Origin of the sequence: Enterobacter sp. RIT637 (assembly GCF_019718755.1) — a bacterium.
Classification (GTDB): Bacteria; Pseudomonadota; Gammaproteobacteria; order Enterobacterales; family Enterobacteriaceae; genus Enterobacter.
Map to the genome: position 1 here is coordinate 1 of NZ_JAIHAZ010000016.1, position 115,343 is coordinate 115,343.

Sequence of the window (115,343 nt, forward strand, 5' to 3'; positions counted from 1 at the left end):
CATGTGTTAGGCCTGCCGCCAGCGTTCAATCTGAGCCATGATCAAACTCTTCAATTTAAGTTTGATGCTCGTGAATTAAACTTCGTAATGAATTACGTATGTTCACTCAGAGACTTGGTATTCATTTTTCGTCTTGCGACGTTAAGAATCCATGTCACTTTGAGTGCCCACACAGATTGTCTGATAAATTGTTAAAGAGCAGTGCAACGCGGCTTTCGCTCACCGTTGCGAGGTCCCGTATATTACGTTTTCCTCATTCAGAGTCAAGCAATTATTTTCACTTTTCTCTGTTGGTGTTCATCTCTGAACCCCGCTAACCCGGCGGCCTGTAAGCCGTTGTTCCGTGTCAGTGGAGGCGCATTATAGGGAGTTCTCAGACGTTGACAACCCCTCTTTTAAAAAAAACGTTTAACCGTCTCTTTTTTGCGCAAAACTGTGTCAGAGCGCCAGTTTTTCGAGCGTTTCAAACCCATAACGACGTAAAACGGGTAAAAGTTGCTCAGTTTCTTTTGTTATCGCCATACAAAAAGCGATATTCGCGTCAGACGATTTTGCATCCGGCGCTTCATGTTCCAGCAGCCAGGCCGTGCGTCGAGCAATAGCAGCACCAGAATCCACTAGCCGAGTTCCTTCCGGGAGAACCTCTAAAAGTTCTTCCTGTAATAGAGGGAAGTGAGTGCAGCCCAGCACGACCGTATCCGGAGGCTCTGGCATCCGCAGCCACGGGCGAAGAATGCGACGCAGCTCGTCGAGCGATACCGCCTTTCCATGCAGCTTCGCTTCAGCCATCTCCACCAGTTCAGCCGAACCCAGCATCGCAATCTGGCATTCGTTAGCAAAACGGTCGATCAGCTCGCGCGTATAAGGACGTTTTACCGTGCCACGCGTGGCCAGCAAACCGACGATACCATTCGCCGTCAGACGTGCAGCGGGTTTAATTGCAGGCACGACACCCACAACCGGGAACGGGAATTTATCTCGCAGGGCAGGAAGGGAGACCGTGCTCGCCGTATTGCAGGCAATAACCGCCAGCGCCAGGGGATAGCGCTGTTGAACCGCAGTGACGATTTCAACCACACGCTCCACAATAAAGTCTTCACTCTTTTCCCCATAAGGGAACGCGACGTTATCGAAGGCGTAGATGTAATGGAGATCCGGCAGCAAATGCCGAATCTCATCATAGACCGAAAGCCCACCGACGCCGGAATCAAACACCAGCACGGTGGGACGCGGATTAGAAGGTGTAGCTGCCAGACAAGGTGTATTCCCGTCCTGCAGTTTGATAGCCATAAACTGTCTCGTAATCTTTATCGAACAGGTTGGCTATTTTACCACGAACTGTGAGGTGAGAGGTGACAGGATATGAAACTGCGACATCCCACAGGCTGACACCGCCCATTTTAACCTTTTGATACGGATAGGTTCCGAAGTTTGTATCGTAACGCGTCCCCAGGTAATGGTAAGTCAGGCTCCAGTCGAGATCATAGATCTGGGTATCGAGCTGGTACTTCACCTGCTGCTTAGCACGACGATCGAGAAGTTCGTTGGTCGCCGCATTACGCGCATCAACATAGTCATATCCGACGGTATGCATCAGCGGGCCAGTGTCAAATGACGCCGTGGCTTCCACACCTTTGATGCGTGCTTTACCGACGTTGTAATATTCCTGAAGGTTGTTATCGAAGTCGATAAGATTATCGACATCGTTACGGTAAGCCGAAACACGCCAGCTCACACCTGCCGTAAGCCCCTCGAATGCACCTTCCCACTGCTTGCTCTCTTCTGGATCAAGATGGTCGTTGCCATAGTAGCCGTAAAGCTGCCCTAAATTAGGCGCTTTATATGCCGTGCCGTAAGAGGCGATAAACCGATAACCCTCAATGAATTCCCAGGCGGCACTGCTCTGCCAGGTACCATGGCGACCAAACTGAGAGTTATCGTCGCTACGGACTGCTCCTTCAAGGGTAAAGTCGCCTAATTTTTGCAACCCGGTCAGATAGACGCCTGTGTTACGCAAGTCGTAGCCATTCGTGACATAGTTTGTGTTGGGCTCAGTGCTCTGTTTCTGCCAATCGACACCCGCGCCAATGTTGCCGTGTCCGACATCAACGGAGTTGGTCCACTGAACGTTGTACTGTTTGATTTCATCCAGCGTCGCCGTGGAGTCATAACGCCCCAGATGCGGATCGTAGTTAAAGTCTTTGCTGTGGCTGTAGCTGGAGAGCAACTGTGAATGGAAAATATCCTCGTTAAAGCGCAGCCCGGCATCCCAGGTCTGACTATATAACTGGCGGGTATCAACCAACACATCAGGTGTAAATGCGCTGTAATAGCCGTCATAAGCGGTACGGTTGCTGTAACCATAACCGCGCACAAAGCCACTCCACTGCTCAGAGAATGTATGTTCCAGCGCGCCGTATAGCGTTTTATTCATATAGCCGTCGCGATCGGTCTGAGCAAGACCGCCGTTGTTGCCGTCCGCGACCACATCAAAACCTTTGGTATAGGTGTAATCACCCGCCAGCGTCACGCGCGTGCTGTCGCCTAATGTTTGCTGCGTGCTGCCACCATAATTTTGGTAACCGTGCGAACCGACCCCGGCGTTCAGCGTTGTGCCGTCTTTTGCTCGCGTGGTGATAATGTTTACCACGCCGCCAATCGCGTCTGAACCATACACAGCAGAACGTGGCCCGCGAATGTATTCGATTCGCTGTACAAGGGCTATCGGAAACTGACTGAGATCTGACGATCCCGTGACACCCGCCTGGTTAAGGCGAATACCATCGACGAGAATCAGGACGTGGCTGGAGTTGGTGCCGCGTATAAAGAGAGAAGAGAGTTGCCCCATTCCGCCGTTTTGCGCCGTATCCACGCCGGGCAGGCGGCGCATGACATCAATGACGGTCGTGGATTGCCAGCGATCAATATCTTCACGCGTCACAACCGAGGTTGCAGCCAGAACAGATTTTTCAGGTTGTTCAAAACGATTTGCCGTCACCATCAACGAGTCGGCGCTATCCTGCGCCCAGCCCGAAAATGCCGTGACGGACAACGCCGTCAACAGCGATACTTTTTTAATCATTGTTAAAGCATCCACAATATAAGAAGGATGCCGCAGGCCTCATCTATAGCACGCGATGATGAAACCAAATGCGACGTGATCCCGGCAGGTCTTCGGGCTAGGTGGCGTTATACGGATGAAGACTTCCCATTTTCACAGTGTCTACAAATCTCATCCCGCCAGTCTTTACCGCTGCGCGTCAGCTCCAGATTTACACTGGATTCCCTTTTCACTCTCAGGAGACCGGAAACAGAATGCTACAATTAGACACGTATAGATGTCCAGACAGCTATTGGCCATTAAATCTGGACATCCCCTGAACAATGCCTACAATCCCCGCGTAATTCTTTATCACTCAGGACGCATCATGACCCCAGAACACCTCCCGACAGAACAGTACGACGCGCAGCTGGCAGAGAAAGTCGTCCGCCTGCAAAGTATGATGACGCCTTTCAACGCGCCCGTTCCCGAGGTGTTCCGCTCTCCTGTCAGCCACTACCGCATGCGCGCCGAGTTCCGCATCTGGCACGACGGTGACGACCTGTACCACATCATTTTCGATCAGCAGACGAAATCCCGTATTCGCGTGGACAGCTTTCCGGCGGCGAGCGAACTCATTAACCAGCTCATGACGCTGATAATGGACGGCGTGCGCAACAATCCGGTACTGCGTAACAAGCTGTTCCAGATTGACTACCTGACCACGCAAAGCAATCAGGCGATTGTCTCTCTGCTGTATCACAAAGCGCTTAACGACGAGTGGCGTGAGCAGGCGGAAGCGCTGCGCGATGCGCTGCGTGCGCAGAACATCAACGTTCACCTGATTGGCCGCGCGACCAAAACCAAAATCATGCTGGATCAGGATTACATCGACGAGCGCCTGCCGGTGGCAGGTAAAGAGATGGTGTATCGTCAGGTCGAGAACAGCTTCACCCAGCCGAACGCCGCGATGAACGTGCAGATGCTGGAGTGGGCGCTGAAGGCGACGGAGGGGTCTAAGGGCGATCTGCTTGAACTCTACTGCGGTAACGGCAACTTCTCGCTGGCGCTGGCGCGTAACTTTGATCGCGTCCTGGCAACAGAAATCGCCAAGCCGTCGGTGGCCGCCGCGCAGTACAACATTGCCGCTAACCATATCGACAACGTGCAGATCATTCGTATGGCGGCAGAAGAGTTCACGCAGGCCATGAACGGCGTACGCCAGTTTAACCGCCTGGAAGGGATCGATCTGAAGGGCTACCAGTGTGAGACGATTTTTGTCGATCCGCCGCGCAGCGGCCTGGATAGCGAAACCGAGAAGATGGTGCAGGCGTACCCGCGCATTTTGTACATCTCCTGCAACCCGGAGACGCTGTGCAAGAACCTCGAAACATTAAGCCAGACGCACAAGGTAGAACGTCTGGCGCTGTTCGATCAGTTCCCGTATACGCACCATATGGAGTGCGGCGTTTTACTTACCGCACGGTGATCTGTAGGCCGGATAAGCGTAGCGCCATCCGGCGTTTTTGGCAGGTGGCGCTTCGCTTACCTGCCCTACAAATAATTCATTACTCCGGCAACTGGCTTTTACGGCTACGCATGCGCGAGCCAATCCAGAACACCAGCGCCACAGACAGTACCGCAGGGAAGAAGTTAGAGCCGATATCCGGATACTCCGCGCGCACCACGGTGCTATACAGCAAGACGCCCAGAATAAAGCAGGCAGCGGCCAGCCCCGGTAACCCCACCGGCATGGTGCGGTTCAGGTAACGTTGATGCAGGCAGTAAACCGTCAGCACCAGCGCAATAAGCGGGAAAATCGAAAACGGCACGATTGAGCTAAAAATAGCGGCAAACGTACCATTAATGGATAAGCCAGCGATCAATGCCAGCAACAGCGTCCCTTTATCCTGACCTGACTGTTTCATTACTCACCTTCACTCTTCGGTTTGATGTGCCAACTTCTCTTGTTCACGGCGATACCAGTAGTACGCGCCTTTAGAAATCATGCGCAGCTGCAATACCAGTCGCTCTTCGAGCTGCTTGCGTTGTTCAATGCTGACATCCAGCGCTTCGGCACCTGCGCTGAAAACAATCGTCACCATCGCCTCGGCCTGTGCTTCAGTAAACGCACGCGGCATATGGTTTTCGAGTTCAAGATAGTCGGCAAGTTCCGCGATGAAGTGCTGAATTTCACGCGCGACGGCGGCACGAAACGCCGCCGATGTGCCCGAACGCTCGCGCAGAAGCAGACGAAACGCGTTGGGGTTATTGCCGATAAATTCCATAAAGGTCGATACGGAGGTGCGGATCACGCTGCCCCCTTTGGCGATACGCTGACGCGCCTGGCGCATCAGCTGGCGCAGCATCAGACCGCTCTCATCGACCATGGTCAGGCCCAGTTCATCCACATCACGGAAGTGACGATAGAAGGACGTTGGCGCAATCCCGGCCTCGCGTGCGACTTCGCGCAGGCTCAAACTGGCAAAACTCCGCTCAGCACTCAGTTGACTGAATGCGGCTTCCACCAGCGAACGCCGGGTTTTCTCTTTTTGTTGTGCTCTTACGCCCATCACGATAGTTGAATCCTTCCAAAGGCCTGATGGCACTATACCAGAGAATAAAATTAATCTGTTTACCTGGCTTTGTGAATGATTGTTTACGTGCGGTTTGTGCTCCACTGCCGGAAAAAAGCACAACGATAATTGGGTTACTCTGGCAATGATGTTATGATTCTGTTGCTTTTATGTATAAGAACAGGTAAGCCTTGCCATGCCACATTCCTACGATTACGACGCAATAGTTATTGGTTCCGGCCCCGGCGGCGAAGGTGCTGCTATGGGTCTGGTGAAACAGGGAGCCAGAGTAGCGGTCATCGAGCGCTACCATAATGTCGGCGGCGGTTGCACCCACTGGGGCACCATCCCTTCAAAAGCCCTCCGCCACGCCGTTAGCCGCATTATTGAATTTAACCAGAACCCTCTCTACAGCGACCACTCCCGACTTCTTCGTTCCTCCTTTGCCGACATCCTGAATCACGCGGATACCGTCATTAACCAGCAGACGCGCATGCGTCAGGGGTTTTATGAGCGTAACCACTGTGAGATTTTGCAGGGCAACGCGCATTTTGTGGATGAACATACCCTGGCACTCGAATGCCACGACGGTTCGGTTGAAACCCTTACCGCCGAAAAATTTGTCATCGCCTGCGGTTCACGCCCATACCATCCGGCAGACGTCGACTTCTCGCACCCGCGTGTTTACGACAGCGACTCCATCCTCAGCCTCCACCACGAGCCACGACACGTGATTATCTACGGCGCAGGCGTGATTGGCTGTGAATATGCGTCGATCTTCCGCGGAATGGAGGTCAAAGTTGATCTCATCAACACCCGCGACCGCCTGCTGGCGTTCCTCGATCAGGAGATGTCAGATTCGCTCTCCTATCACTTCTGGAACAGCGGCGTGGTCATTCGCCACAACGAAGAGTACGAGAAGATCGAAGGCTGCGATGACGGGGTGATCATGCACCTGAAGTCCGGCAAAAAGCTGAAAGCCGACTGCCTGCTGTACGCCAACGGTCGTACCGGCAACACGGATTCACTGCAGCTGGAAAATATCGGGCTTGAAACCGACAGCCGCGGTCAGCTGAAGGTCAACAGCATGTACCAGACTGCCCTGCCGCACGTTTACGCGGTGGGCGACGTAATTGGTTACCCAAGCCTGGCCTCTGCCGCTTACGACCAGGGTCGCATTGCGGCTCAGGCGCTGGTAAAAGGCGAAGCGACGGCGCACCTGATCGAAGATATCCCAACGGGTATCTACACCATTCCGGAAATCAGTTCGGTCGGTAAAACCGAGCAGCAGCTAACGGCAATGAAGGTGCCTTACGAGGTGGGACGTGCCCAGTTTAAACATCTGGCGCGGGCGCAAATCGTGGGGATGAGCGTAGGTACGCTGAAGATTTTGTTCCATCGCGAGACGAAAGAGATCCTCGGTATTCACTGCTTCGGTGAACGCGCGGCGGAAATCATTCATATCGGCCAGGCGATAATGGAGCAGAAAGGCGGTGGTAACACCATTGAGTACTTCGTTAACACCACCTTTAACTACCCGACGATGGCGGAAGCCTATCGGGTAGCTGCGCTGAACGGCTTAAACCGCCTGTTTTAATGCATTGTCAAAATGGCCATCCATCGAACCACGGATGGCCTCTGCCAGCTGCTCATAGCGGCTGCGCAGCGGTGAACCCGGACGATAAACGAGGCCAATGGTGCGACGCGGCTCCGGCTTAATGCACGGCAGATAAACCACGCCATCACGCTTACGCTCGCGCGGCACGGCCAGCGCAGGCAGCAGCGTAATTCCGCTTCCCGCCGCGACCATATTACGCAGCGTTTCCAGGCTGGTTGCGCGGAAATGGGTATCCTCATCCGCACCCGCTTCGAAGCAGAAGCCCATCGCCTGATCGCGCAGGCAGTGGCCATCTTCCAGCATCAGCAGCTTTTCGCCGGCCAGATCGGCCATCGGCACGCGATCGCGGTTCGCCCACGGGTGATCTTCATAGATCGCCAGCATCATCGGCTCATCGAACAGCGGCACTTCAATAAAGGCTTCACTCTCTTTTACCAGCGCCAGAATCGCACAGTCGAGCTTGCCGCTATCTAATTGCGCCAGCAGCTGATGGGTTTGCGCTTCATGCAGGTACATTTCGAGTTTCGGGAACGTCTGGTGCAGCATCGGAATGATGTGCGGCAACAGGTACGGGCCAACGGTTGGGATCAGGCCAATATGCAGCGGGCCGGACATCGCCTCCCCCTGCTGGCTTGCCATTTCCTTGAGCACTTTGACCTCGCGCAGCACGGTGCGCGCCTGATCCACCAGCAGAAGACCTGCCTGTGTGAACAGAACCTTACGACTGGTGCGCTCCAGCAGCATCACGCCCAGCTCGTCTTCCAGCTTGCGGATCTGACCGCTCAGCGTGGGCTGGCTGACGTGGCAGGAATCTGCCGCGCGGCGAAAGTGACGATGCTCGGCTAACGCTACCAGGTATTCAAGATCACGAATATTCATTATTCATCCTCCGTCGCCACGATAGTTCATGGCGATAGATAGCATAGCAACGAACGATTATCCCTATCAAGCATTCTGTTGAATAATACACCACATAGACGAGGCGGCACGTGTTTGACCCTTGACGTCCCCGCACCGTCAGCGAGTTTCTCTCAAAACTCGAACAACTAAAGCCAACGTGAACTTTTGCGGACCCCGTGGTCCGCATTTTTTTTGCGTAAAAAAGCCCGAGGTAAAAGCAAAATGGCAACCGAAGTTGCCATTTTTAGTGTTTGCTCCCTCTCCCTGTGGGAGAGGGTCGGGGTGAGGGCACCAGCCCGCACGGTTCAAACCAACCGGTTTTTCGCATCCGCAATCGCCTGCGCCACCTGCTTCGGCGACACGCCGCCTTTCGCCGCACGCTTATCCAGGCAAGACTGCAGCGCCAGAATCGGATATACATCATCCCCGATAACCGCGCTGAACTTCTGCAGATCGGCCAGCGCCAGATCTTCCAGCGGTTTACCCTGACGAATGGCTTCCACTACCGCTTCACCCACAATATGGTGCGCTTCACGGAACGGTACGCCCTTCGCCACCAGATAATCTGCCAGTTCGGTAGAGTTCGCATAGCCCTGCTGCGCCGCTTCCTGACAGCGCGGACGTTTCACCTGAATGCCGTCCAGCACCAGCGCGCCCATATGCAGACAGTCCAGCCAGGTGTCGAGCGCGTCGAACAGCCCTTCCTTGTCTTCCTGCATATCTTTGTTGTACGCCAGCGGCAGCCCTTTCAGGGTCATCATCATGCCGGTCAGCGCGCCCTGCACGCGGCCACATTTGCCGCGGATCAGCTCCAGCGCGTCCGGGTTTTTCTTCTGCGGCATCAGGGATGAGCCTGAGGTCACGCGGTCGGACAGCTCGACGAAGCCCGCTTCGCCAGAGTTAAAGAAGATCAGGTCTTCGGCAAAGCGCGACAGGTGCACCATCCCGATAGAGGCATTGGAGAGCAGCTCCAGCACGTGGTCGCGGTCGGACACGCTGTCCAGGCTGTTACGGGTAGCGGAAGCAAAGCCCAGCCAGCCTGCCAGCTGCTCGCGGTCGATTTCATACGCCGTACCGGCCAGCGCGCCGCTGCCCAGCGGGCTGACGTCCAGACGCTTCAGGGTATCCTGCAGACGGCTTTCATCACGCGCCAGCATCTCAACGTAGGCCAGACACCAGTGCGCAAAGGTCACCGGCTGCGCACGCTGCAGGTGGGTATAACCCGGCATCACCGCGTCCTGGTTGTTCTGCGCGGTCTCCACCAGCGCATTCTGCAGCTGACGGTTGGCTGCCAGCAGTTCGCCAACGGTATCTTTACACCACAGCTTCAGATCGGTGGCGACCTGGTCGTTACGGCTACGGCCAGTGTGCAGCTTTTTACCCAGCTGGCCAACTTTGTCGATCAGTTTGCCTTCCACCCAGCTGTGAATATCTTCGGCATCGCTTTCGAGGATCTGCTGCGGGTTAAGACGCACCTCTTCCAGCAGATTGTTCAGCGCTTCTTCCAGCTGTAATTGTTCGTCTGCGGTCAGTACGCCCACCGTCACCAGCGCTTTGGACCAGGCCACAGAGCCGACAATATCCTGTTCGGCCAGGCGGTAGTCGAAGCGCAAAGAGTCGTTGAACTGTTTGAACCGCTGATCCGCTGCCTGTGTAAAACGCCCACCCCAAAGTGCCATAACATCGTTCCTTTATTCGTTAGTTCCGCCGGGTGGCGCTACGCTTACCCGGCCTACGGTCATTCAATAAAAACTTAGGCTAAAATACGCGTGCCAATCGGCGTGCCGTTAAACAGCGCCGGAAGCTGCTCCGCGTGACGCCAGGAGGCGATATCCACCGGGCGGCCCAGCGTGCGTGCGGCATCCAGCGCGGCGTTCACTTTGACAATCATACCGTCGGTAATAATGCCCTGAGCAATCAGCTGCTCGGCTTTCTCTGCCGTCATTTCCGCAATGCGCTGGCCTTTACCGTCCAGAATGCCGCTCACGTCGGAGAGCAGGATCAGGTCTGCACCCAGCGTTGCCGCCAGCGCGGTCGCCGCCTGGTCAGCGTTGACGTTCATCAGCTCGCCCTCTTCGGTCACGCCGATGGAGCTCACTACCGGCAGGAAACCGCCTTCCAGCAGCGTGTTAATCAGCTTAGGCGAACCCGGCTGCGCCAGTCCAACGTGACCGAGCTCTTCGTCGAGCTGGGTCACTTTTACGCTGTCGCCATCGCCCAGATAGAGGCCCACGGACGCGATGTGGTGTTTCTTCGCCCACGCCAGCAGCGTTTTGTTCGCCGTACCCGCCAGCGCACCGGTAATGATGTCAATCTGGTCAGCAGGCGTCACGCGCAGGCCGTTTTTCTTTTTCACCGGCAGGTTGAGCCCTTTCATCAGCTCATCCACCACGCAGCCGCCGCCGTGCACAATTACCAGCGGACGCTGGTGTGATTCGCGATAGTTCACCAGCGCGGTAAAGAGACGCTCCAGCGCTTCTTCGCTGTCCAGCAGTACACCACCGAGTTTGATAATTAATGGGTTCATCATCACACCTTAAATAAGAGCCTGCGTTTCAGGGAAACCGAAACGAATATTTGCACACTGCATTGCCTGTGCGGCAGCGCCTTTGAGTAAGTTATCTTCTGCGGCGACAACGATGAGATGCTCGCCCTGCACGGCAAAGCCGATATCGCAGAACGGCAGGCCGACCACGTTTTTCAGCGCCGGTACACCTTTGTCATACAGGCGCACCAGCGGTTTATCCGCGTACGCCTGCGTGAAGACCTCGTTCACCTGCTCTTTGGTCACGCCGGGCTTCAGGCGGCAGGTAATGGTTTCGAGGATCCCGCGCGGGAAGCTGCCCAGGTGCGGAGTGAAAATCACCTCCGCGCCCAGATGCGTCGTGATTTCAGGGTGATGACGGTGATTAAACACGCCATACGGCTGAAGGCTCACTTCACAGAAGCTGTTGGAGATAGCGGCCTTACGCCCTGCTCCGCTCACGCCGCTGGTGGCGTTGATCACCGGCCACTGGCTCAGATCCAGCAGACCCGCGTCGATCAGCGGCTTCAGGGAAAGCTGCGCCGCCGTCGGGTAGCAGCCCGGCACGGCAATCAGGTCCGCTTCTTTTAGCTTGTCTGCGCTCCACTCCGCCAGGCCGTACACCGCTTTTTCAAGCAGATCCAGGTGCTGGTGAGTGAAGCCGTAATATTTTTCGTAAAACGCGCCGTCGTTAACGCGGAACGCGCCGGAGAGGTCAAAGACCACGCAGCCGGCGGCCAGGAACTGTGGCGCCAGGTCGTGGCTGACCTCGTGCGCGGTGGCTAAAAACACCACGTCGACGCCGTCGGTAAACTCGCTGATGTCAGACATGGGCTGCAGCGGCAGATCGACAATGCCCTTAAGCCACGGATGCAAATCGGAAATTAACTTTCCTGCATCATTGCTTTGCGCTGACACGGTCAAAGCGGTTATGGTCATATGTGGATGGCGATTCACGTAGCTTACAAGCTCTGCGCCCGCATAACCGCTAGCGCCTACAATCAGCGTATTCAACATCGGGTTCCTTTATGCTCAACGTTAATGTATTTTTATTCACATTTATTGCATGAATATTGATACTATCACGACCTAAGGTGTGTCAACAATGAAAATGAACTTACCGCCATTTATCGAGATCTACCGCGCCCTGATTGCCACACCGTCTATCAGCGCAACGGAAGAAGCGCTGGATCAGAGCAATGAGTCTTTAATCAATCTGCTGGCGGGTTGGTTTAGCGATCTTGGGTTTAACGTTGAGGTTCAGCCCGTCCCCGGAACACGCCATAAATTCAACCTGCTTGCCAGCACCGGAACCGGTGCGGGCGGCCTGCTGCTGGCCGGCCATACCGACACCGTGCCCTTTGACGATGGCCGCTGGACGCGCGATCCGTTCACCCTGACCGAGCACGACAACAAGCTCTACGGTCTGGGCACCGCCGACATGAAAGGCTTCTTCGCCTTTATCCTCGACGCGCTGCGTGACGTGGACGTGACGAAGCTGAAAAAACCGCTCTACATTCTGGCGACCGCCGATGAAGAGACCAGCATGGCGGGCGCGCGCTACTTCTCTGAAAACACCTCGATTCGCCCGGACTGCGCGATTATCGGTGAGCCAACGTCTCTGCAGCCGATCCGCGCGCACAAAGGCCATATTTCTACCGCCGTGCGCGTGCTGGGCCAGTCCGGCCACTCCAGCGATCCGGCGCGCGGCGTGAACGCCATCGAGCTAATGCATGACGCCATCGGCCGCATCATGACCCTGCGTGACGACCTGAAAGAGCGCTATCACTACGAGGCGTTCACCGTGCCGTATCCGACGCTGAACCTCGGCAGCCTGCACGGCGGCGATGCCTCGAACCGTATCTGCGCCTGCTGCGAACTGCACATGGACATCCGCCCGCTGCCGGGCATGACCCTGAGCGATCTCGACGGCCTGCTGAATGAGGCGCTGGCCCCGGTGAGCGAGCGCTGGCCGGGCCGCCTGACGGTCTCCGAACTGCATCCGCCGATCCCGGGTTACGAATGCCCGCCGGATCACCAGCTGGTCCAGGTAGTGGAAAAGCTGCTCGGCGAAAAAACCGACGTGGTGAACTACTGCACCGAAGCGCCGTTTATTCAGACGCTTTGCCCGACGCTGGTCCTTGGCCCTGGCTCCATCAACCAGGCCCATCAGCCGGATGAATATCTGGAAACCCGCTTCATCAAGCCCACCCGCGAACTGATTACCCAGGTTGTGCATCACTTCTGCTGGCATTAAAACCGCACCGAAGAGTCCCCTCTCCCACTGGGAGAGGGTTAGGGTGAGGGCAACAAACCGCAAGATCTCCGTCACATTCCCATAAGCATCTCTTATCTGACGCAATGCGAATTAAATTTCGTAAATTGCCCGCATTTATTCGTTTGCTGAACCGTTTTCGCAGCAATTGACGACGGGGGTTTTACGTGGCTTTATAAAGGGAGATGACAAAATAATGTCCAGAAGATTTTCGCCTGGACATAAACAAAAATGATGGGGTGACTGGGTTTTTATGAACGAACAATATTCCGCGTTGCGTAGTAATGTCAGTATGCTCGGCAAAGTGCTTGGAGATACCATCAAAGATGCGTTGGGGGAGAACATCCTCGACCGCGTTGAAACCATCCGCAAGCTGTCTAAATCTTCCCGTGCCGGTAACGAAGCCAATCGTCAGGAGCTGCTCACCACCTTGCAGAACCTCTCTAACGATGAGCTGCTGCCCGTTGCACGCGCATTCAGCCAGTTCCTGAACCTGGCCAACACTGCTGAGCAATATCACAGCATTTCGCCAAATGGCGAAGCTGCCAGCAACCCGGAAGTCATTGCCCGTACGCTTCGTAAACTCAAAGACCAGCCAAATCTCAACGAAGCCACCATCAAAAAAGCGGTGGAATCCCTTTCGCTTGAACTGGTACTGACCGCTCACCCAACCGAGATCACCCGTCGTACGCTGATCCACAAAATGGTGGAAGTGAACAACTGTCTGAAGCAGTTGGATAACAAAGACATTGCCGACTACGAACGCAACCAGCTGATGCGCCGTCTGCGCCAGCTGATTGCCCAGTCCTGGCACACCGATGAAATTCGTAAGCATCGCCCAAGCCCGGTCGACGAGGCCAAATGGGGTTTTGCGGTGGTGGAAAACAGCCTGTGGGAAGGGATACCAAACTACCTGCGCGAGCTGAACGAACAGCTGGAAGAGAACCTGGGCTACCGCCTGCCGGTTGATTTTGTTCCGGTGCGCTTCACCTCCTGGATGGGCGGCGACCGCGACGGTAACCCGAACGTGACCGCGGAAATCACCCGCCACGTCCTGCTGCTGAGCCGCTGGAAAGCAACCGATCTGTTCCTGAAAGATATTCAGGTGCTGATCTCCGAGCTGTCGATGGTTGAAGCTACGCCGGAACTTCGCGCGCTGGCCGGAGAAGAAGGTGCCAGCGAGCCGTACCGTTTCCTGATGAAAAAACTGCGTGGTCAGCTGATGGCGACTCAGGCCTGGCTGGAAGCACGCCTCAAAGGCCAGCGCCTGCCGAAGCCGGAAGGTCTGCTCAGCCAGAACGAGCAGCTCTGGGAGCCGCTGTATGCCTGTTACCAGTCGCTTCAGGCCTGTGGCATGGGCATCATCGCCAACGGCGAACTGCTCGACACCCTGCGCCGCGTGAAGTGTTTCGGCGTGCCGCTGGTGCGTATCGATGTGCGTCAGGAAAGTACCCGTCATACTGAAGCGCTGGGTGAACTGACCCGCTACCTCGGCATCGGCGATTATGAAAGCTGGTCCGAAGCCGACAAGCAGGCCTTCCTGATCCGCGAGCTGAATTCCAAGCGCCCTCTCCTGCCGCGCAACTGGGAACCGAGCAACGACACGCGTGAAGTGCTCAATACCTGTAAGGCGATCGTGGACGCGCCGAAAGGATCGGTGGCCGCCTATGTGATCTCCATGGCGAAGACCCCATCCGACGTGCTGGGCGTTCACCTCCTGCTGAAAGAAGCCGGTATCGACTACGCTCTGCCGGTCGCGCCGCTGTTTGAAACCCTCGACGACCTGAACAACGCCAACGACGTGATGACGCAGCTGCTGAACATCGACTGGTATCGCGGTTTTATTCAGGGCAAGCAGATGGTGATGATTGGCTATTCCGACTCCGCAAAAGACGCGGGCGTGATGGCGGCATCCTGGGCTCAGTATCAGGCGCAGGACGCGCTGATCAAAACCTGCGAGAAAGCCGGTATTGAACTGACCCTGTTCCACGGACGCGGTGGCTCCATTGGCCGTGGCGGCGCGCCTGCTCACGCAGCGCTGCTCTCGCAGCCGCCGGGAAGCCTGAAAGGCGGCCTGCGCGTCACCGAACAGGGCGAGATGATCCGCTTCAAATACGGTCTGCCGGAAGTGACTATCAGCAGCCTGTCGCTCTACACCAGCGCCATTCTGGAAGCGAACCTGCTGCCACCGCCGGAGCCGAAAGAATCCTGGTGTCGCATCATGGACGAGCTGTCAGATATCTCCTGCGACCTTTATCGCGGCTACGTGCGTGAAAACAAAGATTTCGTGCCGTACTTCCGCTCGGCTACGCCTGAGCAGGAGCTGGGTAAACTGCCGCTGGGCTCGCGTCCTGCGAAGCGTCGCCCAACCGGTGGCGTCGAGTCTCTTCGCGCGATTCCGTGGATCTTCGCCTGGACGCAAAACCGTCTGATGCTGCCCGCCTGGCTGGGTGCCGGTGCCGCGCTGCAAAAAGTAGTGGAAGACGGCAAGCAAAACGAGCTGGAAACCATGTGCCGCGACTGGCCGTTCTTCTCTACTCGGCTTGGCATGCTGGAGATGGTCTTCTCGAAAGCTGACCTGTGGCTGGCGGAATACTACGATCAGCGTCTGGTGAAACCAGAGCTGTGGGCGCTGGGTAAAGAGCTGCGCGAACTGTTGGAAGGCGACATCAAGGTGGTGCTGGATATTGCCAACGACTCACACCTGATGGAAGACCTGCCATGGATTGCCGAATCTATCCAGCTGCGTAATATCTACACCGACCCGCTTAACGTCCTGCAGGCAGAACTGCTGCACCGTTCGCGTCTGGCGGAAGAGGAAGGTAAAGAGCCAGATCCACGCGTCGAGCAGGCGTTAATGGTGACGATTGCAGGCGTTGCGGCGGGTATGCGTAACACCGGCTAATGCTTTACGCCCGGCGGCGCTGCGCTTGCACGGGCCTACGATAAGTAGGCCGGGTAAGCGTTAGCGCCGCCGGGCAATACCCTGGTATCCACACCATGCTCCACGATATTCCCCACATTCTGACTGACCTGATCAACGGCACAACACCGCTGCGTCAGGTGCATTTTGCAAACCCAGCGACCTCCGCCCCCGAACTTGCCTTGCAGGTCGATTTTCCGCGTCTGGAGATGGTGATCGAAGGTTCGATGAAAGACCTGGCTGACTACGTTTTACAGCAGGGTGATGTTTTATACGTCCCGGCTGGCGGCTGGAATAATCCGCAATGGCAAACGCCCGCAACCACGCTGAGCATTCTGTTTGGCAAACAGCAGCTTGGGTTTAGCCTCCTGCGCTGGGACGGTGTCGAGGTCCGAAACCTGGCGAAGCAGCACGTTGCCCGCCGCGGTCCGCGCATTGGGTCTCTTCTGTTACAGACGCTCCATGAAATACAGATGCAACCGCACGAGCAGCAAACTGCACGGCTGATTGTCGCCAGCCTGCTTAGCCACTGCGTCGACCTGCTGGGTAGTCAGATCCAAACCGCCTCCCGCAGTCAGGCTCTGTTTGAAGCGATTCGGGTCTATATTGACGAACACTACGCCACACCGCTCACCCGAGAGTCCGTTGCCCAGGCGTTTTACATCTCCCCAAACTATCTGTCGCATCTGTTCCAGAAAACGGGCGCAGTGGGTTTCAATGAATACCTGACCCACACCCGGCTGGAGCACGCGCGTCAGCTGCTGAAAGGGTATGATTTAAAAGTGAAGGAAGTGGCTCACGCCTGCGGGTTTGTCGACAGTAACTACTTCTGCCGGTTATTCCGGAAAAATACGGAGCGCTCGCCCTCGGAGTATCGCCGCCAGTATCACAGTCAGCTCACCGAAAAAGCGCCTGGTCCAGAATGACCTGAGTATGCTGCGGCGCGGACAGCAATTTTCGTACTGCGCCCATCACCTTCTGCGGATCGCGTAAAAAAGCATTAATTCCACACTTCACGTAGCGTGCGTTTTCAAAGCGTTCGCTTTCCGCCAGTTCGATATCCGTGATCAGCAAGACCACATCGGCGCGGCGAATATCGTCATCCGTTAGCGTATTCTCAATGCCCAGTGCGCCCTGCGTTTCAATGAGAACGCTGCATTTCTCCTGCTGGCAAATTTTCTCCAGCCGTTCGGCGGCCATATAGGTATGCGCGACGCCACTGACGCACGCGGTCACGGCCACCAGATGACGCCCCGTTAGCACTGTCATTCTCAACCTCCTACGGTGACCTGAAATCCTTCACGTTCCGCCATCAGGCGCATGGCTGACACCTCTTCTTCCGTCGGCGGAACCACCTGCCGCATACCCCACTCCTGCCCCAGCAAACGGTATTTCGGCTCTCCATACTGATGGAACGGCAGTAAATGCAGCTGGCGTATTCCCGAAGGTAGCAGAAACGCCAGCACCTTCGCCATGTTCGTTTCGTTGAGCGTATAGCCCGGAATAAGCGGCACGCGAGGGATCACGTTTATCCCCTCTGTCACCAGCTGCATAAAATTATCCAGCACTCTGGGCAGATTCATTGCCACCCGCGCGTGCGCCTGCTCCGCGTCCATGATCTTCAAATCAAACAGCACTTCATCACACTGGCGAGCCAGAGGCAGTAAGCGGGACAAAGGCGCATCGCCTGCCGTTTCGATGGCCGTATGCACGCTGTAACGACGCAGCCTCTGTAAAAGCCGTGTCGCGAAAGGCGCCTGCATCAACACTTCTCCACCGGAAAGGGTGACGCCGCCGCCCGAGGAACGAAAGAAGACATCGTCTTTCATTACCTCGTTTTCCAGCGCATCCAGAGTCATATCCCGCCCGATACGCTCGAACGCGCCGGAGGGACACTCTTCAGCGTCCCGCAGGCAGGGAGCACAGTGCAGGCATTTACTCTCCCGACGCACCGTTTCGATTTTCGGCGAGATCGACTCCGGATTCGCGCACCACGGACAGCGGTGAGGGCAGCCTTTAAAAAAAACCACCGTACGGATGCCGCGTCCGTCATTTAATGAGTAGCGCTGGATGTTGAAAATACGCGCCACGTCGACGTGCGTTTCAACCACGTCACAGCTGATGCGCTGTGCGGCGGATAATGTCATCCTGGATCTCCTTCGATAACTCAACAAAGAAGGCGCTGTATCCGGCAACGCGTACCACCAGCCCAGCAAAATCCTGCGGACGCTGTTGTGCTTCACGCAGTGTTTCTGCGTTCACCACGTTGAACTGGATATGCTGCAACTTAAGCTGCGTGAACGCGCGAAGGAAATCCGCCAGCTTTTGCAGCCCGGCATCGCCTTCCAGCGTCGCAGGAGTGAATTTAACGTTCAGCAACGTACCGTTGGATAACAGATAGTTATCCAGCTTACTGACTGATTTAAGTACCGCCGTCGGGCCCTGCATATCTTGCCCAAGCATCGGCGAGAGCCCACCGTCTGCCAGTTGCTCCCCGGCAAAACGGCCATCCGGTGTCGCACCTACCACAGCCCCCAGCGGTACGTGTGCCGATACGGTATAAGAGCCAGGCGTGAACTGCCCGCCGCGTGGGTTCCGGTATTTTTCGACCTCTTTACAGTAGTGGCGCAGCAGCTCCGCGCTGATATTGTCCACATCATCGATATCATTACCGTATTTTTCGAAGCGATTGATCAGTCGGGCACGGATTTTTTCGCCCTCAGGGGTGGCAAAGTTCGCTTTTAACACGGCTAACAGCTCATCAAAACTTAAGCGCTGCTGTTCAAAGACCAGCCCTTTCAGGGCATGCAGCGAGTCGCTCAGGTTTGCTATCCCGATCCCCTGCACGCCGGAAAAGTTATAGCGTGCGCCACCGTCGGTAATGTCTTTTCCTGATTCCAGACAATCGCTTATGAATGAAGAGAGTAACGGCACCGGAGCCCAGTCACGATGGCCGATATCGCAGATATTGCTCCCCTCGACCATCAGCGCGATGTAGTGATTAATTTTGGCGCGAATATGTTCCAGCAAGCCTTCATAGCTGAGCGCTGCGTTGCCTTCGTTCTCCTGCATCGCGATTTCCATCACTTTCAGCAGGTTAAACATGGCGATATCGTGCAGACCGTAGGTTTTCCCCGGGATCGACAGTTCAACGCAGCCGACGACCGCGTAATCACGCGCGTCTTCCAGCGACACACCGCGATTGAGGAAAGCAGGCACCACCACTTCATCATTGAAAATCTGCGGAATACCGGTGCCCAGACGGATCGTCTCCGCCGTTTTAAGCTGGAAAGGCCGGTCGATAAGTTCGTTAACCCGCACGCCGAGGTTCGGCTGAGGAAGCTGAACGCTCTGGTAAGCATCCAGACACAGGAAGGAAAGCACATTCACCGCGCTACGCCCGCTCTCCGTCAGGCCGCCCAATAGTGCGGTATACCCGGTCGGGAAACCGGCAAAATAGCGGGCGCTGCTGGTGGAGCGTAAAAGCACCACGTCATTGCACTTCACCCACAGCGATTCCAGAATCTCTTTCAGGAACGCGGGCGCTTCGCCCTGTGAGAGCGAGGCCTGATAAAAGGGCAGCATATACTGGTCAAAACGCCCGATGGAGAGCGAGCTGGCGTTAGATTCATACTGCAAAATGACGTTCATGTACCAGAACAGCTGACACGCCTGCCAGAACGTTTGCGGCTTATGCTGCGCGTTGTGGCGCGAGATTTCGGCAATCTTCCGTAATTCTTCACGCCGTGACGCAGTGCTGTGTTCGGCCAGCTCGTCGGCTAATGCCGCATAGCGCAGAATATGACGCTGGGACGCTTCAAGCAGAATCAGCGCGGCGGCATAGAACGTGTTTTGCGCATCGCGGGCGCAGTGTTCGCGCAATTCCTCCACCAGCGCACCCAGGCCGTTATTGAGCAGGCGCGGGTAGTCAATAATGATATGCCCCTGGCCCTTATCCGTCTGGTTGATGCTGAAAATTTGCGTCCCCACCGCGGCTTTCACCTCATCCGTCATCTGGCTGTTGATGAAATCCTTCATCGACCGGTTTTCCCAGTAGGGATACAGCACCTCACGGTAGGTCTGCTTATCCTCATCGCTGATTTCAAAGCGGTCCTGCGGACGCGTGGCAAACTGGTCCAGCTCCTTAAGCAGCCAGTAGGGATCCATCTCAGGCGACATAATGCCCGCGCGCGGTTTAACGGTTCGGTTTCCGGCAATCAGTTCCTCATCACGAATCGCGATGTTCACATGGTCAAGAATGTACGCCGTGGCTTTTGCACGCCTGAGGATAACCGGCTCTCCCTCCGTCTGCTGATGGCTGGCGGTATAGAGCAAAGCACGCTCAAGTGAGATCTCGCGCGGGTTGGCAAAGAGTGCGTCTTTCAAACGCTGGGTACGATTCGTCATGAGGGAACTCCTGTAACGGAAAACGAGCCCGCCCCGAGGGGCGGGAGAGCGTCAGGCGGTTTGCGCCAGGTGGGCATCAATCTTGTTCATGATGGCGTCGGCGCGTTTAACCGCGTCGCTGATGTTGACGCGCACGATGGTTTTCCCGGCAAAACGCTCCTCAAATTTAATGCCGATATCTTTGGTCAGGATCACCATATCTGCGGCGGCAACGTCTTCTGCCGTCAGTTCGTTCTCAAGACCAATCGACCCCTGCGTTTCAACCTTCACTTCCCAGCCTTTGGCTTTAGCGGCGCTTTCCAGCGCTTCGGCCGCCATGTAGGTATGGGCAACGCCAGACGGGCATGCTGTTACTGCGATAATTCGGGCCATGTTCTCTTCCTCACTCAGTTAATTTCGAAATCCAGATCCAGGTCGTCCTCTTTTTCCTCGACCTGTTTTGCGTTCTTGCGAGCCACACTTTTCAGTACGTTGACGCTAATGGCCGTTACCACCGCCCCGACCGCAACCGCAGCGATGTAGCCCAGCTTGCCGTCGACTACCGGCAGAACGATGAGCCCGCCCCAGCCGGCATAGCACTGTGCGCCCATCACGGCGGCTGTCACCGCTCCGCACGCGGAGCCGAGCATAATGGAGGGAATGACACGCAGAGGATCGGCCGCGGCAAACGGAATGGCCCCTTCGGTGACGCCCACGCAGCCCATCACTAATGCAGCCTTACCCACTTCACGCTCTTCACCGGTAAAATTCTTGCGATTAATCAGCGTTGCCAGGCCTAATCCCAGCGGTGGCACGCAGATACCGACTGCCGCAATCGCCACCACCGTGTAAACACCCTGAGCAACGCAGATAAGCATGAAGGCATAGGCGACTTTATTAATCGGGCCACCCATGTCGAAGGCCAGCATCAGCCCCATGATGATAGCCAGCACCACAATGCTGCCTTGCTGCATCCCTTGCAGCCACTGGGTTAACCCCGTCGTCAGTGCACCAACAGGTTCGCCCAGACCCCACATCATGATGCCCGCGGTAACAAAGGTGCCGATGATAGGGATGATGAAGATAGGCATGACGGAGCGAAGAACTTTCGGAACCGGCAGTTTTTTCAGATACCAGACCACAATCCCGCCGAGGATCCCGGCAATAATGGCGCCGAAGAAGCCCGCTCCGAAGCTGTTACCCACCCAGGCGGCAATGGCACAGGGTGCCAGCGCGGCGCGCTCGGCAATGGAATAGCCAATATAGGCAGCCAGGAAGGGCACCATCAGCGTTAACCCCGCCGCGCCGATATCGAACAGTTTTTTGAGGTTAGGATCGGTTGCGGCATCCGGTACCGCGCCCTTGCCATACAACATGACCGAAACCGCCAGCAAAATACCACCCGCGACCACGAACGGGATCATGTGCGACACCCCGGTCATCAGATGCTGCCGCGTGTTCTTGAGAATATGCACCAACTCTTTCATATGTCGCTCCTGCCTATACCCATAAAGATGTTGTGGCAACAATAGGAAATCAGAAAGACGTCGGACAGGAGACAAAAAGGGCATTTACTGGATTTTTGTAATATCGAAATAAAAATGCGATCCGCCTCGACATTTCGAAGCCATCTGGCGTTACGCAAACCTTCATAACCTGTGAGTCAAATCTCACTTTTCGCGTGATATTACATTTGTCCAGTGTTTGGCAGATTTGTCACATGGCGCGCTTCATCACCACGCTCGTATGCTGTTTGCCAATGAATGATGATTGGTTTCAGGAGTGTGTATGGCTCTGGTAGTGGAATTTACCTGTGAATTGCCCAACGGTGTTCACGCGCGTCCCGCAAGTCATGTAGAGACGCTGTGCAATACCTTTATCTCGCAAATCGAATGGCACAACCTGCGCACTGACCGCAAAGGGGATGCCAAGAGCGCACTGGCGCTGATTGGCACCGACACCCTGGCAGGCGATGCCTGTCGTCTGGTGATCGACGGTGAAGATGAGCAAAGCGCATATCAACAACTGGAACAATGGCTCCGGGAAGAGTTCCCCCACTGTGACGCGCCGCTTGCGGAAGCTCTCAATACCGAGCTTGATCCGCTGCCAGAATCCCTCACGCGCCTCCATCCTACCCTGTTTCGCGCCCTGCCCGTTTGCAGCGGTAGCGCCAGGGGGATTCTGACCTTACTGACCTCGCTGGATCTTAATGCCCTTACGGATTTACCCGACGCCAAAAGCCCAGAAGAGGAGCAGTCCGCGCTGGACAGCGGCCTTACCCTGCTGGTGAAAAACATTGAGCTGCGCGCGCTGGACAGCGACAGCACCGCCAGCGCCATTCTTGACGCGCACCGCTCGCTGGCGACGGATGCCTCATTGCGACAGCATCTTCTTGAGGGCGTAAGCCAGGGGCTAAGCTGCGCGCAGGCTATAATCGCCACTGCTAACCATTTCTGCGATACGTTTTCTCGTTCCAGCAGCAGCTATCTGCAGGAACGCGTGCTGGATGTGCGCGATGTTTGCTATCAGCTTTTGCAGCAAATATACGGTGAAGAGCGCTTCCCCGCGCCGGGCCAGCTGACGCAACCGACCGTCTGTCTTGCTGACGACCTCACTCCCGGCCAGTTCCTGGAGCTCGATAAAACGCTGCTCAAAGGGCTGCTGTTAAAAAGCGGCGGAACAACCTCGCACACCGTCATTCTTGCTCGTTCATTTAATATTCCGACACTGGTGGGCGTCGACAGTGAAAGCCTGCTGCAGTGGCGCAATAAACCCGTCTTTGTCGATGGAAATGCCGGTGCGGTCGTGGTCAACGCCAGCGATGCGGTAGCGCGCTACTATCAACAGGAAGCACGGGTAAAACAGGCAATACGCGAGCAGCAGCGCATCTGGCTTGACCGGGAAGCCAGAACCTCCGACGGCCTGCGCATTGAGATTGCTGCGAACATCGCCCACGCGGTGGAAGCGCAGGCGGCATTCGGTAACGGCGCCGAGGGCGTTGGCCTGTTCCGCACCGAAATGCTCTATATGGACCGCAGCAGCGCGCCCGGTGAAAACGAGCTGTACAACATTTTCTGTCAGGCACTGGAAAGCGCAAACGGGTGCAGCATTATCGTGCGCACCATGGATATCGGCGGCGATAAGCCGGTGGAGTACCTGAATATCCCGGCGGAAAACAACCCCTTCCTCGGCTACCGCGCCGTACGTATTTACGAAGAGTATGGCGCGCTTTTCACTACCCAGCTTCGGGCGATCCTTCGTGCTTCTGCCCACGGCAATCTGAAGATCATGATCCCGATGATCTCCTCCATGGAAGAGATCCTGTGGGTGAAAGAGAAGCTCGCCGAAGCGAAGCAGCAGCTTCGCGCTGAACACGTTCCGTTTGATGAAAAAATTCCGTTCGGCATCATGCTCGAAGTGCCATCGGTGATGTTCATTATCGATCAGTGCTGCGAAGAGATTGATTTCTTTAGCATCGGCAGTAACGACCTGACGCAGTATCTGCTGGCCGTCGACCGCGACAACGCCAAAGTCACGCGCCACTACAACAGCCTGAACCCGGCCTTCCTGCACGCGCTGGATTACGCGGTACAGGCCGTCCATCGCCAGGGGAAATGGATTGGCCTGTGCGGCGAGCTGGGCGCAAAAGGTTCAGTGCTGCCGTTGCTGGTGGGTCTGGGACTGGACGAGCTGAGCATGGGGTCGCCCGCCATTCCGGCGACGAAAGCGCGCCTGGCACAGCTTGATAGCCGCGCCTGCCGCCAGTTGCTGAACCAGGCCATGGCATGTCGCACCTCGCTTGAAGTGGAACACCTGCTGGCGCAGTTCCGCATGAACCAGCAGGACACGCCGCTGGTCACACCTCGCTGTATTTCACTTGATAACGACTGGAACAGTAAAGAAGAGGTCATGAAAGGGATGACCGATAACCTTTTGCTCGCCGGACGTTGCCGCTATCCCCGCAAGCTGGAGGCCGATCTGTGGGCGCGTGAAGCCGTATTCTCTACCGGGCTTGGCTTCAGCTTCGCCATTCCGCACAGCAAGTCTGAGCATATTGAGCAATCCACCATCAGCGTCGCGCGCCTGAAATCACCGGTCATGTGGGGTGACGAAGAAGCACAGTTCATCATCATGCTGACGCTGAATAAACACGCCGCGGGCGACCAGCATATGCGTATTTTCTCCCGCCTGGCCCGCCGCATCATGCATGACGATTTCCGCAGCGCGCTGGTCAACGCCAGCTCAGAAGAGGCCATCGCCTCCCTGCTGCAACACGAATTAGAACTCTGAAATGAGGAAGTGTAATGGAACTGTATCTGGATACCGCCAACGTAGCGGAAGTTGAACGTCTGGCCCGCATCTTTCCTGTTGCGGGTGTTACCACCAACCCAAGCATTGTTGCTGCCAGCCGCGAATCCATCTGGGACGTGCTCCCGCGCCTGCAAAAAGCCATTAGACCAGAAGGCACGCTGTTTGCCCAAACCATGAGCCGCGACGCAGAAGGCATGGTGGCGGAAGCTAAACGCCTGAGTAATGCCATACCGGACATCGTGGTGAAAATCCCGGTGACGGCTCAGGGGCTTATCGCTATTAAGGCGCTGAAAAAAGAGGGGATAACTACGCTGGGCACTGCCGTTTATAGCGCGGCACAGGGTTTGCTTGCCGCGCTCGCAGGCGCGAAATATGTCGCGCCGTACGTCAACCGCGTCGACGCTCAGGGCGGTGATGGCATTCGCATGGTCCAGGAGTTGCAATCCCTGCTGGAACTGCACGCGCCGGAAAGCAAAGTTCTGGCCGCCAGCTTCAAAACGCCGCGTCAGGCGCTGGACTGCCTGCTCGCCGGATGTGAAGCAATCACACTTCCTTTAGATGTAGCGCAACAAATGCTCGGTACGCCAGCGGTAGAGTCAGCCATAGAGAAGTTCGAGCAAGACTGGAAAAACGCGTTTGGTAACCTCAACCTCTAAGGGAGAACTGTTATGGACCGTATCATTCAATCGCCTGGGAAATACATCCAGGGCGCTGATGTGCTTACCCGTCTCGGCGACTATCTGAAACCGCTGGCACAGCGCTGGTTGGTCGTCGGTGATAAATTTGTGCTGGGTTTTGCCGAAGAAACCCTGCGTAAGACGTTCAAAAATGCCGAACTCCACGCCGAAATTGCGCCATTTGGCGGCGAATGTTCACAAAATGAAATCGATCGACTGAAAAAACTAGCAGATAGCGCCGACTGCATGGCGGTGCTGGGCATTGGCGGCGGTAAAACGCTGGATACCGCCAAAGCGCTGGCCCACTTTATGGACGTGCCGGTCGCCATTGCCCCAACTATCGCCTCCACCGATGCGCCGTGCAGCGCCCTTTCCGTCATTTACACCGACAGCGGTGAGTTCGATCGCTACCTGATGCTGCCCCACAACCCGAACATGGTTATCGTCGATACCAAAGTGGTCGCGGGGGCGCCTGCGCGCCTGCTGGCCGCCGGGATTGGCGATGCGCTGGCGACCTGGTTTGAAGCGCGCGCCTGCTCGCGCAGCGGGGCAACCACCATGGCGGGCGGTAAGTGCACGCAGGCAGCGTTAGCGCTTGCCGAGCTGTGCTACAACACGCTGGTTGAAGAGGGTGAGAAGGCGATGCTCGCGGCGGAACAGCACGTGGTAACGCCTGCTCTGGAGCGCATTATCGAAGCGAATACCTATCTCAGCGGCGTAGGTTTTGAAAGCGGTGGGCTGGCGGCGGCACACGCTATTCATAACGGTATGACGGCGGTGCCGGATGCGCACCACTTCTACCACGGAGAAAAAGTGGCGTTTGGCACACTGACTCAGCTGGTGCTGGAAAACGCGCCGGTAGAAGAGATCGAAACCGTCGCGGCACTTTGTCACAGCGTCGGGCTGCCGATCACGCTGGCGCAGTTGAACATCAAAGAAGATATTCCGGCCAAAATGCGTCTGATTGCGGAAGCATCTTGTGCAGAAGGTGAAACCATCCACAACATGCCGGGAGGCGTATCGCCGGATCAGGTCTATGCGGCGCTGCTGGTAGCTGACCAGTATGGGCAGCGGTTCCTGCAGGAGTGGGAGTAACGAAATAGCCGGGTGGCGGCTGCGCCTTACCCGGCCTACATTACTGGTCAAAAAAATCCCCGCCGTGGCGGGGATTTTGCTATTTCAGGTCAAACCGATCCAGATCCATCACCTTCGCCCATGCCGCAACGAAGTCGCGAACAAACTTCTCGCTGGCATCGCTGCTGGCGTAAACCTCTGCCAGCGCGCGCAGGACAGCGTTGGAACCGAAGACCAGGTCGGCGCGGGTCGCGGTGTATTTCACTTCACCGCTGGTGCGGTCGCTACCGGCAAACAGTTCGTTTGATTCGTCGGTCGCTTTCCACTGGGTGTTCATATCCAGCAGGTTCACGAAGAAATCGTTGCTCAGCACGCCCTCACGGTTGGTGAACACGCCATTCTTGCTGCCATCGAAGTTGGCACCCAGAACGCGCAGGCCACCGATCAGCACCGTCAGTTCTGGCGCGGTCAGCGTCAGCTGCTGGGCTTTATCGATCAGCAGTGACTCGGTGGTGGACACATCCACCTGCGCACGGTAGTTGCGGAAGCCGTCGGCAATCGGTTCGAGCAGAGTAAACATCTCGATATCCGTTTGGTCCTGACGCGCATCGACGCGGCCCGGGGTGAACGGTACGTTGACGTAAACGCCTGCGGCTTTCGCAGCCTGCTCAACGCCCACCACACCCGCCAGCACGATGATATCGGCCAGTGAGGCTTTGTTGGTGGTGCGCTGGATAGCTTCCAGAGCCGGCAACGCGCGAACCGCTGCGGCGTTAACATCCCAGTCGCGCTGAGGAGCCAACGCCAGACGCGCGCCGTTGGCGCCGCCACGCTTATCGCCACCGCGGAAGGTCGACGCAGACGCCCAGGCAACAGAAACCAGTTCGCTCACGGACAGACCGGATGCCACAATCTCCGCCTTCAGGCTTTCAATGTCTTCTTTCGAAGGATTGAACACCGCCTGCGGCAGCGGATCCTGCCAAATCAGATCTTCTTTCGGCACTTCCGGGCCGATGTAGCGCGCTTTTGGCCCCATATCGCGGTGGGTCAGCTTGAACCAGGCGCGCGCGAAGGCTTCGTTGAAAGCCTGCGGATCGTTCAGGAAGCGGCGGGAAATTTTCTCGAATTCCGGGTCAAAACGCAGCGTCAGGTCGGTGACCAGCATGGTTGGTTTGCGTTTCTTCGACGGGTCGAACGGGTCAGGCATGATTTCCGGCGCATCTACGGCTTCAAACTGAATCGCCCCTGCTGGGCTGCGGGTCTGTACCCATTCATATTTGAACAGGTTCTCGAAGAAGTAGTTGCTCCACTGGGTCGGGGTTTGTGACCAGATGACTTCCAGACCGGAGGTAATGGCATCTGCGCCAATCCCCGTGCCGTGCGTGCTTGCCCAGCCCAGGCCCTGCGCTTCAATCGGCGAGGCTTCCGGATCGGTGCCCACGTGCGTGGCTTCACCCGCGCCGTGGGTTTTGCCGAGAGTGTGGCCGCCCGCGATCAGCGCAACGGTCTCTTCGTCGTTCATCCCCATGTTGCCGAAGGTGGCGCGAATGGCCGCCGCAGCAGACAGGGGTTCACCGCTGGCGTTTGGCCCTTCCGGGTTAACGTAGATCAGGCCCATTTCGGTGGCGGCCAGAGGACGCTTCGCCAGCGCTTCCGGGTCACGGTGGGTCAGCCAGGCTTTTTCATCGCCCCAGTTCACGTCCAGATCCGGCTCCCAGACGTCTTCACGCCCGGCGCCAAAACCAAAGGTGCGGAAGCCGGAGTTCTCCAGCGCCACGTTACCCGCGAGGATAAACAGGTCAGCCCAGGAAATTTTTTGTCCGTATTTTTGCTTGATGGGCCACAGCAGGCGACGCGCCTTATCCAGGCTCACGTTATCCGGCCAGGAGTTCAGCGGCGCAAAGCGCTGTTGACCGCGTCCGGCACCGCCGCGTCCGTCAACGGAGCGATAGGTACCTGCCCCGTGCCAGGCCATACGGATAAACAGGCCCGCATAGCTGCCCCAGTCGGCAGGCCACCACGGTTGGGAGTCGGTTAAAAGGGTTTTGAGGTCGCCTTTAAGGGCGGAGTAATCAAGCTTGCTGAATTCTTTGCGGTAGTCGAAGTCTTCACCCAGTGGGTTCGAACGATTGGAATGTTGGTTAAGAAGATCGATGCGGAGTTGTTTTGGCCACCAGTCGCGGCTGCCTGTACCTGCGCCCGCGCTGTGATCGACGCCGCCCTGATGGAACGGGCATTTGCCGACTGATGCCGCTTTATTGGTCTCGTCTGACGTGCTCATCGCTTTGCTCCCTTTTACAGTGTTACCGTTACGATATACGCCCTTATTGATAAGGTATAGTTGAGATAACCCACAGATTCGATAGTTAAATCCGTTTAATTCCCCATGGAAAATACATGGGTTTTGTACGTCAAAGGCAGCATTGCTGATATGGCAGGAAAATAAAACCCTTATAAATCAAAAAACCCTCCGAAGAGGGCTCTTTTTTGTTACACGCCTGGTCTAACGCCGAGCGTGTGGCATATGGCGTAACTCATCTCTGCACGGTTCAGCGTGTAGAAGTGGAAATCCTTCACCCCTTCACGACTTAAGATCTTCACCATGTCCATCGCGATATTTGCGCCCACCAGCTTGCGTGTTTCCGGGTCATCGTCCAGCCCCTCGTACATTTTAGACATCCACAGCGGAATACGCACATTGGTCATATCGGCAAATTTCTTCGCCTGTTTGAAGTTAGAGACCGGCAGAATGCCCGGGATAATTTCGACGTCGATACCCGCAGAAACGCAGCGGTCACGGAAGCGCAGGTAGCTTTCAACATCGAAGAAAAATTGCGTTATCGCGCGGTTCGCGCCAGCGTCGACTTTGCGTTTCAGGTTGAGCAGGTCCGCCTGGGCGCTTTTCGCTTCCGGATGCACTTCAGGATAAGCAGCAACGGAGATATCAAAGTCAGCCACGTCTTTCAGCAGCGCAACCAGATCGGCGGCATACATGTCCGGCTTACCGCTACCCGGCGGCAGGTCACCGCGCAGGGCGACGATATGACGAATGCCGTTATTCCAGTAATCCTGGGCGATAGCCCGCAGCTCATCGCGGGTGGCGTCGATACAGGTGAGGTGCGGCGCTGCTTCCAGACCGGTACGATCTTTGATGCCTTTAATGATGCTGTGCGTACGGTCACGCTCGCCGGAGTTCGCGCCGTAAGTCACGGAGACAAACTTCGGCTTCAGGCTGCTCAGGCGATCGATAGAGCTCCACAGGGTTTGCTCCATTTCACTGGTGCGCGGCGGGAAAAATTCAAAAGAGACGTTAATCTGGCCGTTTACTTCGGCCAGGCTCTGATTCAGTGCTTCCCGCTGGTTGGCGTGAAAAAAGCTCATACCTTACCTCTATCTATCGCGTGTCATTGTTTGTTGTGTTGTGAACTTCTATACGTTTAGACGTCCAGATGTAAAAATGACGGAAAAGCGGAGGGACGTCAACATAAATAATCAACAATAACGGTGAGGTTTGTTCAGGGAAGATGAGGGAAATTCATGATGGGGGTGAGTGCGGTCTGGTGCCCTCACCCTAACCCTCTCCCACAGGGAGAGGGAAATTCATTTTTTACAGCAGCTTAGCCAGACGGTTAATGTCGGACTGGATCGCCCCGGCGGTGACATCGCGCCCCGCGCCCGGACCGCGGATCACCAGCGGGTTATCGCGGTACCAGCGGCTTTCGATAGCGAAGACGTTGTCGCACGGCAGCAGCGCCGCCAGAGGGTGTTCAGGACGTACCGCTTCCACACCCACGCGCGCTTTACCGTTCGCCTCGAAGCGCGCCACGTAGCGCAGCACCAGACCCATCTCGTTGGCAGCTTCCAGGCGCTGCACCATCTGCTCGTTCAGCTCATCACCGTTTTCGAAGAAGTGATCCACAGACCCTTCCTCACAGCCCGCAGGCACCAGGGATTCAACACGCACCTGACCCGGTTCGATGTCGTAGCCCGCTTCACGCGCCAGGATCACCAGCTTGCGCATCACGTCTTTCCCGGCCAGGTCCACGCGCGGATCGGGCTCGGTTAAGCCCTGCTGCCATGCCTGATCCACCAGGTCGGTGAACGGCACGGTGCCGTCGAACTGCAGGAACAGCCATGAGAGCGTGCCGGAGAAGATACCGCTCAGCGCCAGAATGCTGTCGCCACTTTCAATCAGGTCGCGCACGGTATGGTTAACCGGCAGCCCCGCGCCAACGGTGGCGTTGTAGAGCCAGTGACGACCGGTTTTTTCAAACGCGTCGTGGATCTGACGGTATTTATCGGTGCTGCTCGCCCCCGCCAGCTTGTTGGCGCTGATGACGTGGAAGCCGTGGCTGGCGAAATCCAGATACTGATCCGCAAGCTGCTCGCTGGCGGTCACGTCCAGCACCACCAGGTCATCGTAAGGGTGCGCGCGCATCCACAGGAACAGCGACTCTTCATCCTGCTCAACCGCTTCATCATTAAAGAAGGCCAGCGCGCGGCTGGCGTCCAGCCCTTCGTAATTCAGCAGGCTGCGGCGGCTATCCACCACGCCCGCAAGAATAAATTCAAATCCGGTACGCGCGGAGAGCGTTTCCTGCTCGCGGGCGAACAGTTCAAGCCAGCGGGAACCGATGTTCCCTTTCCCGAACAGCACCAGGCCGATGCGTTTTTCCGCGCGGAACAGGGAGGTATGCAGACCCTGAATCAGGCTCTCGGTTGGCCCTTTACGCAGCACGGCGACCAGGCTGATCCCCTCTTCCGACTGCCAGGTGAACTCCACCGGCTGGCCTTTCAGCTGCTGCCAGAAGCGGTGGCAGTGCAGCGGGTTACGGGTGACGCCCGCGCCCACCATCGCCACCAGCGCCAGACCCTGACGCAGGCGAAGCTCGCCCGGCAGGCCCGCTTCATCGAGGATTTTCAGCGCGCTGTCCGCCACTTCCGCGGTATAGCAGAACTGCAGCAGCTGGCGATCGTTATGCACGCCGACGGCCAGCGGGCGCACCTGAGCACGTTTCAGGATCAGGTCGATATCTTTATGCGCCAGCTTGAAGTCCTGGCCCGCAGGCACCTGGAACTCAATCAGGCAGATGTCGTCGTGGCTGGTGACAATGCGCGCACCCGTGCCGGATGCCAGTACGCGCTCAATGCGCGTGGAACCCTGATCCGGCGTATAGCTACAGCGCAGCTGGAGGTCGATATCGCTGCCGGAAACCGGCTGCAGCGTGCGCGCGTGCAGTACCGGTGCGGCCAGACGGGCCAGCTCGCTGGCTTCGTCGAGACGCAGCAGCGGCAGCAGGCAGGCATCTTTCACTTTGCGCGGGTCCGCGCTGTAAACACCGGCCACGTCGCTCCAGATGGTGACGCGGGACACGCCCGCCAGGGCACCAATCTGCGTTGCCGAGTAGTCTGAACCGTTACGGCCCAGCAGCACGGTTTCGCCCGCGTTGCTGCGGCTGATAAAGCCGGTGACGACAATACGTTTGCCTGGATGCTGCACCAGCAGCTGTTGCAGCAGCGGGTAGGACAACCCTTCATCCACCTGAGGCTGAGCGGCGCGTTCAGCGCGCAGGAAATCACGCGCGTCGAGCCAGGCCGCCTCCACGCCCAGATGCTGCAGAACGGCAGCCATCAGCCGTGCGGACCACACTTCTCCGTGGCCCACCACTTCGGCATAGACCGCGTCGGTAATACCGCTGTCCAGCAGGGCAGCCAGACGCTCAAGGTCATGAGTAAAGGCGCTGATCAGCCCGTCCGCCACGTCCGCAGGCAGCAGGCCGGCAATCAGCTCGCTCTGGTAACGGCGTAAAGACTGTTGTACCTGATGCGCAGAAAGGCGATCGGTCTGGCTCAGTTTCAGCCAGCTAATCAACTGGTTGGTGGTGCTGCCCGCCGCCGAGACAACCATCATGTCACCCGGCTGTGAATACTCGGTCATGATCCCTGCAACGCGCAGGTAACACTTCACATCAGCAAGACTACTACCACCAAACTTATGCAGCTGACGACCCTTCGCCCCTGCCTGCGCTATCACACTCATGATTACCCCTTGGCTGCGACCTGGAAGCCATTTTCCAGATCGGCAATTAAATCTTCAGAATCTTCAATACCGGTTGAGATACGCAGCAGCGTCTCAGAGATCCCGGCGGCGGCACGTGCTTCCGGTGCCATACCTGCGTGCGTCATGGTCGCGGCGTGGGAGATTAAGCTTTCAACCCCACCTAACGATTCCGCCAGCGTAAACAATGACAGCCCGCTCAGGAAGCGACGCAGCGTTTGCTCGTCACCGTCCAGTTCAAAACTTAACATCGCGCCAAATCCCTTCTGCTGGCGCGCGGCAATCTCGTGCCCCTGATTTTCCGGCAGCGACGGGTGATAGAGCTTCTTCACCAGCGGCTGGGTTTTCAGGAAATCAACGATCGCCTGGGCATTGCGCTGCGCCACTTCCATGCGTGGCGACAGGGTGCGGATACCGCGTAACAGCAGGTAGCTGTCGAAGGCGCTCGCGGTGACGCCAATGTTATTGGCCCACCATGCCAGTTCGGTGACAACGTCGGGATCTTTTGCAATCACCACGCCTGCCACCACATCAGAATGACCGTTCAGATATTTAGTGCATGAATGCAACACCAGATCGGCACCCAGTGCTAACGGGTTCTGAAGGGCCGGACTGAGGAATGTATTATCCACTACACTTATCGCTCCCGCATCCCTTGCGAGCTGACAAATTTTCGCAATATCGACAACGCGCAACAATGGGTTGCTTGGACTTTCCACCAGAACCAGCTTCGGCTGCTCTGCCAGCACCTGTTTCAGCGCCTGTTCGTCATTTTGATCGACAAACAGCACGCGATAGCAACCGCGTTTTGCCAGGCTATCAAACAGGCGATAGCTGCCGCCGTAGCAATCGTGCGGCGCGACCAGCAGGTCGCCAGGCTTCAGGAACACCGTGGTCACCAGGTGAATGGCGGACATACCCGTATTGGTTAATACCGCACCCGCCCCCCCTTCCAGCTCCGCCAGCGCGCGCTGGGTAACGTCACGCGTAGGGTTGCCACGACGCGAATAGTCATGCGCGCGAGGTTCATTAAATCCGGTGAAATTATAGGTACTGGAAAGATGAATTGGCGGGACAACGCAGCCGTACTGCTCGTCATCATTTAATCCGCTACGCACTGCGATGGTGGCCTGTTTACGCGTCATGGTGAGGGCTTCCTGGCTTAATAGGTGAAAAGTCAGGCACCAGAGTAAACATTGAAAGTATGGACGTCAATACATCTGGACATCTAAACTTCTTTGCGTATAGATTGAGCAATGCGCAAATAGCCGTTAAAATTATATGCTTTAGTGCACGCTGCAGCGGCAATATCCGTGCCACGGTATCGTCTCTACGGTAAACTAGGCAAGATTACGGTTCAAAACCGGCGGTTATCGGTTCTGCACCTTTAGATTAATGACTGAGAGGATTAAAGGTATCTCATGGCTGAATGGAGCGGCGAATATATCAGCCCATACGCTGAGCACGGTAAGAAGAGTGAGCAAGTAAAGAAAATTACGGTTTCCATTCCTCTGAAGGTGTTGAAGATCCTCACCGATGAACGCACGCGTCGTCAGGTGAACAACCTGCGTCACGCGACCAACAGCGAACTGCTGTGCGAAGCGTTCCTGCATGCGTTTACCGGCCAACCGTTGCCGAACGATGACGATTTGCGCAAAGAGCGCAGTGATGAGATCCCGGAAGAGGCGAAAATCATCATGCGTGAACTGGGCATTGACCCGGATACGTGGGAATACTAACTGCGGTGCGATCCCGCTGAGGTGACTCAGCGGGATGGTATTTAGAAGTTGTAGCCTAATCCCACGCGCAGACGCGTCTGGCGGTCGTCGCTGGTGGCGGTGTTATAGCCGGAAGAGACGTTGCCCACTTCCACAAACGGGATCCACGAGTCGATGTTATACGCCACGCGGAAGTTATATTCGTAATCTTCTTTTTTGTTGTTATACAGATCTTCGTTATCGGCGAATTTATAAATTCCGTTAAGTTCGAACATCCAGTTATCGATATTATAACCCAGCCACATTTCTGGGCGATAAACCATACGGTCATCTTTTCCGTCCGCATTGCGGCGAGTGTATTCGGTACGATAGCGGAACGCTGTCCACCAGCTGTCATCAATATTATATTGCACCCGCAGATACGGCTTATAAATAGCCATATCATCGCCCATTTCAACGGCGACGCCCGGCTGCCAGATAAAACCCTGCCAGGTAAATTGATAGCTTGCCGTATATTCGTTGCTGTTACTTTCCATATTATTAAGCGCGTCGTTAGACTGCTTATTATCGGAGCGCGATACCGCCTCCACGGCCACGCCAAAGCCGGTGCCAAAGCGGTGCGACATGTACACACGGTCGTAATTACGCCCATCGTCGTAATACTCGTGTCGATAATCAACATATCCCGCCTGTGCCGCACAGGACAATAATGGCAGCACGAATAACAGATGTTTAATTTTCATAACCTTTCCCTCGAAGTAAACACGCCCTGAAAGCCATTGCAGATAAAATGGCAAATAAGAATGTATGACGAGCGAAGTGTAATTTTACGAAATGAGGGAAACCTTTTATTTTTTGACACACAAAGAAAAACAGTGGCAAAGAATTCAAGAAAACAAAGATGCAGTTCACTAACTGTTAAAGAATACACCAGACAAATATATTAAAAACGGCAGCGCGTTATTAATTATTTAAGCGTTAAATATAATACAAGGATTTATTCAGGAGGGAAATTAAAGGCACAAAAAAACCGCCCGGAGGCGGTTTCTTCTGGATGCTTATTTAGCGCCCGGGATGCTGAAACGCTTGTTGAAGCGGTCAACACGGCCACCGGTTGCAACATCACGCTGCTTACCAGTGTAGAACGGGTGGCATTTGCCGCACACGTCCAGGTTCAGATCGTGACCCACGGTGGAGCGGATCTGGATAGAGTTACCGCAAGAGCAGTTTGCAGTAATCATTTCGTATTTCGGGTGAATATCTTTTTTCATGGGAGAACCTCAGTTAAGGCCGCGTCGCTCTTCCAGCCCTAACGCCAGACACCACGCGATGTTGAATGTAATTTCTCTGGCGTAATATACACCAAAGGCGGCGAATCATACAGAATTTGACCAGCGTATGCAAACTGATCCGCACGCCGCTTTCACTAATGTGTATACTAACGCGCCACTTTTCAAGTCAGGAAGATTCGATGCCCGTCGCTCACGTTGCCCTGCCCGTTCCGCTTCCCCGCACCTTTGACTACTTGCTGCCCAACAGCATGAGCGCCAAAGCGGGCTGTCGCGTGACCGTGCCGTTTGGCAAACAGCAGCGCGTGGGGATCGTGGTTTCCGTGAGTGAAAAAAGCGAGCTGCCGCTTAATGAACTGAAATCGGTGGTTGAGGTGCTGGACAGTGAGCCGGTTTACTCCACCAGCACCTGGCGACTGCTGCTGTGGGCGGCGGATTATTATCATCACCCCATTGGCGATGTCCTGTTCCACGCCCTGCCGATTATGCTGCGCCAGGGCAAGAGCGCCAGCCATGCGCCGATGTGGTACTGGTTTGCTACCGAGCAGGGTCAGGCTGTGGATATCAACAGCCTGAAGCGCTCGCAGAAACAGCAGCAGGCGCTGGCAGCGCTGCGTCAGGGAAAAATCTGGCGGCATCAGGTCGACGAGCTTGAGGTCAGCGAAACCGCGCTCCAGGCATTAAGAAAGAAAGGGCTGAGCGAGCTGGCAAGCGAAGCGCCCGCCCTTCACGACTGGCGCGACGGCTTCTCCGTCTCTGGAGAGCGCCTGCGTCTGAACACCGAGCAGGCCACCGCCGTGGGGGCGATTCACAGCGCCTCGGACCACTTTTCTGCCTGGCTGCTGGCGGGCGTGACGGGGTCCGGCAAGACCGAAGTTTATCTGAGCGTGCTGGAAAACGTGCTCGCACAGGGCAAACAGGCGCTGGTGATGGTGCCGGAAATCGGCCTGACGCCGCAGACCATCGCTCGCTTTCGCGAACGCTTTAACGCGCCGGTTGAGGTGCTGCACTCCGGGCTTAACGACAGCGAGCGCCTCAGCGCCTGGCTGAAAGCGAAAAACGGCGAAGCGGCGATTGTGATCGGCACCCGCTCGTCGCTGTTTACGCCGTTTAAAAATCTCGGCGTTATCGTAATAGATGAAGAGCACGACAGCTCCTATAAACAGCAGGAAGGCTGGCGCTATCACGCCCGTGACTTAGCGGTATACCGTGCGCACAGCGAGCAAATCCCCATCATTCTCGGCTCCGCCACGCCCGCGCTCGAAACGCTGCACAACGTGCGCCAGCGTAAATACCATATGCTGCGCCTGACGCGTCGCGCGGGGAATGCGCGCCCGGCGATTCAGCACGTGCTGGATCTGAAAGGTCAGCAGGTTCAGGCCGGGCTCGCACCTGCATTGATTACCCGAATGCGGCAGCATTTGCAGGCGGGCAACCAGGTGATCCTGTTCCTTAACCGACGCGGTTTCGCGCCCGCCCTGCTGTGCCACGACTGCGGCTGGATTGCGGAATGCCCGCGCTGCGACCACTACTACACCTTCCATCAGGCCCAGCGGCATTTGCGCTGCCACCACTGCGACAGCCAGCGCCCGGTGCCGCGCCAGTGCCCATCGTGTGGCTCAACGCATATCGTGCCGGTCGGTCTGGGCACCGAACAGCTTGAACAGGCGCTTGGCCCCTTCTTCCCGGACGTGCCTATTTCGCGTATCGACCGGGATACCACCAGCCGCAAAGGCGCGCTGGAACAACAACTGGCGGAAGTGCATCGCGGTGGCGCACGCATCCTGATTGGTACGCAGATGCTGGCAAAAGGGCATCACTTCCCGGACGTCACGCTGGTCGCCCTGCTGGACGTTGACGGCGCACTGTTCTCGGCAGATTTCCGCTCCGCCGAGCGCTTCGCCCAGCTATATACCCAAGTGGCGGGGCGTGCCGGACGCGCAGGCAAACAAGGGGAAGTGGTGCTGCAAACGCACCACCCTGAGCACCCGCTGCTGCAAACGTTGCTGCATAAAGGCTATGACGCCTTTGCCGAACAGGCGCTGGCCGAACGTCAGACAATGCAGCTGCCGCCGTGGACCAGCCACGTCATCATCCGCGCGGAAGACCATAACAACCAGCAGGCGCCGCTTTTCCTGCAACAGCTGAGAAACCTCCTGCAGGCCAGCCCGCTGGTGGATAGTCAGCTGTGGATTTTGGGTCCGGTTCCAGCGCTGGCCCCGAAACGCGGCGGACGTTTCCGCTGGCAAATCTTACTTCAGCACCCGTCACGTATCCGCCTTCAGCATATCGTCAGCGGCACGCTGGCGCTGATCAACACCCTGCCGGAAGCGCGAAAAGTGAAGTGGGTTCTGGACGTCGATCCCATCGAAGGCTGAAGACGGATCGAAAAATTTAACGCGCCTCACACTTTTTATGAAAATTCTGTAACCGATTCCATTAACTATCTGTAAAAATGGTGATGTCCGCAGTTCGGTGTTCAGGCGAGGAGAAGACGTTGAAGTCCAGGAAAGAGGTCACTACGGCGACCATGAAAGACGTTGCCGAGAAAGCACAAGTCTCAACGGCAACCGTGTCCCGCGCATTAATGAACCCGGATAAAGTCTCCCAGGCGACCCGTAACAAGGTTGAACAGGCGGCGCTGGAAGTGGGCTATTTCCCGCAGGCGATGGGGCGCAACGTAAAGCGCAACGAATCGCGGACTATTCTGGTGATTGTGCCGGACATCTGCGACCCCTTCTTTAGCGAGATCATTCGCGGTATCGAAGTGACGGCGGCTGAACAAGGCTATCTGGTGCTGATTGGCGATTGCGCCCACCAGAATCAGCAGGAAAAAACCTTTATCGATCTCATTATCACCAAGCAGATTGACGGTATGCTGCTGCTTGGCTCCCGCCTGCCGTTTGATGCCAGCATTGAAGAACAACGCAATTTACCGCCGATGGTGATGGCCAACGAGTTCGCGCCAGAGCTGGAACTGCCGACGGTGCATATTGATAACCTGACGGCCGCGTTCAATGCGGTGAACTATCTTCAGGAACTGGGGCATAAGCGCATTGGCTGTATTGCCGGGCCGGAAGAGATGCCGCTTTGCCACTACCGCCTGCAAGGCTATGTTCAGGCGCTGCGCCGTACCGGAGCCATCGTTGATCCGCACTATATTGCGCGCGGTGATTTTACCTTTGAAGCGGGCGGACAAGCGCTGGAGAAACTGCTGGCACTGCCGCAGCCGCCAACGGCGGTGTTCTGCCACAGCGACGTGATGGCGCTGGGCGCGCTGTCCCACGCCAAACGTCGTGGGTTACGCGTGCCGAAAGACCTGTCGATTATCGGCTTCGATAATATTTCGCTTTCAGAGTTTTGCGATCCACCGCTCTCTACCGTTTCACAACCGCGCTATCAGATTGGCCGCGAAGCGATGCTGCTTTTGTTGGATCAGCTGCAGGGCCAAACGGTTAGCAGCGGCTCTCGGCTACTGGACTGCGAGCTGATTGTTCGCGGCTCTACCCAGGCATTGACTTAAAGTAAATGCCTTTCGGACACCCTTATCTGGTCAAAGCCCCGCCGCTTAAGTAACATGGCGGGCTGACGAACGAATAAATACAGCGAAACGATAGTGGCACAACGAGATTATGTACGTCGCGGCCAGCCGGCACCTTCGCGACGCAAAAAGAGTAGTTCAAAAAGCAAGCAGCGGAACCTGCCTGCCGTCTCGCCAGCAATGGTCGCTATTGCTGCGGCTGTACTGGTGGCCTTTATTGGCGGCCTGTACTTCATTACGCACCATAAAAAAGAAGAATCTGAAGCGCTTCAGGGCAACAAAGTGGCCGGTAATGGCCTGCCGCCGAAGCCTGAGGAGCGCTGGCGCTATATTAAAGAGCTGGAAAGCCGCCAGCCTGGCGTGCGTGCGCCTACCGAGCCGTCTGCCGGTGGCGAAGTGAAAAATGCCGATCAGCTGACGAACGAACAGCGCCAGCTGCTGGCACAGATGCAGGCCGATATGCGCCAGCAGCCTACGCAGCTGAATGAAGTACCGTGGAATGAACAAACGCCTGCGCAGCGTCAGCAAACGTTGCAGATGCAGCGTCAGCGCCAGGCACAAATTCAGCAGCAACAACAGCAGCAGTGGACGCAAACCCAGCCGGTACAACAGCCGAAGGCTCAGCCATACCAGCAGCCACAGCAGCAGACGCGCACGGTACAATCGCAGCCTGTTCAGCAACAGCCAAAAGCCCAGCCGCAAAAGCAGGCGGCGCAGCCGTATCAGGATCTGCTCCAGACGCCAGCGCATACCACGGCGCAGCAGCCGAAAACGCAGCAGGCCGCGCCGGTGTCCAAAGAAACCGAAGCGCCGAAGCAAACGGCTGAGAAAAAAGACGAACGCCGCTGGATGGTGCAGTGCGGCTCGTTTAAAGGCGCCGAGCAGGCCGAAACCGTGCGTGCCCAGCTCGCGTTTGAAGGATTTGACTCACGCATTACCACCAACAACGGCTGGAATCGCGTGGTGATTGGCCCGGTCAAAGGCAAAGAAAATGCCGATGGCACTATCTCTCGTTTGAAAGTAGCCGGTCACACAAACTGCATTCGACTCGCCTCCGGGGGTTGAAACCCCCAAAATCCCCCCCATCTATCATTTAATTCAGCCCTGAGCACTGGCTCAGGGCTTCTGTTTCCCGAATCTGTAACCAGGGGGTCTGCTCGTGACAACAATAGTAAGTGTACGCCGTAACGGCCATGTGGTAATCGCCGGTGATGGCCAGGCCACGCTGGGTAATACCGTCATGAAAGGCAACGTGAAGAAAGTGCGTCGTCTCTACAACGACAAAGTGATCGCCGGTTTTGCAGGCGGCACGGCGGATGCCTTCACGCTGTTTGAACTGTTTGAACGCAAACTGGAAATGCACCAGGGTCATCTGGTGAAAGCTGCCGTTGAGCTGGCGAAAGACTGGCGTACCGACCGCATGCTGCGCAAGCTCGAAGCGCTGCTGGCGGTGGCCGATGAAACCGCCTCGCTGATCATCACCGGGAACGGTGACGTGATTCAGCCGGAAAATGACCTGATTGCCATCGGCTCCGGCGGCCCGTACGCCCAGGCTGCAGCCCGCGCCCTGTTGGAAAACACCGACATGAACGCGCGCGATATCGCGGTGAAGGCGTTGGATATTGCAGGTGATATCTGCATTTATACCAACCACAACCACACCATCGAAGAATTGACCTCCAAAGCGTAAGGATCTCCCATGTCTGAAATGACCCCACGCGAAATTGTCAGCGAACTGAACAAACACATTATCGGCCAGGATAACGCCAAGCGTTCCGTGGCTATCGCCCTGCGTAACCGCTGGCGTCGTATGCAGCTTGACGAAGAGCTGCGCCACGAAGTAACCCCGAAAAATATTCTGATGATCGGGCCGACCGGCGTCGGTAAAACCGAAATCGCCCGTCGTCTGGCGAAGCTGGCTAATGCGCCGTTCATCAAAGTTGAAGCCACCAAGTTCACCGAAGTGGGCTATGTGGGTAAAGAAGTGGACTCCATCATCCGCGATCTGACCGACTCGGCGATCAAGATGGTGCGTGTCCAGGCGATCGAGAAAAACCGCTACCGCGCTGAAGAGATGGCCGAAGAGCGCATTCTCGACGTGCTGATCCCACCGGCTAAAAACAACTGGGGCCAGGCAGAACAGCAGGCGGAACCGTCCGCGGCGCGCCAGGCATTCCGCAAGAAACTGCGTGAAGGCCAGCTGGATGATAAAGAGATTGAGATCGATCTCGCTGCCGCACCGATGGGTGTGGAAATCATGGCGCCTCCGGGCATGGAAGAGATGACCAGCCAGCTGCAGTCCATGTTCCAGAACCTGGGCGGCCAGAAGCAGAAAGCACGCAAGCTGAAAATCAAAGACGCGATGAAGCTGCTGATTGAAGAAGAAGCGGCGAAGCTGGTGAACCCGGAAGAGCTGAAGCAGGACGCTATCGACGCGGTTGAGCAGCACGGCATCGTGTTTATCGACGAAATCGACAAAATTTGTAAGCGCGGCGGCAACAGCTCCGGCCCGGACGTGTCCCGCGAAGGCGTTCAGCGCGACCTGCTGCCGCTGGTTGAAGGCTGCACCGTCTCCACCAAGCACGGCATGGTGAAAACAGACCACATCCTGTTTATCGCTTCCGGTGCGTTCCAGGTTGCCAGCCCGTCGGATCTGATCCCGGAACTGCAGGGTCGTCTGCCTATCCGCGTTGAGCTGCAGGCGCTGACTACCGAAGATTTCGAACGCATCCTGACCGAGCCAAACGCCTCTGCCACCGTGCAGTACAAAGCGCTAATGGCGACCGAAGGGGTAAACCTCGAGTTCACCGAAGACGGTATCAAACGTATTGCCCAGGCTGCATGGCAGGTGAACGAAACCACCGAGAACATCGGTGCGCGTCGTCTGCACACCGTGCTGGAACGCCTGGTGGAAGATATCTCTTATGATGCGAGCGACCTTAACGGTCAAACCATTACCATTGACGCAGAATATGTGAGCAAACATCTGGATGCGTTAGTGGCAGATGAAGATCTGAGCCGTTTTATCCTATAATCGCGGTTATTGCATTCTCATCACTGTTAATGGGGGCTAAGGCCCCCATTTTTATTGGCTAAATACTTATGACTGACATCAGCCGTACTCAGGCGTGGCTCGAAAGTTTGCGCCCTAAAACGCTTCCTCTGGCCTTTGCCGCGATCATCGTCGGCACCGCCCTTGCCTGGTGGCAGGGTTATTTTGATCCGCTGGTCGCCGCGCTGGCATTGATTACCGCTGGCCTGCTGCAAATCCTCTCCAATCTTGCCAACGACTATGGCGATGCGGTGAAAGGCAGCGATAAATCCGATCGCATCGGGCCGCTGCGCGGTATGCAGAAAGGGGTGATTACCCAGGCACAGATGAAACGCGCGCTGATTATCACCGTGGTGCTGATTTGCTTGTCCGGCCTGGCGCTGGTGACGGTGGCATCTAAGACCACCAGCGATTTCATCGGCTTCCTGGTGCTGGGTCTGCTCGCGATTATCGCAGCCATTACCTACACCGTTGGCACGCGCCCTTACGGTTATATTGGGCTGGGTGATATCTCCGTGCTGGTGTTCTTCGGCTGGCTGAGCGTGATGGGAAGCTGGTATCTGCAGGCGCATACGGTGATCCCGGCCCTGTTCCTGCCCGCGACCGCCTGCGGTCTGCTGGCGACGGCGGTGCTCAACATCAACAATCTGCGCGACATCGACAGCGACCGCGAGAACGGCAAAAATACCCTGGCGGTTCGTCTGGGGCCGGTCAATGCCCGCCGCTATCATGCCTGCCTGCTCATTGGCGCGCTGGTTTGCCTGGCGCTGTTTAACCTGATTTCCTTGCAGAGCTTGTGGGGCTGGCTGTTTGTGCTTGCCGCGCCGCTGCTGATTAAGCAGGCCCGTTTTGTGATGCGTGAACTCAGCCCGTCCGCTATGCCGCCAATGCTGGAGCGGACGGTAAAAGGCGCACTGCTGACTAACCTGTTGTTCGTCATCGGGATTGTGTTAAGCCAGACGCTCAGTTAGCTGACAAATATCAATTAACAATTGATGATTTTGCCAACAACGCATTTCGCACGATATACTGAACACATTCGCAGCAACTGAGCGTTAAACCTATGAAATACGATACCTCCGAGCTTTGTGACATCTACCAGGAAGATGTCAACGTCGTTGAACCGCTGTTCTCCAACTTTGGTGGGCGGTCGTCGTTTGGCGGGCAAATCATCACGGTGAAATGTTTCGAGGATAACGGGTTGCTGTACGATCTGCTCGAACAGAATGGCCGCGGCCGCGTTCTTGTGGTCGACGGCGGCGGTTCCGTGCGCCGTGCGTTAATTGATGCTGAACTGGCCGGCATTGCCGTGCAGAATGAGTGGGAAGGCATTGTGGTGTACGGTTCCGTACGTCAGGTGGACGATCTCGAAGACCTGGATATCGGGATTCAGGCCATCGCGGCCATTCCGGTTGGGGCTGCGGGTGACGGCATTGGCGAAAGCGACGTGCGCGTCAATTTCGGCGGCGTGACCTTCTTCTCCGGTGACCATCTCTACGCCGATAATACCGGTATTATCCTGTCCGAGGATGCGCTGGATATTGAGTAGTAAAAGAGTCAGCGAGAACCATAAAAAAACCGCCAACAGCAATGTGGCGGTTTTTTTGTCCCTCGGGATTCGCGGTCCGTTGGGAGGATTTACAGCTCCACACCAGGGACTTTTATCATACCCCTCAATAAAAGACAGGCAATCCCTTAGACCCTTTATAAAATCCTAATTTTATTTGCACGTCTTAACGGCGAGGCTGATGTTAACTATGATGCTACGTCCCTTTCCGCCATCTCGCACATGGGCATCGGTCCAGGGAAAGGTGTATTCACAACCGTAAAACAGCCCACGCCAGGGCTTGTGTCCACCGACTTATCACCGGTGGTGAAAGGTGGAGCGGTTAGCTGCAGGGACCGCATAATGAAACGCTATTTATGTATCGCGTTCATTGTCGCCAGCGTACTCGTTGTAAAGAGTGATGAACCGAATGTGTTCGTTGCTTTTGCTATGACAGCGCAGGACAAGTAGCGTTAAGGCCGCCTCTGGCGGCCTTTTTTATTACTGGCATAAAAAAGCCGGGTGGCGGCTTCGCCTTACCCGGCCTACTCATTAATCCCAATGGGAATTAGACCTCTTCCATACGTCCCAGCAGCGCTTGCAGGCGATCCTGCCAACCGTTCTGCTGTTCGCGCAGCTGGTTGTTTTCGCGCTCCAGTTCTTCACGGCCGTGCTGAGCATTCTGCACTTCCTGCGCCAGGCTGTTGTTCTTCTCTTTCAGCTCTTCAATTTCCATCTGCAGCAGGGTGATGGTGTCAATCGCCTGCTGTACTTTCGATTCCAGTTTCTCAAACACTTCTAAAGACATGATGCTACCTCTCCTGAATTGCAAGGCGACGCTTTAACGTAAACGCGCACGACATATACCGTCGATTGTATGGAGCGCGGCGCTCTGTGTCCAGCGACACACCGCGCAGATCGCGGTTTGCAACACTTTTAGGTCTGGTCCTGGTGCGTTCGCGTCATATACCCCTAAATTGTTAACTCATTCGTTAATGAAATGATTCAGCTCACATTCTGATGCTGATGCAAAAATGTGCTTTATGGCGCGAAAACGCTCATTTTATTGACGCAGACCACACATTTTGATTTCGATATTTCTCGTTTTTGCTCGTTAACGATAAATTAACACTATGTCTACAGGGCATCGTGGCTGTCACGGGCGGCCATGCTAACAATAACATTAATCTCTTCAGGATTCCGATTATGAGTCAGACATCAACCTTAAAAGGCCAGTGCATTGCCGAGTTCCTTGGTACCGGGTTGTTGATATTCTTCGGAGTGGGCTGTGTCGCTGCACTGAAAGTGGCGGGTGCCAGTTTTGGTCAGTGGGAAATCAGTATCATCTGGGGTCTGGGCGTGGCGATGGCCATCTACCTGACTGCAGGGGTTTCCGGTGCACATCTTAACCCGGCGGTAACCATCGCGCTGTGGCTGTTCGCGTGCTTCGATGGACGCAAAGTTGTTCCTTTCATCATTTCTCAGTTTGCCGGCGCCTTTTGCGCAGCGGCGTTAGTTTACGGGCTTTATTACAATCTTTTCATCGACTTCGAACAGACGCATCATATGGTGCGCGGCAGTGTCGAAAGTCTGGATCTGGCTGGCATCTTCTCAACCTATCCGAACCCGCATATCAATTTTGTGCAGGCGTTCGCAGTTGAAATGGTGATTACCGCTATTCTGATGGGCGTCATTATGGCGCTGGGCGATGACGGCAACGGCATTCCGCGCGGCCCGCTGGCCCCGCTGCTGATTGGCCTGCTGATTGCGGTTATCGGCGCATCTATGGGTCCACTGACCGGCTTCGCGATGAACCCGGCGCGTGACCTGGGGCCAAAAACCTTCGCCTTCTTCGCTGGATGGGGCGACGTGGCCTTCACCGGTGGCAAAGATATTCCTTACTTCCTGGTCCCGCTGTTCGGGCCAATCGTAGGGGCGGCGCTGGGTGCATTCGGCTATCGCAAATTAATTGGTCGCCACTTACCGTGCGACACCTGTGTGGAAGAAGAGAAAGAAACAACGTCTACCGCACAACAAAAAGCTTCGCTGTAATCTGACTACGGGACACCTAACATGACCGAAAAAAAATATATTGTTGCGCTCGACCAGGGCACTACCAGCTCCCGCGCTGTCGTAATGGATCATGACGCGAACATCGTCAGCGTGTCACAGCGCGAATTCGAGCAAATTTATCCTCGTCCAGGCTGGGTAGAGCACGACCCAATGGAGATCTGGGCGTCACAAAGCTCCACGCTGGTGGAAGTGCTGGCGAAAGCCGACATCAGCTCCGACGAGATTGCCGCGATTGGTATCACCAACCAGCGTGAAACCACCGTGGTCTGGGAGCGCGAAACCGGTAAGCCAATTTACAACGCCATCGTCTGGCAGTGCCGCCGTACCTCAGAAATTTGCGAAAAACTGAAGCGCGAGGGCATGGAAGATTACATCCGTAGCGCAACAGGCCTGGTGATTGACCCGTATTTCTCCGGCACCAAAGTGAAGTGGATCCTCGACCACGTGGAAGGTTCGCGCGAGCGTGCAAAACGCGGCGAGCTGCTGTTCGGTACCGTCGATACCTGGCTTATCTGGAAGATGACCCAGGGACGCGTTCACGTCACCGACTACACCAACGCCTCGCGTACCATGCTGTTCAACATCAACACCCTTGAGTGGGATGACAAGATGCTGGACGCGCTGGACATCCCGCGCGCGATGCTGCCTGAAGTGCGTAAGTCTTCCGAAGTGTACGGCCAGACCAACATCGGCGGTAAGGGCGGCACCCGTATTCCTATCGCCGGTATCGCCGGTGACCAGCAGGCGGCGCTGTTCGGCCAGCTGTGCGTCAAGGAAGGGATGGCGAAGAATACCTACGGCACCGGCTGCTTCATGCTGATGAACACCGGCGAGAAAGCGGTGAAGTCAGAAAACGGCCTGCTGACCACCATCGCCTGCGGCCCGCGCGGCGAAGTGAACTATGCGCTGGAAGGTGCGGTGTTCATGGCCGGTGCGTCCATTCAGTGGCTGCGCGACGAGATGAAGCTGATCAGCGATGCGTTCGATTCCGAGTACTTCGCGACCAAAGTGAAAGACACCAACGGCGTGTACGTGGTGCCTGCGTTCACCGGTCTGGGCGCACCGTACTGGGATCCGTATGCACGCGGCGCGATTTTCGGCCTGACGCGCGGTGTGAACTCTAACCACATTATTCGCGCCACTCTGGAATCCATTGCCTACCAGACGCGCGACGTGCTGGAAGCGATGCAGGCTGACTCCGGCATTCGTCTGCACGCCCTGCGCGTGGACGGCGGCGCGGTGGCTAACAACTTCCTGATGCAGTTCCAGTCCGACATTCTGGGCACCCGCGTTGAGCGCCCTGAAGTGCGTGAAGTGACGGCGCTGGGCGCGGCGTACCTTGCCGGTCTGGCGGTAGGCTTCTGGCAGAACCTGGACGAGCTGCAGGAAAAAGCGGTTATTGAACGCGAATTCCGCCCTGGCATCGAAACCACCGAGCGTAACTTCCGTTACAGCGGCTGGAAAAAAGCGGTGAAACGCGCCCTGGCGTGGGAAGAGCACGACGAGTAATTATATGTTCCCTCTCCCCTGGGGAGAGGGTTAGGGTGAGGGGCTCCGGCCGCACCGGTCCCCTCACCCCTCCCCACTCTGTGATAAACTTCGTGCAATTCCTTTTGATTGCACGAGTACCTCATGAAACGTGAACTTGCTATCGAGTTTTCCCGCGTCACCGAAGCAGCCGCCCTTGCAGGCTATAAATGGCTGGGCCGTGGCGACAAAAATACCGCAGACGGCGCAGCCGTCCATGCCATGCGCATTGTGCTTAACCAGGTCAACATCGACGGCACCATCGTCATTGGCGAAGGCGAGATCGACGAAGCGCCAATGCTCTATATCGGTGAAAAAGTCGGTACCGGTAAAGGCGATGCCGTGGATATCGCGGTTGACCCGATCGAAGGCACCCGCATGACGGCGATGGGTCAGGCCAACGCGCTCGCTGTGCTGGCTGTGGGCGATAAGGGCTGCTTCCTCAACGCGCCGGACATGTACATGGAAAAGCTGATTGTCGGCCCTGGCGCAAAAGGTGCAATCGACCTCAGTCTGCCGCTGGAAGAGAACCTGAACAATATCGCCAAAGCCCTGGGCAAACCCCTTAGCGAACTCACCGTGACTATTCTGGCAAAACCGCGCCACGACGCCACTATCGCGCAGATGCAAAAACTCGGCGTGCGCGTATTTGCTATCCCTGATGGCGACGTTGCCGCCTCGATCCTGACCTGCATGCCGGACAGCGAAGTGGACGTGCTTTACGGCATCGGCGGCGCGCCGGAAGGCGTGGTCTCTGCGGCGGTGATCCGCGCGCTGGATGGCGATATGCAGGCACGCCTGCTGCCCCGCCACGAGGTGAAAGGCGACAGCGACGAGAACCGCCGTATCGGGGAAAACGAGCTGGCGCGCTGCGAAGCGATGGGCATCGAGGCCAATAAAGTACTCGCACTTAACGAGATGGCGCGCAGCGATAATGTCGTATTCTCCGCGACCGGCATCACCAAAGGCGATCTGCTGGATGGCATCACCCGCAAGGGCAACATGGCGACCACCGAAACGCTGCTGATCCGTGGTAAATCACGCACCATTCGCCGTATCCAGTCTATCCACTATCTCGACCGCAAAGATCCGGACGTGCAGACGCACATTCTGTAAAACCGTTTGATCGATTGAGCTTTCCGGCCCAAATGGGCTGGAAATCTCCCCGCTAAGTACGGAAGATAGAACAGAGAAACAGCACAGGAGAAGATCATGGCGGACTGGGTAACAGGTAAAGTCACAAAGGTACAGTTCTGGACCGATGCGCTATTTAGTCTCACCCTGCATGCACCCGTCCACCCGTTCACAGCCGGACAATTCGCTAAGCTGGGGCTGGATGTCGACGGCGAACGCGTGCAGCGCGCCTACTCTTACGTTAACGCGCCTGATAACCCGGATCTCGAGTTCTATCTGGTCACCGTTCCTGACGGCAAGCTCAGCCCACGCCTGGCGGCGCTGAAGCCGGGTGATGAAGTGCAGATTGTCACCGAAGCGGCGGGCTTCTTTGTGCTGGATGAAATTCCGGACTGCGACACCCTGTGGATGCTGGCAACCGGCACCGCCATCGGCCCTTATCTCTCTATTTTGCAGTACGGCAAAGATCTGGAACGCTTCAAAAACATCGTGCTGGTTCACGCCGCGCGCTACGCCGCAGACCTGAGCTACCTGCCGCAAATGCAGGCGCTGGAACAGCAGTATGCCGGGAAGCTGAAAATTCAAACCGTGGTCAGTCGTGAAACGGCGTCGGGTTCACTGACCGGACGTGTTCCGGCATTGATTGAGAGCGGTGCGCTGGAGGAGGCGGTTGGCTTGCCCATGAATACCGAAACCAGCCATGTGATGCTGTGCGGTAACCCGCAGATGGTTCGCGACACGCAGCAGCTTCTGAAGGATACCCGGCAGATGACGAAACACCTTCGTCGCCGACCGGGCCATATGACGGCTGAACACTACTGGTGATCAGCGGTATTTCACCTCAAGGGTGTCTTTACCGTATTTGTTTTCGCTCTGGGTGCCGATAAACGCGCCCAGATCGACAACCATCATCACGAAGATAATGCTCGGCACCATCCTGCCCACGACCCACGGCAGGATAGACGGCAGCATCGCCCAGTTCCCCGCCACCAGCATCCACGCCAGAATAATCAGAAAAGCCCATGCGCCGGAACGGCCGCGATCGTGCAGACGTTTCACCACCACGGCGGCCGTTGGCCACAGTAAACACACCAGGGCAAACGCTGCGGTTTGCGTGCTCAGCCACGCGTTATAGGCAACAAAAAAAAGAAGCAGCATGGCGACAACCCACGTCACCATCCAGACCCAGAAATCACGGCGTCCAATACGCCCTTTGAATGAAAACAGCCACTGCTGTATGGTCATGTAAGGTTCCTTATTATCGTATAGCGCGCATTTTACCCTGGAGTTGTGACCTTTTGACAAGCCGACCAGATATCGTTTTAATCATGAGCACTTACGGCCAGGGGCAATATTGATGAAATTAACGGCACACTCTCTTTTCCTGTGTTTAGCGATGCTGAGCGCAGGCAGCGCTCTGCATGCCGCTGAAACCACCGCCCCGACGACAGCGCCGTATCTCCTGGCGGGCGCGCCCTCTTTCGACCAATCGATCAGCCAGTTTCGTGAAGCCTTTAATCAGGCCAACCCAAAGCTGCCGCTGGATGAATTTCGCGCTATTGATAGCGCCCGTGATACCCCAACCCTGACCCGTGCGGCCAGCAAGATTAACGAGAATTTATACGCATCGACTGCACTCGAACGCGGCACGCTAAAAATTAAAAGCATGCAGATCACCTGGCTGCCAATCCAGGGGCCGGAACAAAAAGCTGCCAGGGCGAAAGCGCTGGAGTATATGAGCGCCATTCTGCATGCCTTCACCCCGGCGCTAACGAAAGCGCAAAGCCAGCAAAAGCTGCAAAAATTGCTGGCGGCGGGTAAAAACAAGCGTTACTACGCCGATACCGAAGGCGCCATTCGCTATGTGGTGGCGGATAACGGCGAAAAGGGACTGACCTTCGCTGTTGAACCGATTAAGCTGGCGCTATCAGACTCACTCGGAGGGGCGAATTAATGACAAAAAGCAAAGCCTTTCAGGGGAAAATCTCTATACTGATTCACAGACCATGCTGCCCGTCCGGGTGGCCATATTCCTTAATTCGCTTATTTAGCGTGGAGAATTGAAATGCGACATCCTTTAGTGATGGGTAACTGGAAACTGAACGGCAGCCGCCACATGGTAAACGAACTGGTTGCGAACCTGCGTAAAGAGCTGGCTGGCGTAACGGGCTGCGCGGTTGCTATCGCTCCGCCGGATATGTACCTGGACCTGGCTAAACACGCCGCTGACGGCAGCCACATCGTGCTGGGTGCGCAGAACGTTGACGTTAACCTGTCTGGCGCATTCACCGGTGAAACCTCCGCTGAAATGCTGAAAGATATCGGCGCGAAATACATCATCATCGGCCACTCCGAGCGTCGCACCTACCACAAAGAATCCGACGAGTTCATCGCGAAGAAATTCGCCGTGCTGAAAGAGCAGGGTCTGATCCCGGTTCTGTGCATCGGTGAAACCGAAGCGGAAAACGAAGCGGGTAAAACTGAAGAAGTGTGCGCACGTCAGATCGACGCAGTGCTGAAAACCCAGGGCGCGGCAGCGTTCGAAGGTGCGGTTATCGCATATGAGCCAGTCTGGGCGATCGGTACCGGCAAATCTGCAACCCCTGCGCAGGCTCAGGCGGTTCACAAATTCATTCGTGACCACATTGCTAAAGCCGACGCGAAAGTGGCTGAGCAAGTGATCATCCAGTACGGCGGTTCCGTAAACGCAGCCAACGCTGCTGAGCTGTTCACCCAGCCAGACATCGATGGCGCGCTGGTTGGCGGCGCATCCCTGAAAGCTGACGCTTTCGCGGTGATCGTTAAAGCGGCAGAAGCGGCTAAACAGGCGTAATTGCCTTTGCGGCGGGTGGCGCTTGCGCTTACCCGCCCTACAAAACCCCTACAACTTACCTAACACGCTAAACCATAGATAATCCAGCGGCAGCAGCACCAGAAAGGTTGCCACCGCCAGCGCGAGACAAAGCACCATCCCCCCCCTTGCAGGCACCTTCCCGAGCCCCATTGCCACCACAATCGGCGACGCCTGATATGGCAGCAGCGGCGTTGAATAGCCCAGTACCTGAATCATGATCACCGACAGCAGCGGGAAACCGGTCGCGTCCGAGAAGCTCTGCGCCAGCGTGGTATAGAGTGCAGGAACGCCGTTGGCGGTCATAATGAAGTTGAGCGCCGTGGTGATCCCGGTCAACGCCAGGAAGCTGGTGAACGGTCTGTCTGCATCCAGCGGCATAATGCGGAGCAACGCTTCGCCCACGGCCGTTCCAATGCCGGTTTGCGTCACCACGATAGCCAGTCCAAGAATGCCCGCGACGTAAATACAGGTTCGCATGTTCACGCCCGCTGAAAACTCTTCCCCGGTGATAAAGCCAACGCGCGGCAGCATTACGATGATCGACGCCGCCAGCCCAGTCCACGCGGGGCCCACGCCGTGCCAGCTCTCCGTGACCCACATCCCCAGCACCACCGCCAGCAGCCAGGCGAGACGCTTTTCATCCCGCCCCATAGGCTCAGAGGGGGTCAGATCTTTCGGCGGTTTCGGGCTACCGGGAAATAGCCAGCAGATCAGACCAATCAGGATCAGGCCTTTGAGAATGCCAAGCACCGGCGTGTGCAGCAGCAGATACGGAACATAGCTCAGGTGAATGCCGTACGAGCCCTCCGCCGCGCCGCTCATAACCAGGTTGGGTACGTTAGCAGGCAGGATAGTGGCCGACAGCTGGAAGGTGCCGAACCCGACGGCAAGCGCAAGTCCGAACCAGGCGCGGGAGCCGTCGGCGATACTGGCGCGTTTCGCCATCGCCGCGACAATCGGCATCAGCAGCGCAATACGCCCCATGTTCGATGGCATCACAAACGCCAGCGCATAGCTCAGCAGCACCACGCTTGCCACCATCAGCGCCCAGGAGTCGGTAAGCTTTGCGGAGAGCGCCCGGGCGGCCCTGTCCGCCAGGCCGGTTTTACGGATCGCCACGCCGAGGACAAAACCGCTAAATACCAGCCAGAAAGCCGACGAGGCAAAACCGCCAAAAATCACTTCCGGCGGGGCAATTTTGGCGACCATCGCCGCCGTGAAGAACAACAGCGCGGTGAGAAATTCCGGCAGCAGCGACGTCGCCCACAGCACGATGGTGACGCCCACAATCAGTGAGGGCAGCAGCAGAGGATGCGTTAACCAGAGCGACATACCTGTCTCCTGTAGAATTTTTCAGCAAGTCTACGGCGACAGGCAGGACGAGTAAACGCCATTTATAGTGGGGTCACTTCAGGATATCGCATTGATGATCCTGAAGTTCCTCCGCCGACGCGCGATTGAGCGTCAGCAGATTACGCTCGGTCGCCAGCAAAATAAACGAACCATCCGACTGCTGCGCCATCGCCAGCGCGAAGCGCCCCATATGGTCGCGCGCTTCCGGCAGCTCTTCTGCCAGCATCATAAACGGGCTGCGCTGCACCATCTCGTTTTCCGTCACCCGACGGGCGAGATATTCATGCCCTTCCAGCCCGCCCGGGAACGGTAGCCACTGGGTGCTAATTTGCCCCTGAGCGGCATTGAGCTTCTCGCGCACGTCCGGGCGCAGGCAGGAAATATGAATGTGAAAATGGTTCTGCGTGCGGCCAGTCGGGGAGTTAATCGTCAGCGAAATGGCGCTGTCGGGCACCTCTGAGCCGCGCTTCAGGGTCATAAAGCTGCGGGACTGCCACGCCAGCCAGAAAAAGTTCGGTGTGTGAGGCTCGGTCAAAAGGGGACTTTCGGTGCCGTTGATGCGGTACGTCGGCATCAGCAGATACTGCAGCGGACCGTTGCGGTCTTTAAACACCGCGTAGCCTGCATCCGTTTTCACCTGCGCGCACGGCGCGGGGTTGCGATGTTGGATCTGATTCGGCACGCACTGGTCGAGGACGATATGCCGCAACGCGTTCGGATTACCCGCCTTCATCCAGTACGCGCCGCCAGCGGCAAGGGCGATGACAATCAGGATCAATACGATAATTTTTTTCACAACGCGTTCCCTGTTTTCGGTAGAGGCGAAAGAGTAACGCAAAATGATGACCAAATAAAAAACCCGGCGGATTTCTCACACCGGGTCACCGTGTCGTTCGTTATGTAGCGCTTAGCGTTTGCTGATCTGGTCGAAGGTGCCGCCGTTAGAGAAGTGCTCTTTCTGCGCTTTGGTCCAGCCGCCGAAAACATCGTCAATGGTGAAGAGCTTCAGTTTCGGGAATGCGCTGTCGTATTTCTTCGCCACAGACGGGTCACGCGGGCGATAGTAGTTCTTCGCCGCAATTTCCTGACCTTCCGGGGAGTAGAGATACTTCAGGTAGGCTTCCGCCACCGCTTTGGTGTCTTTCTTCTCAACCACTTTGTCGACCACGGAGACGGTCGGCTCGGCGAGGATAGATTCGCTTGGGGTGACGATCTCGAACTTGTCTTTACCCAGCTCGTGGGTCGCCAGCAGGGCTTCGTTTTCCCACGCAATCAGCACGTCGCCAATGCCGCGCTCAACGAAGGTGTTGGTTGCGCCGCGCGCACCAGAATCCAGCACTTCGACGTTTTTAAACAGCGCTTTTACGAATTCCTGCGCTTTTGCCTGGTCACCATTGTTATGGTGCAGGGCGTAGCCCCAGGCCGCCAGGTAGTTCCAGCGCGCGCCGCCGGAGCTTTTCGGGTTCGGGGTAATCACGGAAACGCCGGGTTTGATCAGGTCGTTCCAGTCCTTAATTTGTTTCGGGTTGCCTTTACGCACCAGGAAAACGATGGTCGAGGTGTATGGCGCGGAGTTGTCCGGCAGACGTTTGATCCAGTTTTTATCAATACGGCCACGTTCCGCGATTGCGTCCACGTCGTAGGCCAGCGCCAGGGTCACCACGTCGGCTTCAATGCCGTTAATCACAGACGTTGCCTGTTTGCCCGAGCCGCCGTGAGACTGACGAATAACCACGTTATCGCCGGTTTCCTGCTTGTAGTGCGCCGCAAAGGCTTTGTTGTATTGATCGTACAGCTCACGCGTCGGGTCGTACGACACGTTCAGTAACTGGATATCCTTTGCCAGAACGCTGGTCGATGCCAGCAATAATGTTAAACCCACGCCCCATTTATTCATCGCCCAGCTCTCTTGTGTAGTGTTTTGATGAATGCAGCGTGCCAGAAAGCGAATCGATGATTAAAGAATAAAAAAAGATTGGCTATAACGTGGAGGAATAAAAGAGTGGATGAGTGGCCTGATGCCCTCACCCCAGCCCTCTCCCACGGGAGAAGGAGTAAACATAAAAAAACGGTAACACAGGGGTTACCGTTTCGCATTTACCTTGCGCCACCCGGCACAATACAGACGCCGATCAGTACAGTTTTTTCGCGCAGTCCAGCCAGTCACCCTTGAACGGACGCTTCATGTTTTCAATCGCGTCGATGATGTCATGGTGTACCAGCTGCTCGTTCTGAATACCGACGCAACGACCGCCATGACCCTGCAGCAGCAGTTCGATGGCGTACGCACCCATACGGGAGGCCAGAATACGGTCGTACGGGCCAGGGGAACCGCCACGCTGGATATGACCCAGAACGGTCGCACGGGTTTCGCGTTTGGTTTCGGTTTCGATGTACTTCGCCAGCTCGTCAACGTCACAGATGTGCTCGGTGATGGCGACGATGGCGTGTTTTTTGCCTTTCGCGATACCGGCTTTGATTTCGTTCACCAGATCTTCACGGCTGAATTCCACTTCCGGGACCACAACGAACTCACAACCACCGGCAATAGCGGCTGCCAGAGTCAGGTCGCCGCAGTAACGGCCCATCACTTCAACGATGGAGATACGCTGGTGAGAAGAAGAGGTGTCACGCAGGCGGTCAATCGCTTCAACTACGGTACCCAGCGCGGTGAAGTAACCGATGGTGTAGTCAGTGCCTTTGATGTCGTTGTCGATGGTGCCAGGCAGACCGATGCACGGGAAGCCCATTTCGGTCAGACGTTTTGCACCCATGTAGGAGCCGTCACCACCGATAACAACCAGCGCGTCCAGGCCGCGTTTCTTCATGTTTTCGATAGCCACTTCGCGAACGTGCTCATCACGGAATTCCGGGAAGCGTGCAGAACCGAGGAAGGTACCGCCACGGTTGATCATGTCAGACACGCTGTAGCGGTCCAGTTGAACCATACGGTCTTCGTACAGGCCCAGGTAACCGTCATAAACGCCAAACACTTCCAGACCTTCCGTCAGTGCTGCACGGACAACACCACGAATTGCCGCGTTCATGCCCGGCGCATCACCGCCGCTTGTCAACACACCGATTTTCTTAATCATGACTACCTCTGAACTTAGGAATGCAAAATTGAAATCTGTTGCCGGAAGAAACTGTTCGACCAACGAATACTGCAAATAGTATATCAATCGCTTCCAGCTGAATTGATTCAGGTCAGACCAAATGGCGGTAATTTATACACAAAATGCTGGCCTGGCTCACTTTTTTACAACGAATTACGAAAGCTCAACATGTCCGGGTACAACCGAGCAGGGATCCTGGTGAATAATGACGTCCGAACCAGGAAAACGCTGCAAAATCGCCTGCTCGACCTGCTCAGCTATAACGTGAGCCTGAACCAACGGCAGGTTGTCTTCCATTTCAATGTGGATCTGTATAAAGCGGGTCGGCCCTGACTGCCGCGTACGAAGATCGTGGGCTCCACTGACGCCGGGCCAGTGGGTCACGATGGCATAAATTTCATCACGTTCTGCATCAGGCAGCGCACGGTCAAGAAGCGATTGCACCGCTTCATATCCCATCCGTAAGGCGCTATATAAGATATAGACCCCTATCCCTAACGCAAACAATGCATCGGCCCGATGCCAGCCATACCAGGCCAGACCGAGCGCAATAAGAATAGCCCCATTCATCATAACATCAGACTGATAATGAAGCATATCCGCCCGTACGGCCTGGCTTTGTGTTTTACGCACGACCCAGCGCTGGAACGTTACCAGAACAAGTGTGCTAATAAGCGCAATGACCGTGACGATCACGCCGACACCGGGATCGTTCATCGGCGAGGGTGAAATGAGATGCTGAATACCGGTCAAGAACAGGAACAGCGCGGAGCCAGAAATGAACATGCTTTGCGCCAGCGCCGCAAGCGATTCAGCTTTTCCGTGTCCGAAAGTGTGCTCTTCATCCGCCGGTTGCAGCGAATAGCGCACCACCAGCAGGTTGGTCAGCGAGGCGGCAATATCCACCAGCGAATCCACCAGCGCCGCCAGAATACTGACCGAGCCGGTGTACCACCACGCGAAAATTTTGATGACCAGCAAACACGACGCCATTACCGTCGCGGCGATTGCGGCCCGGCTTACCAGCCGTCCATAGGATTGATTCATAAACACTCCTGTCATGCCATTGCGCTAGTATAACGGATGGTTGCGGAGTCAAAGGATGAATAAACGGTTAACAAAAGAGAATGACGGGCAAAAAAAACCCCCACATCATGTGGGGGAAGACAGGGATGGTGTCTATGGCAAGGAAAACAGGGTTTACTGGTTACTACGGGTACTGCTATTGCTACTGAAAAGCGTCGTTTCTGAGCTTCGCTGCATCCGTGCAACCTTACGCAACTGGTCCATACGTTGCTGATGTTTGTCGTTCAAAACCGCTTGCTGCTCGGGCGACAACAGGTGGTACATCTGGTTGCGAACCTTCGCCATCTCTACCTGGCGGGCAACCTGCTCCTGTGCCATTTTTTCTGCCTGAGCGCGTACAGCGCTTTCGTCAAAATTTTCTGCGGTGACAAGGCGATGCATTGTCTCCATTTCGCTAACATTAACAGGGGGCTGGTCGTGTCTTGCCCTCTGCATCAGATCTCGCATCTGTTGACGCTGATGTTCGGTTAAACTTATGCCGTCAAACATATGGCTTTGGCCGCTGTGCTGCGTTGTACCCTCTTGCGAGGAACTGTTATCGCCGATGATAGCTACAGCAGCCTGGCTAAACGCACTGAACGCCAGCGTTGAGGCCATGACGGCAGCGGTAACTTTGCGCATCACTTGCTCCCAAAATCTTTCGTGTCGCGATTCAACGAGAGACAGTCTACGATTCAGGCTGCAAACATGCGTCAGGGGGTGTAAAACAACGTAAAGTCATGGATTAGATAGCCTTGATGTCGTAATTTCTGCCTCGGAGGTATTTAAACAATGAATAAAATCCTGTTAGTTGATGATGACCGAGAGCTCACATCCCTTTTAAAGGAGTTGCTCGACATGGAAGGTTTCAACGTCCTGGTTGCCCATGATGGCGAGCAGGCGCTGAGTCTCCTTGACGACAGCATCGATTTACTTTTGCTCGACGTAATGATGCCGAAGAAAAACGGTATTGATACGCTGAAAGAGCTTCGCCAGACACACCAGACCCCCGTTATCATGCTGACCGCGCGCGGCAGCGAACTTGACCGCGTACTCGGCCTTGAGCTGGGCGCGGATGACTATTTACCGAAGCCGTTCAACGACCGTGAACTGGTGGCCCGTATTCGCGCGATCCTGCGTCGTTCCCACTGGAGCGAGCAGCAGCAGAATACCGACAACAGCTCGCCAACGCTGGAAGTGGACTCCCTGAGCCTGAACCCGGGCCGTCAGGAAGCGAGCTTCGACGGTGAAACGCTGGAACTGACCGGCACCGAGTTCACCCTGCTTTACCTGCTGGCGCAGCATCTCGGCCAGGTGGTATCGCGTGAACATCTCAGTCAGGAAGTGCTGGGCAAACGTCTGACCCCATTTGACCGCGCCATCGACATGCACATCTCTAACCTGCGCCGCAAGCTGCCGGAGCGTAAAGACGGTCACCCATGGTTTAAAACCCTGCGTGGTCGAGGTTATCTGATGGTTTCCGCTTCATGATAGGCAGCTTAACCGCCCGCATCTTCGCCATCTTCTGGCTGACGCTGGCACTGGTTTTAATGCTCGTTTTGATGTTGCCAAAACTCGACTCACGCCAGATGACGGAGCTTCTCGACAGCGAGCAACGTCAGGGCGTGATGATCGAGCAGCACGTGGAAGCCGAGCTGGCAAACGATCCGCCGAACGATTTAATGTGGTGGCGCAGATTATTTCGCGCTATCGACAAGTGGGCGCCGCCCGGACAACGCCTGCTGCTGGTAACCAGCGAAGGCCGCGTCATTGGGGCCGATCGCAATGAAATGCAGATTATCCGTAACTTCATTGGCCAGGCGGATAACGCCGATCACCCACAGAAAAAGAAATATGGTCGGGTAGAGATGGTCGGCCCTTTCTCGGTTCGGGATGGGGAAGATAACTATCAGCTCTACCTGATTCGCCCTGCGAGCAACTCCCAGTCCGATTTCATCAACCTGCTGTTTGACCGTCCTCTCCTGCTGCTGATTGTCACCATGCTGGTCAGCTCGCCGCTGCTGTTATGGCTGGCGTGGAGCCTGGCAAAACCGGCGCGTAAGCTGAAGAACGCGGCGGATGAAGTGGCGCAGGGTAACCTGCGACAACACCCTGAACTGGAAGCCGGGCCGCAGGAGTTCCTTGCCGCCGGGACCAGTTTTAACCAGATGGTGAGCGCGCTGGATCGCATGATGACGGCACAACAGCGTCTGCTGTCGGATATCTCGCACGAACTGCGCACCCCGCTCACGCGCTTGCAGCTCGGCACCGCGCTGCTGCGACGCCGCAGCGGTGAGAGCAAAGAGCTGGAGCGTATTGAAACGGAAGCTCACCGCCTGGACAGCATGATCAACGACCTGCTGGTGATGTCGCGCAATCAGCAGAAAAACGCGCTGGTGAGCGAAACGGTGAAAGCCAATCACCTGTGGCATGAGGTGCTGGATAACGCGGCGTTCGAAGCGGAACAGATGGGTAAATCCTTCACCGTCAACTTCCCGCCGGGCCCGTGGCCGCTGTACGGTAACCCCAACACGCTGGAAAGCGCGCTGGAGAACATCGTGCGTAACGCCCTGCGCTACTCGCATACGAAAATTGAGGTGGCGTTCTCGGTGGATAAAGACGGGATCACCATCATCGTTGACGATGACGGCCCCGGCGTCAGTCCGGAAGATCGCGAGCAGATTTTCCGTCCGTTCTACCGTACCGACGAAGCGCGCGACCGCGAATCGGGCGGCACGGGGCTGGGGCTGGCGATTGTGGAAACCGCCATGCAGCAGCACCGCGGCTGGGTGAAAGCCGACGACAGCCCGTTGGGGGGGCTGCGGTTAACGCTGTGGCTGCCGTTGTATAAGCGTTCGTAGCTGTTAGTGCCGGGTGGCGGCTTCGCCTTACCCGGCCTACTTTCTACGGAGGACTACTTTCCCCACAATCTCCGCGAATTATCTTCGATCTTGCCGCTTACGCGCCGCTTCTGCATCGTTCTGGTCCAGCTAGTCGATAACCCCGCAGCCGACAGCAGGCGGTGATATTGCTCGTCATCAAACGGCATATGCCACGCAATGGCGCAGGCGTCATACACCGAGACATCGCTCAGGCGCGACGCGAGCGCCAGCGGCGCGTCCGCGGAAACCTGCCCTGCCTGCACCACGCGGTACAGCCAGCCGGTTTTTCCTGCCGTTTGCAGCTGGGCAGACATATCCTGAATACCGAAATGGTAATTTAGCTTGAAGCACGGCGAGCGCGGCTGCGTCACCTGAATCAGGGCGTCGCCCCAGCGGTAAATATCACCGATAAAGACGTTTTTCTCGGTCAGCCCTTCGGTCGAGAGGTTCTCGCCGAACGCGGGGGCAACAAACAGGTCCGCCTGCTCGGGGAATTCGGCTTTCCAGTGCTGGTAGTGTTCGCGAGGATAGTGGCACAGCGCGCGCTCGGGCCCGCCGTGGATTTTCTTTTCAGCCTGCTCGTCACCCGCCAGCCCGAGGTCGGTTAGCGTCAGCTCGCCGTCGACCTGAATTTTAGCGATGGCGCTTGGGCGGCTGCCGTCGTACTCCCTGACCTTGCCTGTAAACACATTCACCGGGTAATGCATTGCTGCCTCCATTACGCAGATACAAAAAAAGCGAGTCATAAGACTCGCTTCTCACAGGCGTCAATGCAACCTTATTTTTTAGCGGCGAAACGCGCTGCTGCTTCGTCCCAGTTCACCACGTCCCAGAAGGCTTTGATGTAGTCCGGGCGACGGTTCTGGAATTTCAGGTAGTAAGCGTGTTCCCACACGTCCAGGCCCAGGATTGGGAAGCCGGATGCGCCAGAAATTGCTTCACCCATCAGCGGGGAGTCCTGGTTAGCAGTAGACACTACCGCCAGTTTGTCGCCTTTCAGAACCAGCCACGCCCAGCCAGAGCCGAAACGGGTTGCAGCGGCTTTTTCGAATTCCGCTTTGAAGTTGTCAACGGAACCGAAGTCGCGCTCGATAGCCGCTTTCAGGTCGCCCTGCAGGGTGGTACCGGTTTTCAGGCCTTTCCAGAACAGGCTGTGGTTAGCGTGGCCGCCCGCGTTGTTACGCAGCACGGTTTTCTTGTCGGCTGGCAGCTGGTCCAGCTTGGTGATCAGCTCTTCAGCAGACAGGTTAGCGAACTCAGGCAGGCTTTCCAGCGCGGCGTTCGCGTTGTTCACATAGGTCTGGTGGTGTTTAGTGTGATGGATTTCCATCGTCTGCTTGTCGAAATGCGGTTCCAGTGCGTCGTAGGCATACGGCAGGGATGGCAGTGTATAACTCATAATCCTCTCCATTATTGTCGGGCGGCACAGCTGTTAATGCCGCGTAAGCAGTTGGTTCATTATAGTTAATTAAATGATATTGAAAATGATTATCAATGCCGTAGTTTTTATATGGTTATTCATTTTTCGATTAATGGCGGAAATGTGAGTCTGCTCACGCGGTTAACGTGCTGATTGCCATCCAGAACAAAAGTGCGGCAACCTTCTGAAGGTTCCCAAACCGCCTAATTTTTACACTCATCAAGTCGGCGGGAAGCCACCGACTATAAAAACGATGAGGATGTAAAAATGAATCATGCGATTACGATGGGTATCTTCTGGCATTTGATAGGCGCGGCCAGTGCTGCCTGTTTCTATGCCCCGTTTAAAAAAGTGAAAGGCTGGTCATGGGAAACCATGTGGTCCGTTGGCGGTACGGTGTCATGGCTGATTCTGCCGTGGACCATTAGCGCCATGCTGCTGCCCGATTTCTGGGGCTACTTCTCCTCCTTCAGCGCCTCTACCCTGCTGCCGGTGTTTCTGTTCGGCGCGATGTGGGGCATCGGCAACATCAACTACGGCCTGACCATGCGCTATCTCGGCATGTCGATGGGCATCGGCATCGCGATTGGCATCACGCTGATCGTCGGCACCCTGATGACGCCGATCCTCAACGGCAACTTCGACGTGCTGATTAACACGCAAGGCGGACGGATGACGCTGCTGGGCGTGCTGGTCGCGGTGGTTGGCGTGGGTATCGTCACCCGCGCGGGCCAGTTGAAAGAGCGCAAGATGGGCATTAAGGCCGAAGACTTTAACCTGAAGAAAGGGCTGCTTCTGGCGGTGATGTGCGGCATCTTCTCGGCGGGCATGTCGTTCGCCATGAACGCCGCCAAACCGATGCACGAAGCGGCTGCCGCGCTGGGCGTCGACCCGCTTTACGCTGCCCTGCCAAGCTACGTGGTGATCATGGGTGGCGGCGCGCTGGTAAACCTCGGCTTCTGCTTCGTTCGTCTGGCAAAAGTGAACAACCTGTCGGTAAAAGCCGATTTCTCGCTGGCAAAACCGCTCATCATCACAAACGTGCTGCTCTCCGCCCTCGGCGGCCTGATGTGGTACCTGCAGTTCTTCTTCTACGCCTGGGGCCACGCCAGCATTCCGGCGCAGTACGACTACATGAGCTGGATGCTGCACATGAGCTTCTACGTGCTGTGCGGCGGGCTGGTTGGGCTGGTGCTGAAGGAGTGGAACAACGCCGGGCGACGTCCGGTGGGCGTCCTGAGCCTGGGCTGCGTGGTGATTATCATTGCCGCCAACATCGTTGGCCTCGGCATGGCGAACTGATTAGGCCGCCTTTCGACTGCGATGACGCCACTGAACCGGCGTCATCCCCACCTCGCGGTTAAACACCACCGAAAAGTAGTTACTGTCCTCAAAGCCGCAGCGCATCGCCACTTCACTCACCATTAGCTCCGTATGCTGCAGCAGATACTGGGCGTGGCAGATGCGCAGCTGGCGCAGGTAGTGGTTCACCGTCATTCCCGTCTGGGTACGGAACTGCTGGCGCAGCGCGCGCTCGCTGCACTGCTCCTGCTCGCAGAATTTCTCCAGCACGAAGCTTCTGTTCAGGCTGCCCGCAAGCGTGGTGATGAGCTTATCCAGCAGCGCTTCCTGCGTGGTGGCGGAAGGGTTATCGGTGGCGTAACGGTAGCGCTTCAGCGTCATCACCAGCTGGGCGAAAAGCAGCTCCGCCATCTGGTTAGCGACCGGGTCGCTCTTCTGGCTCTCCTGCTCAAGCTGGGAAATGACCTGCCGAACCTGGGTCATGCCGCTGCTGCTTAACCGCCAGTGCGGAGAACCCTTAGCGTCAAGAAAACCCGGAATGTTCGCGGCCCAGTCCACGTTAAGCCTGAGCCTGTCCGGGCAGTAGATGACGTTCTGCAGCACCAGGTCGTTAACCGAGGCGTAGGAGTGTTTATCTTCGGCGCGGATGTAGAACAGATCCCCGCGCGTGATGCGGTAGGGACGGTCGTTGAGGACGTGCAGGCCGTTGCCGCGCCACACCAGCACCAGCTCGCAAAACTCGTGGGTATGCTCGGCAAAGACGTTTTGCGGGTAGCGATCGGCCACCGCCACGGCCTGACTCGCGGAGGCAAAAAAATCATCTTTGCGAAGGATTAACTGAGCAGCCACACCACGACCTCTGTGCCGAAAAACCTGACATTATTAGCTTTATTGCGGCAATAAAACGGTGACTGCCCTCGCGTTACTGAAGCAACGCGTCTTTTCCCTGACGAATATCGCGCGGCGACCAGCTAAACTCCCGGCGAAAAAGCGTCGAAAAGTGGTTACTGTCGCCGAAACCGCAGCGATAGGCGATATCGGTGACGCTTTCGTCAGTATGGCGTAAAAGATGACGTGCTTTGATTAAGCGCAGGCGGTTAAGGTAGCGCTGCGGCGTCAGCCCGGTGTACTGCTTCAGCTGGCGATGCAGGGTGCGCAGCGACAGCGAAAAATCATCCGCCAGCGTTTCCCAGCAGACATCTTCGGCGAAATGGTCTTCCAGCCAGGCCATCAGATGGTTCAGCCGGGCGTCGTTATTTTCCAGCCCCTCCACCAGACTACTGCGGCGCAGCAGCACCAGCAGCTGCATGAACAGCAGTTCGCGCGTGGCAATGGCGTGCGTCTCCTGCCCGTCCTCGCTCTGCTCCATCTGGCTCACCAGCTGACGCACCTGCTGTAAGGTAGACTGGTTCACGCGCCAGTGCGACGGATAGTGCCCGTCCTTCTCCTGCGGCAGCAGCTGATTCAGCCCCGAAAGGAACTGGAACGCGTCCGGAGAACGATAGAGCACGTTGGTCAGGCACAGGTTGTCGGTATGTTCATACAGGTGCCTGTCGTGGTCGCGCACAAAGCACACCGTGCCGCCGCTGATGGTGTACGGCTGGCCGTTAAACACGTGAATGCCCGTCCCGTGCTCAACAATCACAATCTCATGAAAATCATGATGATGTTCCGGAAAAGCGGCCTGAGGGAGCCGCGGCTCAATCGCGACGGGCGACCCTCCTGCAGGGAAAAAATCCACGCTGTGTAGTACGGTCATAACGGCCCCCACCAATGAGAAATGTTCTCAAAATAGTAATTAAGGCCTTCCACGCTCACCTTAAATTTTCGGCAGCAAACCTCGCAAAAGCTGTCCGTTTTTCAAGAAACCGGCGGAAAGATCGGGAAATGCGGTAAGCGTCACACTGGCTGAAACCCGCGTTATTACTGGAAACTGTGAACTCCCTCACGTTCATCTTTGCTTTCTTGCCAGCGCCGGATTTGGCCTGTCAGTGGCGAGAAGGTGCCTTTTTCTTCCCTTTCTTACACTCACCGCTAATGAATTAAGAAAGGATCCGACCATGACTTTTCGCCATTGTGTGGCTGTCGATTTAGGCGCATCCAGCGGCCGCGTAATGCTGGCCACCTGGGACTGTAGCCAGCGCACACTTTCGCTTCGCGAAATGCACCGTTTCGCCAACTGCCTGCAAAAGCAGGACGGTTTTGAGACCTGGGATATCGACGCCCTGGAGGCGGAGATCCGCACCGGGCTGAACAACGTCTGCAACGACGGCATTCGTATCGACAGCATCGGCATTGACACCTGGGGCGTGGACTATGTGCTGCTGGACAGTAACGGCGAGCGCGTCGGCCTGCCCGTCTCCTACCGCGACAGCCGCACCGACGGCCTGATGGCACACGCCATCGCCCAACTTGGTAAGGACAACATCTACGGGCGCAGCGGCATTCAGTTTCTGCCGTTCAACACGCTGTACCAGCTGCGCGCTCTGGTTGAGCAGCAGCCAGGGCTGGTCGCGAACGTCGCCCACGCGCTGCTGATCCCGGACTACCTGAGCTACCGCCTGACCGGCAACATGAACTGGGAATACACCAACGCCACCACCACGCAGCTGGTCAACATCAACACCGATAACTGGGACGAAAACCTGCTGGCGTGGACGGGCGCATCGCCGTCCTGGTTCGGCACGCCAACGCACCCCGGAAATGTGATCGGTCAGTGGATTTGCCCGCAGGGGAACGAGATCCCCGTCGTTGCCGTCGCCAGCCACGATACCGCCAGCGCGGTCATTGCCTCGCCGCTCGCCAACAAAGACGCGGCGTACCTTTCTTCCGGCACCTGGTCGCTGATGGGCTTTGAGAGCAAAACGCCGTACACCAGCGATGCCGCGATGGCGGCGAACATCACTAACGAAGGTGGCGCGGAAGGGCGCTATCGCGTGCTGAAAAATATCATGGGCCTGTGGCTGCTCCAGCGCGTGCTGAAAGAGCAAAACGTTACCGACCTGCCCGCGCTTATCGCGGAAACCGAAAAGCTGAAGGCCTGCACCTTCCTGATCAACCCGAACGATGACCGCTTCATCAACCCGGCGCACATGAGCGCCGAAATCCAGGCCGCCTGTTTCGCCGCCGGACAGCCGGTGCCGTCCAGCCCTGCCGAACTGGCGCGCTGCATTTTTGACAGCCTCGCCCTGCTGTACGCCGATGTGCTGAGCGAGCTGGCCGAGCTGCGCGGCAAGCCGTTCAGCCAGCTGCACATCGTGGGCGGCGGCTGCCAGAACCAGCTGCTGAACCAGCTTTGCGCGGATGCCTGCGGCATTACCGTGGTGGCGGGCCCTGTAGAGGCTTCCACGCTCGGCAATATCGGCATTCAGCTGATGACGCTGGACGAACTCTCCAACGTTGACGACTTCCGTTCGGTGGTGGCGGCGAACGCCAGCCTGACCACCTTCACCCCCAATCCCTGCCATGAGATTGCCCGCTTTCGGGCGCAGTTTCAGCAAAAACGACTGACTAAGGAGCTTTGCGCATGACCACTCAACTTGAACAAGCCTGGGACCTGGCTAAACAGCGTTTCGCCGCCGTCGGCGTGGATGTCGAAGAGGCCCTGCGCCAGCTCGACCGTCTGCCCGTCTCCATGCACTGCTGGCAGGGCGATGACGTCGCCGGTTTCGAGAACCCGGGCGGTTCCCTGACGGGTGGTATTCAGGCCACGGGTAACTATCCAGGCAAAGCGCGTAACGCGACCGAACTGCGCGCCGACCTGGAGCTGGCCCTGAGCCTGATCCCGGGGCCAAAGCGCCTTAACCTGCACGCGATTTATCTCGAATCCGACGAGCCGGTGGCGCGTAACGAAATCAAACCGGAACACTTTAAGAACTGGGTGGAGTGGGCCAAAGCCAACCGGCTGGGCCTGGACTTTAACCCGTCCTGCTTCTCGCACCCGCTGAGCGCCGACGGGTTTACCCTCGCCCACGCGGACGATGAAATCCGTCAGTTCTGGATCGACCACGTGAAGGCCAGCCGCCGCGTGTCTGCGTATTTCGGCGAGCAGCTCGGCACGCCGTCGGTGATGAACATCTGGATCCCGGACGGCATGAAGGACATCACCGTTGACCGTCTGGCCCCACGCCAGCGCCTGCTGGCCGCGCTGGATGAGGCGATCAGCGAGAAGCTGGACCCGGCGCACCATATCGACGCCGTGGAGAGCAAGCTGTTCGGCATTGGCGCAGAAAGCTACACCGTGGGCTCGAACGAGTTCTACATGGGGTACGCCACCAGCCGCCAGACCGCGCTGTGCCTGGATGCCGGCCACTTCCACCCAACCGAGGTGATCTCCGACAAAATCTCAGCAGCCATGCTCTACGTGCCGCGCCTGCTGCTGCACGTCAGCCGCCCGGTGCGCTGGGACAGCGACCACGTGGTGCTGCTGGATGACGAAACCCAGGCGATTGCCAGCGAGATCGTCCGCCACGACCTCTTTGACCGCGTGCATATTGGCCTCGATTTCTTCGATGCCTCCATCAACCGCATCGCGGCGTGGGTTATCGGCACCCGCAACATGAAAAAAGCCCTGCTGCGCGCGCTGCTGGAGCCTGTCGCCGCGCTGAAACAGCTTGAGGCTAACGGCGACTACACCGCGCGTCTGGCGCTGCTGGAAGAGCAGAAATCCCTGCCGTGGCAGGCGGTGTGGGAGATGTACTGCCAGCGTAACGACGCGCCTGCGGGCAGCCAGTGGCTGGACAACGTGCGGGCGTATGAGAAAGACGTTCTCACCGCTCGTCAGTAAAAAACATTGCCCGGCGGCGCGTTGCTTGCCGGGCCTACAGGTAAGAGTAGGCCGGGTAAGCGTAGCGCCACCCGGCATTTTCAAAGGAAACACAGTATGCAGACCATCACTACCTCCTGGTTCGTCCAGGGCATGATCAAAGCCACCTCCGACGCCTGGCTGAAGGGCTGGGACGAGCGCAACGGCGGCAACCTGACGCTGCGCCTGGACGACGCGGATATCGAACCCTTCGCGGCCGATTTCCACCAGAAACCGCGCTATATCGCGCTGAGCCAGCCGATGCCGCTGCTCGCCAACACGCCGTTTATCGTCACCGGTTCCGGCAAGTTCTTCCGCAACGTCCAGCTCGACCCGGAGGCCAACCTCGGCGTGGTGAAAGTGGACAGCGACGGCGCGGGCTATCACATCCTGTGGGGCCTGACCGATGACGCGGTGCCCACCTCCGAACTGCCGGCGCACTTCCTCTCCCACTGCGAGCGCATCAAGGCGACCAACGGCAAAGACCGCGTGATCATGCACTGCCACGCCACCAACCTGATCGCTCTGACCTACGTGCTGGAAAACAGCTCGGATTTCATCACCCGCAAGCTGTGGGAAGGCAGCACCGAGTGTCTGGTGGTGTTCCCGGACGGCGTAGGCATTCTGCCGTGGATGGTGCCGGGTACCGACGAAATCGGTCAGGCAACCGCCGTGGATATGCAAAAACATTCACTGGTGCTGTGGCCGTTCCACGGCGTGTTTGGCAGCGGCCCAACGCTGGATGAAACCTTTGGCCTGATCGACACCGCCGAGAAATCCGCGGAGGTGCTGGTGAAGGTCTATTCCATGGGCGGCATGAAGCAGACCATCACCCGGGAAGAGCTGATCGCCCTGGGCAAACGCTTTGGCGTCACCCCGATGCAGTCCGCGTTAGATTTGTACCAATAACAACATCGCGCCCCGCTCATTGAGACGGGGCGAAAACCACCTGCAATCCCTACAACTAACTCAAGTCAGTGGAGTAAAAGCAATGAAAATAAAGACAAGCTTGATCCTCACCGTTGCCGCTCTGGCGTTGTCCGGTTCCGCTTTAGCAGAAGTGAAAATCGCCCTGGTGGCGAAGTCCTTAGGGAATGGATTCTTCGAAGCTGCGAACGTCGGCGCGCAGAAGGCGGCCAAAGAGTTAGGCGATGTAAAAGTGATTTATACCGGCCCGACTACCACCACGGCGGAAGCGCAGATCGAGGTGCTGAACGGGCTGATCGCCCAGGGCGTGGATGCGATCGCCATTTCCGCGAACGATCCGGATGCCGTCGTGCCGGTGCTGAAAAAAGCGATGCAGCGCGGTATTAAGGTGGTGTCGTGGGATTCCGGCGTGGCAAAAGCCGGACGCCAGATCCACCTGAACCCGTCCAATAACGCGCTGATTGGCGAAACCAACGTCAAGCTCGCCGCCGACGCGCTGAAGGCGCTGAACGTCGAGAAAGGCGACGTTGCCGTGCTGAGCGCAACGCCCACCTCCACCAACCAGAATACCTGGATTGCGGAGATGAAAAAGGTGCTGCCGAAGTACCCGTCGGTCAATCTGGTGACCGTGGCCTACGGGGACGATCTCTCTGATAAAAGCTACCGCGAGGCGGTCGGCCTGCTGAAAACCTACCCCGACCTGAAAGTGATTGTTTCGCCATCGTCCGTGGGCATTGTCGCTGCGGCGCAGGCGGTGAAAGACCAGGGCAAGATCGGCAAAGTGTACGTGACGGGGCTGGGCCTGCCGTCTGAAATGGCGGGCGCGGTAAAATCCGGCGCGAGCAAAAGCTTTGCCATCTGGAACCCTATTGACCTGGGCTATGCGGCAACCTATTTAGCAGACGATCTGGTGAAAGGCACCGCCACGAAGGGCGAGGCCAGCATGGGCAAACTGGGCAAAGTGAAGCTGGATGCCGACGGCAACGGCGCGATGGCCGAGCCGTTCGTCTACGATGCCAGCAATATTGATAAGTTCTCAAAGATCTTCTGATCCTTTCTCCCTCTCCCTGTGGGAGAGGGAATACTACGGAGAACTATCATGACCCCATTGCTACAGCTTTCTGGCATCACCAAAGTGTTCCCCGGCGTGCGTGCCCTTGAGAACGTACAGCTTGCGCTTTGGCCCGGCAAAGTGACGGCGCTTATCGGCGAAAACGGCGCGGGCAAATCAACGCTGGTCAAAGTGATGACCGGCATATACCAGCCCGACGAGGGCGAAATCCTCTACAAGGCGATCCCCGTTCACCTCCCGACGCCGGACTCGGCGCATAAGCTCGGCATTACCGCTATTCATCAAGAAACCGTCCTGTTCGATGAACTGTCGGTCACGGAAAATATCTTTGTCGGGCAGTACCTCTACAAAGGCTTTCTGAAAACGCTCGACTGGCCGGAGATGTTCCGCCGGGCGCAGGCGATCCTCACCCGCCTTGAGGTGCAAATCGACCCGCGCGCGACGCTGAAAACCCTGAGCATCGCCCAGCGCCACATGGTCGCCATCGCCCGTGCGCTGTCGTTTGAGGCGCAGGTGGTGATTCTTGATGAGCCTACAGCGGCGCTGTCGCAGCATGAAATCCTCGAGTTTTACCAAATCGTTGAGCGCCTGAAGCAGGAGGGCAAGGCCATCCTGTTTATCTCCCACAAGTTCGACGAGATTTTTGAGCTTGCCGATCGCTACACCATTTTGCGCGACGGCGCGTTCGTCGGAGAAGGCGCGATGAGTGCGATAACCGAAGAGCGGATGGTATCGATGATGGTCGGGCGCGCCATCACCCAGACCTTCCCGAAGGTGGCGTGCGAAAAAGGCGAGACGGTGCTGGAGGTAAAAAATCTCTGCCACCCGACCGAGTTCGCCAATATCTCCTTCTCCCTGCGTAAAGGGGAAATCCTCGGCTTCTACGGGCTGGTCGGTGCCGGGCGTACCGAGCTGATGCAGGCGCTTTCCGGCGTCACGCGGCCATCGTCAGGCGAAATTACTCTTAACGGTCAGGCCCGGCGCTTCCGCCAGCCTGCGGATGCGATCAAAGCCGGTATCGTCTGCGTGCCGGAAGAGCGGCAGAAGCAGGGCGCGATTATCGAACTGTCGATTGCCCAAAACATCAGCCTGCCGCAGCTCGGCAAGCTCAACCCGAGCGGCGTGCTGCACGACGACCGCGAATGGCGGCTGGCGGATGAATACGCCAAACGTCTGCAGGTAAAAGCCTTTAGCTGGAAGCAGGCGGTGCAGACCCTCTCCGGCGGCAATCAGCAAAAGGTGGTTATCGGCAAGTGGCTGGCGACGCATCCTGACGTGATCATCCTCGATGAGCCAACAAAAGGCATCGATATCGGCTCAAAGGCCGCCGTTCATCAATTTATGTCTGAACTGGTCGCTCAGGGGCTGGCGGTGATTATGGTCTCCTCTGAACTGCCGGAGGTGATGGGCATGGCGGACCGCATCATCGTGATGCACGAAGGGCTGATGGTGGCCGAATATCGGGCGGGTGACGCGACGGCGGAAACCATCGTCAGCGCCGCCAGCGGTGCAAAACAGGAGGCGGCATAATGCTTAACTCGCTGTTAAAACACCGCGAAGCCCTGCTGGGCGCGGTGATTGTGCTGATGGTCATCGCCATCGGCAGCCGCGTGCCGTCGTTTATCGCGCCGGGCAATCTGGTGGAGATGTTTAACGATACCGCCATCCTGATCGTCCTCGCGCTCGGGCAGATGATGGTGCTGCTCACCAAAGGCATCGATCTCTCAATGGCGGCCAACCTGGCGCTGACCGGGATGATTGTCGCCCTGATTAACTTCCATTACCCGGACGTGCCGGTCTGGGCGCTGCTGATCCTCGCCAGCGCGCTCGGGCTGCTGATGGGCGCGATTAACGGCCTGCTGGTGTGGAAGCTGGGCATTCCGGCGATTGTGGTGACGCTCGGGACGATGAGCATCTACCGCGGGATTATCTTTTTGCTCTCCGGCGGCGGCTGGGTGAACGCCAACCAGATGGGCGCGGACTTCCTCGGCCTGCCGCGCGCCTCGGTGCTGGGCCTGCCTGTGTTGAGCTGGTGCGCCGTTGCTGCGCTGCTGCTGGTGGGCTACTTCCTGCGCTACAGCTCTACCGGACGGGCGCTGTACACCGCGGGCGGCAACGCCACGGCGGCCTACTACACCGGGATCAATGCCGGGAAAATGCAGTTCGTCAGCTTCTGCCTTTCCGGGCTGCTGGCCGGGTTCTGCGGGTATCTGTGGATTTCGCGCTTCGCCGTGGCCTACGTCGACGTGGCGAACGGCTTTGAGCTGCAGGTGGTGGCAGCCTGCGTGATTGGCGGCATCAGCACCATGGGCGGCACCGGGCGCGTGCTCGGCTGCCTGTTCGGCGCGCTGTTCCTCGGCGTGATCAACAACGCCCTGCCGGTGATCGGCGTCTCCCCGTTCTGGCAAATGGCAATTTCCGGCACGGTGATCGTGATTGCGGTGCTGCTGAACGAGCGCGGCAACAGGCGTAAAGGCAGACTCATCCTGCGCGACGCGGCGCTGGCGCGTCAGAAACTGGCGGTGAAATCATGAGCAAAATGATGGCCTCTGAAGAGATCAAAAACGTGCCTGCTGCGCCGGGCATTTTCCAGCGCCTGTTGTGCTGGGAAGGCTTCCTGCTGGCGGTGACGTTGGCGGTGTTCGTGGTGAACGCGCTAGCCTCGCCCTACTTCCTCAACGTCTGGAATCTCTCCGACGCGACGTTCAACTTCACCGAAAAAGCGATCATCGTGTTGCCGATGGCGATGCTGATTATCGCCCGGGAAATTGACCTCTCGGTGGCGTCCACCATCGCGCTCAGCTCCACGGTGATGGGCTTTTGCGCGGCGGCGGGTGTGGATACGCCACTGCTGGTCTGCATCGGGTTAGGCGTGGGGCTGCTGTGCGGACTGTTCAACGGCATTCTGGTGACGCGCTTCAACCTGTCGTCCATCGTCATCACCATCGGCACTATGAGCCTGTACCGCGGGATAACCTACATCCTGCTCGGCGATAAGGCGCTGAACAGCTACCCGGAGAGCTTTGCCTGGTTCGGCCAGGGCTACGTCTGGGGCGCGCTGTCGTTCGAGTTCGCGCTGTTTATCGTGCTGGCCTTGCTGTTTGCCTTTGTGCTGCACCGCACCAACTTTGGCCGCCGCACCTACGCCATCGGCAATAACCCGACCGGCGCGTGGTATTCCGGCATCAACGTTAAGCGCCACAACCTGATCCTGTTCGCGCTGGTGGGGCTGATGTCCGGCCTGGCATCGGTGCTGCTTACCTCGCGCCTGGGCAGCACCCGCCCGACAATTGCGATGGGCTGGGAGCTGGCGGTGGTAACGATGGCGGTGCTCGGCGGCGTCAATATTCTCGGCGGGTCCGGGAGCATGGTGGGCGTGATTATCGCCGCCTTCCTGATGGGGCTGGTGACCTTTGGCCTGAGCCTGCTCAACGTGCCCGGCATCGTGATGTCGGTGATTATCGGCGCGATGCTGATCGTGGTGATTTCGCTGCCGATTATTACCCGCCGGGTGATGCAGCGAAGACGGATCTCATAGCCGGGTGGCACTGCGTTTACCCGGCCTACTTAACCGTAGGCCCGCGCAAGCGCAGCGCCGCCGGGCATAAAAATCACAGTAATTAAGGAGAATTATCATGAGCTTTATGTTGGCGCTTCCAAAAATCAGCCTGCACGGCGCGGGCGCAATCGGCGATATGGTCAACCTGGTGGCGAACAAGCAGTGGGGAAAAGCGCTGATTGTCACCGACGGCCAGCTGGTAAAGCTGGGCCTGCTCGACAGCCTGTTTACCGCGCTGGACGCCCATCAGATGTCGTATCACCTGTTTGATGAGGTGTTCCCGAACCCGACGGAAGCGCTGGTACAGAAAGGCTATGCGGCATATCAGGACGCGGAGTGTGATTACGTGATTGCCTTCGGCGGCGGCAGCCCGATTGATACCGCCAAGGCGATCAAAATCCTCACCGCCAACCCCGGTCCGTCAACCAATTACTCCGGCGTCGGCAAAGTCAAAAACGCGGGCGTGCCGCTGGTGGCGATCAACACCACCGCGGGTACGGCGGCGGAGATGACCAGCAACGCGGTGATCATCGACTCCGCGCGTCAGGTGAAAGAGGTGATTATCGACCCGAACATCATCCCGGATATCGCCGTGGACGATGCCAGCGTGATGCTCGATATTCCCGCCTCCGTGACCGCCGCAACCGGCATGGATGCGTTGACTCATGCGATTGAAGCCTACGTGTCCGTCGGCGCGCACCCGCTCACCGACGCCAACGCGTTGGAAGCCATTCGCCTGATCAACCTCTGGCTGCCGAAAGCGGTCGAGGACGGTCATCACCTTGAAGCGCGTGAGCAGATGGCGTTTGGTCAGTATCTGGCGGGCATGGCGTTTAACAGCGCCGGTCTGGGTCTGGTACACGCCCTGGCGCACCAGCCGGGCGCGACGCACAACCTGCCGCACGGCGTGTGCAACGCCATCCTGCTGCCGATCATCGAAAACTTTAACCGCCCTAACGCGGTCGCCCGCTTTGCCCGCGTGGCGCAGGCGATGGGCGTCGATACGCAGGGGATGAGCGATGAAGCCGCCAGCATGTCGGCCATTCAGGCGATTCGCGACCTGAGCGCTCGCGTCGGCATTCCGTCCGGCTTCAGCCAGCTCGGCGTGACCAAAGCGGACATCGAAGGCTGGCTGGATAAAGCTCTCGCCGACCCGTGTGCGCCGTGCAACCCGCGTACCGCCAGCCGCGACGAGGTGCGCGAGCTGTACCTGGAGGCATTATGATCCGCAAAGCCTTTGTGATGCAGGTCAACCCGGACGCGCACGAGGAGTACGCTCGTCGCCACAACCCTATCTGGCCCGAGCTGGAAGCGGTGCTGAAAGCCCACGGCGCGCACCACTACGCCATTTATCTCGACAAAGCACGCAACCTGCTGTTTGCAACCGTGGAGATTGAATCGGAGGAGCGCTGGAACGCGGTCGCGAATACCGACGTCTGCCAGCGCTGGTGGAAGCATATGGGTGACGTTATGCCGTCGAACCCGGATAACAGCCCGGTGAGCGCGGAGCTGAAAGAAGTGTTTTACCTGGACTGATGTGTTAACGCTGCTGCCCCCGAGGCGGCAGCAATCTCCTGCCTGCTGCTCAGCGTAAACGCCGACACCACCGTAATCGCCAGCACGAAGCAGCCCAGCATCAGGTACGTCTCCTGGAAGCCGATCCGGTCATACATATTCCCGGCAAAGGCGGAGAGGAAAATGGCCGCCGACTGTTTGGCAAACTGGAAGCCAATCAGGTAGATGGTGGCCGACAGTCGCGTATCAAACACGCCCGTGATGTACTTGAATGCGCCCACCAGCAGGAACGGGACCTCCAGCGCGTGCAGCATCTTGAGGGCAATCACCTCCACGGCGGTGGTGGCGAACGACGAGCCGATAATGCGCGTCGCCATAATCACCCCGGCGATCAGCAGCGTGTTTTTCGCGCCGATGCGGTTAATGATCCACGGGGAGCAGAACATGATGATGGCGTTACAGATTTCCCCCGCCGTGGTGGCAAAACCAAAGGCGCGGGTGCCTTCCTGCGGCGTGGCGAAGAAGGTTTTGAAGAAGGTGGCAAACTGCTGGTCGAAAACGTCATACACGCAGGCCACGCCAATCACGTACAGAATGAACATCCACATTCTGCGCTGGCGGAACAGGTTGAACACCGTTTTGGCAGTAATCTGCGGCTGATTCGCGCCCAGAGCATTCATCACCTGCGCCGTCTGGTTGGGCTTCGGCTTCGCGACCACCAGCAGCAGCATCAGCAACAGCGCCGCCCCCGAGCCCATCCAGAAAACGTACGACGGATCGATGCCAAAAAGGATGCCGCCCGTTGAGGCGCACAGCCCCCACCCGAGACAGCCGAACATACGCGCCTTGCCGTATTCAAAGTAGCTGTTGCGGCTCACGCGCTCGATGTAGGCCTCAATTGCCCCCGATCCCGCCGAGAAGACAAAGCCAATATACAGCCCGCCGCTCAGCGCCCCCAGCCAGATATTGGTTTTCAGCAGCGGCGCGAAGACGTACAGGAAGAACGGCGCAAACAGGAACAGCAGCACCGCGATGATCCACAGCAGGTGTTTTTTCAGCCCCAGCTTGTCCGAAATCACCCCCAGCACTGGCTGGAAGGCGATGGCCGACAGTGAGATGCAGGAGAAGACAATCCCGGTATGGGTTTTATTCAGGCCGATGATGTCCGACAGCCAGATCGGCAGGAACGGAAAGCAGGTGGCCATGATGAAGAAGTAGAGAAAGAAGAACAGCCCGAAGATCCAAAAATTAGGGTTGTCTTTGTGGGTACAGGTTGTTGTGTTCATTATTTTTATCCTCAACGGAGGGCCGGCTGCCCGGCCCTTCAACCTTACACGCGTTTGACGCCAATCAAAATGGCGGTCTCCGGGTCCAGAATCGGCAGCGCAATACCCGCCTGCATCAGCCATTCGCCGCTCACCGTTTGCGGCGCTTCCATCCACGAAGGCAGCTTGCGCATGGTGTGTCCACCCTCGCCCGTAATCTGGATGTTCGGGTGATCGAGCAGCGTGATGCAGTACTGCGCGCTGGCCTCTAACCCCGGCATGCGCAGCGGCATCATCAGGGTGTAATCCGGCATCGCAAGCTGGCTGACCATAAACAGTCCCTGCGCCTTGTCTTCGCTCACAATACCCTGTGCGATCGTGGTGGCATCCGGCATATCAATCCGCCACTGCGTACCGTGGTGGATCACCTCGCGCCACTGCTTGTGCAGCGCGGCGTAGTACCGATAGCCTTCGCGTTCATCTTCATCGACGGTGAGCGGATCCAGCTCCAGCCCCATATGACCAAACAGAGCCGTCAGCCCGCGAAACGGGATGCTATGCTGGCGGAAGGTGGCGTGACATTTATGATGACCGATATGCGCGCCCATCACCTCCGGCGGGAAGAAGTAGCTCATGCCGCGCTGGATGGTGCTGCGCTCCAGCGCGTCGTTGTTGTCGGACGCCCAGAAGCGGTGGCTGCGGGTCAGCACTTCGTAATCAATACGCCCGCCGCCGGAAGAGCAGGATTCAAACTCAATGTGCGGGAAGCGCTCGCCCAGCACGTCCAGCAGGCGGTAAAACTGGCGGGTCTGCGCGTCGGCGGCGGCTTTGCCATTGTGTCCCGGCTGCACCAGCTCGCGGTTCATGTCCCACTTCACGTAGTCGACCGCATGCTCGCCCAGCAGCCAACTCATGCGCTCCACCAGGTAGTCAAAGGCTTCGGGTATGTTCAGATTGAGCACCAGCTGATGTCGTCCGGTCGCCTGGGCGTAGCCCGGCAGCGCCAGCACCCAGTCAGGATGCGCGCGGTACAGATCGGAATCCGGGTTGATCATCTCCGGCTCAACCCAGATGCCAAACTCCATGCCGAGCCGTTTGACGTGGTCGATCACCGGCGTCAGGCCGTTCGGGTATTTTTTTTCGTCCAGATACCAGTCACCCAGCGCGGCGTGATCGTCGTTACGGCCTTTGAACCAGCCGTCATCAATGATGAAGCGCTCCACGCCCAGCGCCGCGGCCTCGTCGGCCATGCGCATAATGTAGTCCGGGTCGTGGTTGAAGTAGATCCCTTCCCAGGTATTGAGGTGCACCGGGCGCGGTTTGTTTTCCGGGAAGCGGATAATGTTATCGCGCAGGTAGCGGTGGAACTGCTGGCTCATGCCGTTCAGGCCCCGTGTGGAGTAGCTGGCATACAGGCGCGGCGTCCAGAGCGTATCGCCCTCCTCAACCGCCATTTCACCCGGCAGGTAGAGCGCTTCGGCCTGTAGGTAGCGGCGACCGTCGGTTTTCGCTTCCGCGCGCAGGCGGTGGTTGCCGCTCCAGCCCAGATGCACGCCCCAGACATCGCCCTGCATTTCGCTGAACGACGGCGTACCGGCAATCAGCGCCGGGAAGTGCTCGTGGGAGGTTTTACCCCGGCGGTTTTCAATCACGAAGCTGTCGTGTTCAAGCGTTACGCGGTGCGGCTGAAATTCTCTGATCCAGCGTCCGTGGAAGGCCATCACCTGCTGCGCGCGCTCGGCCACCGGCAGCGTGACGGCGAAACGGTCCACCTGCCAGGGGATCGCTTTCAGGTTCGTTAAACCGTGACGAACCACCAGCACGCCGCTGGCATCCAGCGCCAGCTCGCTGGTCAGACGCAGCCCCGCATGCTCATCCTCAGCGGTTATCGTCAGGGTGTTTACGTCCTGCTGCACATGCGCGGTTTTGAACACCGGGGAACCATCCAGCCCCTGGCGATGCCCCTCAATGCCCGGCGAGCCAAACAGGCCGTGCCCCAGTTCCGCCATCAGCGTGACCGGGGAGTCGACATCCAGCCTGCCGTTCGCAACAGGGCGCGCAATGCTCAGCACATCGTGCGGCGAAAAGTGCTGAAGGTGCGGCCCCCAGTAGAGAATTTCGGCGAACGGGTGGGTTTTAACCACCACGTCTACCGTATTGCTTTCCAGTCGAAAAATGGAATCTTGCATCAGACATCTCCTGTCATCGGGATGTTCTGAGTGTTGATCCGAAACGTTTCGGATACAAACCAAAACGTTTCGGATCTGTGATCGGGTTTGGAATTTTAGTGGGTTTAGGCCGTCTGGCCCGGAGAAAATTCAGGCTGCCAGAGCACCTGAAGCTGCTCAATATCGTCGCCGTTAATCAGCTGGCGCACCATATCGGCAATCTGCTTTCCGACGCCCTGACGGGTGGACTGAATGACCGACGCCACGTCGATATCGACAATGCTGTCCTGCGGCAGGCCGTCGTAGACCACCAGCGAGACGGCGTTGTCGCCGGATAAGCGCCCCATCTGCGCCAGCGCCATCGCCGCGCCGTCGCCGTGGGTATTGCAGTCGGTAATGATGGCCGTGGGCGGCTGCGGCAGAGCGAGAAGCTCTTTGGTGGTGGCATACCCCACGCGGCGCGACGGCGGCATGGCGCGCAGCCATTCGCTGGAAAGCCCCGCTTCCCGCAGGGCGTCCAGATAGCCCTGACGGCGCTGGGTGATAAACGCCTGATTGTTGCTTTCACCGAGCAACGCGATGCGCTGATGGCCTTTCTCGATCAGCCAGCGGGTAGCCTGATGCGTACCGGCGTAGTTGTCGAAGTCAAACCACGCGTACGGCTGCGGGAGGTGACTGCGCCCGAGCGCCAGGAAAGGAAAACCGGCGGCCTGGAGTTGCTCAAGACGCGGATCGTGATCCAGTGTGTGCGCTACGATCAGCGCATCCACGCGGCGGCTTTGCACCATGCGCATGTAGCTGTGCTTATCGGCCAAATCATCATCGGCTATCAGCAGTAAATCGATCTCATGTCGCGCCAGTTCGTGGCTAATTTCGCCGACCATGTCCATAAAAACGCTGTTATTGAGCGGAACGGGATGCACAGGAAATACCAGCCCGACGGCGTCAATTTTGCCCATCTTCAGGCGGCGGGCGAAGGTGTTCGGTCGGTAACCACGGCGCTGGGCCTCTGCTTCCACGCGTGCGCGCGTCTCGGCGGAGACGTCGTCATATCCGTTGAGTGCCCGGCTGACGGTGGTGACTGACAGCCCCAGTTCTTTGGCAATGGCTTTAAGCGACATGATTTTCCGTATCTCTGTTAGTTCTGTTCCGCCACCAGTAGCGCGTGCGTATCCGGCTCCAGCGCCTTAAAGATATGCGGCAGATCGGCGGGATAACAGATGTAATCCCCCGGCCCCAACTCTTCAGCCGCGTCGATCAGGCCGACCAGCGCGCGCCCCTGCGTCACAATAATATGTTCAACGGACCCCGGCGGATGCGGCTGGGAAATGCGGTCTGCGCCCGGCTGGGTAAGCAGGAGGTAGACGTCGCGTCGCGCGCCCGGCGGACATGCCGCCAGCAGTATCGCCTCGTAGTTGGCCTGTCCGGCAACGACTTTCGTCCCTTCACCACGACGGATCACCTGAGTGGTAGGCTGCTGTGGTTCGAGCAGGCGGGCAAAGGGGATATCCAGCGCCACGCAAAGCGACCACAGCGTTTCCAGGCTCGGGTTACCGTTGCCGGACTCCAGTTGGGAAAGCGTGGATTTGGCGATCCCGGCACGGCGAGCGATTTCCGCCAGTGAAAGCCCGGTTCGCAGGCGTTCTCGCACCAGGCTTTTGGCGATTACGCTGATTGGCTGCGTCATAAAACGGCCCTTTTGTTCTATAAATCGAACGAATCGTTCATCTTGAAAAACACTTCTGTTGCGTTCATTATAATGGATACACGTTCGATATGGCTAAAAATGTATGAAGCATCATCTCTCCTGCCTGAAAGGCGACACGATCAAAGCAATCATCCTGGTATGCCTCGCGGTGGGCGTGGTCGGGATGTCCTATGGCTCGCTGGCGATGGCCTACGGTTTCCCGCTGTGGGTGCCGTTTGTGCTCTCCCTTACCGTGCTGGCGGGCGCATCGGAATTTATGTTTATCGGCATTGTGGCGAGCGGCGGGAACCCGCTGGCGGCGGCGGCTGCCGGTTTGCTGGTCAACGCGCGGCACGTGCCCTTTGGCGTGACGGTGCGGGAACTGGTGGGCAAGCGTGGCCTGAGCTTTTTGGGCTGCCACATCATGAACGATGAAAGCGTGGTGTTCGGCCTGTCGCAAAAAACCCCCGAACAGCGTAAAGCGGCCTACTGGCTGTGCGGTTTGGGCGTGGCAATCATCTGGCCGCTGGGCGCGCTGCTGGGTGCCATGGTCGGCAAGCTGCTGCCAGACCCGGAAACCATTGGGCTGGATGCGGTATTCCCGGCGATTTTGCTGGCGTTAGTGGTGCCTGCGTTTAAAAACCGCACCACGCTGATCCGCGCCTGCAGCGGTGCCGTATTGTCGCTGGCCGCCGTGCCGTTTGCCCCGGTGGGATTACCGGTGCTGCTCTCTTTACTGGGTCTCGCTGCGAGGAAAAAATAATGGGAAATATGACGTTTTTTATTCTCGGCATCGCCATTTTGTCTGCGGGAACGTATCTGATGCGTCTTGGCGGGGCGAAACTGGGTAGCAGGCTGGCATTGTCAGAACGTTCACAGGCGCTGCTTTCCGATGCGGCAACGGTATTGCTGTTTTCGGTGGCGCTGGCGACCACATTTTATGAAGGCGAACATTTCGCCGGGATGGCACGGGTGCTGGGCGTGGCGTTTGCGGTGTTTTTGGCCTGGCGGAAGATGCCGTTAATTGTGGTGATCGTGGCGGCGGCTGTGGTGACGGCGCTGCTGCGCGTGGCGGGCATAAGCTAAAAAAGCGCCCCGGGGGCGCTCTTTCGACGGTGTGACGGCTTATTTGGTCAGTTCAGCGGTCATGTGTACGCGGTTACCGGTGAATGCCTGGGTAATTTTGTAAGATGACGCGCCTGCTTCCTGAGCCTGTGCAGCAATTTTAGCTTCTGCACCGTCCAGCGTAGAGGCGGAAGCGGTTACTGTCTGCGCAGCGAAAGAACCGAAAGAAGTAGCCAGAGCGATTACAGCGACAAAAGTTTTGATGCTTTTCATGAGATAAACCCTTTCATTAAGTTGTTTAGGTAAGGCACCGTGCCTTGATGAGATAAATACTAGACCTCATCATGAACAACTAAAAGCGGAAGGATTTGCTATTCTCTTTCAAAATTACTGATCAACAATCAGTCGCTGCGAGTGCGTGTAAATCGTCGCCCTTCCAGGCTTGCAGAACCCCACCAGCGTCAGGTTGCAGCGCTCAGCTACTTCAACAGCGAGCGTTGTTGCGGCTGAGACCGCAAACAGTATTTCAACGCCGCACATCGCGGCTTTCTGCACCATCTCGTAGCTGGCGCGGCTGGAAACGAGCGCAGCCCCCTGCTGCCAGACGTCACTTTCACGCGCGCGGCGACCGAGCAGCTTATCCAGCGCCACGTGGCGGCCGACGTCTTCGTGCCCACCGATAATGTCGCCCGATGGCAGCACCCACGCCGCCGCGTGCGTACAGCCGCTCAGCTGACCGATAGGCTGTACATCGTTGAGGTGTTCCAGTGCTTTATCGAGGTTGGCGAGGTTAAACGTCTGGGTAAACGGCAGTGGCGTAACGGGCTTGCCGATATCGTTGAGCTGCTCAACACCACACACGCCGCAGCCGGTGCGTCCGGCCAGCGCGCGTCGACGCTCTTTTAATCCCATAAAGCGGCGGCTGGAGAGCTCGATTTGCACTTCAAGGCCGTTACACGCCTTTACCACGTCCATGCCGTAGATCTCCTGCGGGTGGTCGATGATGCCTTCCGAGAGGGAAAAACCGATGGCGAACAGCTCAAGATCTTTTGGCGAAGCCATCATCACCACGTGCGAGATGCCGTTGTAAACGAGCGCAACGGGCACCTCTTCCGCCAGAAAATCCGGCGTGGCATGGGTGATGTGGGGCGGTCTGTGTACCGACAGTTCCACAACGCCCGCAGGCAGTGGTGACGGGTGGGTAGCACGGTTTTGTTTAGACACGACGGTATTCCTGAACAACCACGGAAGTGAGCCTGCTATTGCATCACAAACAACAGGGCTTACGCATAGTATGGATCAACTTTTCCGCATCAAGTTTACCTACTCACTTGTGAGAGGTGCAACAAAACGCATGCTACACCCCTTTAACATGCGGGGTTAATAATGTGATTGATATCACACTTTATAGTCAACAGGGTGATAATACGTTCACTTTGTTTTAACGCCATTGGAACAGTCATACCGACATTGTGGTATTCTGATGATATCCCTCGTGGAATTGAGGGATTAACGCAAATTTTTCTCCTTTGCGGTCAATTCTCAACCGCGAAGTTAAAACTACATATGTAAGCAATGTCGAAACAAGGAGTGACCCATGCAGGTCAGCAGAAGGCAGTTCTTTAAGATCTGCGCTGGCGGTATGGCAGGCACCACGGCAGCGGCACTGGGCTTTGCGCCCGGCGTAGCGCTGGCGGAGACGCGGCAGTATAAACTGCTGCGCACCCGTGAAACCCGTAATACCTGTACGTACTGCTCTGTCGGTTGCGGGCTGTTGATGTATAGCCTCGGCGACGGTGCTAAAAACGCCAAAGCGTCTATTTTCCATATCGAAGGCGACCCGGATCATCCGGTCAACCGCGGCGCATTGTGCCCGAAAGGGGCCGGTCTGGTGGACTTTATCCACTCCGAAAGCCGCCTCAAATTCCCGGAATATCGCGCGCCAGGCTCCGACAAATGGCAGCAAATCAGCTGGGAAGAGGCGTTCGACCGCATCGCAAAACACATTAAAGAAGATCGCGATGCCAACTTTGTTGAGAAGAACGCCGACGGCGTTACGGTCAACCGCTGGCTCTCCACCGGGATGCTGTGTGCCTCTGCTTCCAGCAACGAAACCGGCTATTTAACCCAGAAATTCACGCGCGCACTCGGTATGCTCGCGGTCGACAACCAGGCGCGTGTCTGACACGGACCAACGGTAGCAAGTCTTGCTCCAACATTTGGTCGCGGTGCGATGACCAACCACTGGGTCGACATCAAGAACGCCAACCTCATTGTGGTGATGGGCGGTAACGCTGCTGAAGCGCACCCTGTCGGGTTCCGCTGGGCGATGGAAGCCAAAATCCACAACGGTGCGAAACTGATTGTGATCGATCCCCGCTTTACGCGTACGGCGTCAGTGGCGGATTTCTATACCCCTATTCGTTCAGGTACTGACATCACTTTCCTGTCAGGCGTATTGCTGTACCTGATGACCAACGAAAAATATAACCGCGAATACACCGAAGCCTATACCAACGCCAGCCTGATCGTGCGTGAGGATTACCACTTCGAAGATGGCCTGTTCAGCGGTTACGACGCCGAGAAACGCAAATACGACAAAACCAGCTGGAACTACGAGCTGGATGAGAAAGGCTTTGCGAAGCGCGATACCACCCTGCAACACCCGCGCTGCGTGTGGAACCTGCTGAAAGAGCACGTTTCCCGCTACACGCCGGAGGTTGTTGAGAACATCTGCGGTACGCCGAAGGCGGACTTCCTGAAGGTGTGCGAGCTGATCGCCGAAACCAGCGCGAAAGACAAAACTGCGTCGTTCCTGTACGCCCTCGGCTGGACGCAGCACTCCATCGGCGCGCAGAACATCCGTACTATGGCGATGGTTCAGCTCCTGCTCGGCAACATGGGGATGGCAGGCGGCGGCGTGAACGCCCTGCGCGGTCACTCCAACATTCAGGGCCTGACCGACCTCGGCCTGCTGTCTCAAAGCCTGCCGGGTTACATGAACCTGCCAAGCGAGAAACAGACCGATCTGCAAACCTACCTGACGGCCAGCACGCCTAAACCGCTGCTCGAAGGCCAGGTAAACTACTGGGGCAACTATCCGAAGTTCTTCGTCTCGATGATGAAAGCCTTCTTCGGCGACAAAGCGACGGCTGAAAACAGCTGGGGCTTTGACTGGCTGCCGAAGTGGGACAAAGGCTACGACGTTCTGCAGTATTTCGAGATGATGCACCAGGGCAAAGTGAACGGCTACCTGTGCCAGGGCTTTAACCCGGTTGCCTCGTTCCCGAACAAGAACAAGGTTGTTGAGTCTCTGTCGAAGCTGAAGTTCCTGGTGACGATTGACCCGCTCAATACCGAGACCTCAACCTTCTGGCAGAACCACGGCGAATCGAACGACGTCGATCCTTCGAAGATTCAGACCGAAGTGTTCCGTCTGCCGTCTACCTGCTTCGCGGAAGAGAACGGTTCTATCGTCAACTCCGGACGCTGGCTGCAGTGGCACTGGAAAGGCGCGGACGCCCCGGGCATCGCCATGAACGACGGCGAGATCCTGGCCGGTATCTTCTTACGCCTGCGTAAGATGTATGCGGCAGAAGGCGGCGCGAACCCGGAACCCGTGCTGAACATGAGCTGGAACTACTCGACGCCGGAAAACCCAGCGCCGGAAGAAGTGGCGATGGAGAGCAACGGTAAGGCGCTGGCGGACGTTATCGACCCGGCCACCGGTACCGTGCTGGCGAAGAAAGGCGATCAGCTCAGCACCTTCGCGCACCTGCGCGATGACGGCACGACCTCCAGCGGCTGCTGGATCTTTGCCGGTAGCTGGACGCCGAAAGGTAACCAGATGGCCAACCGCGATAACGCCGACCCGTCGGGCCTCGGCAATACGCTGGGCTGGGCATGGGCGTGGCCGCTCAACCGCCGCATCCTCTATAACCGCGCATCCGCTGACCCGCAGGGCAACCCGTGGGATCCGAAGCGTCAGCTTCTGAAGTGGGACGGCGCGAAATGGGGCGGCGTGGATATTCCGGACTACAGCACTGCCGCACCGGGCAGCGACGTTGGGCCGTTTATCATGCAGCCTGAAGGGATGGGACGCCTGTTTGCTATCGATAAGATGGCGGAAGGTCCGTTCCCGGAACACTACGAGCCGTTTGAGACTCCGCTGGGCACCAACCCACTGCACCCGAACGTGGTCTCTAACCCGGCAGCCCGTATCTTTAAGGGCGATTTCGAAGCGCTGGGTAAAAAGGACAAGTTCCCGTACGTGGGCACCACATACCGTCTGACCGAGCACTTCCACTACTGGACCAAGCACGCGCTGCTTAACGCCATCGCGCAGCCGGAACAGTTTGTGGAGATCGGCGAGAAGCTGGCAGGCAAGCTCGGCATCGCCCATGGCGATACCGTGAAGGTTTCCTCTAACCGCGGCTATATCAAAGCCAAGGCGGTGGTGACCAAACGTATCCGCACGCTGAACGTTCACGGTCAGCAGGTGGATACCATCGGTATTCCGATCCACTGGGGCTATGAGGGCGTGGCGAAGAAAGGGTTCATTGCGAACACCCTGACGCCGTTCGTCGGCGATGCGAACACGCAGACGCCGGAGTTTAAGGCCTTCCTCGTGAACGTGGAAAAGGTGTAACGGAGACGACTTATGGCTTATCAATCTCAAGACATTATCCGTCGTTCCGCGACAAACAGTTTCACGCCCGCGCCTCAGGCGCGGGACCACCAGCAGGAAGTGGCGAAGCTTATCGACGTGACCACCTGTATCGGCTGTAAAGCCTGTCAGGTGGCGTGTTCAGAGTGGAACGATCTGCGTGACGAAGTGGGTCACAACGTCGGGGTATATGACAACCCGGCGGACCTGACCGCCAAGTCCTGGACGGTGATGCGTTTTTCGGAAGTGGAGCAGAACGACAAACTGGAATGGCTTATCCGCAAAGACGGCTGTATGCACTGTGCGGATCCGGGCTGCCTGAAGGCATGTCCGTCAGAAGGGGCTATCATTCAGTATGCTAACGGCATCGTCGACTTCCAGTCCGAGCAGTGCATCGGCTGCGGCTACTGCATCGCCGGCTGCCCGTTCGACGTACCGCGCCTGAACCCGGAAGACAACCGCGTCTACAAATGCACGCTGTGCGTTGACCGCGTCACCGTCGGCCAGGAGCCAGCGTGCGTGAAGACCTGCCCAACCGGCGCTATCCACTTTGGCTCCAAAGAGGATATGAAAACGCTGGCGGCAGAGCGCGTGGGCGAGCTGAAAACCCGTGGTTACGACAACGCGGGCCTGTACGATCCGTCCGGGGTTGGCGGTACGCACGTCATGTACGTGCTGCACCACGCCGACAAGCCGAACCTGTATCACGGCCTGCCGGAGAACCCGGAAATCAGCGCCACCGTGAAGTTCTGGAAAGGCATCTGGAAACCGCTGGCAGCGGTCGGTTTTGCTGCTACCTTCGCAGCGAGCATCTTCCACTACGTCGGCGTTGGTCCGAACCGCGCGGAAGAGGAAGACGACAACCTGCATGAAGAGAAAGACGAGGTGCGCAAATGAGAAAACGTGACACCATCGTGCGCTACACCGCACCGGAACGCATCAACCACTGGGTCACCGCCTTCTGCTTCATGCTGGCGGCGATAAGCGGGCTGGGGTTCTTCTTCCCGTCCTTCAACTGGCTGATGCAGATCATGGGGACACCACAGCTGGCGCGTATTCTGCACCCGTTTGTGGGCGTCATCATGTTCGCGTCGTTTATCATCATGTTTTTCCGCTACTGGCACCATAACCTAATCAATCGGGATGATATCTTTTGGGCGAAGAATATTCGTAAGATCGTCGTCAACGAGGAAGTAGGTGATACCGGGCGTTATAACTTCGGCCAGAAATGCGTATTCTGGGCGGCGATTATCTTCCTGGTCCTGTTGCTGGTGAGCGGCGTGATCATCTGGCGTCCGTACTTTGCGCCTGCTTTCTCAATCCCGGTGATCCGATTCGCGCTGATGCTGCATTCATTTGCCGCAGTGGCGTTAATTGTGGTTATCATGGTGCATATCTACGCCGCCCTCTGGGTGAAAGGCACCATTACCGCGATGGTGGAAGGATGGGTAACCAGTACATGGGCGAAGAAACATCACCCGCGCTGGTACCGAGAGGTCCGCCAGAAACAGGAAAAGTCATCTGAATGAGTATTCGCATAATCCCGCAAGATGAGCTGGGGTCGAGCGAGAAACGCACGGCGGATTATATTCCGCCGTTGTTATTCCCCAGACTCAAGAACCTCTACAACCGCCGCGCAGAGCGTCTGCGCGAGCTGGCAGAGAACAACCCGCTGGGTGATTTTCTGCGCTTTGCCGCGCTGGTTGCCCACGCGCAGGAAGTGGTGCTGTACGACCACCCGCTGCAAATGGACCTGACCGCGCGCATCAAAGAAGCCAACGCGCAGGGCAAGCCGCCGCTGGACATTCACGTCCTGCCGCGCGACAAGCACTGGCAAAAGCTGCTGCATTCGCTCATTGCCGAGCTGAAGCCGGAGATGAGCGGCACCGCGCTGGCGGTTATCGAGAATCTGGAAAAAGCCTCTGACCTGGAGCTGGAAGAGATGGCGAGCGCGCTGTTTGCCTCCGACTTCTCTCTGGTCAGCAGCGATAAAGCGCCGTTTATCTGGGCCGCGCTGTCGCTCTACTGGGCGCAAATGGCCAGCCTGATCCCGGGCAAAGCCCGCGCCGAATACGGCGAGGCGCGCCAGTTCTGCCCGGTCTGCGGCTCCATGCCGGTATCGAGCATGGTTCAAATCGGCACCACTCAGGGGCTGCGCTACCTGCACTGCAACCTGTGTGAAACCGAGTGGCACGTGGTGCGCATCAAGTGCAGCAACTGCGAGCAGACCCGCGATCTGAACTACTGGTCGCTGGAAAATGAAGAAGCGGCGGTGAAAGCCGAAAGCTGCGGCGACTGCGGGACCTACCTGAAGATTCTGTATCAGGAAAAAGACCCGAAAGTTGAAGCCGTGGCCGACGATCTCGCCTCGCTGATTCTGGACGCGAAGATGGAGCAGGAGGGCTTTGCCCGCAGCTCAATCAACCCGTTCCTGTTCCCGGGTGAAGGGGAGTAATTTCCTTTAAGCCCGGCCAGCCTCTGTGCTGCCGGGCAAATTACTGCGAAAGTGCAGAAATAACATGCTGTGGATCGTTAGCAATAGCCCGCAGCAGCGCTTTAGCCGGGCCTGTCGGTGAACGCCTGCCTTGTTCCCAGTTACGCAGCGTATCGACACTCACAGAAATTAAATTCGCAAACTTACTCTGCGACAGGCCAGACGCCCGGCGGATTTCTTTGATTTTCATCGCATCGATTTGAAAGGTGCGCGACGGCTCCCGTTTGCCCTCGGCAATGTCGTTCATTTGCGCCATGCTTTGGGTTAATCGTTCAAACAGCGCCTTATCCATTTACCACCTCTCAATCATCTTTTTCAGTATGGCTTTTTCACCCGCGGAGAGGTCATCTTTGATCCCTTTGCGATAGATGAGCAGCAACCTGATTTCACACTCACGCGTACGGTGAAAATAGATAACTCTGACTCCGCCACGCTTTCCCTTACCGCCAGCAAGCCAGCGAATTTTTCGCAAGCCTCCCGTATTCTGGATAAGATCGCCATACTCCGGTTGCGTAGCCAGGAATATCTGGAACCTATGGTATTCGTCGTCATCCAGTAACGTTTTGACGTCTTCTGTGAAAATATCCGTTTCAATGAATAGCATAAATTATACGCCATTGGCTTATAGTAGCAAACATCCAATGTACGTCAATGACGTACCCCTAATATGAGTTACGTTATTGCGATTTTGGTTACTTATCCATCTGTTTCATCGAGTAATGTTGGTTTCTGCGAGCCGTTTTCCGGATCACTGATTTCACACAATCTGATGTTTTCTTCTGCATTAAACCAGGTTATAAGACTGTGTATTCATACAGCAAAAGGACGCCGCCATGGCTCTTGAAAAGGGTATTGATAAGCTGGTTCAAGACTTTATTGCGGCAGGAAGGCCATCTGCGCGTAACCAGAATATTGATGACCGACGAGCGGGATATGTTGCCAGCACAGTACTGGCCGGGGAGACAGAAACGCGCGTCCAGATAGAGACACATGTACTTGAGGGCCAGATTATTCGGGTATTTTCACCTGTCAACGCGCCTGAAATGATGCCTGCTGCCATCTACTATCACGGTGGATGCTTTATCAGCGGCGGCTTTGATACCCATGATAATCAACTGCGTCAGTTAGCGTACTATGGCAATTGTCGGGTGGTTGCGATTCAGTACAGGTTGGCACCGGAGCATACCTTCCCCGCCGCGCATGACGATGCTGAACGAGGTGCGGATCTGGTCTGGCAGTATGCAGAAAAATTAGGCGTAGATAAGAACCGGCTCACCCTCTGTGGAGACAGCGCAGGAGGGCATCTGGCGCTGGTAACGGCGCTGCGGCTTAAAGTTAAAAAGCTGTGGCAACCTGTGCAGTTGATTCTTATCTATCCCATGCTCGACGCCACGGCCAGTTTTGAAAGCTATGCCCATAATGGCACAGATTATATTATCACCCACGATACCCTGCTGAGCGGGTATGAAATGTATCTCGCAGAAACTGACCGCCTGCATCCGGAAGCCAGCCCGCTGTGGCGCGATGATTTTTACGGGCTTCCGCCAGTGCACATCATTACCGCAGAGTACGATCCGCTGTGCGATGAGGGAGAAATGTTGTATCAGCATCTGACTGAGCAAGGTGTGAAGTGTACCGCTCAGCGCTGGCTGGGCGTCATCCATGGCTTCTTTCAGCTTGGCGGCGTCAGCCAGTCAGCGCGAGACGTTATGCGAGATATCGCCGGGCGGATTAAGCACGTCCGAGATGAATGAACAGGAGATTACTCCTCCTCATTCCCACCCTCTTCATACGCACCGTAGGGCTTCGCAGGAAGTACAATGTAAGTTCCCTCAAACACCGCGCCCGCCTTTTCATCGCCAAACAGCTCAACCTGCATCTGTACGCGCGCTTTGCGGCCTCGCGCCAGACGGTCAAGATCGCCACCCAATGCACCGAGGTCGGCCACCGCGCTCGGCTTGCCGCTGATGGGTGCGCTGTAGCGAATATGTGCATCAGCAAGAATAATGGTGCCGCCCAGATGACGCTCGCGCAGCATTAGCCAGATGAGCCCCCAGCCGGTCAGGGTCGCCAGCGAGAAGAGACTACCTGCAAAAAGGGTGTGGTGCGGGTTTTGGTTGCCGATCTCCGGCATGGTGGTAATGAATTTCTGCCCGGTGTACTGCTGAATGCGCACGCCCATTTTTTCACTGAGCGGAATGTGCTCATACCACGCCTGCTGCAGCTGACCGCACCAATCCGCGCGATGCAGAATGTCATCCAGCGTAGCGATGGGTTTGATCATCAAAAAGTGGCGAATCGGCGTGGTCTGCGGGGCGGTAATTTCGCCCTGGTTAACAAAACCGAGCTTGGCAAAGAACTCGACGGCGTCTTCGCGGGCGCTACAGGTGACGCGCTTAACGCCTTCCTGGCGGGCGACGGATTCCAGCGTCATCGCCATCAGGGTACCGAGCCCTTTATCCTGCACGGATGGGTGAACGGCCATAAAGCGAATAGAGGCTTCATTGTCGGCATTGATATACAGTCGCCCAACGGCGACGAGGTTACCCTCTTCATCCACCACCATTTGATGGTGCGCCATCGCATCCCAGGCGTCGCGTTCAGACCCTTTTGGTTGATGTAAGGGTTTGCGCAGCATTTCCCAGCGGAAATGGTAATAGACCTCTAACTCTTCTTCCGTTTGCGGTACTCGAAGGTGATACATAGCTGTACTCTCTCTGGTTACCCGCGGCCACGCCGCCAGTTGGCTCATACCTGGAGCCAGAATGTGACGGGGCCATCGTTCACCAGCGATACCTGCATATCTGCAGCGAATCGTCCGGTTTGCGTATTCATTTCCTGCTGACGGCAGCGCTCAACAAAGTACTCGTAAAGGGCTTCTGCGCGTTCAGGTGCAGCGCCTTTAGAAAAACTCGGTCGCATGCCGCGTTCAGTATCTGCGGCCAACGTAAACTGGGATACCACCAGCACGCTTCCCCCCGCCTGCTGGACGTTGAGGTTCATCTTACCTTCCGCATCGCTAAAGATGCGGTAGCCCAGCACCCGCTCGCACAGGCGGTTGGCTTTTTGTTCGTCATCATCCTTTTCGACACCTAACAACACTAAAAGTCCTGGGCCAATTTCACCCGTCACCTCGTCCTCCACGGTGACGCTGGCACGGGTTACGCGCTGTATCAATGCAATCATGGTTGGTCTGCTTCTTGTTGTTTTTCAGCTTCTGCTGCTTTTTTAAGTTCGCGGTATATTCCGAGAGTGACAGTTATTTCTGCACCAAGCAAGACGATACACCAGGTCCAGTAGACCCAGACAAACAAAATGGGGATCACCGCCAGCACGCCATAAATCAGCTGATAAGACGGGAACATGGTGATGTAAAGCGCGAATCCTTTCTTGCCCAACTCGAAGAGCACGGCGGCCACCAGCGCCCCAACGATGGCATCACGGTTAGGTACGCGCGTCGTCGGCACCACGCTGTAAAGCAGCCAAAACGAAAGCCACGATAAAATGAGCGGGAAGATGCGCAGAACGTTATCAATCACGCTGTTTAAGTCACTCGCCCAGCGCAGAGAAAGAAGATAAGAGCTGATCGCCAGGCTCGCCCCCGCCAGCAGCGGACCGAGGGTCAAAATCATCCAGTACACGGCAAAGGAGTAAACCTTTGGACGGATTTTTTTGCTTCGCCAGATGGTATTGAGAGCACTGTCGATGGAATACATCAAAAGCAGCGCCGTGACGATGAGGCCGCAGGCGCCCACCGCCGTCATCTTGCTGGAGTTGGCGACAAACTGCTCAATATAGTTCTGTATGACATCGCCGGTGGCCGGAATGAAGTTTGCGAAAACAAAATGACGAAGCTGCAGGCTGACATCTGCAAACATCGGAAACGCGGAAAACAGGGCAAAGATGACCGCCACCAGCGGCACCAATGAGAGCAACGACACATAGGCGAGATTCCCCGCCAGCGTCGTCATGTTGTCCTCATCAATGCGGTGCCAGAGCAGCTTCAGCCATGCCCTGAGCGGCCGAGTATGGTGCGTGGCTTTTTGATGAACGGTTTTTAGCATAACTGCTTCGCAAAATAGTTCGGTATCGTCTCTTTTCCGGTCACCAGAATTGACGTGATACCTAACTGGTTAGCTCCCTCTATATTATCGGCATTGTCGTCGAAAAAGACCGCATCGACCGCCGAGAATCCTTCTTCCTGTAGAACCGCCTGATATATGCGTGCTTCAGGCTTGCGCATGCCCATCTCCTGGGAGAGATAAATTTTATCCGCCGCCGCGCGGATTTCCGGATATTCATCCGGCCAAAACGTGGTATGCAGGCGGTTGGTATTCGACAGTACCACCACGCGATGCCCCTGCTCGCGAAGTTTATGCATGATGTCGGTGACTTCCGGGCGGATCGCGACAAAGACTGCCTGCCAGCCATGGGAAAACTGCTCATAGCTTAACGGCAGATCCATTTCATGGCAGAAACGTTCTGCAAATTCTTCGTCGCTAATTTCACCGCGTTCGTGCTGGTGGAAGGTCTCACCCATCGCGAAATTCTGTTTTAACGTCGCCAGGGGAACACGGCTAAAATCGCTCCATGCGCCCAGCACCCGATTAAAATCGATATCGACGATTACATTTCCTAAGTCAAAGATATAAAGCATGTTTATCTCCTTTCGCCGTGGAAAAGTAACTGTAGCGGGAAAGATAAGGTTTGGCTATGCACCAGATTCAGCTTAAAGAAAGGAATGGCCCGAACGTGAATTTCGAGCCAAAAGAGGCGTTAACCAGCCTGCTGTTCGTCGGTAGAAATCACTTCAACAATTTCAACTTTGCTGGATTTCAGATGATTTTGCAGCGCCGAGCCCGGCATCTCATCGGTGAAGAGCGCCGTCGCCTGCGCCACGTTGCCAATTTCCACCGCAGCAGACGCCTGATATTTCGTATGATCGGCCGCAAGCAGAATGTGCCGAGAGTGGGCCATCATGGTTTTCACCACGCTGGCTTCGTTGACGTCAAACTCCATCATCGCGCCGTCGTGCTCAATCGCCCCGACGCTGGTCACGAGATAGTCCGCCCGAAAACCAGACACAAACGCCGTGGCCGCCGGGCCGATAATGCCGCCGTTGTGCGGGCGCAGCGTGCCGCCCGGCACCATCACTTCAAAGCGCGGGTTCTTATACAGAATATGCGCCACCCGCAGGCTGTTGGTGATGATGCGCAGATGATTATGGTTGAGCAGCGCCCGGGCAACGTGCTCCACGGTCGTCCCGATGGTGATGAAAATAGTCGAGCCGTCCGGGATATAGTCCGCAATTGCCTCAGCAATCGCCCGCTTCTCTTCGGTAAGCGAGACTTCACGCTGCTCGAACGCCGTGTTCACCACGCTGGATGCCCTGCCCGCGCCGCCGTGATGACGCGTGATCAGTCCCTGCTCGCTGAGCTTGCGGATATCCCGGCGCACCGTTTGCGTGGAGACATCCAGCAACTGTGCCAGTTCATCAATGTTCATATAGCCACGATCGGCAATCAGCGTCAGCAGCTGATCGTGACGCGGGTTGCCGGTCAGTTCGGTAAGGCTCATGGGCTGTCCTCTGAAAACCATCACGCCCCGCATTTTATACAAAAAGTGACAAAAAAGAGCGGGTTTGATCACAGTCGGGTATACCCGCGCGCCCGCCGGGCTTTGTGCATTTCAGGGCTGCGACGGCGCTGGCAAAACGCACGGCGTCGGCTGAGGACGTTTGCTGACCCAGGCTGAACGCCAGCGCGCCGTGGAAAACGTCGCCCGCGCCGGTGGTATCAATAACGTTCACCTCAAAGCCGGGCTGATGACACAGCGTCTCATTTTCCAACCAGAAGCAGCCGTCTCGCCCCTGCGTGACGTAAACATGTCCATTTGTGAGCGTTTGTGCTTTTCTCAGCGCGTCTTCAGTTTCGTCCTGTTGCGTTAAGCGCCGCAGCCCCGGCGCGGAGAAGGCCGCGTGATCGCTTAAGGCAACCAGCTCAGCGATGTCCTGCGGGGTGACATCCGCATCAAGCAGGGTCGGCACCCCCTGCTGACGAGCGAGGGTAAACGCCTGCTTTGCCCCGTCGTGCCAGCGCACGTCTGCTAATACCATATCCCATTGCGAGAAGTCGATTTCACGCAGCCAGTCTGCCGCGGCAGGGAGATCGGGGCTTGGGTAGTTCGCAATGACGCGCTCTCCGCTGCCGTCCACCAGCACCGCCGACTGTGACGATCGGGCACCTTTGAAGACGCGCGTGTAGCGGGTATTCACCCCCAGGGATTCCAGCTCCGCGAGCAGCCGTCTTCCGGTATCGTCGTCCCCCACCCTGCCAATAAAATCCACTTCCGCGCCCAGTTTTGCTGCCGCCACCGCCGCAGTTGCCGCCGGACCGCCGCCCACTTCCGTATAGTCTTTTGCGACATACTTCCCACCTTCTTTCGGTAAATCATCGAGATACCAGATGCGATCCAGCACGGTAATGCCGACACAAACGATGCGAGTCATGGTGATTCCTTCTGCGATTTCTGATGCTTTCATTTTAATTTCATCAAATGTTTAAAAAGTGACCCGTGTCAATTTTTTGACTATAAATTACAAATACGATCAAAAACAGACAACACAAACGCGCAAAAATTGACACGATATGACAGGAGAGAGGCATGTCAGCAATCGCATTTATCGGTTTAGGGCAGATGGGCGCGCCAATGGCGAAGAATCTGCTGAAGCAAGGACATCAGCTTAACGTTTTTGACGTGAACCCGCAGGCGGTTCAGGCGCTGGTAGAGAACGGCGCGCGGGCGGCGGCAACGCCAGCGCAGGCCGCAACTGATGCCGAATTCGTGATTACCATGCTGCCAAACGGCGACCTGGTACGCAGCGTTCTGTTCGGCGAGCACGGCGTATGCGAGGGGTTATCCCGCGACGCGCTGGTGATTGATATGTCCACCATTCACCCTCTGCAAACCGACGCGCTGATCCGCGACATGTCTGATCGCGGCTTCAGCCTGATGGACGCGCCCGTCGGACGCACCTCTGACCATGCCATCGCCGGCACGCTGCTCCTGCTGGCTGGCGGCACGGCGCAGCAGGTTGAACGTGCCACCCCCGTATTAATGGCGATGGGCAATGAGCTGATCAACGCCGGCGGGCCGGGCATGGGCATTCGCGTGAAGCTAATCAATAACTATATGAGCATCGCCCTGAACGCCCTTTCCGCCGAGGCAGCCGTACTGTGCGAAGCGCTCGGCCTCTCCTTTGACGTGGCGCTCAAGGTGATGAGCGGCACGCCTGCGGGTAAAGGTCACTTCACGACATCCTGGCCGAACAAGGTGCTGAAAGGCGATCTTTCGCCCGCCTTCATGATCGACCTTGCGCATAAAGATCTGGGGATCGCCCTGGACGTGGCCAACCAGCTCCACGTTCCAATGCCGCTGGGCGCGGCTTCCCGCGAAGTTTACAACCAAGCCCGCGCCGCCGGGCGCGGGCGCGAAGACTGGACGGCCATTCTTGAACAGGTTCGCGCATCTGCCGGGCTGAAAAAAACACACTGATACGAAAGGACTGAGGAATGACGATGTACACCCTGAAAGATATCACCCGACCTTCCGGCGGATTTGCGATGCTGGCCGTGGACCAGCGCGAAGCGATGCGCCTGATGTTTGCGGCAGCAGGCGCGCCGGTGCCGGTAACCGACCAGCACCTGACGGATTTTAAGGTCAATGCGGCGAAGATTCTGTCGCCGTACGCCTCTGCCATTCTCGTCGACCAGCAGTTCTGCTATCGCCAAATTGTGGAGCAGCAGGCCGTGGCCAAAAGTTGCGCGATGATTGTGGCGGCCGACGAGTTTATTCCGGGGAACGGTATTCCGGTCGACAGCGTGGTGATCGACCAAAACATCGACGCGCAGGCGGTAAAACGCGATGGCGGCAAGGCGCTGAAGCTGCTGGTGCTGTGGCGCAGCGATGAAGATCCGCAGCAGCGTCTGGAGATGGTGAAGGCGTTCAACACGCTGTGCCACGACAACGGGCTGCTGAGCATTATTGAGCCGGTTGTACGTCCGCCGCGTCGCGGCGCCGCGTTTGACCGCGAGCAGGCAATTATCGACGCGGCCAAAGAGCTGGGCGACAGCGGCGCCGACCTCTACAAAGTGGAGATGCCGCTGTTTGGAAAAGGCACACAGCAGGCGCTGCTGGCGGCCTCGCAGAAGCTGAACGAGAACATCGCTATGCCTTGGGTGATCCTCTCTTCAGGCGTGGACGAAAAGTTATTCCCGCGCGCCGTGAGCGTGGCTATGCAGGCGGGTGCATCGGGCTTTTTAGCCGGTCGCGCCGTCTGGTCATCGGTGATTGGCCTGCCGGATACCGAACTGATGCTCCGCGATATTTCCGTACCAAAACTGCAGCGTCTGGGTGAAATCGTCGACGAAATGATGGCTCGCCGCTAGAAAAGGACACGAACATGAAATGGTTTAACACCCTGAGCCATAACCGCTGGCTCGAACAAGAGACCGACCGCATTCTCGATTTCGGTAAAAACGCCTCCGTACCAACCGGCTTTGGCTGGCTGGGCAATAATGGTCAGGTTCGCAGCGATATGGGCACCCATCTGTGGATCACCGCCCGCATGCTGCACGTATACGCGGTGGCGGCAAACATGGGCCGCCCCGGCGCGTATGCCCTGGTTGAGCACGGCATTAATGCCCTTAACGGCCCGCTGCGCGACAAACAGCACGGTGGCTGGTACGCCTGCGTTAACGATGAGGGCGTGATGGATGCCTCCAAGCAGGGCTATCAACACTTCTTCGTGCTGCTGGGCGCGGCGAGCGCCGTCACCACCGGCCACCCGGAGGCGCGCAGGCTGCTGGACGATGCCATCGAGGTGATTGAGCGCTACTTCTGGAGCGAGCAGGAGCAAATGTGTCTGGAGTCCTGGGATGAAGCCTTCAGCAAAACGGAAGACTATCGCGGCGGCAACGCCAACATGCACGCCGTGGAAGCTTTCCTGATCGTCTATGACGTAACCCATGACCGGAAATGGCTCGACCGCGCCCTGCGTATCGCCTCGGTGATTATTCACGACGTGGCGCGCAAAGGGGAGTATCGCGTTAACGAGCATTTCGATGCGAACTGGAACCCAATCCGCGACTACAACATCGATAACCCTGCCCACCGCTTCCGCGCCTACGGCGGCACGCCGGGTCACTGGATCGAGTGGGGCCGTCTGATGCTGCACCTGCGCGCCGCGCTGGAAGCCCGCTTTGAAACCCCGCCGGAGTGGCTGCTTGAAGACGCGAAAGGGCTGTTCCACGCCACCCTCCGCGACGCCTGGGCACCCGACGGGGCGGATGGATTTGTCTACTCCGTGGACTGGGACGGCAAGCCAATCGTGCGCGAACGCGTGCGCTGGCCGATCGTCGAGGCGATGGGTACGGCATATGCGCTCTACACCGTGACCGGCGAAGCGCAGTACGAAGCCTGGTATCAGAAATGGTGGGATTACTGCATCAAGTACCTGATGGACTACGAAAATGGTTCCTGGTGGCAGGAGCTGGACACCAATAACGAAGTGACCACCAAAGTCTGGGACGGCAAGCAGGATATTTACCATCTGCTGCACTGCCTGGTGATCCCCCGCCTGCCGCTGGCACCCGGCTTAGCGCCTGCCGTAGCCGCTGGTCTGCTGGACAGCCTGGCCAAATAATAAAGACGGAGTTTTTATGCGTACCCTACACAATATAAATCTGAAAAATAATGAAAATGGTTTCACTCTTAGCTGGGAAAACCGCCTGATTTTATCCCACACCGCGGATGCCCCCTGCCTGTGGATCGGCGCAGGTGAGGCCGATATTGAGATGTTTCGCGGCAATTTCAGCATAAAAGACAAGCTCAACGAAAAAATTGCCCTGACGGACGCGACCGTCACGCAGAAAAGCGCGGGCTGGGCGATCCGCTTTACCCGCGGCGATGCGGTGAGCGCAACGCTTCTGGTGGGCGTCGATGTGGATGGCCGTCTTGAGCTGAAGCTTAAAAACGATGCCCCCGGCCATAACCGCATCTGGCTGCGGCTGGCGGCGCAGCCGGAAGATCATATCTACGGCTGCGGCGAGCAGTTCTCGTACTTCGATCTGCGCGGCAAGCCGTTCCCGCTGTGGACCAGCGAGCAGGGCGTGGGCCGCAATAAGCAGACCTACGTAACCTGGCAGGCCGACTGCAAAGAGAACGCGGGCGGCGACTACTACTGGACCTTCTTCCCGCAGCCCACCTTCGTGAGCACCCAGAAATACTACTGCCACGTGGACAACAGCTGCTACATGAACTTCGACTTCAGCGCACCGGACTTCCACGAGCTGGCATTCTGGGAAGATAACGCCACGCTGCGCTTCGAATGTGCGCAAACTTACGTCGATCTGCTGGAAAAACTCACCGGCCTGCTGGGACGTCAGCCTGAACTGCCGGACTGGGTTTACGACGGCGTGACGCTGGGTATTCAGGGTGGCACCGAGGTGTGTCAGCAGAAGCTCGACGTTATGCGCCAGGGCGGCGTGAAGGTGAACGGCATCTGGGCGCAGGACTGGTCCGGCATTCGCATGACCTCCTTTGGCAAACGCGTGATGTGGAACTGGAAGTGGAACAGCGAGCTTTATCCTCAGCTTGACGAACGTATTGCGCGGTGGAAACAGGAAGGCGTGCAGTTCCTCTCCTATATCAACCCGTACGTAGCCAGCGATAAAGATCTCTGCGAAGAGGCGGCAACGCGCGGCTATCTGACCAAAGACGCCGACGGCAAGGACTACCACGTCGAGTTCGGCGAGTTCTACGCGGGCGTTATTGACCTGACCAACCCGGAAGCCTACGGCTGGTACAAAGAGGTCATTAAAAAGAACCTGATCGCGCTGGGCTGCGGCGGCTGGATGGCCGACTTCGGGGAATATCTGCCGACCGACACCTTCCTGCAAAACGGCGTCAGCGCCGAGATCATGCATAACGCCTGGCCTGCCCTGTGGGCGAAGTGTAACTACGAGGCGCTTGAAGAGACCGGCAAGCTCGGCGAGATCCTGTTCTTCATGCGCGCGGGCTACACCGGCAGCCAGAAGCACTCGGTGATGATGTGGGCGGGGGATCAGAACGTCGACTGGAGCCTGGACGACGGTCTGGCGTCCGTCGTACCTGCGGCCCTTTCGCTGGCAATGACCGGGCACGGCCTGCACCACAGCGACATCGGCGGCTATACGACACTCTTTGAGATGAAGCGCAGCAAGGAGCTGCTGCTGCGCTGGTGCGACTTCAGCACCTTTACGCCGATGATGCGTACCCATGAGGGCAACCGTCCGGGCGATAACTGGCAGTTCGACGGTGACGCGGAAACCATCGCGCACTTCGCGCGCATGACCACCATCTTCACCACCCTGAAGCCGTACATCAAAGCCGCCGTCGCGCAGAACGCGAAAAGTGGCCTGCCGGTGATGCGCCCGCTGTTCCTGCACTACGAAGACGACGCGCGCACCTACACGCTGAAATATCAGTATCTGTTTGGCCGCGATCTGCTGGTGGCGCCGGTTCATGAAGAGGGCCGCCGCGACTGGACGCTCTATCTGCCGCAGGACAGCTGGGTCAACGCGTGGACAGGGGAAATCTGCCAGGGCGGTGACGTGACCGTTGATGCCCCGCTCGGCAAGCCGCCGGTGTTCTATCGCCAGCACAGCGACTGGGCAGATCTGTTTAGCACCTTACGTCATATTTGATAAGGCTCGCCCGCAGGGAAACCTGCGGGCAGACGGAGAATAATAATGAGTCAACATACTTCCGATCCGGCAACCCTAAGACTGCCGTTTAAAGAAAAACTCGCCTACGGGATGGGCGACCTCGGCTCTAACATCCTGCTGGATATCGGCACGCTCTATCTGCTGAAGTTCTACACCGACGTGCTGGGGCTGCCGGGCACCTACGGCGGGATCATCTTCCTGATTGCGAAGTTCTTTACCGCCTTCACCGACATGGGGACCGGGATCATGCTCGACTCCCGGCGCAAGATTGGCCCGAAAGGGAAATTCCGCCCGTTCGTTCTGTACGCAGCGTTCCCGGTGACCTTACTGGCGATTGCCAACTTCGTCGGCACACCGTTTGAAATCACCGGTAAAACGGTGATGGCGACGGTGCTGTTCATGCTGTACGGCCTGTTCTTCAGCATGATGAACTGCTCCTACGGCGCGATGGTGCCCGCCATTACCAAAAACCCGGACGAGCGCGCCGCCCTGGCCGCCTGGCGTCAGGGCGGCGCCACGCTGGGCCTGCTGCTCTGTACCGTCGGCTTTGTGCCGGTGATGAACCTGATTGAAGGTAACGACCAGCTTGGTTATATCTTCGCCGCGACCCTCTTCTCGCTGTTCGGGCTGTTCTTTATGTGGTGGTGCTACAAGGGCGTGACCGAGCGTTACGTCGAGACACAGCCTGCAAACCTGGCGCAAAAACCGGGCCTGCTGCAGTCGTTTCGCGCCATCGCCGGGAACCGTCCGCTGTTTATCCTGTGCATCGCTAACCTGTGCACGCTGGGTGCCTTTAACGTCAAACTCGCCATCCAGGTCTACTACACGCAGTACGTGCTGAACGACCCGATTCTGCTGTCGTACATGGGCTTCTTCAGCATGGGCTGTATTTTTATTGGCGTCTTTATGATGCCCGGCGCGGTAAGGCGTTTCGGGAAGAAAAAGGTCTACATCAGCGGGCTGATGATTTGGGTGGCGGGCGATCTGCTCAACTACTTCTTCGGCGGCGGCTCGGTGAGCTTTGTGGCGTTCTCCTGCCTGGCGTTCTTTGGCTCCGCGTTTGTGAACAGCCTGAACTGGGCGCTGGTGTCCGATACCGTGGAATACGGCGAGTGGCGCACCGGCGTGCGCTCCGAGGGGACGGTCTACACCGGCTTTACCTTCTTCAGGAAAGTATCGCAGGCGCTGGCAGGCTTCTTCCCGGGGATCATGCTCACGCAGATTGGCTACGTGCCTAACGTGGTGCAATCCGCTGGAACGGTTGAAGGGCTACGGCAGCTGATATTTATCTACCCGAGCCTGCTGGCGGTTATCACCATCGTGGCGATGGGCTGCTTCTACAACCTCAACGAGAAGATGTATGTGCGCATCGTGGAAGAGATCGAACTGCGCAAACGTACGGCATAAATGACGAGATAGAGCGCCCGGCGGGGCGCTCTGAGGATCGACCATGACACATAACAGTGATCCGTTAACCCTGAAGTTGAGCCTGCGCGAGAAGTGCGCCTACGGGATGGGCGATTTTGGCTCGAACCTGATGCTCTGTATCGGGACGTTGTATTTGCTGAAGTTTTACACGGACGAACTGGGCATGCCTGCGTTCTATGGCGGCATTATTTTCCTGGTGGCAAAGTTTTTTACCGCGTTGACCGACATGCTGACCGGCGTGCTGCTGGACTCCCGGCGTAACATCGGTCCGAGGGGGAAGTTCCGGCCATTCATTCTTTACGCCTCCGTCCCGGTGGCGCTGGTCGCGACGGCGCAGTTTATGGCCAATGACTTTAGCCTGACGGTGAAAACGGCCCTCGCCACCGTGCTCTTCATGATGTTTGGCCTTTGCTATAGCCTCATGAACTGCGCCTACGGCGCGATGGTTCCGGCTATCACCAAAAACCCGAACGAGCGCGCGCAGCTTGCGGCGTGGCGTCAGGGTGGCGCAACGGTGGGGCTGTTGCTCTGCACCGTCGGCTTCATGCCCATCCAGGCACTGTTCGTCAGCCAACCCTCCCTCGGCTATCTGGTGGCCGCGCTGGCGTTCGTCACCGGCGGCCTGTTCTGCATGTGGTGGTGCTATAGCGGCGTGAAAGAACGCTACGTGGAGCTCACGCCCGATCACCATAAGCCCGGCATGCTGAAATCATTCTGCGCGATTTTCCGCAATCCGCCACTGCTGGTGCTGTGCATCGCCAACCTGTGTACCCTCGCCGCGTTTAACATCAAGCTGGCGATTCAGGTCTATTACACCCAGTACGTGCTGAACGATCTGCATCTGCTGTCGTGGATGGGCTTCTTCAGCATGGGCTGTATTCTGATTGGCGTGTTTCTGGTGCCCGGCGCGGTGAAGCGCTTTGGCAAGAAACCGGTCTATCTGGGCGGACTGACGCTGTGGGCGGTGGGCGACGTGCTGAACTTCTTCTGGGGGACCAGCTCCCTGCTGTTCGTGCTCTTTTCCTGCATGGCCTTTTTCGGCACGGCGTTTGTGAACAGCCTCAACTGGGCGCTGGTGCCGGACACCGTCGATTACGGCGAGTGGAAAACCGGCATCCGCGCCGAAGGGTCGGTGTATACCGGCTATACCTTCTCGCGCAAAATCTCTGCGGCGCTCGCCGGTTTCCTGCCCGGGATTATGCTGACCCAGATTGGCTACGTTCCCCATGCGGTGCAGGGCGCGGGCACGCTGCTGGGCTTACGTCAGCTTATTTTCCTCTGGCCGTGCGGCCTGGCGATCGTGGCCGCCGTGACCATGGGGCTGTTTTATAAACTCAACGAAGCGCGCTTCGCCTTTATTATCGAGGAGATTGGAAAACGGAAAAGACAAACCGCGAATACCCCTGAGATAACCACCAACAATAAAGCGTCAGCAGTCACTTTATAACAATAAATCCGGCCATTCTTTCCTTCCTGTCAATCAGGAGGGTGGCCTTTCTGTACCTGATACATGGACAAATTATGAAAAGAATCATCACTGTACTGATCGTGTCGTCTGTGTCCAGCCCGGTATTTGCCGGAGCATATGTCGAAACGCGTGAAGCCTACAATACGGCCTCTGAGTTGCACGAGGTGATCCTGCGCGCGGGGTATAACTTCGACATGGGCGCGGGGCTGATGTTCACCAACGCCTATAACGTGGGGAAATGGGATGAACTCAAACACAGCTATAACGAAATTGAGGGGTGGTATCCGCTCTTCAAACCGACCGACAAACTCACCTTCCAGCCCGGCGGGTTAATTAATGACAGCAGCGCGGGGTCAGGCGGCGCGGTTTATTTAGATACCAACTACAAATTTACGGACGGGTTCAACCTGACGTTCCGCTATCGCTATAACCATAACAATTACGATACGCCGGACTATAACGGACAGATGGATAAAAACGACACGCACGAGTTTGCCAATTACTGGAATTTCAAAGTGACGGATGCGTTTTTCTACACCTTTGAACCGCACTTTTTCCAGCGGGTGAATGATTACCACAGCAAAAATGGCAAAGACCATCACTGGGAGATTACTAATAAGTTCAGCTATAAGATCGACAGAAACTGGTTGCCGTACCTCGAACTCCAGTGGCTGGACAGATGGAATGATTACAACCGGGAGCAGTACCGGATCCGGCTGGGGTTACGTTATTCGTTCTAACAAAAAAGCCGCTGAGGAATCAGCGGCTTTTTTTATTACGGATTGACCGTATTACTCTTCTTTCGCACCGCGCATTGCACGTTTACGATCGTTCTCAGTCAGGTGACGTTTACGGATACGGATTGACTGTGGAGTCACTTCTACCAGTTCGTCGTCATCGATGAATTCCAGAGCTTGCTCCAGGGTCATCTTGATCGGTGGAACCAGCACCGTTGCTTCGTCAGTACCGGACGCACGCATGTTGGTCAGTTTCTTACCGGTCAGGCAGTTTACAGTCAGGTCGTTAGAACGACTGTGAATACCGATGATCTGGCCTTCGTAAACTTCTGCACCGTGGCCCAGGAACAGCTTACCGCGGTCCTGCAGGCTGAACAGTGCGAACGCAACCGCTTTACCCTGACCGTTGGAGATCAGAACGCCGTTGTTACGCTGGCCTACTTCGCCCGGACGAACATCGTCGTAGTGGCTGAAGGTGGAGTACAGCAGACCCGTACCAGACGTCATGGTCATGAACTCTGAACGGAAGCCGATCAGGCCACGGCTTGGGATCACGTAGTCGAGACGTACGCGGCCTTTGCCGTCTGGATTCATGTTTTTCAGGTCGCCTTTACGCTCACCCAGAGCCTGCATCACAGAACCCTGATGCTGCTCTTCAACGTCCAGCGTGACGTTTTCGAACGGCTCTTGTTTACGGCCGTCGATTTCGCGGAAGATAACTTTCGGACGGGAAACCGCCATTTCGAAACCTTCACGACGCATGTTTTCGATCAGAACTGACAGGTGCAGCTCACCACGACCGGAAACGCGGAATGCATCAGCGTCTGGAGTTTCTTCAACGCGCAGCGCAACGTTGTGCACCAGCTCTTTGTTCAGGCGGTCAAGGATCTGACGAGAGGTAACGAACTTACCTTCTTTACCACAGAACGGAGAGGTGTTGACGTTGAAGAACATGGATACGGTTGGTTCATCAACGGACAGGGCTGGCAGTGCTTCGACTTTCTGCGGATCGCAGATGGTGTCGGAGATGTTCAGTTCACCCAGACCGGTGATGGCGATGATGTCGCCCGCTTCAGCGATGTCGCTCTCGATACGCTCAAGACCCAGGTGAGTCAGTACTTTACCGACTTTACCGTTACGGGTTTTGCCTTCGCTATCGATGATAGTGACCTGCTGGTTAGGCTTAACTTTACCGCGCTTGATACGACCAATGCCGATTACGCCAACGTAGTTGTTGTAGTCGAGCTGAGAGATCTGCATCTGCAGGGTGCCGTCGAGATCAACGTTTGGAGCAGGAACACGGTCAACAATCGCCTGGTACAGCGGGGTCATGTCTTCAGCCATGTCTTCGTGGTCCAGACCTGCAATACCGTTCAGCGCAGAAGCGTAAACGATAGGGAAGTCCAGCTGCTCGTCGGTCGCGTCGAGGTTAACGAACAGGTCGAAGACCTGATCAACAACCCAGTCAGGACGCGCGCCAGGACGGTCAACTTTGTTGATAACAACAATTGGCTTCAGACCATGAGCAAACGCTTTTTTGGTCACGAAGCGCGTCTGGGGCATTGGGCCATCCATTGCGTCAACGACCAGCAGAACGGAGTCTACCATGGACATTACACGTTCAACTTCACCACCGAAGTCGGCGTGCCCTGGGGTATCAACGATGTTGATACGGTAGTCATTCCATTTGATAGCGGTGTTTTTGGCGAGGATGGTAATCCCACGCTCTTTCTCCAAATCGTTGGAGTCCATCACGCGTTCTTGAGTTTCGGCACGAGCATCAAATGTACCGGACTGCTGCAGCAGCTTATCAACCAGGGTAGTTTTACCATGGTCGACGTGCGCGATGATGGCGATGTTACGCAATTTTTCGATCACAACTTTGCCTCAGGCATTTAGAAATAGCGCGTTATTGTACACGGATTAATCGCACTACAAAACAGGATCACAAACATCCCCCGCAAACAAGTATTGCAGAGATGCTTTGTGATCGCTTTCACGGAGCGGTAAAAGGGCACTTTAACGTAAATTGCACCAATATGGTGCTCAATGTTCACATTGAAGCACTATACTGGTGCAACAAATCCATTGTGGTGCAGCCCTTTTGCACTATGGTGCGCATGATAACGCCTTTTTGGGGTGTTTTAAAAGTTGGCACAGATTTCGCTTTATAAAAATACGGCAAAAAGATGGCATCACAGCCACCTTGATAGAAGTTGAAGACCTCGTTACCACGACGACAATGACCAATCTGGAGAGTTAAGTATGTCCGCTGAACACGTTTTGACGATGCTGAACGAACATGAAGTGAAGTTTGTTGATCTGCGCTTCACCGATACCAAAGGTAAAGAACAGCACGTCACAATCCCTGCTCATCAGGTGAACGCCGAATTCTTTGAAGAAGGCAAAATGTTTGACGGCTCCTCCATTGGTGGCTGGAAAGGCATTAACGAATCCGACATGGTTCTGATGCCAGACGCAACCACTGCGCTCATTGACCCGTTCTTCGAAGAGCCAACCCTGATCATCCGTTGCGACATCCTCGAGCCAGGCACGCTGCAGGGCTACGACCGCGACCCACGCTCCATCGCAAAACGCGCTGAAGAGTACCTGCGTTCTACCGGCATCGCAGACACCGTTCTGTTCGGGCCAGAGCCAGAATTCTTCCTGTTTGACGACATCCGTTTTGGCGCGTCAATTTCGGGTTCCCACGTGGCTATCGATGACATCGAAGGCGCATGGAACTCTTCCACCAAATACGAAGGTGGTAACAAAGGTCACCGTCCTGGCGTGAAAGGCGGTTACTTCCCGGTTCCTCCGGTCGATTCTTCACAGGACATCCGCTCTACCATGTGTCTGATCATGGAAGAGATGGGCCTGGTTGTGGAAGCGCATCACCACGAAGTGGCGACCGCTGGCCAGAACGAAATCGCTACCCGCTTCAACACCATGACCAAAAAAGCGGATGAGATTCAGATCTACAAATACGTTGTGCACAACGTTGCGCACCGTTTCGGTAAAACCGCGACCTTCATGCCAAAACCAATGTTTGGTGACAACGGTTCCGGTATGCACTGCCACATGTCTCTGTCCAAGAACGGCACTAACCTGTTCTCTGGCGACAAGTACGCGGGTCTGTCCGAGCAGGCGCTGCACTACATCGGTGGTGTTATCAAACACGCTAAAGCGATCAACGCCCTGGCGAACCCAACCACCAACTCCTACAAGCGTCTGGTTCCAGGCTACGAAGCACCAGTAATGCTGGCGTACTCTGCACGTAACCGTTCTGCTTCTATCCGTATCCCGGTTGTTGCGTCTCCGAAAGCACGTCGTATCGAAGTGCGCTTCCCGGATCCAGCGGCTAACCCATACCTGTGCTTCGCAGCACTGCTGATGGCCGGTCTGGACGGTATTAAGAACAAGATCCACCCTGGCGAAGCCATGGACAAAAACCTGTATGACCTGCCGCCAGAAGAAGCGAAAGAGATCCCACAGGTTGCAGGCTCTCTGGAAGAAGCACTGAACGCGCTGGACGCAGACCGTGAGTTCCTGACGGCTGGCGGCGTATTCACTGATGAAGCGATTGACGCTTACATCGCGCTGCGTATTGAAGAGAACGACCGCGTGCGTATGACTCCGCATCCGGTTGAGTTCGAACTGTACTACAGCGTTTAATCAAGTTGTTTTACCCGGCGTGATAAACGTCGGGAGTAGTTGCCGTGGAAACTTTTAGCCCATCTCCGGATGGGCTTTTTTCTCCACCAACAACCTGATCTCACGCGCTTTTTACGCCGAAAAAGCTATACTGCACTAAATTAGTGCAACCGACTCCAGGAGACTGCTGAATGGCAACTGGCACGCTGCCCGATGCTGGGCAGATCCTCAATTCCTTAATTAACAGTATTTTGCTGGTCGATGACGAGCTGGCGGTGCATTACGCCAACCCGGCGGCGCAGCAATTACTCGCCCAGAGCTCACGCAAGCTGTTTGGCACCCCGCTTCCTGAACTGTTGAGCTATTTTTCGCTGAATATTGGCCTGATGCAGGAGAGTTTGCAGGCCGGACAGGGGTTCACCGATAACGAAGTGACGCTGGTGATCGACGGACGTTCACATATTCTCTCTCTTACCGCGCAACGTCTTCCTGAAGGGCTGATCCTGCTGGAAATGGCGCCGATGGATAATCAGCGTCGGCTCAGCCAGGAGCAGCTTCAGCATGCGCAGCAAATTGCCGCCCGCGACCTGGTGCGCGGTCTGGCGCATGAAATCAAAAACCCGCTGGGCGGGTTACGCGGCGCGGCGCAGCTCCTGACCAAAGCGTTGCCCGATCCCGCGCTGGCAGAGTACACCAACGTTATCATTGAGCAGGCCGACCGCCTGCGTAATTTGGTTGACCGTCTTCTTGGGCCGCAGCAGCCGGGCATGCACGTATCTGAAAGCATTCATAAAGTGGCGGAGCGGGTGGTGAAGCTCGTCTCAATGGAGCTGCCGGAGAACGTCACGCTGGTGCGCGATTACGACCCAAGCCTTCCGGAACTGGCGCACGATCCGGACCAGATTGAACAGGTTCTGCTGAACATTGTACGTAACGCGCTGCAGGCGCTGGGACCGGAAGGGGGCGAGATTATTTTACGCACCCGTACCGCCTTCCAACTCACGTTACACGGCGTGCGCTACCGGCTGGCGGCACGCATCGACGTTGAGGATAACGGTCCGGGTATCCCGCCGCATCTGCAGGACACGCTGTTTTACCCGATGGTCAGCGGCCGCGAAGGCGGCACCGGGCTGGGGCTATCCATTGCCCGCAGCTTGATCGACCAACACTCTGGCAAAATTGAATTTACCAGTTGGCCGGGACATACCGAGTTTTCGGTTTTCCTGCCGATTAAAAAATAAAGGTGACGTTTATGCAACGAGGGATAGTCTGGGTAGTCGATGACGATAGCTCCATCCGTTGGGTGCTGGAACGCGCGCTCACTGGGGCAGGGTTAAGCTGCACGACGTTTGAGAGCGGCAGCGAGGTGCTCGACGCACTCACCACCAAAACGCCAGATGTTCTGCTTTCGGATATTCGCATGCCGGGAATGGACGGGCTGGCGCTGTTAAAGCAGATCAAACAACGCCACCCTATGCTTCCGGTCATCATAATGACGGCGCACTCCGACCTGGATGCCGCAGTGAGTGCCTACCAGCAAGGGGCATTTGATTACCTGCCAAAGCCGTTTGATATCGACGAGGCAGTGGCTTTGGTTGAACGCGCCATCAGCCACTACCAGGAACAACAGCAGCCTCGTAATGCGCCCGATTTTGGCCCCACCACGGACATCATCGGTGAAGCGCCTGCGATGCAGGATGTGTTTCGCATCATCGGGCGTCTGTCGCGTTCGTCCATCAGCGTATTGATTAACGGTGAATCGGGAACCGGTAAAGAGCTGGTTGCCCACGCGCTGCATCGCCATAGCCCGAGGGCTAAAGCGCCCTTTATCGCCCTGAATATGGCAGCCATCCCCAAGGATTTGATTGAGTCCGAACTGTTCGGCCACGAAAAAGGGGCGTTTACCGGGGCCAATACCATTCGTCAGGGGCGCTTTGAGCAGGCTGACGGCGGGACGCTTTTCCTGGACGAAATCGGTGATATGCCGCTGGACGTTCAGACCCGCCTGCTGCGCGTGCTGGCCGACGGACAGTTTTATCGCGTGGGCGGCTATGCGCCGGTGAAGGTGGACGTGCGCATTATCGCTGCGACGCACCAGAACCTGGAGCTGCGCGTGCAGGAGGGAAAATTCCGTGAGGATTTATTCCACCGCCTGAACGTTATTCGCGTTCACCTGCCGCCGCTGCGCGAGCGCCGGGAAGATATCCCGCGTCTGGCGCGTCATTTCCTGCAGGTGGCCGCCCGCGAGCTGGGCGTGGAGGCCAAGCAGCTTCACCCGGAAACCGATGCCGCCCTCACCCGCCTTGCGTGGCCGGGCAACGTGCGCCAGCTGGAAAACACCTGTCGCTGGCTAACCGTGATGGCCGCCGGACAGGAAGTGCTGATTCAGGATTTACCCGCTGAGCTGTTTGAAGCCACTGCACCAGAAAGCAGCACCGGTCACGCGCTGCCGGACAGCTGGGCGACGCTGCTGGCGCAGTGGGCCGACCGCGCGCTGCGTTCCGGTCATCAAAATCTGCTGTCTGAAGCTCAGCCTGAGATGGAGCGTACGCTGTTAACCACCGCGCTTCGTCATACGCAGGGTCATAAGCAGGAGGCCGCTCGCCTGTTGGGATGGGGACGTAATACCCTGACGCGCAAGCTAAAAGAGCTGGGAATGGAGTGATTTTGGCAGTGCCGGGTGGCGCTTCGCTTACCCGGCCAACAATGCGTACTTTCGTAGGCCGGGTAAGGCGAAGCCGCCACCCGGCAAAACGGTCTAAATAACCCGCGAAAACTGCTGCAGGCGCGCTTTTTGACGCAGATAGGCGTCAAAGCACATGCAGATATTACGGATCAACAGACGCCCTTTCGGCGTGACTTCAATCGCGCTCTCCGACACATCCACCAGCCCGTCTTTGGCCAGCGGCGCAATCAGCTTCAGGTCTTCCGCAAAATAATCGCTGAATTTCAGACCCCATTGTGTTTCCACGTCACTGAAATCGAGACGGAAATTGCAGATCAGCGCCTTAATCACATCGCGACGGATACAGTCGTCGCGCGTTAATGCGATACCGCGCCACAGCGCGTTGCCGGTCTCATCAACCTGCTGGTAATACTGTTTTAACTCTTTCTGGTTCTGCGCGTAGCAGTCGCCAATCATGCTGATGGCCGAGACGCCCATCCCCAGCAGGTCGGTATCGCCCTGTGTCGTGTAGCCCTGGAAGTTGCGGTGCAGAACGCCTTCCCGCTGGGCAATCGCCAGTTCATCATCCGGGCGGGCAAAGTGATCCATGCCGATAAATTGATAGCCGGTTTCGGTCAGCGAGGTGATGGTTTCCTGCAGGATATCCAGCTTCTGCTGAGCAGAAGGAAGATCGGCATCTTTTATTTTGCGCTGGGCGGCAAAGAGCGTAGGCAGATGCGCATAGTTAAAGACGCTCAGGCGGTCCGGGTTGAGTTCAGCCACGCGTTTCAGCGTAAAGGCGAAGCTCTCCGGCGTCTGCTTCGGCAGGCCGTAAATCAGGTCGATATTGGTCGACGTAAAGCCGATATCACGCGCGTGGTTGAGTAAGGCAAAGATAAATTCTTCGTCCTGCTCGCGGTTGACCAGACGCTGCACCTCTTTGTTGAAGTCCTGCACGCCCATGCTCAGGCGGTTGAAGCCTTCAGCGCGTAAGTGATCCAGTACATCCAGCTCGATTTCGCGTGGATCAACCTCGATCGAGATTTCAGCGTCGTCGTTAAAATTGAAGTTGCCGCGTAGCAACGCCATCAAACGGCTAATCTGCGCTTTATTCAGGTACGTTGGCGTGCCGCCGCCCCAGTGAAGCTGGCTGACGTGACGACCGGCAAACAGCGGTGCGCGGTGCAGGATTTCCTGCTCAAGCGCATCGAGATATTGATCGGCTTTATGCTGCTGGCGGGTCACGATTTTATTGCAACCGCAGAAGTAGCAAAGCTTGTGACAGAACGGAATATGGACGTAGAGCGACAGCGGACGCTCGGGATAGCGCGCGACAGCCTGCTGAAAATCCGCCTCGCCGAAAGCATCTGAGAACTCCAGCGCGGTGGGGTATGAGGTATAACGCGGCCCGGAATAGTTATATTTCTGGATTAGGGCCAAATCCCAGTCGATAGTTGGTGCTGACATGCTCACTCCTTCCGTTGGTGTCGCGTTCGTATACGGCGGCCCGTTCTGGCCCCGTTGCGGGCCATCATTCGGGTGCGCAGCCACTTCTGTCGCCGCGACAACCGCCGTAGTTTAACGAATAACCACACCAGATAACATATAACCGGAAGGGTTATAAGCAGGACTATCGTGCCTGCCGGGTGCAAATGTTAGTTTCCACCCTTCAGAAGACGCATCATATCTTCCTGCTTCTCGTCTTCTTCTTCGTCGTCTTCATCATCGTAAGACAGGCCCAGCTTCTGCATCAGCTCATCAATGCGGTCCAGTTTGGCATCAACCCATGACTGTTCTTCAGCGGTCAGGGTTTCACCCTCTTCAAGACGTTCCAGCAGCGCATCCAGGCGCTCATCGTTCTCCAGCAAATCCAGCTCAGCCTGCGGTGAAAGCATAGGTTTCTCGCTCTTTGGTTTGTGCTGCTTAGTGACCGGGGTGTCTGTCACGCCCAGTGGAATGGGAGTTTTACTGCCGATACGGGGATCTTTCTGCGCCTTACCTTTTGCAGAAGCGCCAGCTGCACCGCTACCGCTTGCACGGCTACCCGCAGCATGGCCACGATGCTTTTTATCGCGTTTGCGATCGCGCGCTTCCTGGTTCAGTTCTTCGCGCGTTTTGCGGCGTGCTTTTGCGGGGCGTTTCGCGCCCGCTGCGGAGGTCGGTTTTTTCATGATGTTTTATCTTTAAGTCGTTTTCTTCAGTATAGAATTGCGGCGAAATCTAGCAGAAAGCAAGCAAAGAAAAAAGGCGACAGAGCAATCTGTCGCCTTTTTTCCTGACTCATAACCCTTAACGGGCCAGACATTCCATGTTTGCCAACAACAAACCCTGTTTATCCCTTGGCTTATACCGTCCGTGATACGGTTCCGTTTCCTGTAATAACGCCTCCAGGCGCCCGTCATCCTGACAATCCTGAGTCTTCGCCTCCTGGCGCTCCTGACCCTTATCCTTAAGTCGTAATCCTGTTGGCATCCTCGCCTTGAAGCACACTTTACCTTTTTCCCTTAAACTAACAAGCAACGAAAGGGTACAAAAACGGATTTTCGGATTATTACTCACTATTAAGTCAATGATATTTAATAGATTGCATTTTTAAGGACCTGCGATTTCTCTTAAATGTCCCATAGAGTTTGTAGCCGATCTCTTACAAATTAGAGGGATTTCGCTTACAGGCCAGGTACGATGGGAAAAGCCTTTTGCCCACATTCAGGTATAATCCCCCGCAGATTACGATTTTTGGAGACGACCACGTGACTACCTGGAACTACCAACAGACGCATTTTGTCACCAGTGCGCCTGATATTCGCCACCTGCCTTCTGATACGGGTATTGAAGTGGCATTCGCTGGCCGCTCCAATGCGGGAAAATCCAGCGCCCTGAATACGCTGACCAATCAGAAGAGCCTGGCGCGCACCTCAAAAACACCTGGCCGTACTCAGCTGATCAACCTGTTTGAAGTTGCAGAAGGCAAACGCCTGGTCGACTTACCGGGCTACGGCTATGCGCAAGTACCTGAAGAGATGAAGATCAAATGGCAGCGTGCGCTGGGTGAGTACCTGGAAAAACGCCAGTGCCTGAAAGGTCTGGTGGTGCTAATGGATATCCGCCATCCGCTGAAAGATCTCGATCAGCAGATGATCGACTGGGCTGTAGAGAGCGATATCGCCGTGCTGGTTCTGCTGACCAAAGCCGATAAGCTGGCTAGCGGTGCGCGAAAAGCGCAGGTGAATATGGTTCGCGAAGCGGTGCTGGCATTTAACGGTGATGTGCAGGTTGAGCCGTTCTCTTCGCTGAAAAAGCAGGGCGTGGATAAGCTGCGTCAGAAGCTCGACAGTTGGTTTAACGAGCTGGAACCCGCGACAGAAGCGGAAGAAGAGTAAATATGAGCGCGGCAATGTCCGCGCTTTTTTTGGCCTGACATTTTATTTGCCGCAATAAAAAACGCCCCAGTCATTACTGACTGGGGCGGCTAAAATATTCAGCCAAATCCGATTACGTGAAGTAAAAGGTCTGAAAGATAGAACATCTTACCTCTGTACCCTACGTCGTTAACTCTACCCCTTTTTTATCTGTAGAAAAAGCACTTTTTGTAGTTTTTTTTCATTCTTTACATAGGGAATTCTAATGATTGTCACAAAACGCACGTCGCTATGTTGCTAACTTACATAAAACGCGCGTTATTCCATGAACCCTTAGTGAGCCTGATCCCAGTTTTCACCACTGCCCACTTCCACCAGCAACGGAACGTCCAGCTTCATGCTGCTTTCCATCAGTTCGTGGATCTTCTGAGACACTTTTTCAAGATCGTCTTTGTGCACTTCGAACACCAGTTCATCGTGTACCTGCATGATCATTTTCACGCGCGGTTTATCTTTTTCCAGCCAGGCATCCACGGCGATCATCGCACGCTTGATGATGTCAGCAGCAGTTCCCTGCATCGGGGCGTTGATAGCCGCACGCTCTGCGCCTGCACGACGCGCCGCGTTGCTGGACTTGATATCCGGCAGATAAAGACGACGACCATCCAGCGTTTCAACGTAGCCTTTCTCTTTCGCCTGCGCGCGGGTACGTTCCATATACTCCAGCACGCCCGGGTAGCGCTCGAAGTAGAGATCCATATATTTCTGCGACTCTTTACGCGGAATGTTGAGCTGGCGTGACAGGCCAAAGGCGCTCATCCCGTAAATCAGACCGAAGTTAATCGCTTTCGCGCTGCGACGCTGTTCGTTTGTCACGCTCTCCAGCGGCAGGCCAAAGACTTCAGCGGCCGTTGCCCGGTGGATATCCTTCCCTTCGGCAAACGCGGTCAGCAGGCCCTTATCACGCGACAGGTGCGCCATAATGCGCAGCTCAATTTGCGAGTAGTCCGCAGAGACAATCAGATAATCTTCTGGAGCGATGAAAGCCTGGCGAATACGACGCCCTTCTTCATTGCGCACAGGAATGTTTTGCAGGTTTGGATCGGTCGACGACAGACGCCCGGTTGCCGCCACAGCCTGGTGATAAGAGGTGTGCACGCGCCCCGTTTTCGGGTTAATCATCAACGGCAGCTTATCGGTGTAGGTCGATTTCAGCTTCGCCAGACCGCGATACTCGAGGATAACTTTTGGCAGTGGATAATCCAGCGCCAGCTCTTCCAGCACCTCTTCTGAGGTAGACGGTGCGCCGCCAGGGGTTTTCTTCAGCGGCTTGATGCCCTGCTTTTCAAACAGGATAGTTTGCAGCTGTTTAGGCGATGACAGGTTAAACGGCTCGCCTGCAAGCTCATGCGCTTTTTGCTCGAGCTCGGTCAAACGCTGCGCCAGCTCCCCGGAGTGATTATGCAGCACTGTTGGGTCGATTTTTACGCCGTTACGTTCAATGCGTGACAGCACGGGCACCAGCGGCATCTCAATATGCTGGAACACGTTCAGCGGACCTTCATGCTTCTGCAGCTTTGGCCACATCTTCAGGTGCAGCTGCAGCGTCACATCGGCGTCTTCAGCCGCATAACGACCCGCCTCTTCCAGGGCAATCTGGTTAAAGGTGAGCTGATTTTTCCCTTTTCCGGCAATCTCTTCAAAGGTGATGGTTTTGTGCTTGAGCCAGCGGTCGGATAAGGAATCCATATCATGACGGCCTGCCACGCTGTCCAGAATGTAGGATTCCAGCATGGTGTCGAAGGCGATGCCGCGCAGTTCAATGCCGTAGTTTTGCAGAATGCCGCGGTCATATTTCAGGTTCTGCCCAACCTTGAGCGCCTTTTCGTCTTCCAGAATCGGCTTCAGCAGCTCAAGCGCGCGTTCACGGGAGATCTGCTCCGGTGCATCCAGGTAATCGTGCGCAACAGGAACGTAGGCGGCAATACCCGGCTCTGTCGCAAATGACAGGCCCACCATGTTGGCCGAAATGTTATCGAGGCTGTCAGTTTCGGTGTCAAAGGCAAAGACCGGCGCTTTTTTTAGCTTCTCGATCCAGGCGACCAGCTGTGACTCTTCAAGAAGGGTTTCGTAGTTGTCGAAGGAGAGCGCGACGACCTCTTCGTCTGCCTGCTCTTCAGCATCCACAACTATCGTCTCTTTCGGCTTCGCGGCAGGTTTTGCGCCTTTTGCCTGCAGCCATTTGCCAGCTTCCACGTCAGTGGTCCAGCGCTTAAATTCGTATTTCTTAAACAGGCTCAGCAGATCGTCAGCGGAAGGCTGTTGCACTTCAAGCTGCTCACAGCCCAGTTCCAGCTCGACATCGGTTTTGATTGTGGCCAGCTTATAGGAGAGATAAGCCACCTCTTTGTTATCTTCCAGCTTCGCCGCCATGGTTTTCGCACCACGGAAGGTGAGCCCGGCGATTTTATCCGATTCCGCGTAGAGCGTATCCAGCCCTCCCAGCCCCTGAAGCAGCGCCTGCGCGGTTTTTTCACCGACGCCCGGCACACCGGGGATGTTATCCGAGGAGTCGCCCATCAACGCGAGGAAATCAATAATCAGCTCAGGCGGCACGCCATATTTTGCGACGACTTCTTCAGGCCCCAGAATGGTGTTGGTCATGGTGTTAATCAGGGTGATCCCTGGCGTCACAAGCTGCGCCATATCTTTATCACCGGTGCTGATCAGTACAGGACGGCCCATTTTTTCTGCTTCATGCGCCAGCGTGCCGATGACGTCATCGGCCTCAACGCCTGAAACGGCGAGCAA

General features: G+C 56.7%; 101 protein-coding genes and 1 riboswitch (1 of these 102 running past the window's edge). Of the genes, 52 read left to right on the forward strand and 49 right to left on the reverse strand.

Features of this window, described 5'->3' with window-relative positions; all coding sequences use genetic code 11:
- Positions 1-438: 438 nt before the first annotated feature.
- Together murI and btuB are read right to left on the reverse strand one after the other, a co-directional pair.
- Positions 439-1,290 (reverse strand): glutamate racemase, encoded by an 852-nt coding sequence (murI, locus tag K5E19_RS18835; RefSeq protein ID WP_221552557.1) that lies wholly within the window; start codon positions 1,288-1,290, stop codon positions 439-441.
- Positions 1,235-3,082: a TonB-dependent vitamin B12 receptor BtuB gene (gene btuB / locus K5E19_RS18840; protein WP_221552558.1), complete on the reverse strand. Its 1,848-nt coding sequence runs from the start codon at positions 3,080-3,082 to the stop codon at positions 1,235-1,237. The genes murI and btuB overlap by 56 nt, the downstream gene beginning before the upstream one ends.
- A 65-nt stretch (positions 3,083-3,147) precedes the next feature.
- Positions 3,148-3,324: riboswitch (cobalamin riboswitch) on the reverse strand.
- A gap of 104 nt (positions 3,325-3,428) precedes the next feature.
- Between btuB and trmA the strand changes: the two genes are divergently transcribed.
- On the forward strand, positions 3,429-4,529 hold the full coding sequence (gene trmA, locus K5E19_RS18845; protein ID WP_221552559.1) for a tRNA (uridine(54)-C5)-methyltransferase TrmA: 1,101 nt from the start codon (positions 3,429-3,431) through the stop codon (positions 4,527-4,529).
- Between the two features lie 79 nt (positions 4,530-4,608).
- On the opposite strand, the gene K5E19_RS18850 is transcribed toward trmA, so the two are convergent.
- Both K5E19_RS18850 and fabR read right to left on the reverse strand, forming a co-directional pair.
- Positions 4,609-4,968 carry a YijD family membrane protein gene (locus K5E19_RS18850; protein ID WP_008501783.1) on the reverse strand — a complete coding sequence of 120 codons (360 nt, stop codon included), beginning with the start codon at positions 4,966-4,968 and terminating at the stop codon, positions 4,609-4,611.
- Positions 4,969-4,977: 9 nt separating this feature from the next.
- Complete coding sequence (fabR, locus tag K5E19_RS18855) at positions 4,978-5,616, reverse strand: HTH-type transcriptional repressor FabR (RefSeq protein WP_008501784.1); 639 nt, start codon at positions 5,614-5,616, stop codon at positions 4,978-4,980.
- 196 nt (positions 5,617-5,812) lie between these two features.
- Between fabR and sthA the strand changes: the two genes are divergently transcribed.
- Positions 5,813-7,213, forward strand: coding sequence for a Si-specific NAD(P)(+) transhydrogenase (gene sthA, locus K5E19_RS18860; protein WP_063958106.1), 1,401 nt, complete (start codon positions 5,813-5,815; stop codon positions 7,211-7,213).
- On the opposite strand, the gene oxyR is transcribed toward sthA, so the two are convergent.
- From oxyR to argC, 4 genes are all read right to left on the reverse strand, one after another.
- Complete coding sequence (gene oxyR / locus K5E19_RS18865; RefSeq protein WP_014172176.1) at positions 7,196-8,113, reverse strand: DNA-binding transcriptional regulator OxyR; 918 nt, start codon at positions 8,111-8,113, stop codon at positions 7,196-7,198. The two genes, sthA and oxyR, sit on opposite strands and share 18 nt — an antisense overlap.
- 326 nt (positions 8,114-8,439) lie before the next feature.
- Positions 8,440-9,813: an argininosuccinate lyase gene (argH, locus tag K5E19_RS18870; RefSeq protein WP_221552560.1), complete on the reverse strand. Its 1,374-nt coding sequence runs from the start codon at positions 9,811-9,813 to the stop codon at positions 8,440-8,442.
- A gap of 74 nt (positions 9,814-9,887) precedes the next feature.
- The gene (gene argB / locus K5E19_RS18875; RefSeq protein WP_090420882.1) at positions 9,888-10,664 is read right to left on the reverse strand and encodes an acetylglutamate kinase; all 777 of its coding nucleotides are present in this window, start codon (positions 10,662-10,664) and stop codon (positions 9,888-9,890) included.
- A gap of 6 nt (positions 10,665-10,670) precedes the next feature.
- The gene (gene argC, locus K5E19_RS18880) at positions 10,671-11,675 is read right to left on the reverse strand and encodes an N-acetyl-gamma-glutamyl-phosphate reductase (RefSeq protein WP_221552561.1); all 1,005 of its coding nucleotides are present in this window, start codon (positions 11,673-11,675) and stop codon (positions 10,671-10,673) included.
- An 88-nt stretch (positions 11,676-11,763) separates the two neighbouring features.
- Between argC and argE the strand changes: the two genes are divergently transcribed.
- The 3 genes from argE (at position 11,764) to K5E19_RS18895 (ending at position 16,782) form a co-directional block, all read left to right on the forward strand.
- Positions 11,764-12,915 (forward strand): acetylornithine deacetylase, encoded by a 1,152-nt coding sequence (gene argE / locus K5E19_RS18885; protein ID WP_028014830.1) that lies wholly within the window; start codon positions 11,764-11,766, stop codon positions 12,913-12,915.
- Positions 12,916-13,186: 271 nt separating this feature from the next.
- A complete protein-coding gene (ppc, locus tag K5E19_RS18890) occupies positions 13,187-15,838 on the forward strand; it encodes a phosphoenolpyruvate carboxylase (protein WP_089599276.1) in 2,652 nt (883 codons plus the stop codon).
- A 95-nt stretch (positions 15,839-15,933) separates the two neighbouring features.
- Positions 15,934-16,782, forward strand: coding sequence for an AraC family transcriptional regulator (locus K5E19_RS18895; protein WP_221552562.1), 849 nt, complete (start codon positions 15,934-15,936; stop codon positions 16,780-16,782).
- Here the strand turns inward: K5E19_RS18895 and K5E19_RS18900 are convergent.
- Genes K5E19_RS18900 through K5E19_RS18920 form a run of 5 tightly spaced genes read right to left on the reverse strand, consistent with a single transcriptional unit; the run spans position 16,754 to position 21,729 of the window.
- The gene (locus K5E19_RS18900) at positions 16,754-17,125 is read right to left on the reverse strand and encodes a PTS fructose-like transporter subunit IIB (RefSeq protein WP_221552564.1); all 372 of its coding nucleotides are present in this window, start codon (positions 17,123-17,125) and stop codon (positions 16,754-16,756) included. The genes K5E19_RS18895 and K5E19_RS18900 overlap by 29 nt on opposite strands.
- A 2-nt stretch (positions 17,126-17,127) precedes the next feature.
- Positions 17,128-18,003 carry a [formate-C-acetyltransferase]-activating enzyme gene (locus tag K5E19_RS18905; protein WP_221552566.1) on the reverse strand — a complete coding sequence of 292 codons (876 nt, stop codon included), beginning with the start codon at positions 18,001-18,003 and terminating at the stop codon, positions 17,128-17,130.
- On the reverse strand, positions 17,969-20,263 hold the full coding sequence (locus K5E19_RS18910) for a formate C-acetyltransferase (RefSeq protein ID WP_221552567.1): 2,295 nt from the start codon (positions 20,261-20,263) through the stop codon (positions 17,969-17,971). Before K5E19_RS18910 ends, K5E19_RS18905 begins: the two co-directional genes overlap by 35 nt.
- 51 nt (positions 20,264-20,314) lie before the next feature.
- Complete coding sequence (locus K5E19_RS18915) at positions 20,315-20,635, reverse strand: PTS fructose-like transporter subunit IIB (RefSeq protein WP_023326311.1); 321 nt, start codon at positions 20,633-20,635, stop codon at positions 20,315-20,317.
- Positions 20,636-20,649: 14 nt separating this feature from the next.
- On the reverse strand, positions 20,650-21,729 hold the full coding sequence (locus tag K5E19_RS18920; RefSeq protein ID WP_221552568.1) for a PTS fructose transporter subunit EIIC: 1,080 nt from the start codon (positions 21,727-21,729) through the stop codon (positions 20,650-20,652).
- A 301-nt stretch (positions 21,730-22,030) separates the two neighbouring features.
- Here K5E19_RS18920 and ptsP point away from each other — a divergent pair, with 301 nt between their 5' ends.
- The 3 genes from ptsP to K5E19_RS18935 are packed head-to-tail and all read left to right on the forward strand — an operon-like array spanning position 22,031 to position 26,325.
- Complete coding sequence (ptsP, locus tag K5E19_RS18925) at positions 22,031-24,532, forward strand: phosphoenolpyruvate--protein phosphotransferase (protein ID WP_221552569.1); 2,502 nt, start codon at positions 22,031-22,033, stop codon at positions 24,530-24,532.
- 14 nt (positions 24,533-24,546) lie between these two features.
- A complete protein-coding gene (gene fsa / locus K5E19_RS18930; RefSeq protein WP_221552570.1) occupies positions 24,547-25,209 on the forward strand; it encodes a fructose-6-phosphate aldolase in 663 nt (220 codons plus the stop codon).
- A gap of 12 nt (positions 25,210-25,221) precedes the next feature.
- Positions 25,222-26,325 carry a glycerol dehydrogenase gene (locus K5E19_RS18935; protein WP_221552571.1) on the forward strand — a complete coding sequence of 368 codons (1,104 nt, stop codon included), beginning with the start codon at positions 25,222-25,224 and terminating at the stop codon, positions 26,323-26,325.
- A gap of 79 nt (positions 26,326-26,404) precedes the next feature.
- Here the strand turns inward: K5E19_RS18935 and katG are convergent, their stop codons facing one another.
- The 4 genes from katG to metB form a co-directional block, all read right to left on the reverse strand.
- The gene (katG, locus tag K5E19_RS18940; RefSeq protein ID WP_221552572.1) at positions 26,405-28,585 is read right to left on the reverse strand and encodes a catalase/peroxidase HPI; all 2,181 of its coding nucleotides are present in this window, start codon (positions 28,583-28,585) and stop codon (positions 26,405-26,407) included.
- Between the two features lie 209 nt (positions 28,586-28,794).
- Complete coding sequence (gene metF / locus K5E19_RS18945) at positions 28,795-29,685, reverse strand: methylenetetrahydrofolate reductase (protein ID WP_010436968.1); 891 nt, start codon at positions 29,683-29,685, stop codon at positions 28,795-28,797.
- Between the two features lie 226 nt (positions 29,686-29,911).
- Positions 29,912-32,344, reverse strand: coding sequence for a bifunctional aspartate kinase/homoserine dehydrogenase II (locus tag K5E19_RS18950; RefSeq protein WP_108417936.1), 2,433 nt, complete (start codon positions 32,342-32,344; stop codon positions 29,912-29,914).
- A gap of 2 nt (positions 32,345-32,346) precedes the next feature.
- A complete protein-coding gene (gene metB / locus K5E19_RS18955; protein ID WP_221552574.1) occupies positions 32,347-33,507 on the reverse strand; it encodes a cystathionine gamma-synthase in 1,161 nt (386 codons plus the stop codon).
- A 276-nt stretch (positions 33,508-33,783) separates the two neighbouring features.
- On the opposite strand from metB, the gene metJ reads away from it, so the two are divergent.
- On the forward strand, positions 33,784-34,101 hold the full coding sequence (metJ, locus tag K5E19_RS18960) for a met regulon transcriptional regulator MetJ (protein ID WP_010436961.1): 318 nt from the start codon (positions 33,784-33,786) through the stop codon (positions 34,099-34,101).
- Positions 34,102-34,142: 41 nt separating this feature from the next.
- Here metJ and K5E19_RS18965 read toward each other — a convergent pair whose 3' ends face one another.
- Both K5E19_RS18965 and rpmE read right to left on the reverse strand, forming a co-directional pair.
- The gene (locus K5E19_RS18965) at positions 34,143-34,823 is read right to left on the reverse strand and encodes an oligogalacturonate-specific porin KdgM family protein (protein ID WP_126816753.1); all 681 of its coding nucleotides are present in this window, start codon (positions 34,821-34,823) and stop codon (positions 34,143-34,145) included.
- A gap of 315 nt (positions 34,824-35,138) precedes the next feature.
- The gene (gene rpmE / locus K5E19_RS18970; RefSeq protein ID WP_003862040.1) at positions 35,139-35,351 is read right to left on the reverse strand and encodes a 50S ribosomal protein L31; all 213 of its coding nucleotides are present in this window, start codon (positions 35,349-35,351) and stop codon (positions 35,139-35,141) included.
- A gap of 200 nt (positions 35,352-35,551) precedes the next feature.
- Here rpmE and priA point away from each other — a divergent pair, with 200 nt between their 5' ends.
- The 7 genes from priA (at position 35,552) to rraA (ending at position 43,511) form a co-directional block, all read left to right on the forward strand.
- Entirely contained in the window at positions 35,552-37,747 is a 2,196-nt protein-coding gene (priA, locus tag K5E19_RS18975) for a primosomal protein N' (protein WP_221552576.1), read from the forward strand.
- A 119-nt stretch (positions 37,748-37,866) separates the two neighbouring features.
- A complete protein-coding gene (cytR, locus tag K5E19_RS18980) occupies positions 37,867-38,892 on the forward strand; it encodes a DNA-binding transcriptional regulator CytR (protein WP_042718153.1) in 1,026 nt (341 codons plus the stop codon).
- A gap of 93 nt (positions 38,893-38,985) precedes the next feature.
- The gene (ftsN, locus tag K5E19_RS18985) at positions 38,986-39,975 is read left to right on the forward strand and encodes a cell division protein FtsN (protein WP_221552577.1); all 990 of its coding nucleotides are present in this window, start codon (positions 38,986-38,988) and stop codon (positions 39,973-39,975) included.
- A 94-nt stretch (positions 39,976-40,069) separates the two neighbouring features.
- Positions 40,070-40,600, forward strand: a complete 531-nt coding sequence (gene hslV, locus K5E19_RS18990) for an ATP-dependent protease subunit HslV (protein ID WP_008501802.1) — start codon at positions 40,070-40,072, stop codon at positions 40,598-40,600.
- Positions 40,601-40,609: 9 nt separating this feature from the next.
- Positions 40,610-41,944 (forward strand): HslU--HslV peptidase ATPase subunit, encoded by a 1,335-nt coding sequence (gene hslU, locus K5E19_RS18995; RefSeq protein ID WP_010436948.1) that lies wholly within the window; start codon positions 40,610-40,612, stop codon positions 41,942-41,944.
- A gap of 68 nt (positions 41,945-42,012) precedes the next feature.
- A complete protein-coding gene (gene menA, locus K5E19_RS19000) occupies positions 42,013-42,933 on the forward strand; it encodes a 1,4-dihydroxy-2-naphthoate polyprenyltransferase (protein WP_221552578.1) in 921 nt (306 codons plus the stop codon).
- Between the two features lie 92 nt (positions 42,934-43,025).
- Positions 43,026-43,511, forward strand: a complete 486-nt coding sequence (rraA, locus tag K5E19_RS19005) for a ribonuclease E activity regulator RraA (RefSeq protein ID WP_042718157.1) — start codon at positions 43,026-43,028, stop codon at positions 43,509-43,511.
- Between the two features lie 565 nt (positions 43,512-44,076).
- Here the strand turns inward: rraA and zapB are convergent.
- A complete protein-coding gene (gene zapB / locus K5E19_RS19010; RefSeq protein WP_010436935.1) occupies positions 44,077-44,316 on the reverse strand; it encodes a septal ring assembly protein ZapB in 240 nt (79 codons plus the stop codon).
- A 398-nt stretch (positions 44,317-44,714) separates the two neighbouring features.
- Between zapB and K5E19_RS19015 the strand changes: the two genes are divergently transcribed.
- From K5E19_RS19015 to fpr, 4 genes are all read left to right on the forward strand, one after another.
- Complete coding sequence (locus tag K5E19_RS19015; RefSeq protein ID WP_010436934.1) at positions 44,715-45,560, forward strand: MIP/aquaporin family protein; 846 nt, start codon at positions 44,715-44,717, stop codon at positions 45,558-45,560.
- A gap of 21 nt (positions 45,561-45,581) precedes the next feature.
- A complete protein-coding gene (gene glpK, locus K5E19_RS19020) occupies positions 45,582-47,090 on the forward strand; it encodes a glycerol kinase GlpK (protein ID WP_047345509.1) in 1,509 nt (502 codons plus the stop codon).
- 123 nt (positions 47,091-47,213) lie between these two features.
- Complete coding sequence (gene glpX, locus K5E19_RS19025; RefSeq protein WP_221552579.1) at positions 47,214-48,224, forward strand: class II fructose-bisphosphatase; 1,011 nt, start codon at positions 47,214-47,216, stop codon at positions 48,222-48,224.
- A gap of 96 nt (positions 48,225-48,320) precedes the next feature.
- On the forward strand, positions 48,321-49,067 hold the full coding sequence (gene fpr, locus K5E19_RS19030; protein WP_221552580.1) for a ferredoxin--NADP(+) reductase: 747 nt from the start codon (positions 48,321-48,323) through the stop codon (positions 49,065-49,067).
- Here fpr and K5E19_RS19035 read toward each other — a convergent pair whose 3' ends face one another.
- Positions 49,068-49,487, reverse strand: coding sequence for a DUF805 domain-containing protein (locus K5E19_RS19035; RefSeq protein WP_221552581.1), 420 nt, complete (start codon positions 49,485-49,487; stop codon positions 49,068-49,070). It lies immediately after the preceding gene.
- A 151-nt stretch (positions 49,488-49,638) separates the two neighbouring features.
- Here K5E19_RS19035 and K5E19_RS19040 point away from each other — a divergent pair, with 151 nt between their 5' ends.
- Together K5E19_RS19040 and tpiA are read left to right on the forward strand one after the other, a co-directional pair.
- Positions 49,639-50,196: a YiiQ family protein gene (locus K5E19_RS19040; protein WP_260411861.1), complete on the forward strand. Its 558-nt coding sequence runs from the start codon at positions 49,639-49,641 to the stop codon at positions 50,194-50,196.
- A gap of 111 nt (positions 50,197-50,307) precedes the next feature.
- Entirely contained in the window at positions 50,308-51,075 is a 768-nt protein-coding gene (tpiA, locus tag K5E19_RS19045) for a triose-phosphate isomerase (RefSeq protein ID WP_010436926.1), read from the forward strand.
- 48 nt (positions 51,076-51,123) lie between these two features.
- Here tpiA and K5E19_RS19050 read toward each other — a convergent pair whose 3' ends face one another.
- The 6 genes from K5E19_RS19050 to cpxP all read right to left on the reverse strand — a co-directional run bounded on the left by K5E19_RS19050 (position 51,124) and on the right by cpxP (position 57,272).
- Positions 51,124-52,428, reverse strand: coding sequence for an SLC13 family permease (locus K5E19_RS19050; protein WP_221552583.1), 1,305 nt, complete (start codon positions 52,426-52,428; stop codon positions 51,124-51,126).
- A gap of 73 nt (positions 52,429-52,501) precedes the next feature.
- Complete coding sequence (locus K5E19_RS19055) at positions 52,502-53,245, reverse strand: CDP-diacylglycerol diphosphatase (RefSeq protein ID WP_221552585.1); 744 nt, start codon at positions 53,243-53,245, stop codon at positions 52,502-52,504.
- 111 nt (positions 53,246-53,356) lie between these two features.
- Positions 53,357-54,346, reverse strand: coding sequence for a sulfate ABC transporter substrate-binding protein (locus K5E19_RS19060; protein ID WP_221552587.1), 990 nt, complete (start codon positions 54,344-54,346; stop codon positions 53,357-53,359).
- A gap of 235 nt (positions 54,347-54,581) precedes the next feature.
- Positions 54,582-55,544 carry a 6-phosphofructokinase gene (gene pfkA / locus K5E19_RS19065; RefSeq protein WP_010436919.1) on the reverse strand — a complete coding sequence of 321 codons (963 nt, stop codon included), beginning with the start codon at positions 55,542-55,544 and terminating at the stop codon, positions 54,582-54,584.
- A gap of 174 nt (positions 55,545-55,718) precedes the next feature.
- The gene (gene fieF / locus K5E19_RS19070) at positions 55,719-56,612 is read right to left on the reverse strand and encodes a CDF family cation-efflux transporter FieF (RefSeq protein ID WP_221552589.1); all 894 of its coding nucleotides are present in this window, start codon (positions 56,610-56,612) and stop codon (positions 55,719-55,721) included.
- Between the two features lie 153 nt (positions 56,613-56,765).
- Positions 56,766-57,272: a cell-envelope stress modulator CpxP gene (gene cpxP / locus K5E19_RS19075; protein ID WP_221552590.1), complete on the reverse strand. Its 507-nt coding sequence runs from the start codon at positions 57,270-57,272 to the stop codon at positions 56,766-56,768.
- A 150-nt stretch (positions 57,273-57,422) separates the two neighbouring features.
- On the opposite strand from cpxP, the gene cpxR reads away from it, so the two are divergent.
- Positions 57,423-58,121 carry an envelope stress response regulator transcription factor CpxR gene (gene cpxR, locus K5E19_RS19080; RefSeq protein ID WP_003862004.1) on the forward strand — a complete coding sequence of 233 codons (699 nt, stop codon included), beginning with the start codon at positions 57,423-57,425 and terminating at the stop codon, positions 58,119-58,121.
- The gene (gene cpxA / locus K5E19_RS19085) at positions 58,118-59,491 is read left to right on the forward strand and encodes an envelope stress sensor histidine kinase CpxA (protein WP_010436910.1); all 1,374 of its coding nucleotides are present in this window, start codon (positions 58,118-58,120) and stop codon (positions 59,489-59,491) included. Before cpxR ends, cpxA begins: the two co-directional genes overlap by 4 nt.
- 53 nt (positions 59,492-59,544) lie before the next feature.
- Here the strand turns inward: cpxA and yiiM are convergent, their stop codons facing one another.
- Both yiiM and sodA read right to left on the reverse strand, forming a co-directional pair.
- Entirely contained in the window at positions 59,545-60,219 is a 675-nt protein-coding gene (gene yiiM, locus K5E19_RS19090; RefSeq protein ID WP_221552591.1) for a 6-hydroxyaminopurine reductase, read from the reverse strand.
- 71 nt (positions 60,220-60,290) lie between these two features.
- Entirely contained in the window at positions 60,291-60,911 is a 621-nt protein-coding gene (sodA, locus tag K5E19_RS19095) for a superoxide dismutase [Mn] (RefSeq protein ID WP_004203668.1), read from the reverse strand.
- Between the two features lie 288 nt (positions 60,912-61,199).
- Here sodA and rhaT point away from each other — a divergent pair, with 288 nt between their 5' ends.
- The gene (rhaT, locus tag K5E19_RS19100; protein ID WP_221552592.1) at positions 61,200-62,234 is read left to right on the forward strand and encodes an L-rhamnose/proton symporter RhaT; all 1,035 of its coding nucleotides are present in this window, start codon (positions 61,200-61,202) and stop codon (positions 62,232-62,234) included.
- On the opposite strand, the gene rhaR is transcribed toward rhaT, so the two are convergent.
- Positions 62,235-63,083: an HTH-type transcriptional activator RhaR gene (gene rhaR, locus K5E19_RS19105; RefSeq protein ID WP_221552593.1), complete on the reverse strand. Its 849-nt coding sequence runs from the start codon at positions 63,081-63,083 to the stop codon at positions 62,235-62,237.
- Positions 63,084-63,156: 73 nt separating this feature from the next.
- Complete coding sequence (gene rhaS / locus K5E19_RS19110; RefSeq protein WP_221552594.1) at positions 63,157-63,993, reverse strand: HTH-type transcriptional activator RhaS; 837 nt, start codon at positions 63,991-63,993, stop codon at positions 63,157-63,159.
- Positions 63,994-64,294: 301 nt separating this feature from the next.
- On the opposite strand from rhaS (K5E19_RS19110), the gene rhaB reads away from it, so the two are divergent.
- The 9 genes from rhaB (at position 64,295) to rhaM (ending at position 74,132) form a co-directional block, all read left to right on the forward strand.
- Complete coding sequence (rhaB, locus tag K5E19_RS19115; RefSeq protein ID WP_221552595.1) at positions 64,295-65,764, forward strand: rhamnulokinase; 1,470 nt, start codon at positions 64,295-64,297, stop codon at positions 65,762-65,764.
- Positions 65,761-67,020: an L-rhamnose isomerase gene (rhaA, locus tag K5E19_RS19120; protein WP_221552596.1), complete on the forward strand. Its 1,260-nt coding sequence runs from the start codon at positions 65,761-65,763 to the stop codon at positions 67,018-67,020. Before rhaB ends, rhaA begins: the two co-directional genes overlap by 4 nt.
- 96 nt (positions 67,021-67,116) lie before the next feature.
- Positions 67,117-67,947 (forward strand): rhamnulose-1-phosphate aldolase, encoded by an 831-nt coding sequence (gene rhaD, locus K5E19_RS19125; protein ID WP_221552597.1) that lies wholly within the window; start codon positions 67,117-67,119, stop codon positions 67,945-67,947.
- An 82-nt stretch (positions 67,948-68,029) separates the two neighbouring features.
- Positions 68,030-69,016 carry a rhamnose ABC transporter substrate-binding protein gene (rhaS, locus tag K5E19_RS19130; protein ID WP_221552598.1) on the forward strand — a complete coding sequence of 329 codons (987 nt, stop codon included), beginning with the start codon at positions 68,030-68,032 and terminating at the stop codon, positions 69,014-69,016.
- A gap of 48 nt (positions 69,017-69,064) precedes the next feature.
- Positions 69,065-70,567, forward strand: coding sequence for a sugar ABC transporter ATP-binding protein (locus K5E19_RS19135; RefSeq protein ID WP_221552600.1), 1,503 nt, complete (start codon positions 69,065-69,067; stop codon positions 70,565-70,567).
- Positions 70,567-71,571, forward strand: a complete 1,005-nt coding sequence (locus K5E19_RS19140) for an ABC transporter permease (protein ID WP_221552602.1) — start codon at positions 70,567-70,569, stop codon at positions 71,569-71,571. Before K5E19_RS19135 ends, K5E19_RS19140 begins: the two co-directional genes overlap by 1 nt.
- Complete coding sequence (locus K5E19_RS19145; protein ID WP_221552604.1) at positions 71,568-72,575, forward strand: ABC transporter permease; 1,008 nt, start codon at positions 71,568-71,570, stop codon at positions 72,573-72,575. The genes K5E19_RS19140 and K5E19_RS19145 overlap by 4 nt, the downstream gene beginning before the upstream one ends.
- A gap of 97 nt (positions 72,576-72,672) precedes the next feature.
- Entirely contained in the window at positions 72,673-73,821 is a 1,149-nt protein-coding gene (gene fucO, locus K5E19_RS19150) for a lactaldehyde reductase (RefSeq protein ID WP_221552606.1), read from the forward strand.
- The gene (gene rhaM, locus K5E19_RS19155) at positions 73,818-74,132 is read left to right on the forward strand and encodes an L-rhamnose mutarotase (protein ID WP_120159766.1); all 315 of its coding nucleotides are present in this window, start codon (positions 73,818-73,820) and stop codon (positions 74,130-74,132) included. The genes fucO and rhaM overlap by 4 nt, the downstream gene beginning before the upstream one ends.
- On the opposite strand, the gene K5E19_RS19160 is transcribed toward rhaM, so the two are convergent.
- From K5E19_RS19160 to K5E19_RS19175, 4 genes are all read right to left on the reverse strand, one after another.
- Positions 74,120-75,397 (reverse strand): MFS transporter, encoded by a 1,278-nt coding sequence (locus K5E19_RS19160; protein WP_221552607.1) that lies wholly within the window; start codon positions 75,395-75,397, stop codon positions 74,120-74,122. The genes rhaM and K5E19_RS19160 overlap by 13 nt on opposite strands.
- A 44-nt stretch (positions 75,398-75,441) precedes the next feature.
- The gene (locus K5E19_RS19165) at positions 75,442-77,565 is read right to left on the reverse strand and encodes an alpha-galactosidase (RefSeq protein ID WP_221552608.1); all 2,124 of its coding nucleotides are present in this window, start codon (positions 77,563-77,565) and stop codon (positions 75,442-75,444) included.
- A 104-nt stretch (positions 77,566-77,669) separates the two neighbouring features.
- Complete coding sequence (locus K5E19_RS19170; RefSeq protein ID WP_048226829.1) at positions 77,670-78,665, reverse strand: LacI family DNA-binding transcriptional regulator; 996 nt, start codon at positions 78,663-78,665, stop codon at positions 77,670-77,672.
- A 17-nt stretch (positions 78,666-78,682) separates the two neighbouring features.
- Positions 78,683-79,231, reverse strand: coding sequence for a helix-turn-helix domain-containing protein (locus tag K5E19_RS19175; protein WP_033146956.1), 549 nt, complete (start codon positions 79,229-79,231; stop codon positions 78,683-78,685).
- Between the two features lie 103 nt (positions 79,232-79,334).
- Here K5E19_RS19175 and K5E19_RS19180 point away from each other — a divergent pair, with 103 nt between their 5' ends.
- Together K5E19_RS19180 and K5E19_RS19185 are read left to right on the forward strand one after the other, a co-directional pair.
- Entirely contained in the window at positions 79,335-79,994 is a 660-nt protein-coding gene (locus K5E19_RS19180; protein WP_010436869.1) for an AzlC family ABC transporter permease, read from the forward strand.
- Positions 79,994-80,317: an AzlD domain-containing protein gene (locus tag K5E19_RS19185; protein WP_121423259.1), complete on the forward strand. Its 324-nt coding sequence runs from the start codon at positions 79,994-79,996 to the stop codon at positions 80,315-80,317. Before K5E19_RS19180 ends, K5E19_RS19185 begins: the two co-directional genes overlap by 1 nt.
- Before the next feature lie 39 nt (positions 80,318-80,356).
- Here the strand turns inward: K5E19_RS19185 and K5E19_RS19190 are convergent, their stop codons facing one another.
- Both K5E19_RS19190 and fdhD read right to left on the reverse strand, forming a co-directional pair.
- Entirely contained in the window at positions 80,357-80,569 is a 213-nt protein-coding gene (locus K5E19_RS19190; RefSeq protein ID WP_219366575.1) for a DUF1471 domain-containing protein, read from the reverse strand.
- A 114-nt stretch (positions 80,570-80,683) separates the two neighbouring features.
- Positions 80,684-81,520, reverse strand: coding sequence for a formate dehydrogenase accessory sulfurtransferase FdhD (gene fdhD, locus K5E19_RS19195; protein WP_221552609.1), 837 nt, complete (start codon positions 81,518-81,520; stop codon positions 80,684-80,686).
- Between the two features lie 373 nt (positions 81,521-81,893).
- Here fdhD and fdnG point away from each other — a divergent pair, with 373 nt between their 5' ends.
- Genes fdnG through fdhE form a run of 4 tightly spaced genes read left to right on the forward strand, consistent with a single transcriptional unit; the run spans position 81,894 to position 87,417 of the window.
- Positions 81,894-84,944 carry a formate dehydrogenase-N subunit alpha gene (gene fdnG / locus K5E19_RS19200; RefSeq protein WP_143350058.1) on the forward strand — a complete coding sequence of 1,017 codons (3,051 nt, stop codon included), beginning with the start codon at positions 81,894-81,896 and terminating at the stop codon, positions 84,942-84,944.
- A gap of 12 nt (positions 84,945-84,956) precedes the next feature.
- On the forward strand, positions 84,957-85,859 hold the full coding sequence (fdxH, locus tag K5E19_RS19205; RefSeq protein WP_064328011.1) for a formate dehydrogenase subunit beta: 903 nt from the start codon (positions 84,957-84,959) through the stop codon (positions 85,857-85,859).
- A complete protein-coding gene (gene fdoI, locus K5E19_RS19210) occupies positions 85,856-86,491 on the forward strand; it encodes a formate dehydrogenase cytochrome b556 subunit (protein WP_008501832.1) in 636 nt (211 codons plus the stop codon). The genes fdxH and fdoI overlap by 4 nt, the downstream gene beginning before the upstream one ends.
- Positions 86,488-87,417, forward strand: coding sequence for a formate dehydrogenase accessory protein FdhE (gene fdhE / locus K5E19_RS19215; protein WP_010436850.1), 930 nt, complete (start codon positions 86,488-86,490; stop codon positions 87,415-87,417). Before fdoI ends, fdhE begins: the two co-directional genes overlap by 4 nt.
- 40 nt (positions 87,418-87,457) lie before the next feature.
- Here fdhE and nadS read toward each other — a convergent pair whose 3' ends face one another.
- Entirely contained in the window at positions 87,458-87,748 is a 291-nt protein-coding gene (gene nadS / locus K5E19_RS19220) for a NadS family protein (protein ID WP_221552610.1), read from the reverse strand.
- On the reverse strand, positions 87,749-88,060 hold the full coding sequence (locus K5E19_RS19225; protein ID WP_221552611.1) for a type II toxin-antitoxin system RelE/ParE family toxin: 312 nt from the start codon (positions 88,058-88,060) through the stop codon (positions 87,749-87,751).
- 229 nt (positions 88,061-88,289) lie between these two features.
- Here K5E19_RS19225 and K5E19_RS19230 point away from each other — a divergent pair, with 229 nt between their 5' ends.
- Positions 88,290-89,210: an alpha/beta hydrolase gene (locus tag K5E19_RS19230; protein WP_221552612.1), complete on the forward strand. Its 921-nt coding sequence runs from the start codon at positions 88,290-88,292 to the stop codon at positions 89,208-89,210.
- Between the two features lie 8 nt (positions 89,211-89,218).
- Here K5E19_RS19230 and fabY read toward each other — a convergent pair whose 3' ends face one another.
- From fabY to K5E19_RS19260, 6 genes are all read right to left on the reverse strand, one after another.
- Complete coding sequence (gene fabY / locus K5E19_RS19235) at positions 89,219-90,160, reverse strand: fatty acid biosynthesis protein FabY (protein WP_221552613.1); 942 nt, start codon at positions 90,158-90,160, stop codon at positions 89,219-89,221.
- Positions 90,161-90,204: 44 nt separating this feature from the next.
- Positions 90,205-90,642 carry a D-aminoacyl-tRNA deacylase gene (gene dtd / locus K5E19_RS19240; protein WP_221552615.1) on the reverse strand — a complete coding sequence of 146 codons (438 nt, stop codon included), beginning with the start codon at positions 90,640-90,642 and terminating at the stop codon, positions 90,205-90,207.
- The gene (locus K5E19_RS19245) at positions 90,639-91,520 is read right to left on the reverse strand and encodes a virulence factor BrkB family protein (RefSeq protein ID WP_010436837.1); all 882 of its coding nucleotides are present in this window, start codon (positions 91,518-91,520) and stop codon (positions 90,639-90,641) included. Before K5E19_RS19245 ends, dtd begins: the two co-directional genes overlap by 4 nt.
- Positions 91,514-92,113 carry a glucose-1-phosphatase gene (gene yihX / locus K5E19_RS19250; RefSeq protein ID WP_221552617.1) on the reverse strand — a complete coding sequence of 200 codons (600 nt, stop codon included), beginning with the start codon at positions 92,111-92,113 and terminating at the stop codon, positions 91,514-91,516. Before yihX ends, K5E19_RS19245 begins: the two co-directional genes overlap by 7 nt.
- Positions 92,114-92,232: 119 nt before the next feature.
- Positions 92,233-93,033, reverse strand: a complete 801-nt coding sequence (locus K5E19_RS19255; protein WP_221552619.1) for a DeoR/GlpR family DNA-binding transcription regulator — start codon at positions 93,031-93,033, stop codon at positions 92,233-92,235.
- Between the two features lie 34 nt (positions 93,034-93,067).
- On the reverse strand, positions 93,068-93,964 hold the full coding sequence (locus tag K5E19_RS19260) for a sugar kinase (protein ID WP_221552620.1): 897 nt from the start codon (positions 93,962-93,964) through the stop codon (positions 93,068-93,070).
- Positions 93,965-94,119: 155 nt separating this feature from the next.
- On the opposite strand from K5E19_RS19260, the gene yihU reads away from it, so the two are divergent.
- The 7 genes from yihU to ompL all read left to right on the forward strand — a co-directional run bounded on the left by yihU (position 94,120) and on the right by ompL (position 102,857).
- The gene (yihU, locus tag K5E19_RS19265; RefSeq protein ID WP_029740324.1) at positions 94,120-95,010 is read left to right on the forward strand and encodes a sulfolactaldehyde 3-reductase; all 891 of its coding nucleotides are present in this window, start codon (positions 94,120-94,122) and stop codon (positions 95,008-95,010) included.
- A gap of 17 nt (positions 95,011-95,027) precedes the next feature.
- Positions 95,028-95,903, forward strand: coding sequence for a sulfofructosephosphate aldolase (gene yihT / locus K5E19_RS19270; protein ID WP_221552621.1), 876 nt, complete (start codon positions 95,028-95,030; stop codon positions 95,901-95,903).
- Between the two features lie 14 nt (positions 95,904-95,917).
- The gene (yihS, locus tag K5E19_RS19275) at positions 95,918-97,159 is read left to right on the forward strand and encodes a sulfoquinovose isomerase (protein WP_221552622.1); all 1,242 of its coding nucleotides are present in this window, start codon (positions 95,918-95,920) and stop codon (positions 97,157-97,159) included.
- Between the two features lie 16 nt (positions 97,160-97,175).
- Positions 97,176-99,200: an alpha-glucosidase gene (locus K5E19_RS19280; RefSeq protein ID WP_221552623.1), complete on the forward strand. Its 2,025-nt coding sequence runs from the start codon at positions 97,176-97,178 to the stop codon at positions 99,198-99,200.
- A gap of 45 nt (positions 99,201-99,245) precedes the next feature.
- Complete coding sequence (locus K5E19_RS19285; protein ID WP_221552624.1) at positions 99,246-100,628, forward strand: MFS transporter; 1,383 nt, start codon at positions 99,246-99,248, stop codon at positions 100,626-100,628.
- A gap of 43 nt (positions 100,629-100,671) precedes the next feature.
- The gene (locus K5E19_RS19290) at positions 100,672-102,096 is read left to right on the forward strand and encodes an MFS transporter (protein ID WP_221552625.1); all 1,425 of its coding nucleotides are present in this window, start codon (positions 100,672-100,674) and stop codon (positions 102,094-102,096) included.
- Positions 102,097-102,170: 74 nt separating this feature from the next.
- Positions 102,171-102,857 carry a porin OmpL gene (ompL, locus tag K5E19_RS19295; protein WP_221552626.1) on the forward strand — a complete coding sequence of 229 codons (687 nt, stop codon included), beginning with the start codon at positions 102,171-102,173 and terminating at the stop codon, positions 102,855-102,857.
- A 51-nt stretch (positions 102,858-102,908) separates the two neighbouring features.
- Here ompL and typA read toward each other — a convergent pair whose 3' ends face one another.
- Complete coding sequence (gene typA / locus K5E19_RS19300; protein WP_010436831.1) at positions 102,909-104,732, reverse strand: ribosome-dependent GTPase TypA; 1,824 nt, start codon at positions 104,730-104,732, stop codon at positions 102,909-102,911.
- A 387-nt stretch (positions 104,733-105,119) separates the two neighbouring features.
- On the opposite strand from typA, the gene glnA reads away from it, so the two are divergent.
- The 3 genes from glnA to glnG all read left to right on the forward strand — a co-directional run bounded on the left by glnA (position 105,120) and on the right by glnG (position 109,173).
- Positions 105,120-106,529, forward strand: coding sequence for a glutamate--ammonia ligase (glnA, locus tag K5E19_RS19305; RefSeq protein WP_010436828.1), 1,410 nt, complete (start codon positions 105,120-105,122; stop codon positions 106,527-106,529).
- Positions 106,530-106,699: 170 nt separating this feature from the next.
- Positions 106,700-107,749 (forward strand): nitrogen regulation protein NR(II), encoded by a 1,050-nt coding sequence (gene glnL, locus K5E19_RS19310; protein ID WP_010436825.1) that lies wholly within the window; start codon positions 106,700-106,702, stop codon positions 107,747-107,749.
- A gap of 11 nt (positions 107,750-107,760) precedes the next feature.
- Entirely contained in the window at positions 107,761-109,173 is a 1,413-nt protein-coding gene (gene glnG / locus K5E19_RS19315; protein ID WP_042716381.1) for a nitrogen regulation protein NR(I), read from the forward strand.
- Between the two features lie 93 nt (positions 109,174-109,266).
- On the opposite strand, the gene hemN is transcribed toward glnG, so the two are convergent.
- Together hemN and yihI are read right to left on the reverse strand one after the other, a co-directional pair.
- Positions 109,267-110,640 (reverse strand): oxygen-independent coproporphyrinogen III oxidase, encoded by a 1,374-nt coding sequence (gene hemN / locus K5E19_RS19320; RefSeq protein ID WP_221552628.1) that lies wholly within the window; start codon positions 110,638-110,640, stop codon positions 109,267-109,269.
- Between the two features lie 188 nt (positions 110,641-110,828).
- Complete coding sequence (yihI, locus tag K5E19_RS19325; protein ID WP_221552629.1) at positions 110,829-111,344, reverse strand: Der GTPase-activating protein YihI; 516 nt, start codon at positions 111,342-111,344, stop codon at positions 110,829-110,831.
- 579 nt (positions 111,345-111,923) lie between these two features.
- On the opposite strand from yihI, the gene yihA reads away from it, so the two are divergent.
- Positions 111,924-112,553, forward strand: coding sequence for a ribosome biogenesis GTP-binding protein YihA/YsxC (gene yihA, locus K5E19_RS19330; protein ID WP_010436812.1), 630 nt, complete (start codon positions 111,924-111,926; stop codon positions 112,551-112,553).
- A gap of 312 nt (positions 112,554-112,865) precedes the next feature.
- Here the strand turns inward: yihA and polA are convergent, their stop codons facing one another.
- Positions 112,866-115,343, reverse strand: the 3' portion of a protein-coding gene (polA, locus tag K5E19_RS19335; protein WP_221552630.1) for a DNA polymerase I. Its footprint extends 315 nt past the window's final position; 2,478 of the gene's 2,793 nt are visible here — the last part of the coding sequence; its start codon lies off the right edge, out of view; the stop codon is at positions 112,866-112,868.

Bases quoted from the DNA above. Each gene is read 5' to 3' on its own strand.
- murI (WP_221552557.1), bottom strand. From the start codon at position 1,290: ATGGCTATCAAACTGCAGGACGGGAATACACCTTGTCTGGCAGCTACA.
- btuB (WP_221552558.1), bottom strand. From the start codon at position 3,082: ATGATTAAAAAAGTATCGCTGTTGACGGCGTTGTCCGTCACGGCATTT.
- trmA (WP_221552559.1), top strand. From the start codon at position 3,429: ATGACCCCAGAACACCTCCCGACAGAACAGTACGACGCGCAGCTGGCA.
- K5E19_RS18850 (WP_008501783.1), bottom strand. From the start codon at position 4,968: ATGAAACAGTCAGGTCAGGATAAAGGGACGCTGTTGCTGGCATTGATC.
- sthA (WP_063958106.1), top strand. From the start codon at position 5,813: ATGCCACATTCCTACGATTACGACGCAATAGTTATTGGTTCCGGCCCC.
- oxyR (WP_014172176.1), bottom strand. From the start codon at position 8,113: ATGAATATTCGTGATCTTGAATACCTGGTAGCGTTAGCCGAGCATCGT.
- argH (WP_221552560.1), bottom strand. From the start codon at position 9,813: ATGGCACTTTGGGGTGGGCGTTTTACACAGGCAGCGGATCAGCGGTTC.
- argB (WP_090420882.1), bottom strand. From the start codon at position 10,664: ATGATGAACCCATTAATTATCAAACTCGGTGGTGTACTGCTGGACAGC.
- argC (WP_221552561.1), bottom strand. From the start codon at position 11,675: ATGTTGAATACGCTGATTGTAGGCGCTAGCGGTTATGCGGGCGCAGAG.
- argE (WP_028014830.1), top strand. From the start codon at position 11,764: ATGAAAATGAACTTACCGCCATTTATCGAGATCTACCGCGCCCTGATT.
- ppc (WP_089599276.1), top strand. From the start codon at position 13,187: ATGAACGAACAATATTCCGCGTTGCGTAGTAATGTCAGTATGCTCGGC.
- K5E19_RS18895 (WP_221552562.1), top strand. From the start codon at position 15,934: ATGCTCCACGATATTCCCCACATTCTGACTGACCTGATCAACGGCACA.
- K5E19_RS18900 (WP_221552564.1), bottom strand. From the start codon at position 17,125: ATGACAGTGCTAACGGGGCGTCATCTGGTGGCCGTGACCGCGTGCGTC.
- K5E19_RS18905 (WP_221552566.1), bottom strand. From the start codon at position 18,003: ATGACATTATCCGCCGCACAGCGCATCAGCTGTGACGTGGTTGAAACG.
- K5E19_RS18910 (WP_221552567.1), bottom strand. From the start codon at position 20,263: ATGACGAATCGTACCCAGCGTTTGAAAGACGCACTCTTTGCCAACCCG.
- K5E19_RS18915 (WP_023326311.1), bottom strand. From the start codon at position 20,635: ATGGCCCGAATTATCGCAGTAACAGCATGCCCGTCTGGCGTTGCCCAT.
- K5E19_RS18920 (WP_221552568.1), bottom strand. From the start codon at position 21,729: ATGAAAGAGTTGGTGCATATTCTCAAGAACACGCGGCAGCATCTGATG.
- ptsP (WP_221552569.1), top strand. From the start codon at position 22,031: ATGGCTCTGGTAGTGGAATTTACCTGTGAATTGCCCAACGGTGTTCAC.
- fsa (WP_221552570.1), top strand. From the start codon at position 24,547: ATGGAACTGTATCTGGATACCGCCAACGTAGCGGAAGTTGAACGTCTG.
- K5E19_RS18935 (WP_221552571.1), top strand. From the start codon at position 25,222: ATGGACCGTATCATTCAATCGCCTGGGAAATACATCCAGGGCGCTGAT.
- katG (WP_221552572.1), bottom strand. From the start codon at position 28,585: ATGAGCACGTCAGACGAGACCAATAAAGCGGCATCAGTCGGCAAATGC.
- metF (WP_010436968.1), bottom strand. From the start codon at position 29,685: ATGAGCTTTTTTCACGCCAACCAGCGGGAAGCACTGAATCAGAGCCTG.
- K5E19_RS18950 (WP_108417936.1), bottom strand. From the start codon at position 32,344: ATGAGTGTGATAGCGCAGGCAGGGGCGAAGGGTCGTCAGCTGCATAAG.
- metB (WP_221552574.1), bottom strand. From the start codon at position 33,507: ATGACGCGTAAACAGGCCACCATCGCAGTGCGTAGCGGATTAAATGAT.
- metJ (WP_010436961.1), top strand. From the start codon at position 33,784: ATGGCTGAATGGAGCGGCGAATATATCAGCCCATACGCTGAGCACGGT.
- K5E19_RS18965 (WP_126816753.1), bottom strand. From the start codon at position 34,823: ATGAAAATTAAACATCTGTTATTCGTGCTGCCATTATTGTCCTGTGCG.
- rpmE (WP_003862040.1), bottom strand. From the start codon at position 35,351: ATGAAAAAAGATATTCACCCGAAATACGAAATGATTACTGCAAACTGC.
- priA (WP_221552576.1), top strand. From the start codon at position 35,552: ATGCCCGTCGCTCACGTTGCCCTGCCCGTTCCGCTTCCCCGCACCTTT.
- hslU (WP_010436948.1), top strand. From the start codon at position 40,610: ATGTCTGAAATGACCCCACGCGAAATTGTCAGCGAACTGAACAAACAC.
- menA (WP_221552578.1), top strand. From the start codon at position 42,013: ATGACTGACATCAGCCGTACTCAGGCGTGGCTCGAAAGTTTGCGCCCT.
- rraA (WP_042718157.1), top strand. From the start codon at position 43,026: ATGAAATACGATACCTCCGAGCTTTGTGACATCTACCAGGAAGATGTC.
- zapB (WP_010436935.1), bottom strand. From the start codon at position 44,316: ATGTCTTTAGAAGTGTTTGAGAAACTGGAATCGAAAGTACAGCAGGCG.
- K5E19_RS19015 (WP_010436934.1), top strand. From the start codon at position 44,715: ATGAGTCAGACATCAACCTTAAAAGGCCAGTGCATTGCCGAGTTCCTT.
- glpK (WP_047345509.1), top strand. From the start codon at position 45,582: ATGACCGAAAAAAAATATATTGTTGCGCTCGACCAGGGCACTACCAGC.
- glpX (WP_221552579.1), top strand. From the start codon at position 47,214: ATGAAACGTGAACTTGCTATCGAGTTTTCCCGCGTCACCGAAGCAGCC.
- fpr (WP_221552580.1), top strand. From the start codon at position 48,321: ATGGCGGACTGGGTAACAGGTAAAGTCACAAAGGTACAGTTCTGGACC.
- K5E19_RS19035 (WP_221552581.1), bottom strand. From the start codon at position 49,487: ATGACCATACAGCAGTGGCTGTTTTCATTCAAAGGGCGTATTGGACGC.
- K5E19_RS19040 (WP_260411861.1), top strand. From the start codon at position 49,639: ATGCTGAGCGCAGGCAGCGCTCTGCATGCCGCTGAAACCACCGCCCCG.
- tpiA (WP_010436926.1), top strand. From the start codon at position 50,308: ATGCGACATCCTTTAGTGATGGGTAACTGGAAACTGAACGGCAGCCGC.
- K5E19_RS19050 (WP_221552583.1), bottom strand. From the start codon at position 52,428: ATGTCGCTCTGGTTAACGCATCCTCTGCTGCTGCCCTCACTGATTGTG.
- K5E19_RS19060 (WP_221552587.1), bottom strand. From the start codon at position 54,346: ATGAATAAATGGGGCGTGGGTTTAACATTATTGCTGGCATCGACCAGC.
- pfkA (WP_010436919.1), bottom strand. From the start codon at position 55,544: ATGATTAAGAAAATCGGTGTGTTGACAAGCGGCGGTGATGCGCCGGGC.
- fieF (WP_221552589.1), bottom strand. From the start codon at position 56,612: ATGAATCAATCCTATGGACGGCTGGTAAGCCGGGCCGCAATCGCCGCG.
- cpxP (WP_221552590.1), bottom strand. From the start codon at position 57,272: ATGCGCAAAGTTACCGCTGCCGTCATGGCCTCAACGCTGGCGTTCAGT.
- cpxR (WP_003862004.1), top strand. From the start codon at position 57,423: ATGAATAAAATCCTGTTAGTTGATGATGACCGAGAGCTCACATCCCTT.
- cpxA (WP_010436910.1), top strand. From the start codon at position 58,118: ATGATAGGCAGCTTAACCGCCCGCATCTTCGCCATCTTCTGGCTGACG.
- yiiM (WP_221552591.1), bottom strand. From the start codon at position 60,219: ATGCATTACCCGGTGAATGTGTTTACAGGCAAGGTCAGGGAGTACGAC.
- sodA (WP_004203668.1), bottom strand. From the start codon at position 60,911: ATGAGTTATACACTGCCATCCCTGCCGTATGCCTACGACGCACTGGAA.
- rhaT (WP_221552592.1), top strand. From the start codon at position 61,200: ATGAATCATGCGATTACGATGGGTATCTTCTGGCATTTGATAGGCGCG.
- rhaS (WP_221552594.1), bottom strand. From the start codon at position 63,993: ATGACCGTACTACACAGCGTGGATTTTTTCCCTGCAGGAGGGTCGCCC.
- rhaB (WP_221552595.1), top strand. From the start codon at position 64,295: ATGACTTTTCGCCATTGTGTGGCTGTCGATTTAGGCGCATCCAGCGGC.
- rhaA (WP_221552596.1), top strand. From the start codon at position 65,761: ATGACCACTCAACTTGAACAAGCCTGGGACCTGGCTAAACAGCGTTTC.
- rhaD (WP_221552597.1), top strand. From the start codon at position 67,117: ATGCAGACCATCACTACCTCCTGGTTCGTCCAGGGCATGATCAAAGCC.
- rhaS (WP_221552598.1), top strand. From the start codon at position 68,030: ATGAAAATAAAGACAAGCTTGATCCTCACCGTTGCCGCTCTGGCGTTG.
- K5E19_RS19135 (WP_221552600.1), top strand. From the start codon at position 69,065: ATGACCCCATTGCTACAGCTTTCTGGCATCACCAAAGTGTTCCCCGGC.
- K5E19_RS19140 (WP_221552602.1), top strand. From the start codon at position 70,567: ATGCTTAACTCGCTGTTAAAACACCGCGAAGCCCTGCTGGGCGCGGTG.
- K5E19_RS19145 (WP_221552604.1), top strand. From the start codon at position 71,568: ATGAGCAAAATGATGGCCTCTGAAGAGATCAAAAACGTGCCTGCTGCG.
- fucO (WP_221552606.1), top strand. From the start codon at position 72,673: ATGAGCTTTATGTTGGCGCTTCCAAAAATCAGCCTGCACGGCGCGGGC.
- rhaM (WP_120159766.1), top strand. From the start codon at position 73,818: ATGATCCGCAAAGCCTTTGTGATGCAGGTCAACCCGGACGCGCACGAG.
- K5E19_RS19160 (WP_221552607.1), bottom strand. From the start codon at position 75,397: ATGAACACAACAACCTGTACCCACAAAGACAACCCTAATTTTTGGATC.
- K5E19_RS19165 (WP_221552608.1), bottom strand. From the start codon at position 77,565: ATGCAAGATTCCATTTTTCGACTGGAAAGCAATACGGTAGACGTGGTG.
- K5E19_RS19170 (WP_048226829.1), bottom strand. From the start codon at position 78,665: ATGTCGCTTAAAGCCATTGCCAAAGAACTGGGGCTGTCAGTCACCACC.
- K5E19_RS19175 (WP_033146956.1), bottom strand. From the start codon at position 79,231: ATGACGCAGCCAATCAGCGTAATCGCCAAAAGCCTGGTGCGAGAACGC.
- K5E19_RS19180 (WP_010436869.1), top strand. From the start codon at position 79,335: ATGAAGCATCATCTCTCCTGCCTGAAAGGCGACACGATCAAAGCAATC.
- K5E19_RS19185 (WP_121423259.1), top strand. From the start codon at position 79,994: ATGGGAAATATGACGTTTTTTATTCTCGGCATCGCCATTTTGTCTGCG.
- K5E19_RS19190 (WP_219366575.1), bottom strand. From the start codon at position 80,569: ATGAAAAGCATCAAAACTTTTGTCGCTGTAATCGCTCTGGCTACTTCT.
- fdxH (WP_064328011.1), top strand. From the start codon at position 84,957: ATGGCTTATCAATCTCAAGACATTATCCGTCGTTCCGCGACAAACAGT.
- fdoI (WP_008501832.1), top strand. From the start codon at position 85,856: ATGAGAAAACGTGACACCATCGTGCGCTACACCGCACCGGAACGCATC.
- fdhE (WP_010436850.1), top strand. From the start codon at position 86,488: ATGAGTATTCGCATAATCCCGCAAGATGAGCTGGGGTCGAGCGAGAAA.
- nadS (WP_221552610.1), bottom strand. From the start codon at position 87,748: ATGGATAAGGCGCTGTTTGAACGATTAACCCAAAGCATGGCGCAAATG.
- K5E19_RS19225 (WP_221552611.1), bottom strand. From the start codon at position 88,060: ATGCTATTCATTGAAACGGATATTTTCACAGAAGACGTCAAAACGTTA.
- K5E19_RS19230 (WP_221552612.1), top strand. From the start codon at position 88,290: ATGGCTCTTGAAAAGGGTATTGATAAGCTGGTTCAAGACTTTATTGCG.
- fabY (WP_221552613.1), bottom strand. From the start codon at position 90,160: ATGTATCACCTTCGAGTACCGCAAACGGAAGAAGAGTTAGAGGTCTAT.
- dtd (WP_221552615.1), bottom strand. From the start codon at position 90,642: ATGATTGCATTGATACAGCGCGTAACCCGTGCCAGCGTCACCGTGGAG.
- K5E19_RS19245 (WP_010436837.1), bottom strand. From the start codon at position 91,520: ATGCTAAAAACCGTTCATCAAAAAGCCACGCACCATACTCGGCCGCTC.
- yihX (WP_221552617.1), bottom strand. From the start codon at position 92,113: ATGCTTTATATCTTTGACTTAGGAAATGTAATCGTCGATATCGATTTT.
- K5E19_RS19255 (WP_221552619.1), bottom strand. From the start codon at position 93,033: ATGAGCCTTACCGAACTGACCGGCAACCCGCGTCACGATCAGCTGCTG.
- K5E19_RS19260 (WP_221552620.1), bottom strand. From the start codon at position 93,964: ATGACTCGCATCGTTTGTGTCGGCATTACCGTGCTGGATCGCATCTGG.
- yihU (WP_029740324.1), top strand. From the start codon at position 94,120: ATGTCAGCAATCGCATTTATCGGTTTAGGGCAGATGGGCGCGCCAATG.
- yihT (WP_221552621.1), top strand. From the start codon at position 95,028: ATGACGATGTACACCCTGAAAGATATCACCCGACCTTCCGGCGGATTT.
- yihS (WP_221552622.1), top strand. From the start codon at position 95,918: ATGAAATGGTTTAACACCCTGAGCCATAACCGCTGGCTCGAACAAGAG.
- K5E19_RS19280 (WP_221552623.1), top strand. From the start codon at position 97,176: ATGCGTACCCTACACAATATAAATCTGAAAAATAATGAAAATGGTTTC.
- K5E19_RS19285 (WP_221552624.1), top strand. From the start codon at position 99,246: ATGAGTCAACATACTTCCGATCCGGCAACCCTAAGACTGCCGTTTAAA.
- K5E19_RS19290 (WP_221552625.1), top strand. From the start codon at position 100,672: ATGACACATAACAGTGATCCGTTAACCCTGAAGTTGAGCCTGCGCGAG.
- ompL (WP_221552626.1), top strand. From the start codon at position 102,171: ATGAAAAGAATCATCACTGTACTGATCGTGTCGTCTGTGTCCAGCCCG.
- glnA (WP_010436828.1), top strand. From the start codon at position 105,120: ATGTCCGCTGAACACGTTTTGACGATGCTGAACGAACATGAAGTGAAG.
- glnL (WP_010436825.1), top strand. From the start codon at position 106,700: ATGGCAACTGGCACGCTGCCCGATGCTGGGCAGATCCTCAATTCCTTA.
- glnG (WP_042716381.1), top strand. From the start codon at position 107,761: ATGCAACGAGGGATAGTCTGGGTAGTCGATGACGATAGCTCCATCCGT.
- hemN (WP_221552628.1), bottom strand. From the start codon at position 110,640: ATGTCAGCACCAACTATCGACTGGGATTTGGCCCTAATCCAGAAATAT.
- yihI (WP_221552629.1), bottom strand. From the start codon at position 111,344: ATGAAAAAACCGACCTCCGCAGCGGGCGCGAAACGCCCCGCAAAAGCA.